Genomic DNA, 113,959 nt, shown 5'->3' with positions numbered 1-113,959 from the left:
AACCACAAATCAGCGCGAAGAAGAAATCCTTCGCGAGCTGCAACATGCGGGCGGGTCGTGCAGGGTCAGCCTCCTGGCTCAAAAACTGAATGTTTCCAATGAAACGATCCGGCGCAACGTCAAGGCGCTGGAAGAGCGCAAGATCGTGCGGAAGGTGCATGGCGGCGTACATCTTAGCGAAGACGCCATAGAGCCACCCTTTGAAAACCGTTTGGGAACGCAAGCACATGCGAAAGAAGCAATAGCCCGGGCAGTCGCAAATACAATTAGCGACGGGGATTCCCTATTTCTGGATATCGGTTCGACGACCGCCTACGTCGCGCTCGCGCTACGGAAACACAAAGACCTGTTTGTAGTTACAAATTCGGTTTTCGTCGCTTACACGTTGTCAAAGCACAACAACAACCGGGTGTTTCTGGCGGGCGGAGAACTGCGCGCCCATGATGGGGGCGCTTTCGGTGCAGAGGCATTGGATCTTGTGAAGCGTTTCAACGTACAGCTGGCAGTGTTCTCGGTTGGAGCCGTGAATGGCGATTTGGGCTTCATGCTTCATGATCTTGAAGAGGCCAATATCGCGCGTGCTGCAGCTGAAAATGCGCAGGTGCGCATCGTCGTAGCCGACAGCGGAAAATTCAACAAGCGGGCTCCGATATCTCTCCATAACATGGCCGGAATTGATGTTTTGTATACGGACCGCGTTCCTCCTGCCAACATCCTGGCCATGCTCGACAAAAATGAAATCGAAGTTGTTATCGCAGGGTCGGACTAGTGTCAGAACTGATAGATGTACCCAGCTTACAAAACTGCATCTTTGAGGAGATGGCAGCCTTTTAATGAGATCATGTTGAAATCTGTTAACGAACTATTCGATGGGGAAAACGTCAAATCGCGCATGTTCGTCAACCGGGCCTCATAGTTTGCGACACATCCGTTCTGAATGTGCAAACAAGTTGGCAATGCCGACTATTATACTGACACTGGACCTGTTGTTCCTCTAACAACACAATCCAGCTCGCAGCAAATTTTAAAATGTTCCGACTCATCTGACGTAATGTAATCGGTGAACTTGTCACCTGCGAGTTTACCGATGGCTTCGGCGGGGATTCGAATGGTGGTGAGCCCCGGCTCAACATCAGCCGATCCCTTGAAATCTCCGATGCCCATAATTGAAAGATCGCCGGGAACGTTTAACCCCAGTTTCTGGGCCGCAAACAAAGCGCCCTGCGCTATGACGTCATTTCCACATAACAAAGCCGTAAGTCGAGATGTTTCCGCCAAAAGGTTCAGCGCAGCCTGCTTGGCCTGCGAAACGCTGTAAGGAGCTTCAGATTCGTGCTCGCCCGGAACGGAGACACCCATATTTTGTAGCGCTTCGTGCACGGCGGAAAGTCGATGTTGCGCGCGGTCATTACCATTGGTCTTTGGAAAGATCAGCCCAATGTCACGATGCCCTAGGGCCAGCAGATGCTCTGTTGCGAGACGGCCGGCCAACTGGTTGTCGGCCCCGACACAAGGAAGATCCGAATCCTTTGAGTAGTTCCAAATCGCAAGTGCAGGTATTTTCTGCTGCGTGATCAAGCGATTGGTGGCATCGGAATGCTCCAAGCCAACCAATGCCACGCCGTCCACGCGATGTTCAAGAAACTTGCGCACCATCGCGTATTCCCGATCTAGATCATACCCGTGCGACGCCAGTAGAAGGCTGAATCCTGCCTTGTCGATAGAGTCGGAAAAAGCCTGAATGACCTCAGCGAAGATGGCATGGTTGATAGTTGGTACGACCAGGCCAATCGTTCCTGACCGTTTGCCATGCATTGTTTGAGCGGCACGATTGCGGATATACCCGAGCCGCTGCACTGCCCTGTTGATCTTTTTGCGAGTCGCAGGGCTGACCAGATCAGGGTGATTGAAGGTACGAGAAACCGTAGACGGTGAAACCTTCGCGGCCTTTGCGACTGCCACGATATCGACTTTACCATGCTGAAAATTAGACATAATTTCGTCCTGTCCGGTCGATTTTATGAAAACATTTGCAATACTATTTTCATCCCCTAACCTGATTTGTCAACAAACCAAAAGTGCAGACAAACGGGTTGGGAGGCACTGGATGGAATTCATTTACTACTTCGGGGATGTGTTCACACCGATGTCGTTCTTGCTGCTTTTGGGCGGCACGATCGGAGGGCTGATCCTGGGCGCGACACCAGGCTTGTCACCAACGATGGCGGTTGCCCTTTTGATTCCGTTCACCTTCCAGCTTGAGGCCGCACAGGGGCTGATCTTGCTGGGAGCCGCCTATACCTCGACCGTTGCTGGTGGCGCGGTGAGTGCAATTTTACTGAAAATCCCAGGCGCTCCAGCCAATATTGCCACCACTCTGGACGGCCACACCATGGCCAAGCAGGGACAAGGGGCGCGGGCGCTGCAACTGTCGTTTCTGGCCTCGGCGGTTGGCGGCATCTTCGGTGTGCTCCTATTGATCTTTCTGACACCGGTTTTGGCCAAATGGGCGCTGGCGTTTGGCCCCTCACACCTGTTCTGGCTGGCCATTTTAGGGGTGACTGTGATCGGCACGCTAGATTCTGCATCCGTGGTCAAAGGTTTGCTATCGGGTTGTATCGGATTGTGGCTGGCGACAGTCGGTTTCGACGACATTATGGGCGCGCAACGCTTTATCTTTCACCCTGCACTGGGCGGCGGCATCAACATTATCGCGGCACTGATCGGTCTGTTCGCGATCCCTCAGGTGCTGACGATGTTTGCAAAGGGACGCCACGACACGGGTGCTGAAGTCATCGAAGTACAGCGCCATTCGATCATGGCCGCATTGCGAGAATTGTTCAGCCGTACCCGAGCACTAAGCATCGGCACACTGACAGGTTCCATCATTGGCCTGATCCCAGGCGTTGGCGGGCAAATTGCCGGGCTGGTTGCCTATGATCAGAGTAAGAAGTTTTCAGCCGAGAAGGACAAGTTCGGCACGGGTCATTCCGAGGGCGTAATTGCCGCGGAGTCCGCCAACAATGCGATGGTGGGCCCATCTCTGGTACCGTTGTTGACCTTGTCGGTCCCGGGTAGCCCAACCGCAGCCGTTTTGCTGGGCGGGCTGCTGATTCACGGAATTTTCCCGGGCTCGGATCTGTTCGACAACCACCCGGACGTGGCGTGGACGTTCATAAACTCCATGCTGATCGGCCAGGTCCTGATGTGCGTCTTCGGCCTATACATTGCCGGTCTGGCCGCGCGTGTCGCGCAGGTGCCGCAATCGGTCATGGCGGCCATTGTTCTGGCCCTTTCGGTCTTCGGCGCCTACTCGGTTCAGAGTTCGATGGGGGATGTTTACGTCATGGCGTGCCTTGGCATCGGGATGTTCTTTCTGGAACGATTTGGATTCTCGGCTGCTCCGTTGGTTCTGGGATTGATCCTTGGTCCGATTGCCGAAGCCAACTTCATTCAGGGCGGAATGATCGCGGACGCGACCGTCGGCAAAGCCTCTTACTTCTTGACGGGCGGATTGAATCTTCTGCTGATCGCCGTTGTACTGGCCTCAATTGCCTACTCGGTTTGGATGGAACTTCGCCACCGGCGCTATACCACCAAAGAGGAGGCACAGGCATGAACCGCACACAACACATAATCGGGTCGGGTTTGGTTTTTGCTGTAGGACTTTGGGTAACCTGGGTCAGCTTTACTCAGCAACCGGTCGAGGCATTTCTATTTCCGCGTCTTATCGCTTCGGTCTTTGTGGTTTTGGCAGGGTGGACCTTCGGCAAAGCGCTGATGGGATTGTCCAAGGTAGGCAACGGCGTGACCCGCATGATGTTCATCAACATGCTGCCGGGCCTGTTCGTCACCCTTATCTATGTCTTCTGGGCGTCCAAATCGCTGGGGTTCTACACAGCAACGGCAATCGCGTTTTTCATTCTGCTGTCGATTTACGATCCAGACCCACATTCCGAAGCCAAAACCTGGGTCAAGCGCGGTGTCATCACAGCGATCTTTGTGGCGGTGATGTACGGGCTCTTTGCCATGCTTCTGCAAGTCTACACACCAAGAGAATTTCTGTTCTGACCGCAAGGGATGCGGATGAACCAAAATAGGGAGGAAACGCAAATGAAACGGTTGATTACAGGGGCGGCACTGGCCCTCACGAGCCTGGCGGGCGCGGCGGTTGCCGAGGAGTATCCCGAACGCCCAATCATGATGATGGTCAGTTACGGCGCTGGTGGCGCAACCGACTTTCAGGCGCGGATTGTCACCATGACATCCGGGAATGAAGACGCGCTGGGAATGCCAATCGCCATCATAAACAAACCGGGCGCCGGAGGGCGTGTGGGTTGGAACTGGTTCGCAACCCAGGCCGACGCCGATGGCTACACGCTTGCTGCCTACAATGTTCCACATTTCATCGCCCAATCTATTAAGGGTGGGGTCGAGTATTCGGTCGACAGCTTTGAGCCCATCGCCAACTGGGGCGCCGACCCGGCTGTCTTCGTGGTTGGTGCGGACAGCCCGTTCAACTCGATGGAAGGTGTTGTCGCATATGCCAAGGAAAACCCCGGCAAGCTGACCGTGTCCGGGGCTGGGCTTTTTGTTGGTCACCACATTGCGGCTCTTCAAATCGACAAGGCTGCAGGAACAACGATGGCCTATATCCCGACCAAAGGTGGTGGCGCGGCGGCCATGAAAGCGGTAATTGCTGGCGAAGTCATGGGTGGTATAAACAACCTGTCGGATGCGTTCCGCGCAAAAGAGGCGGGCAACGTCAAAATCCTGGGTGTCGCAGATCTTGAGCGAAACGCGTTCCTGCCCGACGTGCCGACCATGATGGAACAGGGGCTCGATGTCGACAACTCGTCGGTCAATTTCCGGGGCGTGATGGTACCCAAGGGAACGCCGCCCGAGGTGATCGAGAAACTTGCGGAAACGGTTCCCGAGATGTTCGCCAACGATCGTGTGGTGAAAAAGATGGAAGCCGGCGGATCGCCCATGCACATCATGACACGCGATGAAGTGATCAAGATGTGGGAGAAACGTCAGCAAACACTGAACGAATTGTTGGCTGGGCTCTGAACCAGTCAACTCCCTACGGGGCGGAGTGGGTCCGCCCCGATCAAACAATCGAGGACCGAGATGAACGCTCAGGAAGGGGTTTCCCCCGAGATCGACGAAGTTGATCGCATAGTAGCGCATGCGCGCAAGGCCCAAGCGACCTTTGAAGAAAGCGGCAGTCAGGCGCTGTACGACAAGGCGGCGCTGGCGGCGGGATGGGCAATCATGGAGCCAACACGCAATCGGGCACTGGCGGAAATCGCTGTTGCGACCACCGGTCTGGGTAATGTTCCGGACAAGATTACAAAGAACCACCGCAAGACTCTGGGCTTGTTGCGCGATATCGCTGACGTGAAAACCCACGGCATCATTAGCGACAATCCAGCAACCGGCATGACCGAGATTGCACGTCCAATCGGTGTAATCGGTGCTGTGGTTCCATCGACCAACCCCGCTGCGACGCCGGCGAACAATATCATCAATGCGCTCAAAGGAGGCAACTCCATCGTGGTGGCACCATCCCCCAAAGGAGTCGCTTCCTGCGAGATGCTGATCGCTTTTATCCATTCAGAGTTTGACAAGCTCGGCCTCGATTGCGATCTGGTCCAGATGATCCCTGCGCCCGGATCCAAGGCCAAGACACAAAGGTTGATGGAAGCCGTAGATCGCGTGATCTGTACCGGCAGCCAGAACAACGTCCAACGCGCGCAATCCTGTGGAACGCCAGCAGTGGCGGTTGGTGCGGGCAATGTGACGGTGATTGTGGACGAAACCGCAGATTTGGCCGCAGCTGCTTCCAAGATCACGGCATCGAAATGCTTCGACAACGCGACGTCCTGCTCGTCTGAAAATGCGCTGGTTGTTGTAGATGCGGTCTATGACGCCTTTGTCGCCGCGATCGCCGTTGAAGGCGGTGCCTTGGTGCCATCTTCCGAGGCTGGAAACATCATCGCACGGCTGTGGCCCGATGGGCATCTCAACCGATCTGTAATCGCGCAGGACGCTGGCAAGATGCTTGAAGCACTGGATATGGCGGATAAGGTCCCCGAGGGGACCAAGTTCCTAGCCGTGGAAACTGACGGAATTGGCCCGGATCATCCTTTGTCGGGGGAAAAGCTCAGCCGGGTTCTGGCGCTTTATCGAGCGGCAAATTTTGAAGAAGCCAAGGTAATCGCGGCTCGTATTCTGGAACACCAGGGCGCGGGGCATTCTGTCGGAATCCATACCAGCGACGACGCGCGCGCGGTTGGGTTGGGTCGTGACCTGCCCACCTGCCGGGTCATTGTAAACCAGGCGCATACCTTTGCCACTGGTGGCAGCTTCACCAACTGCATGCCCTTTTCGCTGTCAATGGGCTGCGGCAGTTGGGGAGGCAATTCCATCGACACCAATCTGCATTGGCGGCATTTCGTACAAACGACAAAGATCATCCGTGAAACGCCGCCGCGCGAGCCCGAATTGGAAGCGATATTTGGCGGCTATTGGTCGGAGGCGGGGCAATGATCGAACCACCCAAGGGAACCGTCCGGGACTGGCTTGACCGTCGGGCAAGCCGCGGGGGAACCGGGTTCGTTTTCCCGGACGGGGCGCGGGACCTGAATTGGGGTGAATTGCGTGACTCAGCTCGCCGCATCGCAAGCATGTTGACCGAACGGGGTGTGGCGAAGGGAGAAAGCGTCGCCATCCTCTACCCCAATTGCCGGGAAGCGCTTGAGGTCCTTTTTGGCGTTCTCTATGGCGGGTTTCGGGCCACGATGATCAATCTTGTCGCGGGTGACAGCGCCGTTGCCTACGCGCTGGAACACAGCGGCGCATGCTATGGATTTGTACATTCCGATCAAACGGACCTGTTCAGGCGAACGGCCAATCCTGCGAAAATCAAACAGTTGAAGGTGGCAGATGCCGTTGAGTCCGGCAGCAACCTGCATAGCCTCTCGCCTCATAGCCACGCGTTGTTGATGTATACATCCGGAACAACCGGTCGCCCCAAGGGGGTGGTCCACACACATTCCAGCCTGTTGGCAGGGGGTTGGACGACCAAAATTGCCCATGAATTGTCCGAGGCTGATCGCGGGTTTTGCGTCTTGCCGATCTATCATATTAACGGGCTCTGCGTGACGGTGATGGGAACACTGGTCTCAGGCGGATCGTTGGCCGTGTGCGAACGATTTTCTTCCAGCAAGTTCTGGGACAATCTTGGAAAGGCCGAGGCAACGTGGTTCTCGGTCGTTCCGACCATTATCTCGCACCTGCTGCACTCTGAGACTAGTCCGGATGCGCAAACCCGGCAACGCGTGCGTTTCGGGCGCTCTGCGTCGTCAGCCTTGGCGCCGGACGTGCAGCGTGGCTTTGAGGATCGTTTCGAAATCCCAATCGTGGAAACCATGGGCTTGACGGAAACTGCCGCTCAGATTCTGTCAAACCCGCTGCCCCCCGGCGTTCGGAAGATTGGTTCACCCGGCATTGCATATGGAAATGAGGTTGCAATTCTGGACGCGGAACTTCGGCCTGTACCTACCGGAACAGAAGGTGAGTTGGTCATACGCGGTCCGAATGTGATGCTGGAGTACCTCAATGACCCGGATGCTACTGCGGGCACATTTACTTCGGATGGCTGGTTGCTGACCGGAGATCTCGCCCGCATGGATCAGGACGGGTATGTTTATGTGACCGGTCGATTGAAAGAACTGATCATTAAGGGAGGGGAGAATATAGCCCCTCGTGAGATTGACGAGGCGCTTTATTCACACCCCGACGTTGTTGAAGCTGCGGCCTTTGCCCGCCCTTGCAAAAGCTACGGTGAAACCGTCGAGGCAGCGGTCAAAATTCGAGAAGGTTCTGAATTGACGCCGCAAGCTTTGTCAAAGATCTGTGAGTCCCAGCTAGGCCGTTTCAAGTCTCCTGACAAAGTTCATATTCTGATTGATCTTCCAAAGGGCCCTTCGGGAAAGATCCAGAGAAACAGGATCCTACAAATCGTTAGCGAGGAGGCGAGCGACTTGAAAATGTAGATGGCAATGCCGGTCCGACTCTACCTGAAAAATAAATGCCAAAACAACAGCGGGAATAGCCACAAAAGCAATTCACGTCGCCAGCTTCAGCAGTGCCGAAAGCCTTTCAATCGTCATGATAAGCGTGTTTACATCAACGGTTCCAGGCACCCGTTGTGGCAGATGCCTGAACGCCTCTCCTCTTTCGGAGCGATCTTACTCAACCGCCACCGTCACCGAGATTACCTTGCAGGTAAAACGCAAAGCTGCTTCGGCGCCGTTCGCTTTGGCCACCGGTGTGGAAAGGTCGAAGCCAACGTCTGCTGTTTCGTCCGCCGAAAAGATGATGGCCTGCATCTGGTCGGTCCTGCCCTGTGCCACCTGCATCTCGTCAACAAAGAGGGTGCCGTCCCACCTTTGTCAGGGCTTCCACCGTCATAATCTAAATCGAGGACGATTTCATGAGTACCTTCGGTCACAGATTCGGACGCCGAAACGGTAAGTATCTCGATCCCCAACCAGTTGTAGGCATAGGCTGGAACGCCATTTTCAACATAAAACGACCAGCCGCCAAAGCGGCCCGCTTGTGCGATAATAGCCGGGTGGTCTCCGTTAGAAGGTTCTTCGATATGTTCTGCAATGCGTTAGGAGAGGTTCTGGATATTCGGGGTCATGCCGGTCATGCCACTGCAATCGCCGAAGCTGCGTGTCGACGGAAAGGCCCATGCGATCACCCGAACTACTCGGCGCGCTCGACTCTGTGCAACAGAGCCTGACAAAGCTCAGTGATCTGACCCGTGGTATTCTGAACCGTGTGATACATGTAATGGACCACAGGCTTGCTGAAATGACGTCACTGATTCGCGTATTTTTTGGTTTGTCCGAGGCCAGAATGCTGTCGCCATTCGGGCACGAAGGATTGTTCGGATTTCGCGTGGCTTCACGAAAATGTCACGAAGACCGAGCTGATCCTCAGAAAATTGCCAGCGATAGGTCGTCGGAGATATTTCTGCTTGTGGTTGCCTAAAATTTCATCAAGGCTTTATCCCAGAGCCAAAAGATGTCACGGTTCAACGCAGTGAAAGACAACTTTCGCAACTTCTTTACCGACAGAAACCAAGAAAGCTGCGACGCAGTGTTCCTTGCGAATTGGCAAAACCAAAATCGAAATGGACGAAGTCCCAGCGGGCGTCGGTCTAATCCGGCTGCTGCGTGCGACCCCGATCAAGTGGGGCCGCGCGGCGACGAACATATGGGAGAGAAATCATGAACAGATACATTCGGAACTCAGTGGCGGGGCTTTTGTCGTCGACCATGATCACAGGTGCCGCGTTTGCCGCTGGCACGCATCCTGAAACCGGCGAAGCGCTGGCGGACGATCAAACCTTTACCTACCGCATTCTGGACGAGCACAGCTCGGTCGATCCGCAGGTTGTCGAAGACGTTTCCGGTGCTGAAATTGTACGCGACCTGTTTGAAGGGCTGATGAACCAGGATGAGGATGGCAATCTGGTTCCGGGCGTTGCCACAGGTTACACCGTCGATGACAGCAAGAAAGTCTATACCTTCACACTGCGCGGCGATGCTAAATGGTCGAATGGCGACCCGGTAACCGCCGGAGATTTCGTTTTCGCATGGAAACGCGCGGTTGATCCGGCGCTGTCCTCTCCTTACGCGTGGTTCATGGAGCTGATGTCGATCGAAAACGCATCAGCGATCATCGCAGGCGAAAAGCCGGTTGATGATCTGGGTGTCAAAGCCATCGATGACACGACCCTGGAAGTCACGCTGAGCGCGCCGCTGCCGTATTTCCCGCAGATGACAACGCATTCGACGACCTTCCCGGCACCTCAGAAGGTGATCGCGGAATTTGGCGATGAATGGACCAAGCCCGGAAACATCGTGTCGAATGGCGCGTATGTTTTGACCGAGCACCTGCCGCAGGAACGTTCGGTACGTGAGCGCAACGAGATGTACTGGGACAATGACAACACCATCATCGACAAGGTTGTGGCACTGGTCATCAATGACGAAAACGTAGCCCTGACCCGCTATCTGGCCGGTGAACTGGACCGGACCGAAGTTCCCGCCGGTCAATTCCCGCGTCTGCAGGAAGAGCATCCGGGCGAGGCTATCAGCTTCCCGCGCCTGTGCAACTACTACTACACGTTTAACGTGTCGGACAGCGGCCCTGAAGAATTCAAGGATCCCAAAGTTCGTCAGGCCCTGTCGCTAGCCGTTGACCGGGACATCATTACCAAGAATATCAAGGCCGGTGGCGAGCCGCCCGCGTATACATTCGTGCCAGAAGCAACCGCAGGTTTTACTGTCCCGGTCGTTGAAATGGCATCGATGAGCCAGGCTGAGCGCGATGAACTGGCCAAGGAACTGCTGGCCGAGGCCGGCTTCGGCGCGGATAACCCTCTGACCTTCTCGATGGTCTACAACACTTCGGAAGCCCACAAGAAAGTTGCCGTCGCGCTGAGCCAGATGTGGAAGCAAAAACTGGGCGCCAATGTTGAACTGGCCAACATGGAATGGAAAGTCTTCCTGGAAGAGCGGGGCAACCAGAACTTTGATCTGGCCCGCGGCGCGTGGTGTGGTGACTATAACGAAGCCTCGACCTTCCTTGACCTGTTGCAGTCGGATTCGGGCTACAACGACGGCAAGTATAACAATGCCCGTGTGGACGAGTTGCTGGCCGAAGCCAAAACTTCGGACGATCCGGCTCCGCTGTACACCGAGGTCGAGCGTATTATCGCTCAGGAAACCCCCGTTATCCCGATCTATCACTATGCTGGTGTCTACATGATGGATAGCGATGTCGGAAACTGGCCAGTCAAAAACGTAGAGCAAAACTGGTACTCCAAGAACCTCTACAAAATCGCCGAGTAATCATCTTCTGACCATGACCTGCCCCGAAGTTTTCTTCGGGGCAGCGCCATCTATTGGGGGCATTGAATGCTTGCCTATGTCATTCGGCGGGTCCTGACCGCCATACCGACGATCCTGCTGCTGATCGTCGCCTGTTTCTTCTTGATGCACTATGCGCCCGGTGGGCCCTTTACCTCGGAACGGACGTTGCCGCCGCAGGTTTTGGCCAATATCGAGGCGCGGTATGGTCTGGACCAGCCGTTGTGGAAGCAACTCTGGGACTATCTGTACAATATCGTTGTGCATTTCGATTTTGGACCGTCCTTCAAGTTCAAGGACCGCGATGTGAACGACATCATCGCGCAGGGCTTTCCGATCTCGCTGACCTATGGGTCGCTGTCCTTTCTGGTCGCTACGGTGGTGGGCATCGGACTGGGGATTGCCGCCGCAATCCGGCACAACAGCTGGATCGACTACTTTGCGGTTGGGCTGGGGATTGCAGCGCAGGCGCTGCCCAACTTCATCATGGGTCCGATCCTGATCCTGACCTTCACCCTGTGGTTGGGATGGTTGCCCGGCGGTGGGTGGAATGGTGGTCAATGGCCCTATCTGATCATGCCGGTTATCGCCCTTGCGACATCTTACATGGGATCGATTGCACGGATCACCCGGTCTTCAATGTTGGAGGTTCTGAATTCGAACTTCATCAGAACCGCCCGTGCCAAGGGCCTGCCGACAAGAACCGTGATCTGGCGCCATGCGATGAAGCCGACCTTGCTGCCGGTCGTATCTTATCTGGGGCCGGTGTTTGTGTATGTGCTGACCGGATCCGTCTTTGTTGACATCTACTTCTCGACCGGTGGTCTGGGGCAGGCTTATGTCGGCTCGGCCTTGTCACGCGACTATGCTGTGCTGCTTGGGGTTACGATCCTCTATGGCGTTCTGACCGTTCTGGTAAACCTGCTGACCGATCTGGCCTATGCCTGGTTCGATCCGAAGATCCGCTATTGAGGGGCTGGATATGCTAGGAAAATCACAAAAAGCTGCGCATCTGGCCGAAGAAATCACCGATTATACAGCCGTTCAGGGGCGTTCGCTCTGGCAGGACGCGCGCATGCGCTTTGTACGAAACAAAGCAGCAATGGCCAGTGTGTTCATTTTGCTGCTTATCGTGTTGTTCACAATCCTTGGCCCGTATTTTGCGGTCTGGAGCAATGAAGAGATCGACTGGAATGTCATGGGCGATGTCCGGGGCATGGGAATGCCGTCGATGGAAACGGGTCACTATTTCGGTGTCGATGATCTGGGGCGCGATCTGTACAGCCGCGTCATTCAGGCTACCACGACGTCCCTGCTTGTGGGGTTGATCGGGGCGGCGACCGCTCTGATCGTTGGTACGTGTTATGGCATTACTGCCGGTTATTTTGGGGGTCGGACGGATGGCGCCATGATGCGTTTTGTCGACATCCTTCTGGCTATCCCGACAACTCTGATCATCATTCTTCTGCTGGTTGTTGCCGGGCGGTCCTTCTTCACGCTTTTCATCGCATTGGGTGCGGTTGGTTGGCTGACCATGTCACGTATCGTGCGCGGGCAGACGCTTGCCCTGAAGAACCGTGAATTCATCGAGGCCGCCCGAGCGGCGGGCGTCAGTGAATTTACGATCATGTATCGCCATATCCTGCCCAATCTGTTGGGTGTCGTGATCGTCTATGCCTCGCTTCTGGTGCCCGAGATGATCCTGACCGAAAGCTTCATCTCATTCCTGGGTCTGGGGATTTCCGAACCCTACACGTCACTGGGAAGACTGATAGCAGAAGGGGCGGGAACCATGGGCTATGGAACGCTGTGGCAATTGATGTTCCCGCTGACATTCTATGTCGCCATCATCATCACGATGTTCTTCATCGGCGATGGTCTGCGTGACGCTTTGGACCCGAAGGACCGCTGATATGAGTCTGTTTTCCGTAAAGAACCTGAGCGTCCGGTTTGACACCCCCGATGGTGTCGTTGAGGCGGTCAAGGATATCAGTTTTGATATTAATCCGGGCGAATGCCTTGGTATCGTCGGTGAAAGTGGATCTGGCAAAAGCCAGACCTTCATGGCGGCAATGGGTTTGCTGCCCCCTGCCGGACATGCCAGCGGGTCAGCCAAGCTGAACGGTCAGGAGATTTTGAACCTGCCGGTGAACAAGCTGAACCAGATCCGCGGCGACGATGTGGGCATGATCTTTCAGGATCCTCTGACTGCATTAACGCCACATCTGAAGATTGGGCAACAGATGCGTGAAGTGCTGCAGGTCCACGAGGGCCTGAAGGGGTCAGCCGCGCGCGCGCGCTGTCTGGAGTGGTTGGACAGGGTGCGAATTCCCGAAGCGGGCCGCCGTCTGGACCAGTTCCCGCACGAATTATCCGGTGGAATGCGACAGCGTGTGATGATTGCGATGTCGATGCTGTGCAGTCCCAAACTGCTTATTGCGGACGAGCCGACGACGGCGCTGGATGTTACTGTTCAGGCAGACATCCTTGATCTGATGGTTCATCTGCAAAAGGATGAAGGCACCGCAATTGCACTGATCACGCATGACATGGGCGTCGTTGCGCGCATGTGCGACCGGGTTCAGGTCATGCGGATGGGCGAATTCGTCGAAGACGGTGAAACGCGCGGGCTGTTCCGAAATCCGCAACATGAATACACGCGGGCCCTGCTGGAGGCGATGCCCCGGATTGATGCCGGCGACGCGCCGCGCGCTTTGGAAAAGGCCGAAGAACCCCTTCTCAAGGTCGATGACGTCAAGGTTCATTTCCCCATTCATGTCTCTGGCGGGTTGTTCGGGCGCAAGGTTCCGCTGAAAGCTGTCGACGGTGTCAGTTTTGATATTCGCAAGGGCGAAACTCTGGGTGTCGTGGGCGAATCCGGTTGCGGAAAATCGACACTGGCGCGCGCGGTCTTGCAACTGATCGAACCCAGCGCGGGGGGCGTCAGCTGGTTGGGCCATCCGATCGTCGGATTGAAGCGGTCCGAGCTGAACAAATACCGCAAGGACCTGCAGATCGTGTTCCAAGACCCTTTGGCCAGTCTTGATCCGCGCATGACCATTTCAGCGTCGATTGCTGAACCGCTGAAAACCTACCGCCCCGATCTGACGGACCGGGAACGCAAACAGATGGTCGCTGCGATGATGGAGCGGGTCGGGCTGCAGGCCAACATGATCAACCGTTACCCGCACGAGCTGTCCGGAGGTCAGAACCAGCGCGTCGGCATTGCGCGGGCGATGATCAACAAGCCCAGGCTGATTATCTGCGACGAGGCGGTTTCAGCGCTGGACGTTTCCATTCAGTCGCAGATTGTCGCGCTGCTAAAGGAACTTCAGCAGGAATTTGGCCTGTCGATGATTTTCATCAGCCATGACTTGTCGGTTGTGCGTGCGGTATCGAACCGGATCATGGTTCTGTATCTCGGGCGAATTGTGGAAATGGGTGACGGTGAGGTGATCTGCTCGGAACCGATCCACCCTTATACTCAATCGCTGATTTCGGCCGTGCCGATACCGGACCCGGATGTGGAGCGGACGCGGCAGCGCCTCAAACTGCCGGGTGAGCTGCCATCGCCGCTGGATCCCAAAGCCGCGTTGCGTTTCTTGCCCAGTCGGCTGGTCAACGGTCACAGTGATTATGTTCCAAAGCTGCAAGAAGTCGCACCAGACCATTTTGTAGCGGAACATGACACACTGGATTCCATCATGGCCAATGGCTGAGAGAAGGGTCTGCTGCAGGTTTTCGGTGCTTGAAGCATGCGCCGAAAACCTGCGCAGGGACTGTACGAAGAAACCGTAGCGTGTGGTGGGGCTTAACGCTCGGGAATGAAAGACAATCCTGACACAAGCTGTCGCAGGCCAAGAGCTGCTCCGGCAAAGATCGCCGCAAAGGTTATAGGCGCGCTATAGGCCAGCAGAGAAAAAGCGGAGATGCCTTGCCCGACGCTGCATCCAACCGCAATTATTGCTCCGGGTCCCATTATTGCCGCTCCCAGCATCTGCCGCTTAAGCTCACGTGGATCTTCGCAGGCTTCCCAGCGGAAATGACCTTTTGACCATGATCCGAGGAAAGCCCCAATCAGAACCCCTGAAACCGAACCGACCGCAAACGAGAGCGTGTTGCCTGAGGCGGTCATGAGATAGAACACTGTATCACCCAAAGGCGCGGCAAACGTGTGTGTTTGCAAGGTCTCACCGTCAAACCCGTGTGTGGCTACCCAATTGGTGCCAAGCCAGCCTGAAACGACTGCTAATCCGACCGCCGCACCCCAAAAAACCTGCGCAGGTGATTTACGAAAACGGTCATTTGTCAGGGCAAACACTACTATGGCAGAGCCGACAAGCGTTCCTGTAACCCATGCCGGTATCGACGTCAGCCGTTCGGCTAGGTAGCTGACGCTTTGTGGATTACCGAGATCCATGGCTTCGGGAAAAAGCCAGATCCTGACATAGGCCAGAGGACCGGACATGACCACATATGCGGAAAGGCCCACGATCAGGACGATGACGAATGACCGAAGGTCGCCGCCGCCAAGGCGTGCAAGCGCGCCATAGCCGCAGTTTCCGCTGATGGCCATGCCATATCCAAACATCAATCCGCCAATAACCGATCCGATCGGATTCCATGTCTGCGCAATATAGGTCGTGCCGAGCGGGTCAATCCCACCCAACGCCATCCCCAAATGGCTGCCGACAATCGCAACACCAATCGCAACGGCCCACATACGCAGGCGCCGGTCGTCATTTGCATAAAGATAATCTTCTATTGCACCCAAGGTGCAGAACCGCCCGATGCGCGCAGCAAGACCAAGTACAATGCCGCCGACCAGACCGATCAGCGCAACTGTATTGGCGTCTCCCAGAAGTTCGAACATGGCCAGTCTCCTCCCAAAGCTGGCGGTGTTTATTTCGGGCTTCTACTTGTCCCGACAGAAAAGATTGTAGACGACTTCCAGGATCTGAGTCGACCGGTCGTCCGCCAATCTGTAATAGATCGTTTTGCCTTCGCGCCGTGTCTTGACCAGCCCCTCAAAGCGCAAGCGGGACAATTGTTGGGAAACGGCAGCCTGCCTGGCCGACAGCATTTCCTCCATCTGCGTGACGGATTTTTCTCCAGATGACAAATAGCACAGAATCATCAGCCGCCCCTCATGGCTGATTGCCTTGAGGAAATTGGACGCCGTCTGGGCGTTATCCATCATCCTGTCCAAGTCCTCGTTGCACATGTCCTTGGTGAACACGGGCAGTTTCGACGGTTTGTCCAACACGATCATCTCGCTTTCGTGGCTTCACGTATTCAAAACAGTATATGTAAATCCCGAGGATTTAACCAGAGCTCTCGATCTTAACTCCGGCGTCGCGTAGTAAAACACCCAATAGCCCCCAGAAAAAGTCTTCGCCAGGATAACCTTCGATCCGGCCGATTTCTTGGCCGTCCTCCAGCAATACAAAGGTCGGCGTATAGAAAAGGGGCCGATCCAGGGTAATCCCTTCGGGCGTGGTTGCGTGGATATCCGTTCGTTGCAATGGGGCAGCTTTACCTTCGGCTGTCAGCGGGTAGATCCCGGATATTTCGGCGTCCCAGCGGGCGCACCACATGCACCCGTCTTCTTCGGCCATCAGCAATACCATTTCGGCCCGCGACGCAGCAGGCCAGGCCAGCAGTGTGACTACGAATAATGTCTGCAACACGTGACGCATCAAAAGCTCCGATTGACCTGGGTGACACATCTTTACTATTTTGAATGTGTGAATAGTAACCTGTCTGGACGGATTTGACCATGCTCGACATCACGTTTGCAGGGGCTTTGATCGCGGGGCTTTTGTCTTTCCTGTCCCCCTGCATTCTGCCCATTGTCCCGTTCTACCTCAGCTATCTGGCGGGCGTCGGGATGGAGCAGATTTCGGCCGGTTCGACGATCACCCCGGATGTTCGCCGCCGGGCGACCCTGTCAGCGATAGCTTTTGCCGCCGGGATCATCACGGTCTTCATGGCGCTTGGCGCCACGGCGTCGATCTTCGGTCAGCTGGTTCGTGCTTATTTCGACATTCTGCGATGGATCGCTGCGCTCATCATCATCGCGATGGGCCTGCATTTTCTGGGTCTTTTCCGTATCGGCTTCCTGTATCGGCAGTTTCGCGCAGACATCGGCGAGACGACAAATGTAAGCGTGATCGGGGCATATGTTCTGGGGCTGGCTTTTGCCTTTGGCTGGACGCCTTGCGTCGGGCCGGTTTTGGCGGCGATCCTGTTCACGGCGGCTGGAACCGAGACCGCTTGGCGCGGTGCCGTGCTTTTGTTCGTCTATGGGGTTGGCATGACAGCGCCGTTTGTTCTGGCAGCCTTTCTGGTTCGGCCCTTCATGCAATGGATGGCACGTTTCCGGAAACATCTGGGAATGATTGAAAAGGCGATGGGTGTCTTGCTGATTCTTTTTGGCATCCTGATCGCGACCAATTCCATAAATCTAATCGCACAATGGATGCTGGATCACATGCCTTGGCTGGCGGCCATTGGCTAATTCGGGAGAACACCATGAAACGGATAGTATTGTTCTTGATTGCAGGGCTGTTTGCTGGGGCGGTTTACGCAGCTGAACTGGGGGATGACGGTCTGCATAAAACGCCGTGGATGCGAGACACGTTCAAAGACCTTCGTGAAGACCTTGAAGAAGCGAGGGGGGAAGGCAAGCGGCTGGTTCTGTTCATTGAACAACAGGGCTGCATCTACTGCAAAAAGATGCATGAAGAGGTTTTCCCGCAACCCGACCTGTCTGTGTATATCGAAGAAAACTTCTTTGTCGTTCAGCTGGACCTACACGGAAGTACGATGGCCACCGATTTTGACGGAGAAGAAGCCGAGCAAAGATCACTGATGCGCAAATGGGGGATTCTGTTCACCCCTACATTGGTTTTCTTACCGGAGGACGTGTCAGAGGATGCCACAGCAATCGAAGCGGCCGTTGCGGTCATGCCCGGGGCGTTCTTGAAGGGAACGACCCTCGATCTTTTTACCTGGGTCAATGAAAAACGGTACGAGCTTGATAACGGGGAAGATTTTCAACGGTATCACGCGCGCCGCATTCAAGAGAGAAACAATGTTTCGCAAGATTGACGTGTTGCAATATAAATAAAAAAATTCATTAAGATGAATTTAATGTTGCGATGAACCCTGCCCGTCGACTACGGTACACAGAGGCTTTGGGTCGCAAAGCGCCATCGGCGCGGTAGCAAATGGGAGGGATCATGAAGCTGAGACACTTGACTTTGGCTTGTATCATAACAGGCAGTGCCGCCATCGCGGCAGAAACAGGACCAAAAGACGTACAGTTCGACGATTATGGTGCGATCGAGGCTTCATTGACCGGCGTCGCCGGCGATGCGGCAAACGGTGCGGTCATCGTGGGCGAGAAATCCAAGGGCAACTGTGTGGCCTGTCATCAGGTCACGGCTTTGGCGGATATTCCGTTCCATGGCGAAGTCGGTCCTCTGCTGGATGGGGCCGGGGATCGGTGGTCCGAGGCGGAGCTTCGAGGACTGGTCGCAAATGCCAAGATGACGTTTGACGGAACGGTCATGCCGGCTTTCTACAAGGATGACGGCTATATCCGCCCGGGCGACGCCTATACGGGCAAAGCCCCGTCAGGGCCTTTGACGTCAATCCTGACTGCACAGGAAATCGAGGACGTCGTCGCGTTCCTCGCAACCCTTAAAGAACAATAATCACGCTTTCAGGCGTGAATTCGTGAGGATCCAAAGGAGATTGAAAATGGAATTTTCTCGTCGCGAGACTCTGGCTCTTGGTCTGGGCGCTGCGGTCCTGACCCTGATGCCGTTCCGCGCAAATGCGGCTGCGGAAGACGCGATAGCCGCGTTTACTGGCGGTGCAGACATGGCCGACGGCGGTGTGACGCTGACGGCGCCGGAAATTGCCGAGAACGGAAATACCGTTCCGATCGAAGTCAGCGCGCCGGGTGCGGCAGCAATTCTGATCGTAGCGGCTGGAAACCCCGAGCCCGGCGTTGCCACGTTCAACTTTGGCCCGCTGGCTGCTGCGCAGGCGGCTTCGACCCGCATTCGTCTTGCAGGAACGCAAGATGTCATTGCTGTGGCCAAAATGGCTGATGGTAGCTTTGCCAAGGCTTCGGCAACCGTAAAAGTGACAATTGGCGGCTGCGGCGGCTGATTGCCACGCGCCCTGAAGAACAGGAGAACAACCAATGGCATCCGGTGTAAAACCCCGCGTCAAGGTTCCAAAAACAGCCGCTGCTGGCGAAGCAATCACGATCAAAACGCTGATCAGCCACAATATGGAAAGTGGCCAGCGTAAGGATAAGGAAGGCAACATCATTCCGCGCTCGATCATCAATCGGTTTACCTGCGAGTTTAACGGAGAGCTGGTGATAGACGTGACGATGGAGCCGGCGATTTCGACAAACCCGTACTTTCAGTTCGATGCAACTGTGCCTGAAGCCGGGGAATTCGTTTTCACGTGGTATGACGATGACGGGTCCGTTTACGACACAAAAAAACCGATCGAGATCGCCTGACGGCTCGACCGTAACGGCAGATCAGCGCCGGTGCTTAAAACCTGCGCTGATCACCCAAGGGAGGAACGCAATGAATAAAAAAGCACTCACGGCGATCGCAGCAGTTCTGGCTTTCCCGGTTTCAGTGACAGCTGGACCTGACGAAGACAAGCTGGTGATCAACGAAGAACTGGAAATGGTTTCGGTGACCGAGGCCCCGGCCCATGTCGAGAACTTCGATACGATCTATTCGGGGTGGCATTTCAGAACCGATGAAACGCAGGCGTTGCAGATCGACGATTTCGACAACCCGGCTATGATTTTTGTCGACCAGGCCGCTGATCTTTATGAGGCTGTCGATGGCGCGGCTGGCAAAAGTTGCTCTTCGTGCCACGATGATGTGGAAAGCTTCAAAGGGCTGCAGGCGTCCATGCCGAAGGTCGATGCGGATACCGGCAAGCTGGTTGTGATGGAAGATCTGATCAACAAGTGCCGTACGGAACGCATGGAAGCAGATGCGTGGAAATGGTCTGGTGCCGATATGCAGGGCATGGTCGCGCTGATTGCCTTTCAGTCACGAGGGCTGCCCATGAATGTCGCAATTGATGGCGATGCTGCCCCATATTGGGAGCAGGGCAAGGAAATGTACTACACCCGATATGGTCAGCTGGAGCTGAGCTGCGCCAACTGTCATGAAGACAACTGGGGCAACATGATCCGAGCCGACCATCTGAGCCAGGGGATGGTTAACGGTTTCCCGACTTATCGTCTGAAACAGGCCAAGCTGATCTCGCGCCACAACCGTTTCCGCGGCTGTATTCGTGATACACGCGCTGAAACCTTTGCCGAAGGTTCCGACGAATTCCGGGCACTGGAGCTTTATGTAGCATCGCGCGGCAACGGGCTTTCGGTCGAAACGCCGGCCGTGCGTCAGTAACAACGAACCCGCGCCGGGATTTCCGGGCGCGGGATTTTCATTTCTGCCACATTCACACATTTATATGTGAAATAGGAAAGCCAACAGATGATATCGCGACGTGATTTTCTACAGGTCTCCATGGCGGCCTCAGCGCTGTACGGGGCATCCGGTTTCGGGAACTGGGCAAGGCTGGCGGCCCAGCAAAGCCTGACCCAGGACCAGTTGCTGGAATTTGAGACCTTTGGAAATATCAGCCTGATTCATATCACGGATATCCACGCGCAGCTCAAACCGATTTACTTCCGCGAGCCCGAGGTCAACCTGGGCATCGGAGACGCGCGCGGGCAAATGCCGCATGTGACGGGGGCCGCATTTCGCAAGGCTTACGGGATCGAAGATGGCAGCCCGTCCGCCTATGCACTGACCTACAATGACTTTGCTTCATTGGCGAAGACCTATGGCCGCGTCGGAGGGCTTGACCGGGTTTCGACCGTTATCAACGCCATCCGTGCCGACCGGCCAGATGCGCTGTTGCTGGATGGGGGCGATACCTGGCATGGCTCGTATACCTGCTATCAGACGGCGGGTCAGGACATGGTCAACGTGATGAATGCACTCAAGCCCGATGCGATGACATTCCATTGGGAGTTCACGTTGGGCAGCGAGCGGGTCAACGAGATCGTTGAAGGTTTGCCTTTTGCGGCGCTGGGTCAGAATATTTTTGACGCGGAATGGGATGAACCTGCGGAGCTTTTCAAGCCCTACAAGTTCTTCGAACGCGGCGGGGCCAAGGTTGCCGTTATCGGGCAGGCTTTCCCGTATATGCCAATTGCCAACCCCAGTTGGATGTTCCCGGAATACTCGTTCGGGATCCGGGATGAGAACATGCAGGCCATGGTGGACGAGGTGCGCGACGCAGGTGCCGATGTTGTCGTCGTCCTCAGCCATAACGGCTTTGACGTGGACAAAAAGATGGCGAGCCGCGTTCAGGGGATTGATGTAATCCTGAGCGGTCACACCCATGACGCTTTGCCTGAACCGGTTCTAGTCGAAAAGACGCATATCATCGCGTCTGGCTCGAACGGCAAATTCGTCAGCCGCGTTGACCTGGATGTGCGGGATGGCCAGATGATGGGGCTGAAGCACAAGCTGATCCCGATCTTTTCAGACGTCATCGCGCCTGATCCGGCAATCACGGCCCTGATCAACGAACAGCGCACACCATATGATGCGGCACTAGGCGAAGTGATCGGCAAGACGGACTCGCTGCTGTATCGGCGCGGAAACTTCAATGGCACGTGGGACGATCTGATCTGCGATGCACTGATCAGCGAGCGCGAGGCGGATATTGCCATGTCGCCGGGTGTGCGCTGGGGTCCTTCGATCCTGCCCGGTCAGGAGATCACGCGTGAGGATATCTGGAATGTCACTTCGATGTCCTATCCGAATGCGTATCGTACGGAAATGACGGGTGAATTCATTCACGTGATCCTCGAGGATGTTGGCGACAACCTGTTCAACCCCGATCCCTATTACCAGCAGGGTGGCGACATGGTGCGTGTCGGCGGCCTTGGATACCGTATCGATGTCACCAAACCGCAAGGGCAGCGGATCAGCGACATGACCCTGCTCAAGACAGGTGAGGCGATTGATCCGGCGAAATCCTATGTTGTGGCCGGTTGGGCCAGCGTCAACGAGGGCACCGAAGGCCCGCCCATCTGGGATGTCGTAGAAAACCACATTCGCAGTCAGGGCACCGTAACCGTCGAGCCGAATACCTCGGTCGAGGTGATCGGAGCCTGACAGCGCGAACCGAATGTCAAACATTGAATACAAGATTTGCTGATCGAAAGACGGAGGCAAACAAAATGAGCGAGAACCCAAGGGCAAAAGCCCCATCGCGTCGCCAGTTTCTAAGCGGTGCCGCCGCGGTTGGCGTAGGTGCGGTCGGCGCCTCAGCGGCGCGCGCCGCAGGCCCTGACCCGCTGATCACTCAGGTTCAGGAATGGGCACAGGCAACGGGCGAAGGCGTGGATGCAACCCCCTACGGCATGCCAATCCAATTCGAGAGTGATGTCGTGCGGCGCAACGTCGAGTGGTTGACCGCAGACACGATCAGTTCGATCAATTTCACGCCGATCCACGCGCTGGACGGCACGATCACCCCGCAGGGATGCGCGTTCGAGCGGCACCATTCGGGTGCCATCGAGCTGAGCAAGGCGGACTACCGTCTGATGATCAACGGTCTGGTCGAAACTCCGCTGATCTTCACATATGAAGATCTGGAACGTTTCCCGCGCGAAAACCGCATCTATTTTTGCGAATGCGCTGCCAATACCGGTATGGAATGGGCCGGTGCGCAGCTCAACGGCGCGCAGTTCACGCACGGAATGATCCACAACATGGAATATTCCGGTGTTCCGCTGCGCACCCTGCTGGAAGAGGCGGGGGTAAAGACTGAAGGCAAATGGGTTTACGTCGAAGGCGCGGATGCATCCTCGAATGGTCGCTCGATCCCACTGGAAAAGGCGATGGACGACGTACTTGTTGCGTTCAAAGCCAATGGCGAGGCTTTGCGCAAAGAACACGGATATCCCGTTCGTCTTGTCGTTCCCGGCTGGGAAGGCAACATGTGGGTCAAGTGGCTGCGCCGGGTCGAGGTCACCGAGATGGCTATCGAAAGCCGCGAAGAGACATCCAAGTATACGGATACTCTCGAAGACGGAACATCACGCAAGTGGACATGGGTCATGGACGCCAAATCGGTCGTCACATCGCCCAGCCCGCAAGCGCCGATCACGCATGGGCCGGGGCCGTTGGTGATCACCGGGTTGGCCTGGTCCGGGCGGGGCTCGATTACCGGCGTCGACGTGTCGGTGGATGGTGGCAAGAACTGGGTTCCGGCACGTCTGGCGGCCCCCGGGACAGACAAGGCGCTGACCCGGTTTTATCTGGACTATAACTGGGACGGTTCAGAGATGCTGTTACAGGCCCGCGCGAAGGATTCGACCGGTTACGTCCAACCCAGCAAAGCTCAACTGCGGGACGTGCGGGGCGAGAACTCGATCTACCACAACAATTGTATCCAGACCTGGTGGATCAAGGAAAACGGAGAGGCGGAAAATGTCGAAGTATCGTAAGCTATTGGCCGCCTCGGCCCTTGGGTTGAGCGTGGCGGTTCCAGCCCATGCAGACAAGCTAGGACTTGGGCGCCCTGCGTTGCCCGAAGAAATCGCGGCGTGGGACCACGACATTGCACCTGACGGAACCGGATTGCCCGAAGGTTCTGGCGACGTGTTCACCGGCGAAGAGGTCTTTGCCGAACGGTGCGCGATCTGTCATGGCGATTTTGCTGAAGGTGTGGACAACTGGCCGAAACTGGCGGGCGGCGAGGGCACGCTTGCAGATAAAGACCCGCTGAAAACAGTGGGCTCTTACTGGCCGCACCTTTCGACGGTATGGGATTATGTGAACCGTTCGATGCCGTTTGGAGACGCACAAACGCTGGAGCCTGACGAAGTTTACGCGATTGTCGCTTATATACTGTATTCCAACGACATCGTTGATGATGAGTTCACGCTGTCGCACGAAAATTTCCTTGAAGTGGAAATGCCGAATGCCGGGGGTTTCATCGTGGATGACCGCGAAGCGGCCGAGGCGCATTTCTGGACGGATGAGCCATGCATGACGGATTGCAAAGAAGGCGTGGAAATCACCAAGCGCGCCGCCGTTCTGGATGTAACGCCTGACGAAGCCGGGGCTGACAGTCCGGACCAGGCGGCTGTTTCCGAAGAAGCATCCGTCGAAGTCGATGAACCTGCTGAGGACATAGCGGCACTTGATCCTGAGATGATCGAAAATGGCGAAAAAGTTTTCAAGAAGTGCAAGTCCTGCCATCAGGTCGGGGACGGGGCCAAGCATCGCACCGGTCCGGCACTGAACGGTGTCGCCGGTGCCAATGCGGCTGGTGCCGAAGGCTTTAAGTACTCTCAGGCGATGAAAGCTGCTGCCGAGGATGGGTTGGTTTGGACAGATGAAGAAATGGCTGCATTTCTGGCCAAACCCAAAGCCTATATGAAGGGGACACGTATGTCCTTTGCCGGCCTCAAGAAACAGGATGATATCGACGCTGTCATTGTTTACCTTAAGTCGTTCGGAAGCTGATCATGTGGCGGCGGTGGGCAACAGGTGTCATGTTTGCTGCGAGTATCCTGGCAACCGCTGCCGCCGCGACTGAGGACCTTGGCGATGCAGCAGCTGGCAAACTTGTGTTTGCCCAATGCGAAGGATGTCATCAGGTCGGCGCGGGCGCTGAAAACAGGATCGGTCCGCACCTGAATGGTATTTTTGGCCGCCGGGCTGCCGGGCTTGAGGAGTTCACCTATTCCAAAAGCCTGATCCGTGCGGGTACCTCGGGTCTGGAATGGCATGCCGACACATTGTCGGCTTACATTGAAAACCCCCGCGCATTCGCATCCGGCACCAGAATGAGCTTTCGCGGGCTCGAGAACCCGGAAGACCGGGCCAATGTAATTGCCTATTTGCGTGTGTTTTCCGACAACCCGCAAGACATCCCCGAAGCCGACCCAACGGCAAAGGGAACGGACCATTCCGTAAACCCCGAAATCCTCGCGATTCAGGGCGATCCCGAATATGGCGAATACCTGAGCAGCGAATGCACGACGTGCCACCAGATAGAGGGTGGCGATGATGGGATTCCTTCGATCGTTTACTGGCCCGACCAGGATTTTGTTGTCGCCATGCACGCCTACAAGGACAAGCAGCGGCCCCATCCCGTCATGCAGATGATCGCGGGCCGCCTGAGCAGTGATGAGATCGCGGCATTGGCCGCTTACTTCAACAACCCACAGTGACAATGCCTAAGGGGAGGAAACGCGATGACACTCGACAGACGGACATTTCTGGGAACCGCAGGGGTACTTGCTGCCGGGCTGTCGGCCCCGATGGTGCTGGCGCAGGGCAAGCCCCGTGTCGTGGTGATCGGGGGCGGGGCAGGCGGCGCAACCGCGGCGCGCTATATCGCCAAAGACAGCAAGGGTGAGATTGATGTCATTCTGATCGAGCCGTCCAAAACATATTACACCTGTTTTTTCTCGAACCTGTATCTGGGCGGGTTTCAAGAGCTTTCGGACATTGCGCACAGCTATGGCACGCTTGCCGCAAAATACGGTATCAACGTGGTTCACGATTGGGCCGTGGGTGTCGACCGCGACGCCAAAACTGTCTCATTGGCGGGTGGCGGATCTATTCCTTATGACAAATTGATCCTGAGCCCGGGTATCGACTTTGTCGATGGCGCGGTCGAGGGGTGGGATGTAACTGCACAGAACAAGATGCCGCATGCGTATAAGGCGGGCTCTCAAACCGAGCTGTTGAAGGCGCAGGTTATGGCGATGCCCGAGGGTGGAACCTTTGCGATGGTCGCACCTCCGAACCCGTACCGTTGCCCGCCCGGACCTTATGAGCGGGTTTCGATGGTTGCGCATGTGCTGAAGGCGAACAATCCGACAGCGAAAATCATCATTGCTGATCCGAAGGCCAAATTCTCCAAGATGTCTTTGTTCCAGGAAGGTTGGGCCGACCATTACGAAGGCATGATCGACTGGATCGGAGAGGATTTTGGCGGCGGCAATGTATCGGTCAATCCGGATGCCATGACGGTGACCATCGACGGTGAAGAAACCAAGGTCGACGTCTGCAACGTGATCCCGGCCATGAAAGCCGGGCGCATTGCGGAAATGGCCGGTGTAACCGATGGCACCTGGGCACCGGTGAACGCGGTGGACATGTCATCGAAAGCTGACCCTGACATCTATGTTCTTGGTGATGCCAGCCAGCAAGGCGACATGCCGAAATCCGGTTTTTCGGCCAACAGCCAGGCGAAAGTCTGTGCCAATGCGGTTCGTGGCGCATTGACCGGATCAAAGATCTTCCCGGCCAAGTTTTCGAACACGTGCTGGTCTCTCATTGATACGGATGACGGGGTCAAGGTCGGTGCGACTTATGAGGCGACGTCTGAAAAAATTGCCAAGGTGGACGGCTTTATTAGCCAGACCGGCGAGGATTCCGACCTGAGAAAAGCAACCTACCAAGAGTCGCTGGGTTGGTATGCCGGCATCACATCGGACATGTTCGGTTAAGAAACGCCAAGGCTTTGACCGGTGTCAAAGCCTTGGCGGTGAAATCTGAAGAAATGTGGTTCAGGAGGAGGAACATCATCATGAAACACTTTATCGCATCAGCCGCACTTTCAGTTGCATTGGCAAACCCGGTTATTGCTGAGGAGGTCATTGCCGTTCCCTTTGATGGGAGCTTTGATGATGCAACCTTTGCCGTTGAATCAGCAATTGTTGGGCAGGGGCTGGTTATCGATTATGTGAGCCATGTTGGTGAGATGCTGAACCGGACGGGGGCGGATGTCGGCAGTGACAAGCAAATCTTCACAGCCGCTGAGATATTTATCTTTTGTTCCGCAAAGCTCTCGCGCGAGATGATGGAGGCCGACCCGATGAATATCGGCTATTGCCCCTACGGGATCTTCGTGGCCGAGGACGAAGGCGGTGTCAAAGTGGGCTACCGAAGCTATCCTGACGGACCGATGGAGAAAGTCGAAGCCCTGTTGGCCGGTATCGTAGAAGAAGCCGTTGGAAACTGACATGGACTACCAACAGTATTTTCGTGACCAGTTGAGGCAATTGCAGGACGAAGGAAATTACCGGGTCTTCGCCGAGCTTGAGCGTCATTGCGGAGCATTTCCAACTGCACACAACCACGCAGAAAACGGACCTGAGAAAGTCACAGTCTGGTGCTCGAACGATTATCTGGGAATGGGTCAGCATCCAAAGGTTCTGGCAGCCATGCACCGGGCGATTGATAGCTGCGGCGCAGGGGCTGGCGGGACCCGGAATATTTCGGGGACCACGCATGAACATGTTCTGCTTGAGCGCGAGCTTGCAGATCTGCATGGCAAGGAAGCAGCGCTGCTATTCACGTCCGGGTATGTTTCAAATTGGGCTGCTTTGGGAACTCTGGCCTCTCGAATTCCCGGTATCACGGTTCTGTCCGACGAATTGAACCACGCATCGATGATCGAGGGTATCCGCCACAGTCGTTGCGCAAAGCGGGTCTGGAAGCATAACGATTTGAAGGACCTTGAACGACATCTCATGGACCTGCCGTCCAACGCGCCAAAACTGATCGCGTTTGAAAGTGTTTATTCGATGGATGGCGATATAGCACCAATCGCCGAAATCTGCGATCTGGCGGATCGGTACGGCGCGATGACCTATCTGGACGAGGTTCATGCAGTAGGGCTGTATGGGCCGCGTGGTGGTGGCATCGCCGAACGCGAAGGGGTGATGGATCGCCTGACGGTCATCGAAGGCACGTTGGGCAAAGCGTTCGGCGTGGTTGGTGGATACATCGCGGCGTCAAAGGAACTTGTCGACTTTGTCCGTTCTTTTGCCAGCGGATTTATCTTTACCACCGCATTGCCCCCGGCCGTCGCCGCTGGTGCCGCAGCATCCGTACGGCACCTCAAACAAAGCAATGAGGAGAGGTTTCTGCATCAGCAACGCGTATTCGAGGTTCGAGGCCGGCTGGACGCTTTGGGCATTCCGCACACGCCCAACCCAAGCCACATAATCCCGGTCATGGTCGGCGATCCGGTTAAGTGCCGCTTTATCTCGGATGTCTTGATGCGCGACTACGGGATTTATATCCAGCCGATAAACTATCCCACTGTCCCAAAAGGCACCGAACGTCTTCGGATTACGCCTTCACCTGTACATTCGTCAGAAGATGTAACCCTGTTGGTCGAGGCATTGGGTGCGTTGTGGACACAGTGCCAGCTTGCGCGCAAACCGATGGCCGCACAGTGAGAACTTGACGGAAGGCAAAGACGGACACGTAAAGAGGTGAGAGTTTTTGTCTATGGAACGCCTCATCGATCTGCTGGGAGATTCGGGCACATTGGCTGTCGCCGGTTTGCTTGTTGGCATCCTGTTCGGAGTTACCGCTCAGAAATCTCATTTCTGCTTGCGGGCATCCACTGTTGAAGTCGCCGAGGGCGAACTTGGGCCCCGTCTGGCCGTCTGGCTGATCGCATTCACGTCGGCGTTGATGCTGGTACAGGGGTTCGTCTCGATTGAATGGCTGGATTTGTCCGGGGCGCGTTCAATTGCGTCAACAGGCAGCCTGAGTGGGGCGGTGATCGGCGGTCTGATGTTTGGCGCCGGAATGATTTTGGCGCGCGGATGCGCGTCGCGCCTGTTGGTGCTGGCCTCATGCGGCAATCTGCGGGCAATGGTGACAGGGTTGGTTCTGACGTTGGTCGCGCAAGCGGCTTACACGGGTGTGCTCAGCCCCGCGCGCGAGGCGCTGTCCGGTATTTGGACGATCACAGGTGGCAATGCGCGCGACCTTTCGGCACTACTTGGGTTTTCACCCATAGCGTACACAGTCTTTGCCGCAGGGACCTTTGTTCTGGCCGTCGTGTTTGCAGTGCGCCAGCAGGTGACAGTGACAAAGATTGTCACGGCCGCCGGAGTTGGTGTCGCCGTGGCGCTTGGCTGGTTGATGACATTTGCGATTGCACAAGCCTCCTTCGAAGTCGTGCCGGTGTCTTCGGTCACGTTCACCGGCCCGGCAACGGATACATTGATGGCGCTGGTGGCCGAGCGGAACATTGCGCTGTCCTTTGGCATTGGTCTGGTTCCGGGCGTTGCAATTGGCGCCGCTGTTTCTGCAGTTCTTTCCGGCGAATGGAAAATCGAACAGTTCGGCCCGGATACTCCGATGGAGCGTTACCTTGTCGGGGCTGTCTTGATGGGATTTGGTGCGATGTTGGCAGGTGGCTGCGCCGTTGGTGCCGGATTGTCCGGGGGATCGGCCTTGTCGCTGACTGCGTGGCTTGCCGTCTTCTCGATGTGGGTTGGGGCCGTCGCCACCCATCGGATGATGATGCGAATGCCCGTTCTTCGGCGGTCCTGACTTATTCGAATTCCATCTGTTCGTAGACCCGACCCGCGTTTTTCGTGGCCAATTCTTCGAACGTGTCCAAATGGGCATAAGGGCTTTGGTCGACGTAATAGGCCTCGGCCAGATCCCCGCCTGCATCCATATGTTCCTGGATCATTGCGCGCAGGTAGACAAGATAGTCGCGTGTATACCGGCGCACCTGATCCATGTTCGTAGGATGACCGTGCCCGGGGATCACATATGTGGCTTCCAGTGCCTCGAACTCATTGTCCCAGGTCTCAAGCCAATCTGCGGTGTAGGTGTCCTGAAAGATCGGCAGCATACGTTCGTGAAATGCCATGTCACCGGCGATGACAAGGCTTTGATTGGGCAACCAGATCGAAATGTCGCCGGGGCTGTGCGCAGGTCCAAGATGTTTGGCCTCCATGCGAAAATCGCCGAGTTCGACAACGTATTCATCGTCAAACGTTTCTGTCGGACCGGCCAAAAACGTTCCTTTTGCCTTGTCCTTGTTATATGCCTGCATCCCTTCAAGGATTTGTGGCCCATATTCTTCGAATTCAGCCGCAGCATCTGAATGAGCGACGATGGGCACCCCAAGTTCCGACCAGTAGGCATTCCCCAGCATAGCGTGCCCCTGACCGTTTTCGTTGAAGACAAGCTTCACGGGCTGATCCGTGAGCGCTTGAATCTCCTTATGAAGCGCTTCGGCAAGCACATAGGCCGCGCCACCGTTGATGACGACAACACCCTCTCCGGTCACGATGAAGCTGAGGTTATTGTTGTGGCCCGAATTCTCATAAGTCGGGGGTGCGGTTGCACCGATGGCGGAAAAGACGCCGGGAATAAATTCGACAGGTTTCGAGTAAAGAACGCTCTGCGGGTACTGGTCTGCAATATCCTCACTGGCCCAGGTTTGCGTGGCCAGGGTACAGGCAATCAACAAAGCGCGCATCATGCAGGCTCTCCAATAAATCGATAGGTCGAACCGGCCTTTTCGACACGGCCAAATCCGCCATTTGGCAGATGGAATCCAATAATATTCATTTGGGCATGAGAAATCTGATCCAGCAGCGATTTCCGTGCACTTGCCGCGGCGTCGGGGTCCTGATCCGTACCGCTGCGCCAATCCGGACGCTCGAACGCGACGTGCGGATTGCCGAGCGCATCGCCCACGACCATCACCGCGTCACTGCCTTTGCGAATCTCGAAGGCCATATGTCCGGGCGTGTGCCCGAAACTAGCGCGTGCTGCGATACCGGGAAGGATTTCCTGCCCATCATCAAAAAACGCAACCATGCCTTCGATGGCTTCCATGCGCCGCTTTGCGCCCACCGCGAAGGCCGTGCGGTCGGCCCCTATCTTTTCCACGGTTGCGGGGTTCCACCAATAGTCCCATTCCGTGCGGCCAAGATGAAATCTGGCATTGGGAAAGAGGGGATCTCCGAAGTCGTCCAGCACACCCCAGATGTGATCTGGATGTGCATGGGTGAAGATCACCTGCGTGACCTCATCCGGAGACAACCCGACGGCGTCCAAAGTTTCCGGAAGTTTGCCAGCGGTTTGCATGAAGTCGGGCCCGGCTCCAACATCGAACAGTATGGTATTCTGGTCATCGCGGTAGAGCACAATGTTGCACTCGGGCTCGTATCTGGTCAGATTTACCTGATAGCGGTTCAGAAGTTCTGTCAGCTCTGCCTCGGGCATTGCGCCAAAGACCATTTCGGGCGGCAACGACAGATACCCATCTGTCAAAGTCGAAATCCTTGCCGATTGGCCAAGTGTCATTTCCGCAATCGCAAAGCTGGGTCGCAGGCAGAGCGCCAGACATGCGCCCTGAGACAGGAAGGTGCGCCGGGAGAAATGTGGGTCTCTGCTCATACATAATCATTAAGATGAATGTTTTTATTTGTAAATGATGAATGGCCCGGACGGTACATTATCTCTGGGCTTTCCACCACTATAATTGTGACGTCACCCAGCCAGTGCATGCGGCAGGTGTTCAACCAGAGCCCGTTGCACGACCGCAAATCTTGGCGTGTGTGCGATTTCCTCTAGCGTCGCGACCCAAAGTGGAACCTCGATTCCGGGATCAATGTCGTTCAACCTGTGAAGCCGGGGATCAGCGTCGCCAATAAAAGCAGGTAAGAAAGCTCGCCCCACACCGGATGCAACCATCTGCTGAAGCACCAGAAAACTGTCTGCTCCGTTTGTCATGTCATCGGCGCGAACATGTTCAGCCAACCATTTGGCCGGAAGTGAACGGCTGAGAGCCCCATCAAGCCGCATCCATTTTTGGTCACGGGTACCGTCACTGTAAACCCCAAAGAACAACGTTCCTGCGCGCTCTCCGGTCAACCCTTCACCAAGTTGAACTGAAGGGCGGACAACTATATCCGCAGTTAACCTGGTCAGATCATGGTGACTGTTACCGCTGAGGATCGTCAGTTCGAGGCTCGGATAGAGGGCGGAAATTGAGTTTAGTATCTGTGGCAGGACAAACTGGCAAAGGCTGTCCGTGGACGCGATACGCACAAGACCCGCAGGCGAACGATTTGCGCCCACAACGGCGCGTTCTACCGAAAGCACGGCGTCTTCAACGCTTTCCATGGCGGACAGAATTGTTCTGGCTTCGGGAAGTACTGAATACCCTGACGGGTCTTTCCGAAAAACAACACAGCCATATCGGTGTTCGAAGGCGGCAACTCTGCGCAGGACGGTTGCATGTGCAACGCCCAGGGCTGTCGCCGCCGCATTCAACGAGCCGTGTTTGCTGACGGCGAGGGCATACCGAATATCGTCCCAATTGTCGTTGTTCATAAATGAACAGGAGAGGCCGAATAACAAACAATTACAAGAAAAATCGTTCAAGCTATCATATGGCACATTAAACAGGGAGCCACACCATGATTAAGAAGTCTTCGATCTTTGCGGCAGGTCTTTTGTCCTTGGCCGTAGTTGGAACTGCAATTGCTCAGGATAGCGAAAACCCGGCTGTAAAAGCGCGGACTTCGATTATGCAGCTTTACGCTTTCAACCTTGGAACGCTGGGCGCCATGGCCAAGGGAGAGGCAGAATATGATGCCGAAGCGGCTACACGGGCCGCAAATAATATTGTTGTCGTGTCGCAGATCGACCAGTCTGCGATGTGGCCAGCCGGATCGGATAATGTGTCAGACCCGTCTACCCGTGCCTTGCCTGCAATTTGGGAAAACTTCGCAGATGTTGGGGCCAAAGGGCAGGCACTGGCCGACGCCGCTGTTGCGATGCAGGCTGCGGCAGGTCAGGACGTTGAAGCCCTGAAAGGGGCGATGGGTCAGCTTGGCGGAACCTGCTCTGCCTGTCACAAAGCTTACAGAGCACCGGAAAATTAAAGGAGAATTGATCAGTGCGGCGCATTCTACTTTTCGCCGTTCTGGTCATGCTTATGGTCGGGTTGGCCGGTTTGCTGTTGACCCGACCGCAAAGGGTTGATCCAGCCCGGTTGGCGGGTCTGACCCCCGACGTGACCAGAGGGGCGTCTGTCTTCTATTCAGCAGGATGCGCCTCATGCCACTCGGCCCCGGATGCCAGCGAGGAAGGAAAGCTTATTCTTTCCGGCGGGCGGCGGTTCGAAACGGATTTTGGTACGTTTGTAGCTCCAAACATCTCCAGTGATCCAGACGCCGGAATTGGATCATGGTCCGCGCTGGATCTGGCCAATGCCCTGAAACACGGAACAGGCCCCAAGGGACAGCATTATTACCCGGCCTTCCCCTATACGTCTTATGCCAAGATGACGGTCGAGGATGTTGCGGCGCTTCATGCGTTTTTGAACACCCTGCCTGCGTCTGACGCGGCAAATATCCCGCATGACATTGGGTTCCCTTTCAATATCCGGCGCGGGCTGGGGTTGTGGAAACTTCTGTTTTCAGACTCGGGCTGGGTGGTTGAAGGTGATCTGACCGACCAGCAAATCCGAGGCCGGTATTTGGTGGAAGCTTTGGGGCACTGCGCAGAATGCCATACACCACGAAACGGACTGGGAGGGTTGAAGCGGGGTCTATGGCTGACCGGAGCGCCAAATCCGAATGGAAAGGGGCGCATCCCCGGTTTGACCACCGCCCAGCTTGACTGGTCCGAGGCTGACATCGCTGAATATCTGAAATCCGGTTTCACACCGGATTATGACAGCGCTGGTGGCGAAATGGTCGAAGTCATCGAGAACACCTCGAAACTAAGCGATGAAGACCGATTGGCCATTGCTGCTTACCTGAAATCCGTTCCCGTTCAGTGAATTGACTAATGGTTGCAGAAACTCAGGATTTTGTCAGCGCAGGTCTTATGACGCTGGTTCAAACCAGCACGTCTACGTTGCTCAGATCTCTGGCAATGCGGATCAGCGGGCATTGTTTTCCTATGGTTAAGCGCCCCGCGTCGGATAATCCCATTACTTCGGCGGGTATACGCGTCGCGGATGCCAATGCGACTTCCAGCGGCACTTCGGCTTGCGTGGTCAGAACACGCAGCGCTGTGGTCAAATCTAGATCAGCCCCTGCCAAAGTACCATCGGCCAGTGTCAAACGCCCGTCTTTGCGGGAAATGCGGCGGCCTTCCAGTTCGAACATGCGCTGGTCCGTGCCAGCCGGCGCCATCGCATCGCTGACCAGAAATATCCGGCCTGGGCCCCGCTTGGCGGCCCAGGCTGTGCGCATGGCTTCAGGGTGAACGTGAATACCGTCGGCGATTAGCCCGGCGTTTAATCGACCCGCGGCCAGAACCGCCCCGACAAGCCCGGGAGATCGATTGCCCAGTTGACTCATGGCGTTGAACAGATGCGTGACGCAGGACGCACCGGCCTCGGCATAAGACAGGCAGGTATCATAATCCGCATCACTGTGGCCCAGCGAAACAACGGCACCTGCTGAGACCAGCGCTTTCACCTGCGCAATTGACACGTTTTCTGGCGCAACCGTCAGCATCAATGCGGGTAGCGCTTGTGCTGCCGCGACAAGCGTTGTCAGGTCCTCGTCATCCATGGGGCGGATCAGGGCTGCATCATGGGCACCTTTCCGAGCCACCGAAAGATGTGGTCCCTCAAGATGCAGGCCAGCGATCCCCGCAATACCCGCAGCTACCGCCGCCTTGGCCGCTTCGATGGCGGCGCGGGTCTTGGCTGCGGTATCCGTGATCAGGGTGGGAAGGATCGAGGTTGCCCCAAGCGTCCGGTGCGCCTTGGCGATGCGTGCCAGTGTATCGACAGACGGGGCGGCGTTGAACATCACTCCGCCACCGCCATTCACTTGCAGGTCAACATAGCCGGGGGCCAGAATATCGCCTTGCAGATCGACAAGCTTGCCAGCGCTTGTCTTCACGTCAACGCCAATATCGGTGATGCGGCCAGCCTCCAGCCGCAGCGCGGCACCGTCATGCAAACTGGTGCCGTCATAAACAAGCCCGCCGTGGTAGATGGTCGCCTGGCCGCTCATACCGTTTCCGTCACTTTCCGCAGGTGACGTGGCGCATCCGGGTTGATCCCGCGCTGTACTGCGACCTGCTCGACCATTGAATAAAAGGACACGATAGCTGCCACCGGGTCCGTCAGCCAATGATCCGTGCGGACATGAGGCAGCACCTCGGCCTTTGTGACCATTGGGCTGGTGGCAAATACCTGTGCCCCTTTGGCCGCGAGCGTGTCGGCAACCTCGGCCAACAGCGGCTCTGCGGGATCATTGGCGGCAAAGGCAATAACCGGAAATCCGCCTTCCACGATCGAGACAGGGCCATGCAGCACCTCGGCCGAGGAATAACTTTCGGCATGGATCTGGCAGGTTTCCTTGAATTTCAGCGCGGCCTCGTTCGAGATCGCTACGCTTGGTCCGCGACCAAGCGTATAAAGCGAGCTTTGGGTGACGGCAGCCGCCGCTTTGCCCCAGTCACACCGTGTGGCGGCATCAAGGTGCTTTGGCAGGCCACGCAGCGCAGCCAGAAGATCTTTGTCGCCTTTCAGTTCCGCCAGTAGCCAAAGCCCGGCAACCAGCGAGGTCACGAATGTCTTTGTCGCCGCTACACTAAGCTCGGGGCCTGCGTGCAGCGGCAAAGCCGCCTCAGCCGCCAGTGCAAGGGGGGAAGATGGGTCATTTGTGATTGCTACGGTGCTGGCCCCGGCCTTTCGGGCATTTTTCGTAAGCTGCACGATATCCGGGCTTTTTCCTGATTGTGAAACAGAAAGGCAAAGCGCCCCGGCCACATGCAGGTCAGCGCCATACACTGACGCGACCGATGGGCCGACGGATGCCATAGGCAAGCCAAGAAGCAATTCGCTTGCGTATTTCAGAAAAGTACAGGCGTGGTCGGAAGAGCCGCGCGCCGCCGAAATCATGAACTTCAGCCCGCCGTTCCGGGCGACGTCCGCGGCTGTGCTCAGGGCATCTCCGCCATTGCTGAGCAATCGCTCGACGGCAACAGGGATCTCTTCGATTTCCTGACGCATCAGGGTCGTTTTCGGGGTCATCGGGGCAGCCTTTCCATCAGAATCGCAGATCATGGAGTAAGTCGCAGCTCAGCCACAAAGTCATAGGCATCGCCGCGATAGTTGGATTTTGTGAACTCGGCGACGCGCCCGCCTTCCAGATGGGAAATCCGCTGGATGCTTAACCCCGCCGCGCCTTCGGCGACACCAAGCAGAGCTGCATCTTCAGCCTCAAGATTAACGGCGGAAATCTTCTGGATGGCGCGAACAGGTCGGCAGCCGTTTTCTTCCAGAAGATCATAGAGTGAGTCGCGCACGGCAAGCGGGTTTGGCAGAATGTCCAATGGCAACGAGGCACGTTCGACTGCCATGGGGCGCCCGCCAGCCTCTCGCAGGCGGCAAATGCGGGCCACCTGTCCGTCAGCGGGCAGCCCGAGCACCGCCGTTTCCTCGGGTGATGGTAGAAAAACGCCCCGTTCCAACCACTTGGAGGTTGATTCCATACCGCGCAGGCGCATGTCCTCACTGAAAGACGTCAGATGCGAAAGCGATTGTTCCAATTTCGGCGCGGCGTTCCGTACGAAAGACCCGGAACCCTGCCGCTGTACGATTGCGCCCTGTTTCACCAGTTCCTGAATGGCCTTGCGCACGGTGACCCTGGACAGGCCGGTGATCTCGGCGATCTCGCGCTCGGGCGGTAATGAGGAATTCGGGGGAAGGACTCCAGCGTCGATGCCTTCTTCCAGCCGCTGGCGCAGCCGGACATAGCGCGGCCCGCCGCCGTTCTCGAGCCAGTCGTCAGAAGCCAGAAAAGATGCCGCGTTCATGCCGAATGCTCCACTTGGAAAGCCCGGGCCAACGCGATGGCCCCGTCGATAGGCGCACCATTGGGCTCTGTTACTGCGCCACGCGCACGATCCGGCAGATACGCCTCATAGTGAGGGCCAATACCCCCGGTCAGGCATAATGGCATGGCCGGGGTCCAGCCCATTGCTTCCAGTGCTTGCAAAAGATGCGCAGCACCTTCGTGCATAAGCGAAACCGCCCGTTCGTCCCCTGACCTCGCTGCCGCTGTCACCTGTCGCGCGATCTGGCCGAATTCATGTGGTCGTGCCGCGGCCGCGAAAGCGACAATACCGCTTGTACTGCCAAATGCGTTCAGCAAGCCCTCAGTCAGGTTGGATTTTGGCACCAGCCCGTCCCATGCATCCAGCGTAACGGAAAGCGCTCTGCGCCCAATCCACTGAGCAGAGGCCTCATCCCCCAGAACAGAGCCCCAGCCACCGGCAAAGCGTCGGCCGGCTTGCGATTGCAGGGCCAGAAACGAACCCGTTCCGCAATGGGCGATTGCACCGTCGGTTGCTTGATGCGCACCCGCCAGCGCAGGGTGGCGATCATCCTCGACCAGTATACTGTCCAACGGCAAATCCGCCGCCACCCGCTGGGCGATCTGATCACCTGTAACTCCCGCAAGTCCAAAATACGCCGGTATCGGCTTCAGGGTCTCGGGCTGAACACTGAGCTTGGTCGCAAGCATCTTCAGGCCGTCTTTCAGCCGTACAATCGCGCCGTCATAATCGCTGGCGACGTTGGCGGGGCCAACCTCGACCACCAGTCGCTGCTGGCCATCGTCATAGGCGATCCGACAGTTCGTTCCGCCGCCGTCTGCTGCGATGATAGGGTTGTTTTTCGAACTAAGCATGATGATACCTATATAATGCCTATGTTGAACTGTAAATGCCAAAGTAAATCCAATAAGGGCGGAAAGATCGAAAATACGTTGAATTATAAGGCCAATAGCGGCTGAAAAAAAATTAGTGGACAAATGGTATTGTATAGGTATGCTTTCTGGCAACGAGGAGAAACACGTGCTGCCACACATCACCGAACAACTCCACCCGGACGCATACGATTTGGGTAACCGACCGCTGGAAGAGGCGGCGCTGGCCCTGTCCAGGGGTCAGCAGGAAGCGGCCGGTGCCCCGCAGGGTGCCCTGCGTGCGATTTGCGACGGTGCCGACGCCATGGCCCGCAGTCTGGCATCAGGTGGTTCATTGTATTACGCGGCGGCGGGGTCTTCGGGGCTGATGGCTGCGGCTGATGCAATGGAACTGGGCGGTACTTTCGGCATCGACGAAAACCAAGTCCATATCCTGATGGCCGGAGGGTTGCCGCAATCCGCGCATATGCCCGGTGGAACCGAGGATGACACCGACGGGCTGGTCGAAGGGCTGGCCGGGCTTATGCGCAGCGACACGGTCATTGCTGTCTCTGCCAGTGGCACCACCCCCTATACACTTGAGGCCGCGCGACTTGCGCGTGCTGCGGGTGCCAGCACGATCGGGATAGCCAACAACCCGGGCAGCCCGCTGTTGGCGCAATGCGATCACGCGATTCTGCTTGCCACCCCGCCTGAACTGATTTCAGGCTCAACCCGAATGGGCGCCGGTACAGCCCAGAAAATCGCGCTGAACATGCTGTCCAGCCTTATGGCAATCAAGTTGGGTCATGTTCACGAGGGCATGATGGTCAACCTGCGAGCAGACAACGCAAAGCTGCGGGCGCGTGCGACCGGCATCGTCGCCCGGATCGCCGGAGTTGATGCAGGCACCGCCCAAAACGCCTTGGCTGAAGCGCAAGGAGACACCAAATCCGCCATTCTCATCGCCGCTCGCGGCGTTTCACTGGCGGCAGCCAATGTGCGCCTGAAAGAAACGGGCGGAGTTCTGAGCGCGGCACTGACACCTGATAAATAACTGCAAACCAAATGGGAGAGTACAATGAAACGTAATAGCCTGAAACTGGCCTTGCTTGGTGGGACGCTGTTAGCCTCTGCCGCCTATGCCGAGGACGTCACGCTGACTATCGAAAGCTGGCGTAACGATGACCTGACACTGTGGCAGGACCAGATCATCCCGGCCTTTGAAGCAAAGCATCCTGGCATCAAAGTCCAGTTCACGCCGTCTGCCCCGGCAGAATACAACGCGGTTTTGAACTCGAAACTTGATGCGGGGTCTGCCGGTGACCTGATTACCTGCCGCCCCTTCGATGCTTCGCTGGCGCTTTATGAGGCCGGTCACCTGACCGATCTGTCCTCGGTCGAGGCGATGAACAACTTCTCGGACGTTGCAAAGTCTGCCTGGCAGACGGATGACGGTTCGGCCAGCTTCTGCGTGCCGATGGCATCGGTTATTCACGGCTTCATCTACAACAAGGACGCTTTTGCCGAGTTGGGCCTCGAAGTGCCGACCACAGAAGACGAGTTCTTTGCCGCTTTGGACAAGATCAAGGAAGACGGCACTTACATCCCAATGGCGATGGGTACCAACGACCAATGGGAAGCTGCCACGATGGGTTACAATAACATCGGGCCGAACTACTGGAAGGGTGAAGAAGGTCGTCAGGCGTTGATCGCAGGTGAACAGAAGCTGACCGATGAAGCCTGGACAGCCCCTTATGCAACGCTGGCCCGCTGGGGTGCGTATCTGGGTGACGGGTACGAAGCACAGACCTATCCCGACAGCCAGAACATCTTCACTTTGGGCCGCGCAGCCATCTATCCTGCGGGATCATGGGAGATTTCCGGCTTCAACGCACAAGCCGATTTCGAAATGGGCGCTTTCAAGCCGCCGGTTCAGAACGCAGGTGACACCTGCTATATCTCGGACCACACGGATATTGGCATCGGCATGAACGCGGCCACAAAGAATCCTGAGGCCGCTGAAACATTCCTGACCTGGGTCGCAAGCCCCGAGTTTGCTGAAATCTTCGGCAACGCTCTTCCCGGCTTCTTCCCGCTGTCGAGCACTCCGGTCGAGTTGCAGGACCCGCTGGCCAAGGAAATTGTCGGCTGGCGTGAAGAATGTGAATCGACCATCCGCTCGACCTATCAAATCCTGTCGCGCGGCACACCAAACCTCGAGAACGAGACCTGGGGCGCATCCGTTGCCGCGATCAAAGGTGCCAAGTCGCCTGAAGAGCTGGGTGCAAAACTACAGGCGGGCCTCGCCTCGTGGTATGCACCACATCAGTAAGCTGAACCATACCCGGGCAGCATGAGTTGCCCGGGTACGCCTGGCATTCCATTGAAAGCGCTCCCCATGACCCGCCCCCGCATCCGCTGGCATATCGTCGTGTTTCTGGCACCAGCCGTGCTTGTCTACACAGCGGTGATGATCTTTCCCCTGTTCAACACGCTCCGTCTGGCCCTTTACTCTGAGGTCGACCAGAGCCGCGTTTTTGTTGGACTGCAGAACTTTCAAACGCTGTTTTTCGATCCGATCTGGTCGGAACAGTTCTGGAATGCGCTGGGCAACAATTTCTGGTTCTTTCTGATTCACATGCTGGTGCAGAACCCCATCGGCATCGCGCTGGCAGCGCTGCTCAGCCATCCGCGCCTGCGATTTGCGGTGCTCTATCGGTCGGCGATCTTCATTCCGACAATCCTGAGCTTTGTGATCGTCGGATTTGCATGGAAACTGATCCTGTCGCCCATCTGGGGCATCGCTCCTTCGATGCTGGATGCGGTTGGGTTGAAATCCCTCTTTGCCCCGTGGTTGGGAAAGGAGGAATACGCTTTGACCACTCTGGCGCTGATTTCGGTCTGGCAGTTTGTCGGTATCCCAATGATGCTGATTTACGCGGCCTTGCTATCGATCCCTGAGGAAATCCTGGAAGCCGGGGAAGTGGATGGCATCACCGGTACAAGTGCCTTTTGGAAAATCAAGCTGCCGCTGATCCTGCCCTCGATCGGGATCATCTCAATTCTGACATTTGTCGGCAATTTCAACGCCTTCGATCTGATCTATGCTGCACAGGGCGCTCTGGCGGGGCCTGACTTCTCGACCGATATTCTTGGCACCTTCATGTATCGCACATTCTTTGGCTTCCAGCTGCAATTGGGTGATCCGCATATGGGTTCGGCCATCGCTGGTGCGATGTTTGCAATCATCCTGCTGGGTGTCTGTGTCTACCTTTTCGGCATCCAGACCCGGATGCGCCGGTACCAGCTGTAAGGAGCAGATGACATGAACAAGGCCCGCTCCAACCCGCTAAACACCTTCGCGATGCATGGTGCACTGATCTTCTATACGCTGATCGCACTGTTTCCGGTTTTCGTGATCCTGATCAACAGCTTCAAGACCCGCAAGGCGATCTTTCGCGAACCGCTGGCGCTGCCCGATGCCGACAGTTTTTCGATGATCGGGTATCAGACAGTGATGAAACAGGGGGATTTCTTCCTTTATTTCCAAAACTCTCTGATTGTGACCGTTGCATCCCTGACTTTGGTCCTGCTGTTTGGCGCAATGGCGGCTTATGCGCTGAGTGAGTACCGGTTCAAGGGCAACATGCTTATGGGTCTGTACCTGGCGCTTGGAATCATGATCCCGATCCGCATCGGCACTGTGGCCATCCTGGAAATGATGGTGGCGACCGGGCTGGTGAACACCCTGTGGGCGCTGATCCTTGTCTATACGGCGCAGGGCCTGCCCTTGGCGGTGTTCATCCTCAGTGAGTTCATGAAACAGGTGAGTGACGACCTCAAGAATGCGGGCCGCATTGACGGCCTTAGTGAATACACAATCTTCTTTCGGCTTGTGTTGCCGCTGGTGCGTCCGGCAATGGCAACGGTTGCCGTATTCAACATGATCCCGATCTGGAACGATCTGTGGTTTCCGCTGATCTTGGCCCCCGCGGAAGAGACCAAGACACTGACGCTGGGAAGCCAGGTCTTCATCGGTCAGTTTGTGACAGACTGGAACGCGGTCCTGTCAGCCCTTTCAATGGCGATCCTGCCGGTGCTGATCCTCTATGTGATCTTCTCGCGACAGCTCATTCGCGGCATCACGTCAGGAGCGGTGAAATGACCCGCGTCCTGATCGCAGGCCTTGGGAACATGGGGCTGAGCCATGCGTTGGCACATCTCCATCACCCGGACGCGCAGATTGTCGGGTTGGTGAACCGATCCGGCCGCGTAGATCACCCTGATCTGACGCGCTATCCGGTGTATTCAAGTTTTGAGGCCGCTCTGACCGAAACCAAACCCGATCTGGTTGTGATTGCGACCTACTCGGACAGTCACGCGGATTACGCCTGCGCCGCGATGGAGGCGGGTGCGCATGTGTTTGTCGAAAAACCGCTCGCCACCAACGTTGCCGATGCGCAGCGTGTGGTCGAAACAGCAACGCGGCTAAACCGTAAGCTGGTGGTGGGCTATATCCTGCGCCACCACCCATCCTGGATGCGTCTGATCGCCGAGGCTCGCACTCTGGGTGGCCCCTATGTGTTCCGTCTGAACCTGAATCAACAATCCTCGGGCTCTGAGTGGGAGACGCACAAGGCCCTGATGCAGACCACGTCGCCCATCGTGGATTGCGGTGTGCACTATGTCGATGTGATGTGCCAGATCACCGACGCAAACCCCCTTCGCGTTCATGGCATGGGTCTGCGCCTGTCGGATGAAATCGCGCCTGACATGTACAATTACGGCCAGTTTCAGGTCGTGTTCGACGACGGTTCGGTCGGGTGGTACGAGGCTGGTTGGGGTCCGATGATGTCCGAAACCGCGTTTTTCGTGAAGGACATCGTGTCGCCCAACGGGTCTGTTTCGATTACCGACGGAAACAAGGGCGCGTCAGCGGACATCGATGGTCACACCAAGGTTGGTGGCCTTCTGGTTCACACGCCGCAGGGCGACAGGATTATCGACATGCCTGATGAGCCCGGCCATCAGGAACTGTGCGATGCTGAACAAGCCTATATGCTGCGCGCCATCGCCGAGGATATCGACCTGACCCGCCATATGTCCGACGCCGTACAATCCCTTGCCATCTGCCTGGCCGCTGATCAGAGCATCCGCACTGGCCAACCCGTTTCTCTTGAGGAGACCCGCCAATGACCGCCCTTTCACTGAAAAACATTCACAAATCCTTTGGCAATGTAGAGGTCCTGAAGGACATCAATCTTGAGGTTGAGGACGGCGAGTTTGTGGTTTTTGTCGGTCCCTCCGGATGCGGTAAGTCCACTCTTCTGCGCGTTATTGCAGGGCTTGAAGACGCGACATCGGGTGAGATCAGAATTGCTGGCGAGCAGGTCAATCTGACCCCGCCCTCGAAACGTGGCATCGCCATGGTGTTCCAGAGTTACGCGCTTTATCCGCACCTGAATGTACGCGGCAACCTGACCCTTGCCCTGAAACAGGAACGCCAGCCGAAAGCCGTGATCGACGAGCGGGTCGCGGAGGCGAGCCGGATGCTGGGGTTGGAGCCCTATCTTGACCGCTACCCATCCGAACTGTCGGGGGGGCAGCGCCAGCGTGTTGCCATCGGTCGCGCCATCGTGCGCCAACCCAAGCTGTTCCTGTTCGACGAACCGCTCTCCAATCTTGATGCTGCTTTGCGCATGAACACCCGGATCGAGATCGCAAATCTGCACAGGCAACTCTCGGCCTCGATGATTTATGTCACGCACGATCAGACAGAAGCGATGACACTGGCCGACAAGATTGTGGTGCTGCGCGACGGACGGGTGGAACAGGTCGGCAGCCCGATGGAGCTGTACAACAACCCGGCAAACCGCTTTGTCGCGGGCTTTCTTGGTTCACCGTCCATGAATTTTCTGCCTGCGGACAACCTGACCCCGGGCGATGCGCGCGAACTGGGGTTGCGCCCGGAGGACATCCGCCTGGAAAGCGGCGGACCGATCGCCGGCACCGTTTCGCATGTTGAGCAGTTGGGCGGTGATACCAATGTCATTCTGCAAACCAGCAATGTGCCAATCACGGTCCGATTGTTTGGCCAGCACGCAATTGCCCCAGGTGACGATGTACAATTCGGATTTGATCCCAACCGTGCATATTACTTCGGGAATGACGGGCAGAGATTACAGTAACGATAATTTTCAGCCCGTCTTGCATCAGTTTGTTCCGGTGTGAGCGTGACCCAAAGAGGGCAAGCGCCGGAAAACGTGACTGGTTAACCAAGATTGTGGCGTGTGAACATAAATTGCCCGGATGGTAGGTTCGACCGGAAGTCAGCGGCACGACCGGGCAGCGCCCTGTAGAACTGACGCAAGCCGGGCTCGATGTCTTCAGCCAGATTTTCGCACTGTAGGCACAAGGTCTTGACCAAGCTGTTTGGATGTCGATTTGTGATCGCCAAAATCAGCTCCGCATGTGCAGCCCTGAGATCCTGGAATGCCGCTGTTTGCAACAGGGCCTGATCGCCCACCAAAACAAAGACGGGTTCCGGGTTGGCTTTGCCTTTCAGATCAACATGCCCGGCCTCTAACATGGCCAGCTCCCCATTCGTGATTTCATGGACACCGTTGGAAACGACGATGTCATAGTCGACTGTTCGACAGCATTGTTCGATCCGTGCTGAGACATTCACGACGTCACCGATAACCGTGTAGTTGAACCGTTTCTGCGAGCCGATATTGCCGACGCAGGCCTGCCCGGTGGCAAGCCCCGTTGCCAGCGCGATAGGGGGGCGGTTTCGCATGATGTCGGATTCATTGAACTCTGCCAAAGCTCGCCGCATTTTCAGCGCGGCTAATGAAGCCCGGCACGGGTGGTCAGCGACAGGCAGAGGCGCATTCCAGAACGCCATAACGGCGTCGCCGATAAACTTGTCGATGGTTCCCCGTTCAGCCAGTATCTGATCGCCGATACTGGAAAAAAGCGCATTCAGCAGTGAGACCAGCTCGGTGGCAGATGCGGATTCAGACAGAGGTGTGAAACCCCGGATGTCGGAAAACATCACCGTGATATCCTGCGTCTCTCCTCCCAAATGCAGCTGATGCCCGGTGGCTTCCATCTCATCAAGGATTTCCGGGGCGACGTAATGAGAGAAGACTTTCCGGATTTTGCGCTTTTCCCGTTCGGTAGACAGGAAAAGATATCCTGCCAGCAGCCCGAAATTTGCTATGCCACCGACAAGCGGAAATGTGGCGTCGAACAGTACCGACTGGTTTTGAAAAACCAGCCAACTGATTGTCAGAACGGCAGCGGCGGCGACACCGCCTGCAATGAAAGATGCAACCGCACCGAAACTGGACATGACGGCAATCACGACAAGCCCGAGAAAGGCGAAGGCAAGCATTTCCTGCGCTGCGGTCACGTCCGAGCGACTTAGCATTTCGTTGGTCAACACCTGTTCCAGAACCTGGGCATGAATCGAAACACCGGGAACGCTTTCCCCAAGCGCCGTCTGGTGCATATCGAATAAACCGGCAGCCGACGTTCCGATCAGGATGATCCGCCCCTCAACTTCCGCCCGAACGTCCGCATCATCCGAACCTTTGAGGATATCGTTGGCCGAGATATACAGCTCGGGCGCATCGCGCCGGTATCTCAGCCAAATCTCGCCGTTTTCTGTCGTTGGTATCCGGTATCCCCCGACCTCAACCGCCAACATGATGCCTGTTTCGTCCTGCGCACCTTCGGCTACGATATTGGTTTCACCCAAGGCAACTCTCAGGGCTTCAATTGACAGACCCGGTAACAGCCCATCTGGCCCGCGCCAAAGAACCGGCACGCGGCGCATGATACCGGTTCCGCCGATGGGCGAGACGTTGACCCCACCAATACCTGCCGCAGTCCGGTCCAACGGAGGCGCAATTGGCGTCCAATGAGGAACTGAAATTAGACCCGCGGCGGGATTTTCCCCGAACTCAATGATACCTGCTTTTGCAGTGATGGGGTTTCCTTCAGCAGACAAACGTGCGGCAGTCCCAAGAACGACCGGCCAATAAGCGATTTCCATCCCAAGCAAGACATCATTGTCGAGCTTCCGAGCGTGCCGTTCCACTGTGAGAACCCCTGCCAAAGACGGATCGTTCAAAAGCCGTGAGGGGGAAAACCGGTCAGGCTCAGCGAACAACATATCAAATGCGATGGCCGCAGCGCCATATTCACCCAGATTTTGAACGATCTGCGCCACCAGTGTTCGAGGCCAGGGCCATTGCCCCCAATTGGCCAGAGAGGCCTCGTCAATATCTACAACCCGTATGGGGAGGTCAGGATTGAACTCACGCGGGGATGACCTTTGCAGAACGTCGAAATAGATCAGACGGGTCATTCGCACCGGATAGGGATCCATGACCCGGATGAAACAACCCACAAGGATCAGACACAATCCGACAAGGCGGAACGCCCATTTCCCCGTCCTGGTTTTGCGCTTTTCGTCGCTCACGTCGTTCTCCGGACAAGTGAGTCCATTTCCGCTTTTTCGACAACGCTACCGGAACAGCTCACTATTTGATTCTTGCTGCTCAGGACCTTCCTGACCTGGTTCCTCTCGATCAGGTTCTTCGGGTTCCGGATCAGGCTCTTCCGGTTCTGGTTCTGGTTCTGGTTCTTCCGGCTCCGGTTCTGGTTCTACTTCTGGCTCTGGGTTTGACGGGGGGGTTGGCGGCGCTGCGACGCTGACTGGGCGCGGCTGGGGCGCAGTTCTGCGAATGTCGGCCCTGTCGATTTTGGCCTGTTGCACGGGCGCACCTTCGCCAGAACACCCCTCAACACGTACCTGCAAAGGAGGCAGCAGGCCTTCCTGCGACTGAACAAAAGGGAAACCAGATTTCAGCGCCTGGTCATACTGCGCCTGATCAGCAGGTCGCCCGACTGCTCCGCCTCCACTGGTGGCATACATGCTGCATACGCGGCCTGTGGACCTGCAAGACCCCTGTGCACTGCACATTTGAACCGTCCCGTGCAGGACAAGCATTGCGCTTTGGGTTTGTGATACGACCCACATGTCGAAGGTTGTGCCACGAACTGCCATTGTCGCAGTCGGGGTCTTGATCGAATAGGCTCTTTTTCTGCTCTTGCCGGAAATGAATCGAAAGCTGCCACCAAGTGCTTGCACGGCAAAGCTTTTGGCCTTTCGGTTGCCGCGCAGCATGGTCACGTCCAACACCATATGCGCATTGGGGCCAACGGCAATTTTGGTTTCATCCACAAAAACGATCTGAACCAAACCGCTGTGATCTGTAGAAATCGTATCGCCCGACACCACATCCATTCCTGAAATGACAGGCTGAGTGTTTCCGGCGCGAATGATCTGAGCGCCTTGTTTGGCGCTGATGACAGTTCCGATGTTGGCAAGGGCCTGCACCGGCATGAGCGCGACAACAAATACAACCAACACAATCTTTAACCAAGCCAAACCATAGCCCCTTCCCCCAACGGGTCTAAGTAAGCGCGAAGCGCGCCAAGCTCGATTTTTGCCCCCAGAAATGTGTTATTCTTATTCAATTACTCTAAAATGCTAGCAATATTTATGCATTATGGTGTGTATTTGTAGCAAGAGATTTTTTGATCGTGAATTTCTGCGTTAAGTCCGACGTGAGCCTCCCCACTTAACAGGCCGAAGTGTAGCCTCCATCAAATGAGAGCAATGGGCACCCGGCTCATCGCTTGCCCCGCGATGAGCCATGACGTTATGGATGTGTTTATCCTAAAACTCAGAGGAATTGTTCGGGCAACAATGCGTCCGGCATGTTCTGGTAACACACGGGTCTTAAAAACCGCCGGATTGACAATGTGCCGACAGAGGTAGCACCGAAATTGGTCGAAGCGGGGTAGGGGCCGCCATGCACCATACTGTCGCAGACCTCGACGCCCGTGGGAAAGCCATTGGCCAGCACACGCCCGGCCTTGCGCTCGAGGATCGGCATCAGGGAACGCGCGGTGTCCATGTCCGCATCATCCATATGCAGGGTGCAGGTCAGCTGACCTTGCAGACTGTGCGCGACGGCCCGCATTTCTTCAGGCGTTTCGGCAGTTACGATAACCCCCAACGGGCCAAAAACCTCTTCACCAAGGGTTTCGTTTGCCAGCCAGTTCACAGCATTGGTGCGATACAGGTAAGGGGACGCGGTGCGTTGATCACACATCGAGCTCAGAACCTCCTGCACATCTGCTATATTGGCGATCCTTGCCTGACCGGCTCGATAAGCGTCGGCGATGCCGTCGGTCAGCATGGTTTGCGCGGGTGTCTCCGACAGGGCGGTTCGCGCGGTCTCAGCGAAGCGGTCCGCTGCTGCACCCGCCAGCATTACGGCGACCCCGGGGTTGGTACAGAACTGGCCTGCGCCCATGGTCAGCGACCCAGCCCAGTTCTGAGCAATGTTGTCGCCCCGGTTCGTCAGCGCAGCATCGAGAATGAACATCGGGTTGACCGAGCCAAGTTCACCGAAAAACGGGATTGGTTCAGGACGCGCGGCACACAGATCGAACAGTGCCCGACCACCAGCCAATGAGCCAGTGAACCCGACAGCCCTGATCAGCGGGTGTTGCACCAAAGCGGAACCTACTGTCCGGTCACCCCCCTGAATCAGACTGAAAACACCGGGATGAATTTTGCAGCGTTCGATGGCAGAATGTATGGCCTCGGCTATGATCTCACCGGTGCCCGGATGGGCGCTGTGCCCTTTTACGACAACGGGGCACCCAGCAGCCAAGGCGGCCGCGGTGTCACCGCCTGCGGTTGAAAAGGCCAAAGGGAAATTCGAAGCACCGAATACGGCGACAGGGCCAATAGGGCGCTGGATCATTTTCAGATCCGGGCGCGGCAGCGGCGAGCGGTCTGGCAACGGGCTGTCGTGGCGCCGATCCAGATACTCACCACTCAGAATATGAGTGGCAAACAAGCGAAGTTGGCCCGATGTGCGACCCCGCTCTCCTTGCAGACGGGCCTCGGGCAGGCCGGTTTCCTGCGAACCGATTTCAGTAATCGCCTCGGCGCGGGCTTCGATCTCATCCGCGATGGTATTCAGAAATGCCGCGCGGTCTTCCCGGGTCGAAAAACCATAGCTCCAGAACGCTTCTTCGGCAGCTTCCGCAGCCGCATCAACATCCTGAAGGCGCCCCACCGAAAAACTGTGTGACGGTCCAAAAGCGGGCTGTGACTGAAAAAACGTGTCACCTGAAAGCCAGTTTCCAGCGATGAGGTGCTTACCATGGGGGGAGCAGGTCATGAAGGTTCCATATTTACGATTCTGAAGCTATGGATAATGTATCCAATTAAGAGAGACAATCAAGCGTCCTGTTAGGTCTCCTCCATGGCGCGTTTTGCTACGATCATCTCCAGCAGCTGTTCCTTTGTTCGCCGGATGTGCCGCATCAGCATGTTACAGGCTTCGTCAACGTTCCCTGCTTGCGCCAGTTTCAACAGCTCTCGATGCTCTTTTTTCGCGGGTTCCCGCTGCTTCATCACGCTCAAATGCATTCGGACATAGCGGTCTGATTGCAGATTGACGCGGTCCAGCAATTCATTCGTCAGTTTCCTCTGCGACGCCGCGTAAAGGGCGGAGTGGTATTGGTAGTTCAGGATCCCCCACTTGCTGACGTCATTCTCGTCATAAGACGCTTCCATCTGCGTCAATATCTCGTTGCATCGTGCAAAGTCGGCAGATGTCATCTGCGGAATGGCTCTGCGGAAAAGATCGACTTCAATAAGCATTCGAAGGTCGAATATTTCTCCAATCTCGTTCAATGAGTGTTTGGTAACTGATCCGCCCCGATTATTGGCCCATTGAATCAGGCCTTCAGCGTTCAGACGCTTTAGGGCTTCGCGGATGGGCATCCGAGATACGTCGTATTCTTCGGCCAGAGCTTCCTGACGAATAGCTTCACCTTCGGCAAGTTCACCGTTCAGAATACGTTCACGAAGATCGTTCGCGATGACATCTGGTAGGCTTTGCTTGGTTATCGCGCGCTTTCCTGCCATATCTTTCCTGCCACTTGTTTGGGTACAGCTACCGGTTACCGGCGTTATTCCAAGCTGAGCCGCGACTCGGCCACCCAGAAAGCTGATTTAGGACACTCCGCTTGATAATGCATCCAATATCCATGGTGATTCAACCCTGCTGAGACAACACGGTAAGACCAAGAGCGAATGGAAACTTCTGTAACTGCCTGTCCCTGAGAGTGGGCACGGCCAATGCACTGTTTAGTCAGACGCCCCAAGTGTCCGACAAGCGATACCCGCCAGGCCAGGGGTCATCCGGGTCAAGCATGTGTTGGTGAATGCCGGTGATCCAGCCGCGCCCACTGATTTCGGGGACAATCGCGGCACGGCCCGCCACTTCGGTGGTATCGACAATCCGACCGGTGAACCGTGATCCGATGATCGAGACCGCCTCGAACGTCTGACCCAACGACATCAACCCTTTTGCTGCCATCAGCGCCATGCGCGCGGAAACCGCTGTACCTGTAGGCGACCGATCAACCTTGCCGGGTTGGATCGCCACGGCAGATTTGCCGGTCAATCCGGTTTCGGTCTCGCTGATCGGGCCGCAGAAAGCACAGAATGAGATATGGTCCCAATCCGGGTTTTCAGGATGCGAAAACCCAAGCTGTTCATTGGCTGCATTGGTGATCTTCACCCCCAATCGGGCAATGTCACGGGCCTCATGTTCGACAATCTCGAATCCCAACGCCTGTGCATCGACCACGACAAAACTGTCACCCCCATAGGCGGTATCAACCATGATCGTATCCAATCCGGGTACCTCAAGTGGGACGGACAGTTTGTCGGCAAAGCTGGGCAGGTTCTGCACGAAAATGCGTTGCGCTTTGCCACCGCTGCATTCCGCCCGCACATGAACCAGCCCGCCCGGGGCCTCAAGCACCATATGAGTTTCTGGTTCTTGCATCGGAATGACCCCGCCATCCAGCAATACGGTTGAAACACAGATCGAGTTCGAACCCGACATCGGCGGTGTGTCTTCGGGTTCCATAATGATAAAGGCCGCGTCGGCCTTGGGGTGTTTCGGGGGCACCAGAAGATTGACATGACGGAAAACACCGCCCCGAGGTTCGTTCAGAACGAAGTTGCGCAGCGTCTGGTCGCCCGCGACAAAGCTGCGCTGTTCCCACAAGGTGTCGCCTGGTGGCGGGGCAACGCCCCCAACGATAACATCCCCGACTTCACCTTCTGCGTGGGCTGAAATGACATGAACGGTTTTGCTGCTCCGCATCGGATCTCTCAATATTGTGCGACAGGCTCGCCCAGAGCGTCGAAAATCGGTGTAACACCCAGACCCGGACGGGCGGGTGCGGTCATCCGGCCGTTGACACGCTTTGGCGCACCCTCGGCAATGTCCACGGTGCCGTAAGAGTTGAAATCCGTGGCAGAGAATGTGAACTCGGACGGCGTTGAACGGGCCAGATGTGCAATGGCTGCGGTGGTGATGTCACCACCCCAGGTGTCTTCGATCGTCATGGGGATGCCGTGCGCCACGCACAGGTCCCGCATAAGATGGGCTTTGGTCAACCCTCCGACTTTCGAGATCTTCAGGTTGATCACATCCATCGCGTCTTCGGCAATGCCGCGGACCAGCGTGTTGGGAGTGTCGATCACCTCGTCCATCACGAAAGGCAACGCGGTGCGGCGGCGGATCGACACGCATTCCTCATAGGTCAGGCAAGGCTGTTCCACATAGACATCCAGACCCGAAATCGCGCCCACCACGCGTGCGGCCTCGTGCCGGGTCCAGCCGGTATTGGCGTCTGCTACAAGCAGGTCCGTCTTTTTCAGAACGGCGCGGGTGGCGTGGATACGGTCGATGTCGTCATTGGCCTCGCCACCCACCTTGAGCTGAAACTTGGTGTAGCCTTCGGCAGCATAGCCTTCGATCTTTTTGGCCATGATCTCGGGAGCTTCCTGACTGATCGCGCGATAAAGCACCACATCATCCTGCGCAGCGCCCCCCAGCAATGTGTAAAGCGGCTGGTCCGTGGCCTTGCCCAGCAGATCCCAGCAGGCAATATCCACCGGAGCCTTAGCATAGGGATGACCCCGCAAGGCCGCATCCATCGTACGGTTGATCTGACCGATATTCAGTGGGTCCTGCCCGATCAAATGCGGGGCCAGCTCTGCCAGCCCGGCCCGGACGCCGAGCGCAAAAGACGGCAGATAGGCCGAGCCAAGCGGGCAGCATTCGGCATAGCCCTTCAACCCTTCATCTGTGATGATTTCCAGAACGGTGCTGTCAAACACTTCGACAAAATTGCCGTTGGACCAGCTATAGCGGCCTTCTTTCAGCGGCAGATCCACCTGATATACGTTCAGCCCGGTGATTTTCATAAGGTGTTCTCCAGATTAGAAGCGTGTGGATGAGAAAGGTGACATATCGAGCACCGGCTTGGCGTCAGTGACCAGATCGGCCACCAGTTCGGCCGTGCCTGCGGATTGGGTCAGCCCCAGATGACCATGGCCAAAGGCATAAAGTACGTGTGGTGCGCGCGAAGATCGGTCAATCACTGGCAGGCTGTCAGGCAGTGATGGGCGAAAGCCCATCCATTGCGTGCCGCCTTCCAGGTTCAGGTCTGGCATGAAGCGCCCGGCCTTGGCCAGCAACGTGTCAGCGCGCCGGTAATTCGGGGCCAGCTTCAATCCACCCAGTTCGACTGCACCGCCGATGCGCACGCCGCCGTTGATCCGGGTTACCACAAACCCATGCCCCCCAAAGGTCAGATGAGTGCGCAGGTCAAAAGCGCCTTCGGGCAGGGTCGTGTTATAACCCCGCTCGGTCTCAAGCGGGATATGATCCCCCAGGGTCTTGGCCAGCTGGTGTGACCAGGCTCCGGCGGCAACAATCACCTGACCTGCCGAAATGTCGCCGTTGTCCGTGTCAAGGCGCACGCCGTCATCGGTTGGTTTCAGTGCCGTGATCCCTGCGATCTTTACCTGCCCACCGCGCGCGATGAACTGTGCCGCCAGATGCTCGGTCCAGCGGGCAGGGTCGACGGTATTCATCCATGTCGAGGTAAAACCCGCATGGGTAAATCGCCGGTTCAGCCCGGGCTGAATTTCGGCAATAGCATCCGGGCTGTCCAGAAGATCAAACGGGATGCCATGGTCCTTGCGCAGGTTCCAGGTGGGCAGGCTGGCACGGAATTCGCCCTCACTCTCGAACAACTGCAACTGGCCTTCGCGCTGCATCAGCGCCTCGCCGTCTACATGCTCGATCTGACGCTCCAGCGCCGCACGGCTGTGGTTCATCAGCGCGGCTTGTGCGGATAGTGAGGCTGCATAACGATCGCGCCAACTGGCCCGCCAGAACCGGAGCATCCACGGTGCAATACTCAGCGCATAAGCGGGCGGGATCGACAAAGGCCCCAACGGATCAAGCAGCCATTTTGGCGCTTTGCGCATGATCCCAGGCGTTGCAAGCGGCACGATATCTGTAAAGGCAAAGGCCCCGGCATTGCCCTTTGACGCCTCGGCTGCAACGCCTTCACGGTCCAGCACAAGCACCTGCCTTCCCCGCTTTTGCAACTCTAGCGCAGCGCTGATGCCAATGATGCCAGCACCGATCACAACTATGTCCGTCTTGGTGTCATGCTGCATGGTTACAGGTTCTCAAATAGTGGTACGGGGTCGGGGACCGGACAGCGTCTGTCCCCGGCCTTGACTTCAAAGCGCGATGCCATCACGGAACGGATCATTCGGCGCGAAAACCAACCTGCCTTCCGACATGATATGCGCCTGCCCGGTCAGGGTGGGAATGACACCCCCGTTCGGGCCGGGTTGGTAGCTCAGCACGTAGGGGCTGCCGATCACGCTTTCCTGCACAATCTCTTCCCCTGCTTCCAGCACCCCGTTTGCCGCCAGACAGGCGAGGCGCGCCGAACTGCCGGTACCGCAGGGCGACCGGTCATATTGATTGTCCGGGCACAGTACAAAGTTGCGGCTGTGAACATCCTTGTTGGGGGATTGATCCTGAAGGATCACATGGTCGACCAGTTCTCCGTTTTCGCCATGCACGCCCTGTGCGATGCAGGCTTCGCGTATGGTGATGGTCAGATCGGTCATCGCCCGAATGTTTCCCGGGTTCACCGGGATTGGGCTGGGATCAACAATGAAGAACCAATTTCCGCCAAAGGCAAGATCGCCGGTTATCGACCCATAGCCGCCAACCTCAATCTGCACTGCTGCCCGCACGCGACGGCTCTCGACATTTGTGACGCGTACGGTATTGGCGTCCAGTAAATCCACCGAGACGACACCGACCGGAGTTTCAACCCGATGCGTGCCCGGCCGGATTCTGCCCATATGTGCCAGAGTGACGCCCAGACCGATGGTGCCATGCCCGCACATGCCAAGAACTGCATCCGCATCAAAATAGATCACGCCGGTCTCACACCCTGGATCTTCGGGCGCGACCAGAAGCGCCCCCACCATTCCGGGCTGCCCACGCGGCTCCAGCAAGATGGATTTGTAGAACACCTCATGCTCGCTGGCCAAGCGTCGTGCACGCTCGGCCAGCGGGCCGGACCCCAGATCGGGGCCGCCGTCGAGGATCACCCGCGTAGGCATTCCTCCTGTGTGACTGTCAATCACATGCATTCAGCAATGACTCCGCCCTGGCCGAACCAATCAGTAAACCAAGTGCGGAACAGGTCGTATTGCTGTTCGCAATAGTTGCGCTGGGCATCTGTCAACTCGTCGGTTTCGTTGAAGTGCAAACGGTATTCCTCTTCGCCGTTCAGGACCAGCAGGTGTTTGTAATACAGCACCAGATCGGTGCCCTCGTCAAAGCTGGCCAGCACACCAAAGGCCTCTTCCAGTTCCCGCGCGCGCAGGCGCGCTTCGGCATGACCGGCCGCCGCTTTCTGGCACAGGGCAGCCAGCAGCAGTGCTTCTTTCGGCAGGGCAGTGCCAATCCCTGTGATCGAACCGGTGGCGCCGCAATTGACGAAGCCATGGTAGACCTCGGTGTCCACACCAACCATCAGTGTAACCTGATCATCCTTCGAGGTAATGTGTTCCGCCGCATAGCGCAGATCGCTTTTGCCACCGAATTCCTTGAACCCAACCAGGTTGGGATGATCTGCGCGCAATTCCAGGAACAGATCGGCGCGCGTCGCGAAGCCGTAAACCGGGCTGTTATAGATGATTGCCGGAATATCAGGTGCGGCCGACAGGATCGCTTTGAAATGATTACGCTGCGCCGCGATGGACGATCCACGCGACAATACACGCGGGATCACCATAAGCCCTGCCGCTCCAACCTTTTGCGCATGCGCGGCAAGCGCCACGGCGGATTTCGAATTTATCGCACCTGTGCCGACGACAACGGGCAGTCCGGCCGCGATCAGACGTTCGACACCTTCCATCCGTTCGGCATCCGACAAGAGAGGCCAGTCGCCCATCGAGCCGCAATAGACCACGGCAGACATACCCGCTGCGATCATTTCCTTGCCCTTTTTCACCAGCGCGTCAAAATCCGGTGTCCGGTCCGGTTTGCAGGGGGTCATCAGGGCTGGCATGGTGCCGGTGAAGATATTCTGGGACATGAAGGTAACCTTCCTAATTGTTTTGGGGCGGGGGCTTTTATCGCACATTCGCCAGGAATTTGCGGGTGTGTTCAGATTGGGCTTCGTTAAAAATCTGGGCGGGCGGGCCGATCTCTTCCATCACGCCCTGATGAAAAAAAGCAACCCGGTCTGATACATCACGAGCGAAACCCATCTCATGCGTGACGCAAATCATCGTCATCCCTTCTTCGGCCAAAAGCCGCATCGTGTCGAGAACTTCGCCCACCAGTTCAGGATCCAGCGCCGAGGTTGCTTCGTCAAACAGCATGTATTCCGGCTCCATCGCCAGCGCGCGGGCAATGGCAAGACGCTGCTGCTGACCACCCGATAAGGCCGAGGGGAAGACGTTCAGCTTTTCGCCCAACCCTACATGGGTCAACTGCTTTGCGGCAATGTCACGCGCCTCGTCTCTCGACTTGCCTTTGACAATCTTCGGGGCCAACGCAACGTTTTCCAGTGCTGTCAGATGCGGAAAGCTGTTCCATTGCTGGAACACCATCCCCAGCTTTGTGCGCAGCTTGTTGATGTCGGTGCCTTTTGCATGAACATCAATGCCATCAACCCTGACCGATCCCTGCTGGATCGGTTCCAGCGCGTTGATGCAATAGAGAAGGGTCGATTTGCCGGAGCCTGACGCACCGATCACCGACAGAACTTCTCCTTTCTGCACATCCAGATCGATACCTTTCAGCACATGCAGCGATCCGAAATATTTGTGCAGGTCGCGAATTTCGATCATTGGGCCCACCTTTTTTCTAGCGACGCGGAATACCGCGAAATCGGATAGCTGAGCGCGAAATAGAACGCGCCAGCGATTGTCAGGATCAGGAATGGTTCCTGCGTGCGGGTGATCAGGATCTGGCTGGCTTTCAGCAGTTCAACATAGCCCAGAACCGAGACCAGCGCGCTGTCTTTCATCACACCCAGCGCGACCCCGACCCATGCAGGGAACACCGCGCGCCCTCCGATCGGGAAGACGACATATCGCAGATCCTGCCAATAGGTCATGCCCAGGCTGCGCGCGGCGCGGCGCATCGGATCACCAACGGCTTCAATCCCGCCGCGCGCCACATTCGCAACCAGTGCTGCCGTGTAGATGGACAGGATCACCACGCCCGAGGCAAACGGGTCCAGATTGAGCCCGACAATAGGTGCAAAGTTGTAAAACAGCACCAGCTGGATGATCAGAGGGACCGACCGGAAAATATCCAGAACCGGAGCCAACGTCAGGGTCGCTGCCAGTTTGCCCTCGTACAGAAGCCAACCGCACACCACGCCAAAAACCGTTCCAATGGAAATCGAAAGCACTGAAATCCAGAGCGTTCGCAGCGCGGCTTCGCCCAGAAACCACAGATCGTTGATGTTGAAGCCGCTGAAAAAGCTGACAGTGGGTTGCATCTGTGCCTCCTTCAGTAGCGGAAAAGCCGGGACGCCAGCAGGCGCGAGGCAAGCAGGATGATTTTGACGATCACGTAATAAATGACCGCGGTGACGGCGAAATATTCAAAGATTCGGAAAGTGCGCGAGGCAAAGAACTGGGTCTCGCCCGACAATTCCCGGAAGCCGACCAGCATACCCAGTGACGACATTAGAACAGCCCAGACCATCTGGTTCGTGATCGGATGATAGACAATGCGAAACACCTGCGGAATCACGACGCGTGTGTAAGCCTGCCACGCGGTCATGCCCAGCGATCGGGACGCGCGTAGCTGTGTCTCGGGGACGGCCTGAAAGCCGCCACGGAAGTTTTCAGCCAGATAACCGGCGCAATTGAATGTCAGCCCGGCCAGCACGATGAAGTACGGCGATAGATGCAGGCCAAAGGCACCAAGCCCGAAGCCGAAAAAGAACAGCTGGAACAGCGCCGGAGTATTGCGCGCCAGTTCGACCCAGGCTGAGGCGAACCAGTAAAGCGGACCTTTCAGGTGCAGCCGCGTCAGCGCCAGACAAAGTCCGATGATAATGCCAAGGACCATTGCCAGCACGGCAACCTGTATCGTCAGCAGCGATGCCTCAAGCAGGTCCGGCAGGCTTTTCATCACCGGCCGCCAATGGAAGTTATAGTCGAACACGGGTGTTCCTCACGCAATCTACCGGTCCTTTCGCCCGGCCATAGCCGGACGAAAGCATGGAGTAGGAAAGGGTCAGTACATTACGCCGGGAATGCGCAGCTCAGGCGCTTCGCCGCCGACATATTTACCCCAATGCTCCTGATAGCGGCCCGATCGCACCTGGTGGGTCACGAACAGGTTCAGGAAGTTCAGCCAGGTGACATCTTCGCGCTTGCCTACAACCGAAGTGTAGTCGGTGGTCCATGGCATGCGAGGGCCGGCAACAACAGTGTCATATTGCTGGGTAATCGGCAGCACGGCAGTGTTTGTGGTAATGCCGATATCGGCCTTGCCCTGAGCCACCGCCAGGAAAACCTCATTCTCGGACTGGTAGCCCTGGTAATTGCCTTCTTCGCCCCATTCGGCGGCTATCTTCAGCCATTCCTGCTCGGGCACGGTGCCGATCGCGGCGGCCACGCGCTTGCCACGGATATCCTCGAAGGTCTCAATGCCGCTTTCGGCATTCACGACACCCTGCGCATAATAGATGGCGTAAGGAATGGTAAAGCCCACCGTCCGCGCCCGTTCAAGGCTGTCCGAGGTTGCTCCGAACACAACGTCTGCGCGTCCGGTGACGATCACTGGCAGGCGTTCGGCCCAGGTCAACGGCAGGATTTCGGCCTCAACTTCAAGTGCGGCGGCCAGATCATTGCAGTATTCGACGTCAAAGCCTGCCGGTTCGTTATTCGCGTCGCGATACCCAATTGGCGGAAAATCCAACACAACTCCGCAGCGCAATGTCCCGCGATCTACGACATCGTCCAGCGTGTCCGCCATCGCAGGAGCTGTGGTGATAGTGGTGAGGGCCGCCAGTGCGGCGAGTTTCTTGAGCATGTGATCCTCCCTGAATCAATCGATACGCGCAGCTATAGAGGATATTGTATCCAACATCCAGTATTTTGTTGAGCAGGAAAAGCCAGCTTTCAAAAGGTGTCGTGGCTCTTGGATGTGATTGAAATGACTGACTTGGCCCGCGTGGAAGGCCCTCGTTCGTTGGCGGCCAAATGGATTTGACACCATGTGCTACTGGAGTTGGAGGTTTTTGGCTGAACGTGGCCCGTCGTCAAACGTGAAGGTGCATTGTGCTCAGAGGCTGGGGAGATTTCAGCTTGAGACGGAATACCTTTTGTGATGGGAGTGTGCGGTCGCCCAGGCAACTCCAGCCTGTGTCTTTCAAAGAAAAGCGGCAATGCTGACCCGCGCAGCCAAATGCGCGTTCGGTCAGACTTTGACGGCTTGTAGTTCTTCGAGCAGGTCGAGGAGTTGGTTGAGTTTTTCTCGTCCCATTTGTTTTTCGATGCTTTGGTAGATCTGGAGAGAGGTTCCGAGGTTTTCGGCGAGGATGTTTCGTCCTTCGTTTGTGATCTTCACCATTGTGCGTCGTTTGTCGTGGCTGTCCTGGCGGCGTGATATTTGGCCTTCGGCTTCCATCGTGCGCAGGATGCGGGTGAGGCTTGGCAACAGCAGGCAGGCCTCTTTGGCAATCGAGCTTTGCTCCACTTCACCCAACTCGTCCAGCACGCGCAGGATGCGCCATTTCTGCTCGGTCAGTTGTATCCCCTGCAGCATGTCCCGGATGGGGGCCATGACGGTTTCGCGTGCGCGCAGCAAGGCAATCGGAAGGGCGCGCGAGGTGTTCTTGGTGTGGCTTTGTTCACTCATGACAGTCTTCTAATTCGCAGAGTCAAAAGATGCAAAGATTAACAAAGCAAGTTCTTGACAGCGAGGTTTCCAATTTACTAAACATGTTTACCATTGGAGGGGAGCACATGCCACATTTTCACGTCGAGTATTCCGGCAATCTGGAAGACAGGGTCGATATGAGTGGCTTGTGCGAATGCATCCGGGCCACGGCTGCCGGGATCAAGACATTTCCCCTGCCCGGTATTCGTGTCCGGGCCACGCGGGTCGATCACTATGCCATCGCGGACGGCAATCCGGCGCATGGGTTTATCGATATCTCGATCCGCCTGCGCGCTGGCCGGGCTGCGGATGTCAAACGGGACGCCACGCAGCGCATTTTTGAGGCGGTTGAGGCCTATCTGTCCCCCGCCTTCGCCGGACATTCCATCGCGCTCTCGCTTGAGATGCGTGACATTGACCCAGACCTTTCGCCCAAGACCGGCACGATCCGGGACCATTTGGGCGCGACCAACCAGGAGACCTGATCCATGAGCGCACTGGATACGAATATCGAGAAGCTGGCGGGCTTTCTGGCCCGGTTTAAGGAAACCGGCATCAAGAACCGGATCGCGGGCGAAGATCGCGACGGTTCCGCAGGGGTGTTCCAATCCACCTCCCCGGTTGACAGGTCGGTGATCTGCGATGTCGCCCATGGCACAGCCGATGATATCGACGCTGCCGCTAATGCCGCCCACGCCGCATTTGCCGATTGGCGCGACATGCCTGCCACCGAGCGGCGCCGCATCTTGCTGAACGTTGCCGATGCGATCGAGGCCCGTGCCGAGGAAATTGCGCTGTGTGAATGCTGGGACACCGGCCAGACCCTGCGCTTTATGTCCAAGGCCGCGCTGCGGGGGGCCGAGAATTTCCGGTATTTCGCGGATCAGGTGGTCCAGGCGCGGGACGGTCAGCACCTTAAGTCGCCGACCCTGATGAACATCACCACGCGCGTACCGATCGGTCCGGTGGGGGTGATCACGCCGTGGAACACGCCGTTCATGCTGTCGACATGGAAGATCGCACCTGCTTTGGCTGCCGGGTGCACCGTGGTTCACAAACCGGCCGAAGATTCTCCGCTGTCCGCTCGCCTGCTGGTGGAGATCGCCGAAGAGGCCGGGCTGCCCAAGGGTGTGCTGAACACCGTGAACGGGTTCGGCCCCGATGCGGGTAAGGCGTTGACGGAGCATCCGTTGATCAAGGCGATCGCCTTTGTCGGTGAAAGCTGCACCGGCAGCATCATCACCAAACAAGGTGCCGATACGCTCAAGCGGATGCATCTGGAACTGGGCGGCAAGAACCCGGTTGTTGTGTTCGACGACGCCGATCTCGACCGGGCGCTGGATGCGGTGATCTTCATGATCTACTCGATCAATGGCGAGCGCTGCACGTCATCCTCGCGCCTGCTGGTGCAGGACACCATCAAGGACGCGTTCGAGGCAAAGCTGATCGAACGGGTCAACACCATCAAGGTCGGCCATCCGCTGGATCCTGAGACCGAGATCGGGCCACTGGTGACCGAGGAGCATTATAACAAGGTGACCTCCTATTTTGACATCGCCAAAGAAGACGGTGCGACTGTCGCCGCCGGAGGTGTCAAGGTGGGCGACACAGGGTATTTCATTCGCCCAACCTTGTTTACCGATGCCAATAACCAGATGCGTATCGCGCGCGAAGAGATATTCGGCCCGGTTCTGACCTCGATCCCGTTCTCGACCGAGGACGAGGCGCTGCAGATTGCCAACGACACACCATACGGTCTGACCGGCTATGTCTGGACCAATGACCTGACCCGCGCCTTGCGGTTCACCGACAAGCTAGAAGCCGGGATGATCTGGGTGAACTCGGAAAACGTCCGCCACCTGCCCACCCCGTTCGGCGGCGTCAAAGCATCCGGTATCGGCCGCGACGGCGGCAACTGGAGCTTCGAGTTCTACATGGAACAAAAACACGTCGGCTTCGCAACCGGAAATCACAACATCATGCAGCTGGGGAAACTGTAACCGGGCAAGGGCTCTGGTACACAGACATCGGTAAACACGAGGAGGAACTGCCATGGGAAAGATCGTACAAGCCGCGAAGATCACGCATGTGCCAAGTATCTGGATGTCCCACACGATGCCAAAATACAAAGGCATCCGGCAGTCTGCCATTGATGGTTATGCGCGCCTGCGCCAGGACGCGATAGACCGCGAGGTCGAGACGTTTCTTGTGTTCGACACCCATTGGATCACCAATCAGGGGTTTCACCTGAATACCAAAGAGCACCACAAAGGCCGCTTCATCAGTCATGAACTGCCGCACATGCTGGCAGACATGGAGTTTGATTATCGCGGAGATAACGCGTTGGGGGAAACCATCCTTGATGTTCTGCGTGAGCGTGGCGAGCGAGCGCTTGGCCATTCGCACCCCGATATGGGAATGGAATATGGCACCCTTCTGCCTATGCATTTCATCAACGAAGGGGTGAATGCGCGCGTTTTGCCCGTTGCAGTCAACCAGTTCTCGTCGATCCAGGAAAACCGCGTCTGGGGTGAGGCCATTGCCGAAGGTATCCGGCGTTCCGACCGGAACGTATCCATACTGGCCTCTGGCTCACTCAGCCATGATTTCACGCCGAATGAGCGCTCGGTCGACGGATTGAATGCGGTAAACGGCGAGTTCAACCGCCAGATGGATATGCACGTGCTGGAGATGTGGGAACAGGGACGGTTCGAAGAGTTCCTTGAAATGCTGCCGGACTATGCGAAGAAATGCGCAGGCGAATGCGCCATGAATGACACGGCTTTGCTGTTCGGAGCTCTGGGCTGGGGCAGCTACAAGGGTGAGATCGACATCTACACCCCCTACTTCGGCAGCTCTGGCACAGGTCAGGCGAATGTCAGCTTTTCGGTCTGAAGGCAGAACTCGGGACCTTTTCATTTGAAGAAAGCACACCTGTTCGGCTTTAATCCGCGAGCCGAACGGGTAAGGTCGGGGACTGGACAAATTGGTGTTCAGTTACAAGAGAAGGCTTGCGCATGGATTGGGACGCGTTTTCGCATTGGGGTCAGCACATTTCGAAATGGGCGGCCGATTACCACAAGACACTTGCTGAACGTCCTGTTCGGGCCAAGACCACACCAGGAGAAATCACGGCCCAGCTAAAGGCATCGCCCCCCGATAGTGGCGAGCCCATGGAAGCCATCATGGCCGATTTCGAACGAATCGTGATGCCGGGTATCACACATTGGCAACATCCCCGGTTCTTTGCCTATTTCCCGGCCAACGCAGCGCCGCCGTCGATGCTGGCTGAAATGCTGGTGACCACAATCGCGGCGCAATGCATGCTATGGCAGACCTCACCAGCTGCGACCGAGGTCGAAGGTGTCATGGTCGATTGGCTGCGGCAGGCGCTTGGATTGCCGGAAGGAACGACCGGAGTTATTCAGGACAGCGCATCATCCGCCACGTTGTCGGCTGTGCTGACCATGCGGGAACGGGCCACAGGGTTTACCGGCAACCGCGAAGGCCTGAACGCCAAGGGCGCACTGCGCATCTACTGCTCGGATCAGGTTCATTCGTCGATTGATCGGGCCTGCTGGGTTGCAGGGATCGGTCAGGACAATCTGGTGAAACTGCCGACACGTGGTCCGACCTATACGATTGATGCAGAGGCTCTTGATGTCGCAATTCAGGGTGACATCGCGGCCGGGTATGTACCTGCTGGTATCATTGCAATTACGGGCGGCACCGGGGTTGGGGCCTGCGATGATCTGGTGGCGGTGGCTGACATCGCGCAAAAATACGACCTCTATACGCATCTCGACGCGGCCTGGGCGGGGTCGGCGATGATCTGCCCCGAGCTTCGTGAGGCCCTTTGGCCCGGGGCGGATCGTTACGACAGCATTGTCTTCAACCCACATAAATGGATGGGGGCGCAGTTCGATTGCGCGATCCAGTTTCTGCGGGACGCCACGCCACAGCTCAACACGCTTAAGATCGAACCGGAATACCTCAAGACCACAGGGGCAGAGGTAACGAATTATTCGGAATGGACAATCCCTCTGGGTCGACGGTTCCGGGCATTGAAGATCTGGTTCTTGATGCGGTCATACGGTCTCGACGGGTTGCGGAGCCGAATTCGCAACCATGTGCTCTGGGCCAATGAACTTGCAGAAAAGATCGGCGCGATAGAGGGGTTTGAGATCACCACCGGCCCGATCCTGAGCCTGTTTTCCTTTCGCTGTCCAGGGGATGACGCCGCTCAGCAGCGACTGGTGGACGCGCTGAATGACGATGGCCGAATTTACTTGACGCAAGGCATGTTTAATGGCCGCAAGATCATCCGTTTTCAGGTCGGGCAATTCGACACAACCCGCGATGACGTGCTGATGGCGGCGGATGTCATCCGCGATGTCTGGGAGAGCCTGCCATAAAATTCGCAACGTTCAGTGCTGCAAGGGATACCTTCTTTTGGTTGATTACCGATGATGGTGCGATCGCCCTGAACGGTGATTTTCCTGAGTTTTCCAGCCTGTATGAAGTCATTGCCGCAGGTGAGTTTGCCCAAGCCGAAACCGAAGACTATGAATATCTAACACGCTCACTCTCGTTATGAGTGAGGGACCATCGGTGGGTAGGTCAAAGGTCAATTGTGGGTCTTTGAAGGATGAAAGGGTATTGAGGAAAGCGCTTTTCCGGCAACTTCGACGAGAGTTTAGCGAGAGATAAGAAAATGTTGAAAGTCGTTATACATCAGGGGTTTCATAAAACAGGCACTCGAACACTGCAAACAATGTTGCTCAGAAATCGTTCCCGATTAAAGGGCAGAGTGAATATTCTGGTTCCGAGTGATCTGCAAGAGGCGGGCTTCTCAGCACGGCGCTTTTCTGTAGTGCAAGAAGAACGAGTGCTAAATAAGTTTCGTAAACAATTAAGACAAGCTCTGGCGCGCTTTGAAAACGAAACAGACAAACCGCTTTTGATTAGTAACGAGGAGTTTGCGGGCCTGATTCCAGGGCGTAAAAATGTGTATTCTTATTCCATGGTAACGGTTTTGTCTGAAGTGCTATTGGATGAGATCGAGAAGTTCGCTGATGGTAACGCGCGTGCAACCTTCTTTTTTACCACCAGGAACGCCTCTGATTGGATTAAGAGTGTTTATTGGCAAAACATACGTTCGAACCGAATTCAGGAAGGCCTTTCGGAATACGCGGACCTACTTCAGCAAGGCGCAGATCTTGCTGGTGTGGTTGCCCGAGTTAAGGATGCCGTATCCTCCCGAGCCGACGTCGTTTCCCTAGACACCTCAAACATGAGTGACCGTCTATTTCCCGCCACAAAGGTGCTATCGATGCTGAACGTAAGGTCCGATGATCTTACGCCTGTCAGTAACTTGAATGTCCAACCGGTTGGAGCCGCAGAGTATTTTCTGGAATTGAACAGATCAAACATGACGGACGAAGAGGTCATGGCAGCGAAACGCAATTTCTTAGACGATTTGAAGATGCGCAAAAAGTAAGAAAGAAGGCCACGTGCTCGCTGCAGCCACGGTCCTTATTGGCGCGCCTCAGGATAGCCGACCAATCTGATCTGCGATTTCAGAACAACACACGAGACCACACCCGTGCGTGATTTCTCCAAGCGGGCATGCCTAAAGCTTTTGCACACCATGCATGGTCAGGGTGCTCACCAGATCGGCATAATCTTCGCGGGCTTTGGGGCCTGCGCCGGTGTTCCACATGTAATACCAGTTCAACATTCCAAAGACTGACATCGTCGCGCCGCGAAGCTTGTCCTTGGCGCCGTCAAAAGAACCGGGGGACATTTCCAGAAGTATGTCGCGGACAAAGTTCACCAGATCAAGCTGATAGCCCCGCAGCCTTTTTTGCTGTTCTTCGGTCAATGCGCTCATGCCACTGATCTGAACCCGGTGCTCGTCATCTGCACCCTGATAGGCAAAAAGGATCTCGCGCACTGCTTTGCGCAGTTTCTGTTCGGGGTTAAGGCCGTCCAGATCAACATTGCAAATCCGGTCCCGCAACTCACGCAGGTACGTTTCAAGGATGTCATACAGGATGGCATCCTTGCTGTCATAGTAGTGGTATATGTTTGCTTTCGAGATGCCGCATTCTTTGGCCAAAAGGGTCATCGAAGCACGGTCAAACCCCTGGTCGGCAAACACTTTTGCCGCCATCTTCAGGATCTGTTCCCGCTTTTGGTCGTGGTCTTTGGCAATTGTCCGGGCCACGGCTCAGTCCTTATCGCGATTGTCTACAACGCGCTTCGCCTTGCCCTGAGAGCGTTCGACGTCGCCGGGGTCACCTACTACAATTTCGGTTGAAACGCCAACGACGTCCTTGATGCGTTTGGTCAGCATCCGTGCAGCGGCCGTTTTTGACAGCTCGTCGGTGGAATCGGGGGAGGATTCAACAAAGACCCGCATGGCATCCATGCGACCGGATTTGTAGAGCTCGATCTGGTAATAGGGGGCAAGACCGCCCGTTGCCATGACCTGTTCCTCGATCTGGCTGGGGAAGACGTTGACGCCGCGCAGGATCATCATGTCGTCACTGCGACCTGTAATTTTTGCCATCCGGCGCATGGACCGCGCCGTCCCCGGCAGCAGGCATGTCAGATCGCGTGTGCGATAGCGGATCATCGGCAACCCTTCTTTGGTTAGTGTCGTGAACACCAATTCTCCGGTTTCGCCATCGGGCAGGACTTCTCCGGTTGCCGGGTCGATGATTTCCGGCAGGAAGTGATCCTCCCAGATTACAGGCCCGTCTTTGGTTTCAACGCATTCATTGGCGACACCGGGGCCCATGATCTCGGACAGGCCATAGATATCGACGGCGTGCATGTCGAAGGCCGCCTCGACCTCGGCCCGCATCGCGTCAGTCCAGGGTTCGGCACCAAAAACGCCAACCTTCAGCGAGCTCTCACGTGGGTCGAGACCCGCCTTGTGGAACTGTTCAAGGATATTGAGCATGTAGGAGGGTGTAACCATGATCCCGTCAGGACGGAAATCGTTGATCAGGTTCACCTGTTTTTCGGTCTGCCCGCCCGACATCGGGACGACAGTCGCGCCAAGGCGTTCGATCCCGTAATGGGCACCTAGCCCACCGGTGAACAGCCCATAGCCGTAGGCGTTGTGAACCATGTCGCCCTTGCGCAGCCCAGACGCGCGAAGAGACCGCGCGCCAAGGTCAGCCCAGTTGTCTATGTCATTCTTTGTGTAGCCGACCACTGTCGGTTTGCCTGTTGTGCCGGAGGACGCGTGCAGGCGAATTATCTCGCTGCGCGGAACCGCAAAAAGACCAAACGGATAGTTGTCGCGCAGGTCGTTTTTATACGTGAACGGAAACTTTGACAGATCCGAAAGCTGTTGAAGATCGTCAGGATGCACGCCAGCCTCGTCAAAGCGCTGTTTGTACATCGGAACGTTTTCATAGGCGTGGCGCACGGACCACTTCAGCCGCTCAAGCTGTGTGGCGCGAATTTCGTCGATCGAGGCGATTTCGATCGGGTCCAGGTCCGCTTTGTTGGGGGAAAGGTCTTTCATCGCGTAACTCCTCCAGTCACGAAACTATTCTTGAAAATTCTGGCCGCCAATAGCGCGGGACATGCCGCGAAACTCAGCGATCAGAGTGTTGTCTTGATTGATGACGCGGACGTCGTAGATGCCGCTGCGACCGGACAGGTTCACTTCTGTCGCGGTGGCAGTCAGGCGGTCACCTTTCCGTCCCGGTGCAAGATAGCTGACCATTGTATGCTGCCCTACAGTCGCAACATTCCGGCTGTTGCAGGCAAAGGCAAAAGCACTGTCAGCAAGAGCGTGCGTGACGCCGCCATGGCAAATACCGTGTCCGTTACAGTGATGCGGCGCAACAGTCAGCGACAGGACAGCGCGCCCTTCATCGACCTCGACAAGCTCCATCCCGAACCATTTACTGGCTTCGTCATTGGCCCACATCGCTGCCGCGGATTTTTGGGCGCGTTCTTTTGGGGTCATCATTATCTTCCCTGAAAATGCGGTGCGCGTTTTTCGAGGAAACTGGACACGCCTTCGGCGTAATCAGCACTTTCCCCGCAGGTTTTCATTGCGTCCGCTTCAATTTCAAGCTGATCGGACAAGGATGTGGTGGCTGCTGTTTGAATGCACTGCTTGGTCAGACCCAAGCCAAGGGTGGGGCCGTTGGCGAGTCGCGTGGCAAGAGCGCGTGCTTCGGTCATCAGCTGATCATCGGGAAACGCCTTCCAGATCAACCCCCAGTCTTCCGCCTGTTTGGCGGTTAGGGGCATTGCTGTCAGGGCCAGCCCCTTAGCGCGCGCCTCGCCCAACAATCGGGGCAAGTGCCAGCTGCCGCCTGTGTCCGGGATCAACCCGACCTTGGAAAAACTTTGGATGAACTTCGCGCTTTCCCCGGCCAGAACCATGTCGCAGGCCAGTGCAAGGTTCGCGCCCGCGCCCGCGGCCACGCCGTTGACGGCACAAACGACCGGGAAATTCAAAGACCGGATCAGTCGAACCAGAGGGGCATAGAAAGTGCGTACAGTTTTGCCCAGGTCGGGCGGGCCATCCATTTTTGAGGGATCGCGGTCTCCAAGGTCCTGACCCGCACAAAAACCGCGCCCTGCGCCGGTCAGCAAAATCGCGCGGGCGCCTTTTTTGCGCGCATTCTTCAGCGCGTCGTGAAGGGCAAGATGCATCTCCTCATTGAACGAGTTCAGCTTGTCGGGGCGGTTCAGGGTTATTTCAACCCAGTTTCCGTGATCATGTACAAGGATCGTATCGCTCATGGCTGTCTCATCTGTTCCCGTGACAACTTAATCATTGCATTAACCGAACGGTTGGTCAATATATAAACCCGAACCGAATCTGGACTGATCAAAGGGATTGCCAATGTCGCAGCCGTCGCTGGTGAGTGTTGACTTTAAGGGCGACGTGGCCTGGGTCACGGTCGACAACCCGCCGGTGAACGCAACCTCGACGGGGGTTCGGCAGGGTCTGGCCGACGCGATCGATGCAGTTCAGAAAGCTCGGGTTGCCGTCCTGTGCTGCGCCGGTCGGACATTCATCGCAGGCGGTGATATGTCCGAGTTTGACGCGGCTCCGGCTGAGCCGCATTTGCCTGATGTTGTTCAGAAGATCGAAGACAGTAATGTGCCGTTTATCGCCTGTATGCACGGCAACGTGTTGGGTGGCGGGTTTGAAATTGCCATGGCCTGCGCGTGGCGGATCGCAGCGCCGGGCACCAGCTTTGGGCTGCCGGAAGTCAATGTAGGCCTGATCCCAGGGGCGGGGGGCACGCAACGATTGCCGCGCCTTGTTGGAATGGAAGCGGCGATCGACATCGCCTGTTCAGGAAAAATCCTGAAAGCCGAGGAAATGGCCAATCTCGGGGGAATTGATCTGATTGCCGATAACCCAAAGGCGGCTGTTCTGGACTTTGTCGCCAACCTGCCAAAGCGCCCGGCACCTGTCAGTCAACGGCCCGTCGGCGAATTCGCGTCTGACCTTCTGGAGACGAGCCGTCAGGCTTTGAAAAGAACCGCCAGGGGTCAGCAATCACCGCTGGAAAACCTTACCGCGCTCAGCTGGTCGTCAGAACCCTTTGCTGCCGCACAGCCGAAAGAGCGGGCGCGCCATCTGGCGCTGCGTCAAAGCCCAGAAAGCCGCGCCCTGCGATACGCCTTTTTTGCCGAGCGCAAGGTTGCCAGACCTACCATGATCGCAGGTGTTACCCCGCGCGATATCAGCCGGATCGCAGTTGTCGGTGGCGGGTTGATGGGGGCAGGGATCGCAACCGCAGCCCTGAATGGCGGGTTGTCGGTCACTCTGATCGAGAGGGATACGGAAGCAGCGGCCGCGGCCCATGATCGGGTTAAGGGGCTGCTAAAGGGGGCAGTCAAGCGGGGCAAGATGTCCGAAGCGCAGCTACAGGAACGCCTTTCTGCATTTCGCGCCGTTGACAGCTACTCCGAAGCTGCCGACGTTCAGTTGGCTATCGAGGCTGTGTTTGAAGACTTGTCAGTCAAGCAACAGGTTTTTGCAGAATTGGCCCGCCATATGCAGCGTGACGCGATTCTGGCCACGAACACGTCTTACCTGAGCCCGGTCGAGATTTTCGCGGGTATCGAAAATCAATCCCGGTGCATTGGCCTGCACTTCTTCAGCCCTGCCCATGTCATGAAGCTGTTGGAAGTCGTGCATACGCCGCAAACTTCGCCCGAAGTTGTCGCCACAGGGTTTGCGCTCGGAAAAAGGCTTCGCAAGGTTTCTGTCCTGTCGGGCATCTGCGATGGTTTTATCGGCAACCGGATGTTGGCTGCGTATCGGCGCGAGGCCGATTATTTGCTGGCAGATGGAGCGTTGCCTTATCAGGTGGATCAGGCAATGCGAGCTTTCGGGATGCCCATGGGGCCCTACGAGCTGCAAGATTTGACCGGCCTCCAAATTGCCTGGGCCAACCGAAAACGCAATGCCGCAACCCGCGACCCGAACGAACGTTATGTGACGATTGCTGACCAGCTGTGCGAGATGGGTCGTCTTGGCCAACGTACGGGCAAAGGATGGTATCGCTATGAAGAGGGTCATCGCGAACCGATCCGCGATCCCGAAGTGGAGGCGTTGATCGAGTCCCACTCGGCGGATCAGGGCATAACGCGGCGGGCATATGCGCAGGACGAAATCGTGTCGCGCATCCTGGCGGTGCTGGCCAACGAGGGCGCGTTGATCATTCAGCAGGGGATCGCCGAGTCCGCGGAAGCCGTCGATATGGTTCAAATTCACGGCTACGGCTTTCCGCGCTGGCGCGGCGGGCCGATGAACTATTGCAAGGAAATCGGAGCCAACACGTCGCACGCAATGATGGAAACCGTAGCCAAGGAAAGCCCCGGTTCATGGCGCGTCGCGGGTTGTCTTGGGGACAATTAACAAGTTGATGGTTACAAAAGTGACCATTAACGCATTCTTGACTCATGTTTCACAGGGAGGAGACAGAACTATGAAATTCACAAGGTTGAGCACACTTCTTGCCTCAGCTGCACTGGCCGTTTCAGGTACAGTGGCGCTTGCGGCAGACTATACGCTGACCATTTCCAGCTGGGCCCCGCCGACCCATGGCATCAATGCCAAGATGTGGCCGAAATTCGTCGAGATGATCGAAGAGGCCACCGATGGTCAGGTCACCGCCGAACTGAAGCTGGGCCTTGCCCCGCCCCCTGCGCAGATGGACCTGATCATGGATGGCGCCGCTGATGCCTCGATCATTTTCCACGGCTATCAGCCGGGCCGGTTTGTCACCACCAAGATGATCGAACTGCCCGGATATGAAGGCTCGGCCGAGGCTGCGTCGGTCGCATATTGGCGCGCATATGACACACATTTGAAGGCGGCAGATGAACACCGTGGTGTGAAAGTGATCGCTTTGCACACACATGGTCCGGCTCAGCTGCATTCCAGCAGTCCGGTGACGTCGCTGGACGAAGTCTCGGGCCTCAAGGTTCGCATCCCCGGCGGTGTTGGCGGTGACGTGGGCACGGCGTTGGGTGCAACCGGTATCCAGGTTCCTGCACCGAAAGTGTATGAAACCCTGGCCTCCAAGGCCGCAGATGGCGTCGTCATGCCCTTTGAATCCCGCAAAGGTTTCAAGCTGACGGAAGTGGCCCAGAACGTTTATGAGGTCCCTGGCGGCCTGTATCGCGGTTCGTTTGCCTTTATCATGAACGAGGACACTTTTGCTGACCTGCCCGCCGATCTGCAGGCAGCGCTGGAAGAAAACGTTTTCGGTGAACCACTGAGCCGTGAAATTGGCAAAATCTGGGATGAGATCGATGCGATCGGCCGGGAAGAAACCGAAGGCACCGAAGGCAACGCGATCCATGCCGCATCCGCTGAAGATCTGGAAAAGTTCAATGCGATTGCTGCGGATGTACGCGCCAAGGTTATCGACGAAGTCAATGGCACAGGCATCGACGCCCAGGCAGCCTATGACATGATCGTAAATGAAATGGCTGCGCAATAACGCAGTCGAGCTGGCGGATGCGATCCGCCAGCCGATTTCACCCGCTGGGGACCCGTTATGCAATCTCTCGTGACCTTTGCGCGTCGCGTCAGTATCGTGCCTACGCTGCTGGCCTGTGCCGCGCTGTTCATCCTGATGGTGATGACCTTCTTTGATGTCATCCTACGTTCTGTTTTCAATGCCCCGATCGAGGCGGCCACGGAACTGACCCGGATCCTGATGGCCGTCCTCGTGTTCTCGGTCTTGCCGATGATCTCGGCAGGGAAGGGTCAAATCGCTGTGGATTTGACGGATGGGCTGTTTTCACGCCTGCGGTTAAGTCGGGTACGTGATGCAATTGTGTATCTGTTCTCTGGCATTATGCTTTTTTGGCCAATTCAGCGTGTCTGGGTATTGGCTGAACGTGCGCGGGATTACGGGGACGTCACGGAATATCTTTCGATCCCAGTCTTCTATGTAGGCTGGTTTATCTCGGGGTTCATAGCGATCACCGCTGTTGCAATGATCATCACCGGCTTCTTGCACTTCTTTGCCCCCCATACCTTGTCGGAGCACCCCCAATGACCGCTGCGCTGATCGGTTTTGTTCTTGTTCTTGTTCTTGTGCTGGTGCGCTTGCCTATCGTGTTTGCAATGGGATTGGTCGGAACGCTTGGCTTTGCCTATGAACGCGGCGGCAGCATTCTGTCCGAGCGCGGGTTAAAGGCCGCGATGTCGATGGTGGGTCGTCAGATCACCGACACCGCGCAGGATTACGGCCTGTCGGTGGTCCCGCTGTTCATCCTTATGGGCCTATTCGTGAACAAGGGTGGGCTTGCGCGTGAGCTTTACGCAGTTTCAAACGCTTTTCTGGGCCATTTTCGGGGTGGTATCGCCATGGCGACGGTTGCGGCATGCGGAGGCTTTTCAGCCATTTGCGGCTCGTCTCTGGCAACGGCGGCCACCATGTCCAAGGTCGCAATGCCGGAGATGCGCCGCTATGGCTATTCCGACGAGCTGTCGACAGCATCGATTGCAGCGGGCGGCACACTTGGAATTCTTATTCCGCCGTCGGTGATCCTGGTCATCTACGGGCTGCTGACCGAAACCTCGATTGGGAAACTTTTCGTTGCGGGTATCATTCCCGGCCTGCTTGGCATTCTGTTCTACCTGCTCGCCGTGCGCTGGACCGTCGCACGCAAGCCCGAGTCGGGACCGGCGGGTGAACGTCACGGCTGGGCCGAGCGTCTGTCGGCGGTGCGCTCAGTCTGGGCCGTATTGCTGCTGTTCTTTCTGGTGATTGGCGGATTGTACGGTGCATTCGATTTTCATCCACTGAACCTGACCTTCAGCCCGACCGAGGCGGCAGGCATGGGCGCAATGGGCGCTTTCCTGATCGCGCTGTCACGAGGCGGGCTTACTTTGGGGTCGACTTTTGAGGTGCTGAAGGAAACCACCTATACCGCCGCGGCATTGTTCTCGGTTCTGATCGGGGCACAGATCTTTTCGAATTTCATCAACCTTGCCGGTCTGCCCGAAGCGCTCATCGCGTTGGTTACGGCCTATGACGTTGAACCTTTTGTGGTGATCCTGATGATCCTTGGGATCTACATCATTTTGGGTTGCGTCTTTGAATCCCTGTCGATGCTGCTGCTGACAGTGCCGATCTTTTTCCCGCTGGTCACGTCGTTGGGGTATGACCCGATCTGGTTCGGCATTGTTGTGGTTGTCGTGACCGAAATCAGCCTGATCACTCCACCCGTCGGATTGAACGTTTTCATTCTGAAAGGCGTGGTCGGAGATGTGTCAACAGGAACAATCTTCAAGGGTGTTACTCCGTTCTGGGTAGCGGATATCTTCCGGCTGGCCCTGATCGTTCTGGTGCCATGGTTAGTGTTGGTTCTGCCTGAACAAATGGGGGCGATGGGGCACTGATGTTCTCTCTGACCGCGCTTCCGGACGGGTTTCACACAGACCCCTATCCTGCCTACGCCGTTATGCGCGAAGATACGCCCGTCTGCTGGCAACGTGACGGATCGGTTATCCTGTCCCGATACGAGGATCTGGACCTTGTTTACCGGGACACCTCGCGATTCATATCGGACAAGAAAGCGGTATTTGGTCCCAAATACGGGGTCGACAGCCCCTTGTATGAACACCACACCACCAGTTTGGTGTTTAATGACCCGCCGCTGCATACCCGTGTTCGCAAGGTAATGGTCGGCGCGATGAATCCGCGCGCGTTGGCGCAAATGGAACCGGGTCTGATTCAGCTTGTCGATGGGCTGCTGGACGAGATGCAGGTCAAGGGCAACGTCGAACTGATCGAGGATTTTGCCGGGGCAATCCCGATCGAGATCATCGGCAATCTGCTGGGTATACCACGATCCGAACGCGGGCCATTGCGCGATTGGTCTCTGGCCATTCTTGGTGCTTTGGAGCCGCAATTGACGCCGGAGCAGGAAGAGTGGGGTAATCGCTCGGTCTCGGACTTCAAAGACTTCCTGCGGCATATCATCGAGGATCGTCGCGCCAACCCCGGAGATCCGGCAACGGATGTCCTGACCCGGCTGATCCAGGACGACACGGATGGTGGCCTGACCGAGGTCGAGCTGTATCAGAACTGCATTTTCATCCTGAATGCTGGGCATGAGACCACAACGAACCTGATCGGCAACGCATTGGAGCTGTTGGACCGGCACCGCGACAAGCGGGCGGAGTTGCTGGCCGACCCGGATCTGATCGGTTCGGCGGTGGACGAGTTTCTGCGGCTGGAAAGCCCGAACCAGTTCGGCAATCGCCTGACCACCGTTGATGTAACGTTCCACGGTCAGACCATTCCGGCAGGTACTGATGTTCATCTGTGTATCGGTGCGGCCAACCGTGACCCACGGCAGTTTGACCAGCCCGACGAGATGATCTTGGACAGACGCCCCAACAAGCATCACGCCTTTGCCGGAGGGCCTCATACCTGCGTTGGTCTGACCCTCGCGCGTCTGGAGGGGCGGGTGGCCGTGGGCCGGTTTCTGGCCCGTTTTCCAGACTATCGCATCAACGACGGCGCCGAACGGGGCGGGCGTATCCGGTTTCGGGGGTTTGCACGATTACCCGCGCGGGTCTGAAAAATCAGGCGAGGGAAATATACTCGGTAATTGATTGACCGACCGTACGGTTTAAAATATGATTTTACGAGACCGGCTTGTGGCAGCGCGGGGATCGCGACAAAGATGAGGAGACGCTCATGACTATCCAACAGATTTCCAGCTTTGCAGCCGGTGAGTGGGTTTCGCCCGGCGAGGGTGCTCGCGCGATAGCTAGCGCTGTGACCGGCGAGGTTATCGCCACAGCGGGTAACAATGCTTTGGATGTCCAGGGTATGTTGGACTATGCGCGCAATGTCGGGGGGCCGGCACTGCGCAAAATGACGTTCCATGAACGGGCCAAAATGCTCAAGGCGCTGTCCGTCCATTTGGGGCAGCACAAGCAGGCGATGTATGATTTGTCTTTCAACACCGGCGCCACGCAATCGGATCATATGATTGATATCGACGGCGGCATCGGAACGATGTTTGTCTTTGCCGCAAAAGGCCGTCGTGAAATGCCGGACGGACATGTCTATCTGGATGGCGATGTCGAGCAGCTTTCGCGCAACGGCACTTTCCTGGGGCAGCACATCTGCACCCCGCTGCAAGGTGTGGCAATTCATATCAACGCGTTCAATTTTCCGGTTTGGGGGATGCTGGAAAAGCTTGCCCCAACCCTTCTGGCGGGCGTTCCGGCGATTGTAAAACCCGCCACAAGCTCGTGTTATGTGACCGAGCTATGTGTCAGGTTGATGCTTGAGTCCGACATCTTGCCAGCGGGTGCATTGCAGTTGGTCTCGGGTGGTTTGGGTGACATGCTGGACCGTCTGACCATACAGGACGTGGTCAGCTTTACCGGATCCGCTGATACAGCCCTGAAACTGCGCTCCAACCCGGTGATCCTTGAGAACTCGGTACGGTTTGTCGCGGAACAGGACAGCCTGAACTGTTCGATCCTTGGCCCCGATGCCGCGCCGGGCACGCCGGAATTTGACCTCTTCGTGAAGGAAGTCCAGCGCGAGATGACCACGAAGGCAGGGCAGAAATGCACCGCAATCCGTCGGATCATCGCGCCCGAACCGCAGGTACAGGCGGTAATCGAAGCGTTGTCGGCACGTCTGGCGAAAACGACCATTGGCGACCCAAAGCTGGAAACCACCCGCATGGGGGCGTTGGTTTCGAACGGTCAGAAGCGTGATGTTCTGGAAAAGGCCGCCATTCTCGGCCAAGAGGCCGAGCGTGTCTTCGGCAACCCCGATGATTTCGTGGTTGAGGGCGCTGATGCCGAAAAGGGTGCGTTCCTGCCGCCCATGCTCTTCCATTGCGCCAATCCTGACGCGGCGCAGCGCGTGCACGACACCGAAGCCTTTGGTCCGGTCAGCACAGTGATGGGGTATCGCGATCTTGACCATGCCATTGAGCTGGCGAACCGTGGGCAGGGCTCTTTGGTGGCGTCGGTGATCACCCATGATCCCGAGGTTGCGCGACAGGTTGCCATGGGATCAGGGGCGTATCACGGGCGTCTGTATTTCAACAACCGTGACTCGATGAAGGAATCCACCGGTCATGGTTCTCCTCTGCCGCACATGGTTCATGGCGGTCCGGGACGCGCCGGTGGCGGTGAAGAAATGGGCGGGGTACGGGGTGTGAAACACTATATGCAGCGCACCGCCATTCAGGGTTCGCCCAATCTGCTGACAGCGATTGGCCGGAAATGGGTGCCTGGCGCGACCGAAGTCGAAGGTCCAACTCATCCCTTTACCCGTCGGTTTCACGATCTGTCGATTGGCGAGACCCTTCACACGGCGCCAAGAACCATCACCATGGAGGACATTGAACACTTCGCCAATTTCACCGGTGATACCTTCTATGCGCATATGGATCAGGCGGCGGCGGAACGTAACCCGTTCTTCCCCGGCCGCGTTGCACATGGATACTTGCTGTTGTCTTTCGCAGCCGGATTGTTCGTCGAACCGAACGAGGGACCGGTTTTGGCAAATACCGGTCTTGACGGGCTGCGTTTCATGAAACCGGTCGAGGCAGGTGACACAATCAAGGTGCGTTTGACGGTCAAGCACAAGACCAAGCGCAATGATGACTACGGCGAGGTTCGCTGGCACGTTACCCTGACACAGCAGGATGATGAGCTGGTCGCAGAATACGAGTTGCTGACCATGGTTGCCTACTAGGCACAAGTGCAGGTGCGCAGGGGCTGGATGGCATTTCCCTCCGGCCCGATTATACTGTGCTTATGAAAGATACGGCTCCAGAATGGTTCGAAACCTGCGTCAGCCAGTTGACCACAACTGGCACGCAACGTGTGTGGTCAGTTCTGGTCACGATATTCGGTGATCTGGCCCAGAGCGGGTCTGACCAGGTTAGCGGCGCGTTGATCACAGCACTGACCAACCTTGCGGGGATCAAGGCCGAAGCCACGCGTGTTGCGCTGCACAGGCTGCGCAAGGAAGGCTGGATCGAAAGCACGCGGGTCGGGCGAAACAGCGTGCACAGACTGACCGAATATGGCCGCAGTCAAAGCGCCGCCGCTGCCCCGCGCATCTATTCCAGCGAGACGAATACGCCAGAAACCTGGCATGTGCTTGTTGCCAGCAGTTCAGAAAGTTCGCGAAAAGAGCTGGCAGATCTGATGCTTACTGGAGACTATATTTCAGTTAACCACACAACAGCCATGTCGGCAGGACCCGTCCCGGAGAACCTTGAAGAACTGCTGGGTGTTGAAAGCAGCGCTACTTCGATCCCCGGCTGGCTGCGCGACCTTTGTGGCCCTGAAGTGCTGAAGTCTGCCTATGATCAGTTTTTGCATTCCATTCAAATCACCGAGCAAATGCTGCCTGTCGATGGCGTCGGCGATCCGCTTAAAATAGCGGTGCTGCGCGTATTGATTGTGCATGGGTGGCGTCGTTTGGTCCTGCGCCATCCGTCCCTGCCTCCGGCCTTTTTGCCCGCCGATTGGAAGGGCGCGGAGTGTCGCGCGGCGGTGTCCCGACTGCTGGGACAATTGTCCAAACCGGATCTTGCAACGCTGGAATCTGCGGCGGGTGGTTGACTCGTTTTTTGCCGAGCTCGGGATGGCGCTCTTGGGGGTTGGAAGACGGATGTGAAAGAAGTGCCATTTAATGTTACAGAAAGCTGACAGAAGCGATTACGTGGTAACATAATGCTTGCGCCGAATCGATTGAGCATTTATTAACCGACCAGACGGTTAATGACTTGTGTTCCAACAGGAGACCCAATTGATGGACGCCTTCATCTGCGACGCAACCCGCACCCCGATTGGGCGGTATGGTGGTGCGCTTTCATCGGTTCGCACGGATGATCTGGCGGCTATCCCGCTGGCGGCCCTGATGGCGCGCAACCCGCAAGTCGACTGGACCAGTGTGGATGACGTCATTTATGGCGATGCCAACCAGGCAGGAGAGAGCAATCGCAACGTTGCCCGGATGGCGGCACTGCTTGCTGGATTGCCGACGGACGTGCCGGGAACAACGATAAACCGCTTGTGCGCCAGTGGTATGGATGCTGTCGGAATGGCGGCGCGTGGTATCAAGGCAGGCGATTATGATCTTGCTGTTGCGGGTGGCGTGGAAAGCATGTCGCGCGCACCGTTTGTAATGCCCAAAGCGACGTCGGCGTTTACGCGCAGCAATGCGGTTTACGACACCACGATTGGCTGGCGCTTTGTGAACCCAAGGCTAAAGCAGCAGTATGGCGTCGATTCCATGCCGCAAACGGCTGACAATGTCGCTGAAGATTATGGGATCAGCCGTGAAGACCAGGACGCCTTTGCCGCGCGCAGTCAGGCACGATGGGCTGCGGCGCACGCGGCAGGCGTGTTCCAAGAGGAAATCACACCGGTTTCAATTCCGCAGCGCAAGGGCGATCCGATTGTTGTCGATACGGATGAACATCCTCGCCCGGGAACCACAGCGGAAAAACTCTCGGGCCTCAAGGGTGTGAACGGGCCGGAGAAAACAGTGACCGCTGGGAATGCCTCGGGCGTGAATGACGGTGCCGCCGCGATCCTGATGGCGAATGAAGTGGCAGTGGCAAAGAATGGTTTGACCCCGATTGCCCGTGTGGTCGGTATGTCTGTCGCGGGCGTCGAGCCTCGGGTCATGGGTATTGGTCCGGTTCCTGCCAGCCGAAAGGTTTTGGCGCGCGCGGGGCTGAGCATCGACCAGATGGATGTGATCGAATTGAACGAGGCGTTTGCGTCGCAAGGTCTGGCTACACTGCGAGAGCTTGGCCTGCCCGATGACGCCGCCCATGTGAACCCGAATGGCGGTGCAATCGCCCTTGGTCATCCATTGGGAATGAGCGGCGCCCGACTTGTGTTGACCGCAGCGTACCAACTGAAACGCACCAAAGGGCGCTATGCGCTTTGCACAATGTGCGTCGGCGTCGGGCAAGGCGCTGCACTTATTCTTGAACGCGTGTAACGGAGGAGGCGGGACATGTATGCTCAGATGGTAGAATCCGAGGCGTCAAACGATGATCCTGAAAAGCTTGCTGAATTTCAGGCGCGGATCGACGCGGATATCAAGATTGAACCCAAGGACTGGATGCCTCAGGGGTATCGCAAGACGCTGATCCGCCAGATCGGACAGCACGCGCATTCCGAGATCGTCGGGCAATTGCCCGAAGGGAACTGGATCACGCGTGCGCCGACGCTGCAACGCAAGGCGATCCTTCTGGCCAAGGTGCAGGATGAAGCCGGCCATGGGCTCTACCTTTATTGTGCGGCCGAAACACTGGGTGTCAGCCGCGATGAGATCACCGAGATGCTGCTGGACGGTCGCATGAAATACTCGTCGATCTTCAATTACCCGACGCTGAACTGGGCGGATATTGGCGCGGTCGGATGGCTGGTCGATGGCGCTGCAATCATGAATCAAGTGCCGCTGCAAAGAACGTCTTACGGGCCGTACTCACGCGCCATGATCCGCATCTGCAAGGAAGAAAGCTTCCATCAGCGCCAAGGCTATGACGCGATCCGCAAAATGGCCGAAGGCACGCCCGAGCAGCGCAAGATGGCGCAGGACGCGATGAATCGCTTCTGGTACCCGTCGTTGATGATGTTTGGACCGTCCGACAAGGATTCTGTCCACTCCGCGCAGTCGATGGCTTGGAAGATCAAGATCAACACCAATGATGAGCTGCGCCAGAAATTCGTCGACCAGACCGTCCCACAGGCCGAATATCTGGGACTGACAATCCCCGACCCGAACCTGAAGTGGAACGAAGAGCGCGGGCATTACGATTTCTCAGAGCCGGATTGGTCGGAATTCTTCGATGTGATCAAGGGCAACGGCCCCTGCAACGTCGACCGACTGGCGGCGCGCAACAAGGCTTGGGATGACGGCAAATGGGTGCGTGACGGGCTGTTGGCCCACGCCCGCAAGAAACAGGCCGGCAATCTGGCTGCCGAATAAGCTTACCCTGAGGAGGAAACCCGATGAATACCGAATGGCCCCTGTGGGAAATCTTCATCCGCGGTCAACATGGGATGAGCCACCGACATGTCGGCTCGCTGCATGCCCCGGACGCGGAAATGGCGATCAAGAACGCACGCGACGTCTATACCCGCCGCAACGAAGGCGTCTCGATTTGGGTGGTAGAAGCCAACAACATCTCGGCCTCGTCGCCCAGTGACAAAGGTCCGTTGTATGAGCCCAGCGAAAGCAAAGTGTACCGACACCCGACCTTTTTCGACATCCCCGAAGAAGTGGGGGCGATGTGATGACCCGCGACGAAGCGTTTCAGCAGTTCCTGCTGCGGATGGGGGACAATACCCTGATCCTGGGCCATCGCGTCAGCGAATGGTGCGGCCACGCGCCAGTGTTGGAGGAGGATATTGCACTGGCCAACACGGCGCTGGACCTGATTGGGCAGACCCAGATGTGGCTTGGCCTTGCCGGAGAGATAGGCGGCGGCAAAACCGCCGATGATCTGGCATTTCTGCGCGACGCGTGGGATTTCCGCAATGTGTTGTTGGTCGAGGTTCCGAACGGTGATTTCGGCCGCACCCTGATGCGCCAGTTCCTGTTCGATGCCTGGCATTCGATCATGCTCGGCCGTCTTCTGACATCTTCTGATGATCGTGTCGCCGCGATTGCTGCCAAAGCCAGCAAGGAAGTCGCCTATCATCTCGAGCGTTCGGCAGAAACGGTCGTAGGTCTGGGTGATGGAACCGAAGAAAGTCACACCCGGATGCAGGCGGCGCTGGATTACCTCTGGCCCTATGTGGGCGAGATGTTTGTCAGCGATGACATCGACGCTCAGATGGCTGCGGCCGGGATCGCGCCGAACCCGGCCGATCTGCGCGAAGAATATGATGCGCTGGTCAAACGGGTTCTGGCCAAGGCGACATTGACCCTTCCGGAAAGCCGATTTGCCCATAAAGGCGGGCGGGACGGGCGCATGCATACCGAACATCTGGGCCATCTGCTGACGCAGATGCAGTGGCTGCAGCGCGCCTATCCCGGTGCAAGCTGGTAAAAGCGGATGCGGGTGTCGACTGACCAGATATGGAGCTGGCTGGATGCCGTGCCCGATCCCGAAATCCCGGTTATTTCCGTCGTGGATTTGGGCATTGTGCGCGATGTGCGCTGGGACGCTGACACTCTGGTCGTAACCGTCACGCCAACCTATTCCGGTTGCCCGGCGACATCCATCATCAGTATGGATATCGAAACCGCCCTGCGCGATCACGGCATCGGAGATCTGCGCATAGAAACCTGCATCTCACCAGCCTGGACAACTGATTGGCTGAGCGAAAAAGGTCGCGCCAAGCTGGAAGAGTTTGGCATCGCCCCGCCACAACCGGCGGGCGGGCCAGAGCGCTGCCCGCATTGCGGCAGTAAAGCGGTTGAAAAGGTCAGCCAATTCGGCTCGACCCCGTGCAAGGCCCATTGGCGCTGCACTGACTGCCTGGAACCCTTTGACTATTTCAAGTGCATCTGAGGAGGAGCACCGGATGGCACGTTTTCATGACCTGAAAGTCACCGACATCCACAAAACCATCCGCGATGCGGTTGTCGTGACGCTTGAGCCTGTCAACGGCGCGGCGGATCAGTTCGATTTCACCGCAGGCCAATACCTGACGTTTCGCCGCGACTTTGACGGAGAAGAGCTGCGCCGGTCCTACTCCATTTGTGCGGGCAAGGATGACGGGGTACTGCAAGTCGGGATCAAACGTGTCGAGGGCGGCGCATTCTCCAGTTGGGCCAATTCCGAGCTTAACGTCGGGGACGTTGTGCAGGCGATGCCACCGATGGGCAGCTTTCACACACCGATCGAAGCTGATGCGGAAAAGCAGTATATCGGTTTTGCTGGCGGCTCTGGCATCACGCCGGTTCTGTCGATCCTGAAGACAACACTGACCCGCGAACCCAAATCCCGCTTTACGCTGATCTACGCCAACAAGGGCATCAACACGATCATGTTCCGCGAGGAGCTGGAAGACCTGAAAAACCTCTATATGGGCCGCCTGAACGTAATCCATATTCTTGAGGCGGATGCGCAGGAAATAGACCTGTTCACCGGTCTGGTGACGCAGGAAAAATGCGCCGACCTTTTCAAACATTGGGTCGACATTCAGAACGTGGACACAGCTTTTATCTGCGGCCCCGAGCCGATGATGCTGGGGATAGCGGCCGCGTTGCGCGCGCATGGTCTTGACGACAGGCAGATCAAGTTTGAACTCTTTGCCAGCGCTCAGCCGGGCCGGGCCAAACGCAAGGAAGGTTCGGCAGATGCGGGCACGCAGGCGAACCAAACCAGCGCATCGATCACTCTTGATGGGTCCACTCAGACGATAACTCTGCCCAAGGACCAATCCATTCTGGACGCAGCCTTGGAAAATGCTATGGACGCCCCATACGCCTGTAAGGCCGGTGTCTGTTCAACCTGCCGCTGCCGCGTTTTGGAAGGCGAGGTCGAGATGCTCGCCAATCACGCGCTAGAGGATTACGAGGTTGAAAAAGGCTATGTGCTGAGCTGTCAGGCCTATCCGGTCACCGACCGCGTGGTCGTGGACTACGACCAGTAAAGGGAGAAGACCGATGACTGACACCATGACACTCGACAGCTATCTGGCCGCAGGCGGTGTGCTGACCAACCCAACCAATGTTCCGCCACGCTACCGCGCCGAACTCATGAAGCTGATGGCCACGTTCGTGGACAGCGAACTTGCCGGTGCTGCCGGATTCGCCGACATCATCAATCAGGGGCCGGGCATCAAGGAACGGATCGCAGCCGCCAGGATTGTTCTTGAGAAAACGGATCACGCCGATCAGGTTCTCAGGATAATGGGTGAGTTTGGGGCCGATACCGAGAGATATGCCACACATCATCCGTGGACGGCTCGCTTGAATCGTGACGCAGATATCGGCGCGACCCGCAGCGCACATGACATGCGTCTTGCCGTATTCAATTATCCGATCTCGGGCTGGACCGACGCGGTCATCATGAACATGCTGATGAGCCGTGCGGTCATGGAACAACTGGCCGAGTTTTCAATGGTTTCCTATCAACCGTTGGCTGAAGCTTTCCGCAGCATCGCCCCGGTCGAAGCCCATCATGGCGCGTTGGCGTTGGAAGGTGCTGTAAAGCTTTCCAGGAACGGAGAGACAGAGCAGATGCAGGACGCGGTTAACTATTGGTGGCCCCGTGTCGCTGTGTCCTTTGGTGGCGATGATCTGAAACGGTTTGAGCTTCTGAAATCGCTGGGCTTGCGCCACAATGGCAACAACGCACTGAAAGAGCGTTGGGTTCAGACGGCAGGTGCCGCCGTGAAACAGCTGGGCCTCAAACCACCGGTCTAGTTCAGTGTGAACACCAAAGGCGGGTTGAGAGGCAATTCCGGGCGCGGGCGATGAGAAGCTCGCCCGGCGGTGCAAATCTCCGATGCGGCCCGATCATCCCCTTAGGTATTGTTAGTCCACCCGGTTCTGAGAGCAATGACCTGACGTTTCACGCCGGCAGGTTGCGGTATTGGTATTTTCCTCTTTTCATATCGGAATGATTGCGCAAACTGAGCGTAATCAAGCGCCGGATTAAACTCACCAGAAGACAGTGCCTTGGCGGCCGTTCTGGCGCGAGCAGAGTTTGAGGACATCACCGCCACAACGCACCGGAAGGAACCGCCATGGATTTTGCCCCATCGCCGCGCGCCACGGAAATGTATGACCGCCTGAAAGCGTTTATGGAGGCGCATATCTACCCGCGCATACGCGATCACAAAGAAGAAATGGCGGCAGGCAGTTTCCCGGTTTCGTTTATGGAAGATCTCAAGGCGTTGGCCCGGGCCGAAGGGTTGTGGAACTTGTTCCTGCCCAGCCTGCGCGACGATGAACCCGGCACCCGGCTGAGCAATCTGGAATACGCGCCGCTGGCCGAACTTATGGGGCAGGTGGCCTGGTCTTCGGAAGTGTTCAATTGCAGCGCGCCCGATACCGGCAACATGGAACTGTTGCACATGTTCGCCACTCCGGAACAGCGCGAGACGTGGCTGGTGCCGCTGTTGAACGGTGAAATCCGATCCTCTTTTGCGATGACTGAACCGGATGTGGCCAGTTCGGACGCGACCAATATTACCACTTCGATACGGCGTGAGGGGGATGAATACGTCATCAATGGCCGCAAGTGGTTCATAACAAACGCCTGCCACCCAAACACCAGATTGTTTATCGTGATGGGCAAAACGGATCCCAATGCGGATCGGCACAAACAACAAAGCATGGTCATTGTCCCGAAGGACACGCCCGGTTTTGAGATTGTTCGCAACCCCACCATTCTGAACATGCACGACCCCGAAGGCCATGCCGAGCTGGTCTTCAAGGATGTGCGCGTTCCGGTCAGCAATCTTTTGGGCGAGGAAGGCAGCGGGTTCGCTCTGGCGCAGGCCCGGCTTGGTCCCGGTCGCATCCACCATTGCATGCGTTCGATCGGTGCGGCGGAAATGGCGCTTAACCTGATGGTCGAACGCGCGCAGGAACGGAAAGCGTTTGGCAAGCAGCTTGCAGAACAGGGCGTGATCCGCGAGTGGATCGCCAAATCCCGGTTAGAGATCGAACAGGCGCGGTTGCTGACCCTGAAAGCAGCCTGGAAGATTGATCAGGTGGGCGCCAAAGAAGCGTTCCGTGAAATTTCATTGATCAAGGTGGTGGCACCCAATGTGCATGCTGCTGTCACGGATCGCGCGATGCAGGTCTTTGGGGCGATGGGCATGACCCCGGATACACCGCTGGCCGACAGCTATACCTGGGCACGCGCGTTGCGATACGCGGATGGGCCGGACGAGGTGCATTTGCAGGCGATTGCCAAGCAAGAGTTGAAGAACTCGAATTTTGGCATGTCGGCCCAATGGTTGACCCCGCCATCGCGCTAGGCCGGGGGCGGCATCAGGTCTTGCGCGCCCTGCTTTGTTTGAGCGGCATAAACTGGGTATTTGTCCCGCGGCAGGGGGTAGGAAGCGAAGGACAGGACGTCCTGCGAAAATCCTACTGCCCTCTGACCTCGCGCACCCATGCGATGATGGTTTGGCGCGCTTCCACGTCCATTTGAACTGCTGAAGGCGGTGGCATGGCATGGCTGATCCCGGCCTGCAGGTAAATCTGGTCGGCGTGCCGGGCTACATCGCCCGGCGTTTCCAAATAAACCTTCTTGGGGGCCCATTTCATGGTGCCATAAACCGGCTCGCGGGCATGGCACATCGAACAATTGCCCAGCACGGTGTCATAGGCTTCTTCAAACCCAGCAGCCGACGCAAATTTTTCTTCGTAAGGTGTCAATGCCCTTGCTTCGGCGTCCTCCCATGTCTCGCCGGTTCTGACAGAAGACAGCCATGCGATCACGATCATGAGGATGACAGTAACACCCCAGGTCCAGTGCGGCCCTTTCCCGGTTGCGTGCATCGTGTTGAAGTAGTGACGGATGGTCACGCCGGTCAGAAAGATCAGGCTGGCGATGATCCATGAATACTGGGTGCCAAAGGCCAGAGGATAATGGTTCGACAGCATCAGGAACACGACAGGCAAGGTCAGGTAGTTGTTGTGCGTCGAACGCACCTTGGCGATTTTCCCATATTTGGCATCCGGCGTCCGACCGGCCTTGAGGTCTTCCACCACGATCCGCTGGTTGGGCATGATCTGGAAGAACACGTTGGCCGTCATGATGGTTGCGGTGAACGCACCCAGGTGCAAAAGCGCGGCACGACCGGTAAAAATCTGATTGTAACCCCAGGACATGGCCACCAGAATCAAGAACAACAACAGCATCAGCGCGGTGGGTTGCTCACTCAGGCGCGACTTGCACATCTGGTCGTAAAGCAGCCAGCCGATGGTCAGTGACCCGCCTGAAATCAATATCCCCTGCCACAACGCCAGATCCGCTTTGGTCGGATCAAGCAGGAACAACTCGCCCCCGACCCAATATATGATCATGAGCAAGGCCGCACCCGAAAGCCACGTCGTATAGCTCTGCCATTTGTGCCAGGTCAGGTGCTCGGGCATACGCGCGGGTGCGACAAGATATTTGACGGTGTGATAGAACCCGCCCCCGTGCACCTCCCACTCTTCGCCATAGGCCCCTTCTGGCAAGGCAGGGTTCGGCTTAAGCATCAGGTCGAGCGCGATAAAATAGAATGACGCGCCGATCCACGCCATCGCCGTGATCACATGCAGCCAGCGGACGGAAAAGGCCATCCACTCCCACAAAACAGCCAGGTCATACATGGCGTTGCTCCTACATATCCAAGTTCTTTGGCACTCTAGGCGACAGAGGTTTCATCGGGTATTGCTACGAAAGATCAAGCAGTATCAAAAATAACAATACAATGTCAGTCTACAGGATCACGCGGTGCAACGCTCAGCTGCCGCGATAGGTCGCGTAGCTGAAAGGCGAAAGTAGCAGCGGAACATGATAGTGGGCGTGTTCGGACATCCCGAACCGGATCGGGATCAAGTCCAGAAAACGCGGGCTTTCAGGCGGCACGCCAGTGGTGTCGAGGTATTCGCCCGCATGAAACATCAACTCGTATTCGCCTGTCGAGAACTCGGCCTCGGGAAGGATTTGTTCATTGGTGCGGCCGTCCTCGTTGGTGAGCAGAGTTTTCAGCAACGCGCGGTCTGTTCCGTTGATCCGGAACAACTCGATCTTCATCCCACTGGCAGGGCAGCCCCGCGCCGTATCCAGGACATGTGTTGTAAGGTAACCGGCCATTTGCACCTCTCGCTAAGCATTGCTGTTACTATTGCAATACCTTCGCGGCAGGCAAAGGCAGTCTGTCAAAAGACTGCTTACAGTATTTTTTGAAAAACATAGGTGATTGTTTGGGTTATTCGTCTTTTCAGCAAGAGGGAAATTGATGTGACGCGGTATCCACGAGACATGACCGGCTATGGCCGGCAAGTGCCAAACGCAAACTGGCCAAACGGGGCCAAAATCGCAGTTCAGATTGTCCTGAACTATGAGGAAGGCGGCGAGAACAACGTTTTGCACGGGGATGCCGCATCCGAGGCGTTTCTTTCCGAAATCACCGGTGCGGCCCCTTGGCCGGGGCAAAGGCACTGGAACATGGAATCCATTTACGAATACGGCAGCCGCACAGGGTTCTGGCGGGTGCATCGGCTTTTGCAGGACCTTCCTGTCACGGTTTATGGCGTTGCCACAGCATTAGCCCGTGCACCGGAGCAGGTTGCGGCGATGAAGGCCGCAGGCTGGGAGATTGCCAGCCATGGCCTGAAATGGGTTGAGCACAAGGACATGGACGCGGAAGAAGAACGCGCCCAGATCCGTGAAGCGATCCGGCTTCATACCGAGGTTGTCGGCAAGCCCCCGCGTGGCTGGTACACGGGTCGCTGTTCGATGAACACGGTCGATCTGGCCGCCGCCGAAGGCGAGCTGGCCTATATTGCCGACAGCTATGCCGACGACTTGCCCTATTGGGTCAAGGCCGGTGGCAAGGACCAGTTGATCGTGCCCTACACGATGGATTGCAACGATATGCGGTTTGCTATTCAGGCGGGCTATACCAATGGCGAACAGTTTGAAAGCTATCTCAAGGACAGCTTCGACATGCTTTATGCCGAAGGCCAAGCGGGCGAGCCGAAGATGCTTTCGATCGGACTGCATTGCCGCCTCATCGGCCGCCCTGGTCGCGCCATGGCCCTGAAACGCGCACTCGACCATTTCAAGAAACATGACGGAGTCTGGTTTGCCACCCGCGAACAAATCGCCGATCATTGGGCGCAAATGCATCCGCCAAGTCAACGGCTGACCCCGTCGGAAATGGACCAGCCAACCTTTGTCGCCGAATTTGGCGGCGTGTTCGAACACAGCCCGTGGATTGCCCAAGCGGCCTTTGATCTGGAGCTGGGTCCCACGCATGACAATGCCGCAGGGGTTCACAATGCTCTGGCGCGCGTATTCCGTTCTGCCACAGCCGAGCAGCGGCTTGGCGTCCTGACAGCCCACCCGGATCTGGCAGGCAAACTTGCTGCTGCGGGTCGTCTGACCAAGGAAAGCAAGGCAGAACAGGCCGGAGCGGGTCTCGACATGCTGACGGATGAAGAGCGTGCGACCTTCACGGCCTTGAACAACACTTACACGACCAAGTTCGGCTTTCCTTTTATCATTGCGGTCAAGGACAACACCAAAGCAAGCATTCTGGAGGCTTTTCACCGTCGGATAGACAGTAATCGAGACACCGAATTCGCCGAGGCCTGCCGTCAGGTCGAACGGATTGCCGAGTTGCGGCTGATCGAGAAATTCGCGCAATGACATCCACGCTGAAACTCCGGCCACTGACCGCCGAGGCCTTTGCGCCGTTCGGCGATGTCATCGAGGTGTCTGGCGCGGTGGACAAATACATCAATCAGGGAAAATGCGCGCGATACCATGATCGCGCCCAACTGGATTTCCATGAGGGGCGCGCAGGGATCAGCGTTTTCCAATCCCAGGCCTTCGACCTGCCCATCAAACTTGAAATGGTCGAGCGTCATCCCGACGGCAGCCAGGCCTTTCTACCGCTTTCAGATAAGCCCTTTGTCGTTGTCGTAGCGCCCGACAACGCGGGTGTACCGGGTGAGCCAGTTGCATTCATGACCGCGCCCGGACAGGGCGTGAATTATCATCGGAACACCTGGCACGGGGTACTGACACCGCTTCATCCCCCCGGGTTGTTCGCCGTGGTCGACCGAATAGGAAACGGGCCCAACCTTGAGGAATATTGGTTCCAGAACGCCTACACGATCACTGAATAAGGGACATTGCCGGAAGAGGGGCCGGTCCACGTAGTTTTTTTGGGAGGAAAAACGCGATGTCAGATGCAACTTTAGGGACGCCGGAGCAGCTCCGCGACCCGAACTACACCCCGCCAATTCTGAAGGCGGTCCCTTTGGGAATTCAGCACGTTCTGGCGATGTTTGTTTCCAACGTCACACCAGCCATCATCGTCTGTGGTGCGGCGGGTTTCGGGTTTGGTTCAAACAGCCCCGATTTCCCGCAGATGATCTACATGATCCAGATGTCGATGTTCTTTGCGGGCGTTGCGACACTGTTCCAGACCATTGGGCTGGGGCCTGTTGGCGCCCGCCTGCCAATCGTGCAGGGAACGTCATTTGCCTTTATTCCGATCATGATCCCGTTGGTGGTTGGTAAGGGCGTTGACGCGATTGCAGTATTGATGGGTGGTATAGTCGTTGGCGGCCTGTTTCATGCCAGCCTTGGGTTGTTCATTGGCCGTATTCGCTTTGCGCTTCCGCCCTTGGTTACCGGTCTTGTCGTGACCATGATCGGGCTTGCGCTTGTCAAGGTCGGCGTCCAGTACGCCGCAGGGGGTGTACCCGCCATCGGTACCGAAGAATACGGCTCTGGTCTGAACTGGCTCATGGCCGGAACTGTGATTGTTGTTACGCTGGGCCTGAAGTTTTTTGCCCGCGGTATGTTGTCGGTGTCGGCGGTTCTGATTGGCCTGTTGGTCGGATACGTTGTGGCATTCGCACTGGGTCAGGTGAATTTGGGCAATGTCGGGCGCGCGGCTCCGTTTGCAATGCCGAACCCATTTCACTTCGGTATCGAGTTTTCATTCGCGGCGATCATCGGGTTCTGTACGATGTCCTTTGTATCGGCTGTTGAAACGGTCGGGGATGTGTCCGGTATCACCAAGGGGGGCGCGGGACGCGAGGCAACCGACAAGGAAATTCAGGGCGCGACTTTTGCCGATGGTCTTGGAACTGCAGTATCAGGCGTCTTTGGGGCACTGCCGAACACGTCGTTCAGTCAGAACGTTGGCCTGATTGCCATGACCGGTGTCATGAGTCGCACGGTCGTAACCATAGGTGCCCTGTTCCTGATCATATGCGGGCTTATCCCCAAGATCGGCGCGGTGATCTCATCCGTTCCGATCGAGGTTCTGGGCGGTGGTGTGATCGTGATGTTCGGTATGGTGGTTGCAGCCGGTGTTTCGATGCTGTCGGACGTGACGTGGAACCGCCGCAACATGGTGATCTTTGCGATTTCACTCAGCCTTGGTCTGGGCTTGCAGTTAGAGCCCGGCGCCTTACAGCATCTGCCCGGAACTCTCAAAGTTCTGGCGACATCCGGGATCTTGCCTGCTGCGATCATTGCCATTGTCCTGAATCTGGTTCTGCCCGAAGAGCTTTCGGATGAATCTACGGAAGAGGTGTCCGGTGGAATGGCAGGCCACGGGCTGGGCTCTATCGAACAGGACGATCACGTCTGACCGGTTCAGCCCGGACTTGTAAACGAAGAAGCGGCGAGCTAATCGCGCCGCTTTTTTGGTTTCTGGCCGGTGTGGCAGGCTTGGCCCGTGGCTCACATAAGCAACGCGTCGTTCGACACGACGCTCAGGCGACCAAACGGGAATGTCGTTAGAAATCGACCTCAATCGCGATGCCTTTCTGTACGGCCAGTTCGACAACAGATGCAGCAACCGCCAGATCCTGAAGACCGACGCCCGTGCCATCGAACAACGTGATCTGATCGTCTGATGTTCGGCCCGGGTTCGTTCCGTTGATGACCGCACCCAACTGGATCAGGTCACTTTCTCTGATCAGGCCCTGTGCCACGGCGTGTTGCGCCTCGCCAATCGAAATTGACTGTGCGATTTCATCTGTGAATACGGATGCTTTGGCCAACAACGCCGCCTCGACTTCCTGCTTGCCCTTGGTGTCCGTTCCCATGCACGCGATATGCGTTCCGGGGCTCACATGGTTTGCCATCAGCGATGGTGCAAAAGCCGAGGTGATCGAGATTATGACATCCGCCTCGGTCATGCCATCAAGTTCGACCGCTTCGAACGGAACACCGGCTTCATTGGCGACCTTTTCAATGTTCGGCAACATCTCGGGATGGTAGTTCCAGCCAAGGACCTTTTCAAAGGCGCGCGTCTCCAGCGCCGAGCGTAGCTGAAAGGTTGCCTGATGCCCGGCCCCGATCATACCGATCACCCGCGCGTCCGCACGGGCAAGGTGCTTGATGGATACAGAAGAGGCCGCCGCAGTGCGCAAGGCCGTCAAAAGGTTGCCGCCAACCATCGCTGACGGTTTTCCGGTGTCAGGGTCAAAAAGAAAAACAGTGGACTGGTGATTGATCAACCCGCGCTTTTCCAGGTTATTTGGCCAATACCCCCCGGCCTTCAGGCCCAGTGTCAGCCCGGCGCGGTCAAACCCGCCTTTAAAGCCGTACAGGGCGTCCTCATGCCCGATGGCTTCGCGCACGACAGGAAAGTTATAGGCGTCCCCTGCTGCCATGGAGGCAAAGACCTGTTCGACGGCTTCAAAGGCCGCGTCGCGGGTCATGAGGTTGGCGATTTCGCGCTCGGGTACGATCAGCATGTCATTCTCCACTTGGAATTCGTGCGCCCGTGCGATTCACCGACAAAAGCGGGCGCGCACGGGCGACTGTCCGGCCATGTTTGGCCGGCGGTTTATTCTTTGAGCATTCAAGCTCAGTACGCGCGGCCGCGGGCTGACACCGGCCACACGCATTCGACCTTGCCATTCCGGACGCCCACATACCAATCGTGCACGTTTGCGGTTGGGTCACAGTGCCCCGGCACCAGCTTGAGTTTGTCATTGACCTTGAGCGCCCCGCTTGGATCCATCACGACGCCATGTTCATCCGAGCATTTGATGTATTCGACATCGTCACGCCCGAAAACAACGGGCAGACCGCTATCCACCGACTGCGCCTTCAGACCCGCATCGACGATTGCTTTGTCAGCCTTGGCATGGCTCATGACGCTGGTCAGGATGAAGAATGCGTTCTCCCACTCGCCCTGGTCGATCCGGTTGCCGTTCTCATCCAGGATGCGACCGTAATCGGCATCCATGAACGCATAAGACCCGCATTGCAGTTCATTATACACGCCCGAGTTGGATTCAAAGTAGTAAGACCCCGTACCGCCGCCCGAAACCAGCTCACACTCGATACCCTCGGCTTTAAGGCCGTCTACCGCGTCTTTGACCATCGCGATGGCGGTATCCAGTTTTTCCTTGCGTGCCTCATAGCTATCGAGGTGTTGCATGGCACCCTGATAGGCCTGAATTCCGCTGAATTTCAGGTTGTCTGCCGCCTCAACCGCCTTGGCGATTTCAATCACTTCGGGCGTCGTTGTGACCCCGCACCGCCCTGCGCCGCAATCGATTTCCACGAAGACTTCCAGCTGTGTGCCATGCCGGACTGCCGCCGCCGAAAGGTCGGCGACATTTTCCAGATCGTCGACACACACGATAATGCGGCTGCCCAGCTTTGGCAGGCGTGCGAGGCGGTCAATTTTGGCCGGGTCACGCACCTGGTTCGAAACCAGAACGTCCTTGATCCCACCACGAACGAAAACTTCGGCCTCGGAAACTTTCTGGCAGCAGACACCGACGGCACCACCGATTTTTTCTTGCAGCTTGGCCACATCAACCGACTTGTGCATTTTACCATGCACGCGGTGACGCATCCCGTGCGCCTTGGCATAATCGCCCATCTTCCTGATGTTGTGTTCAAGCGCGTCGAGATCCAAAATCAGGCTGGGTGTCTGGATATCTGCTTCGTCCATGCCGGGCTTGGCCGGAATGTCGTAACCTACTTCGAACTGGTCGAGAGTGCTCATATCTTTCATCTCCGTAATCCTATACCGGGATAGTTTTTTGTTGGGGTGTATTCAGACATTCATCCAGGGCAGCCGGTCCAGATCGACATTGCCACCTGTAACAATCAGTCCGACACGCTTGCCCCTGAAGGCGTCCGGGTTTTTGAGAACCGTGGCCAGCGGAACGGCCGAAGATGGCTCCATCACAATCCGCAGGTGCTTCCATGTCAGTTTCATCGCATCGATGATCTCTTGCTCGGAGGCTGTGTAAATCTCTGAGACGTGGTTCGATACGAAATGCCAGGTGAGATCCTTCAGCGGCACCAGCAACCCGTCAGCAATCGTCTTTGGCGCATCATCCGCGATGATATGACCGGCCTTGAAGCTGCGATAGGCGTCGTCTGCCTGTTCCGGTTCTGCCGCTATGATTGCTGTTTCTGGGGCCAGATTGGACAGGGTCAAACAGGTTCCAGATACCATGCCACCGCCGCCGATTGGCGCGACGACTGCGTCCAGACCGTCGGTCTGCTCGATAAACTCGCGCGAACAGGTGCCTTGCCCGGCGATGACCCGAGGATCGTTGTAGGGGTGAACAAAGTCACTGCCCGTAGCCGCCTGAACCTCGGCAAATGTCGCTTCGCGCGACGAGGTGGAAGGTTCGCATTCTGTAATCTTCCCTCCATAACGGCGGACCGTGTCCTTCTTTGCTTGCGGCGCTGTCCGCGGCATGACCACGTTGCAGGGAATGCCCCGTTTCATCGCCGCATAAGACAGGCACGAGGCGTGATTGCCCGAAGAATGGGTGGCGACACCTTTTTCGGCCTGTTTCTCATCCAGCCCAAAAACCGCATTGGTGGCACCTCGTACTTTGAAAGCACCCGGTTCCTGAAAGTTCTCGCATTTGAAGAACAGCTGCGCGCCTGACAGTTCGTTGAGAAAGTCCGAGGTTCGCACCGGGGTGCGGCGGATATGGGGTTTGATCCGGTCATGTGCCGCAAGCATGTCTTCATAGGTTGGGATATACATTGTGCAATCCTTCATCATGCCGCGTTCTTCTGAACGGAACCGGGATGGCCACGATAGTATTCCTGTGCGGCAGCAACTCCGGACCCCAGGTCGATGTTCAGGCCCAGGTCAACCATGCACATCTCCGCAGTGGCGATCCCGGACAGAGCCATGACATCCGTCAGGCTGCCCAGATGCCCGATCCGGAACACCTTGCCCGCGACCTCACCAAGGCCCACGCCAAAGGCAACGCCGTATTTTTCAGCTGCGTGCGTGACAATATCCGTCGCGTTGAAGCCGTTCGGCGTGCGGATTGCGCTTACGGTATCGGAATAGACCGCCGGGCTGCTGGCACAAAGCTCCAGCCCCCACGCCCCCACAGCGGCACGGACCCCTTCGGCAATCCGGTGGTGTCGGGCGAAAACGTTCTCCAGACCTTCACTCAACAGCATCGAGCAGGCTTGATTGAGGCCATTCATCAACCCGACAGCGGGTGTATAGGGGTAAGCATTGTTGGCGTATCCCTTGGTCATGTCCCGGACGTCAAAAAATGTGCGGGGCAGGGTGCCGGTTTTGGTTGCTTCCATCGCTTTCTGGCTGAAACCGACGATGGCAAGGCCAGCGGGCAACATGAAACCCTTCTGCGACCCGGTAACGGCAACATCCACGCCCCATTCATCAAACCGGAAATCCATCGACGCGATTGATGAAACGCCATCAACAAACAGCAGGGCGGGGTGTTGCGCGGCGGTCAGCGCCCTGCGCACAGCAGCGATATCCGACTTCACGCCAGTTGCCGTCTCATTATGCGTGGCTAGAACCGCCTTGATCTCATGGTTTTTGTCGGCGGTAAGGATTTCTTCGTACCGGTCAGCCGGCAGCCCATCGCCCCACGGGGTTTCGACGATGTCGACATTCAGCCCATGGCGCTGGCACATATCGATCCAGCGATGGCTGAACATGCCGTTGCGGGCCGCCAGGACCTTGTCACCAGCGGACAGCGTATTGGTCAGGGCGGTTTCCCAACCCCCGGTTCCGGTCGACGGGAAAATGAAGACTTCGGCACTGTCGCTTTTCAGAATCTCCCGCACGCCCGCACGCGCAGGATGCAGGATTTGCCCGAACAATGGCGAACGATGGTCGATCGTGGGCATATCGCAGGCTTTGCGCAGGCTTTCCGGGATGTTCGTCGGGCCCGGGATGAAAACGGGGTTTTGAAAGCTCATGGATGGTCTCCTTCCGTCCTTGCCAGCACAATAAGTATCAGCGATCCAATTGGAAATTTTTTTGAAAACGTATTTCAAAATTTATCTACCGAGATTTAACTTATAGTTGTCAGTGAGTTATATTTTTCATATCCTGAAATAGTCTTTCATAAATGATCAGAGGGTTTTTATGGAATCGCAAGACAATGACCCGAAGCTCCGTCGCAAAGCCCGGGGAAGGCCGCGGGGGTGGGATGACAAAACCGCGCAGAATACGATCAAATCACTGGATCGGGCGATGGAGGTTTTCGAGTATCTGAGCCAGGCCCAAGGCAAAGCGCTTACTGAACTTTCAGATGAAATGCGCCAGGCACCGGCCACTGTTTATCGTATCCTCGTGACGTTGCAGGGCAGGGGCCTGGTCGAGTTCGACTATGAAGAACAGGTTTGGCACATTGGCCCGCAGGCGTTTGTGATCGGCTCGCGGTTTCTGCGCCGTACCAGTCTGGTGGAACGGGCAAGGCCGATCATGCGCAAGCTGATGGAAACCACGAGCGAGACCGCCAATTTGGGAATTGAGAAAGAAGGTCTGGTGCTGTTCCTGAGCCAGGTTGAAACACATGAAAGCATCCGGGCGTTTTTTCCCCCCGGCACATTGTCACCCATGCACGCGTCGGGCATCGGAAAAGCGTTGTTGGCCCATATGGACGAAGACAGATTGAACCGAAGGTTGGCCGCCGCGAATTTACAGGCTTTTACGGATCAGTCGATTACCAGCCCCGAGGCGTTGAAGAAAGATCTTGCAGCCATCAGATTGCGGGGTTTTTCCGTGGACAACGAAGAAAAGACTACAGGTATGCGATGCATTGCAGCACCCGTTTTCGATATGAACAGAGAGGCGGTCGCAGGGCTTTCCGTGTCCGGGCCAACCAGCCGCGTGGGAGCAACCGAAATCGAACGGCTGAGCCGCCCGGTGATGGAAGCCGCGCGCCAGTTGACGCTGGCTATTGGTGGGACAGTGGTGTCTCCGCAACCCTAAGGTTTTGCCGCCAAATTGCGGCGAATGCTGACCCCAGATCCGTCTGCCGCGCCACAACACCAACGCGCGGAAATGTGCCTCGCAAACAAAAACTGAAACGCGATTCAGATGTACCCATCTCCGGTCACCCGATTTTCAGCACCCCCTTATTATTCTGCGACTTTTTGTTTTTGTTTGTGTTTATTGAACTGTTGGTCGAAGAGGTTTTTGAAGGGTCCGTTTTTCTGCATGAGTTGGTCGAGGTTTCCCTGTTCGGCGATAGTGCCGTCCTGGATGACGATGATCTTGTCTGCCTCCAGCACGGTTGACAGGCGGTGGGCGATGACGATGACGGTGACATCCTGTGTCAGGGCGTCCAGCGCCTCTTTGACCAGCGATTCCGATTCCGCGTCCAGCGCGCTTGTGGCCTCGTCCAGCAGCAGGATTTCGGCCTTGCGCAGAATGGCGCGGGCAATCGCGATGCGCTGTTTCTGACCGCCCGACAGAAAGGTTCCGTTTTCGCCCACCGGGGTCTCATAGCCCTGCGGCAGGTCTGTGATGAACTGATGCGCATGTGCGGCCCGGGCTGCCGCGATCACCTCTTCATCGCTCGCCTCGGGTGCCGAGCAGCGCAGGTTGTCCATCACCGAGGCCGAGAACAGGAACGTGTCCTGACCGACATACGAGATTTTCCGCCGCAGCGAGGCAAAGCTGACATCCCTCAGGTCCTGGCCATCGATCTCGACGCTGCCCTGATCGGGGTCGTAAAACCGCATGATCAGGCCAAACAACGTGGATTTGCCACCACCGGACTGGCCGACAAGGGCCGTGGTTTTCCCGGCCTCGAAAGTGGCGCTCATGTTGTCGATCACCGGCACCGTGCCCTGATAGCCAAAGGTCACATTGCGCAGCGTGATCTGTCCGGGGCCGTCACTCAGGTCACGGGCCCGGGGGCTTTCCACCATCGTGTCCTCCTGATCCAGCAGGCTGAACAACAGGCCGACACCGACCATGCAGGTTTCAATCTGGACCCGCATCCTGGACAGGCGCTTGGCGGGTTCATAGGCCATCAGCAAAGCGGTGATGAAGGACATCAACTGACCCGCGGTCGGCTGTTCGGTGCCCGCGATGCCCATCGTGCTGACAATGAGAACCCCGGCAACCGCCAGACCGGCCAGAAACTCCATCAGCGGGCTGGCAATGGCCTGCAGCCGGGCGATGTCGTTCGAGCGCTGTTCGACCTTCCGGATCGCGGTCTCCATTCGGTCGATCATGCGATCTTCAAGCGCAAACACCTTGATCACCTTGATCCCCGCCGAGGTCTCCTGCAGCACCCGGATGATCTCGGCCAGCGATTTGAACTCGGCCTGCATGATCGAGCGGACGCTTTTCAGCAGATACCGCACCCCCAGAAGGGCAACCGGGCCCACCACAAAGAACATCACCGACAGGACCGGCTGCTGATACACCATGACCACAATCAGGCCGACCAGGGTCAGGGCATCGCGGACAAACCCGGTGACCAGAACATCGATCAGGCCCCGGGCCGATTGCGCGCCATTGGTCGTGCGCATCAGCAAATCCGATGATTCATTGGTCGAAAAGAACGACACCCCGTGCCGGACCAGCTTGCGGTACAGCTTCTCCTGCTGCTGGGCCACAATCCGGTTGCCCGCGCGCGCCAGAAAGACGGCCTGAACATACGAGGCCACCGCCTTGGTCAGGAACAGAAGCACAACCCCCAGCGCAATGACATGCGCCCATCCCCGCAATTCCGGGCTGGTCATGGCATCGACGATATATTCCATCATGTAAGCCGAGCCGGCGGTGGTGACCGCCACCGCGATCATCGCCAGGATCGCAACGCCGTAAAGCCCGCCCTGCGCATAAAAGCTCTCACCGACAAGCCGGCCCATATAGCCCGATCGCCACTTGTTCCAGGCGCGCTTCATCATTGCGTTCTCCAAATCCGTGAAACGGTGCGCACGCTCAGATACCCCATATCCCGTCGCGCCTAAAGGACAGATGCAACCCTGCGGCAGACCAACCCATCCCAACATCCAAACACGCTAAATAAGACCTAACCCTCAAACCCGCAACCAATACCAAAACCAAAACCAAAAAACTCAATCAAGCCAATACCGCTATTGAACGGCTAATGGTTCAGCAGGTTCTTGAGGTATTCGCCGTAGTCGTTTTTGCCGAATCTTTGGGCGCGGGCTTCGAGGTCCTGGTCGCTGATCCAGCCCAGCGTATGGGCGATTTCGTCAGGTGATCCGGTTTGCAGGCCTTGCCTGTCCTGAAGCGTACGCACAAAGTTTCCGGCGTCCAGCAGGCTTGCGTGGGTTCCGGTATCCAGCCAGGCATAACCGCGCCCCATGCGGTTGACGCTGAGCAACCCGGCCTCAAGGTACATTTCAAGCAAGGTGACAATCTCAAGCTCGCCGCGTGCAGACGGTTTTACGGCGCGGGCCCGTTCAGGGGCAGAGCCGTCCAGAAAATACAGCCCGGTCACGGCGTAGTTCGATGGCGGCACTTGGGGTTTCTCGACAATCTGGGTGACGGCGCCAGCCTCGTCATAGGCCACGACCCCGTAGCGTTCGGGATCAGCGACCCGATAGCCGAAGACAGTGCCTCCGGTCTCTTTGGCGTCTGCCGATTGCAGGATCTCGGGCAGGCCGTGCCCAAAGAAAATGTTGTCGCCCAGCACCATGGCCGAGGGGGCACCATCCAGAAAGTCTTCCGCCAGAATATAGGCTTGCGCCAACCCGTCAGGAGAAGGTTGAACAATCCAGGTCAGGGACAGGCCCCATTGGCTTCCGTCACCCAACAGGCGCTGAAACTGCTCCTGATCCTGCGGCGTCGTGATCATCGCGATGTCGCGGATCCCGGCCAGCATCAGCACCGAAAGGGGGTAATAGATCATCGGCTTGTCATAGATGGGCAAAAGCTGTTTCGAGACGCCCATCGTGATCGGATAAAGTCGGGTGCCTGACCCGCCTGCCAGAATGATACCTTTGCGTTTCTTGCCGTTCCGGGTCGTCATGTGCCGAGCTCTCCAAGGTCTTCAAGTATGCTGTGCAGGCCCGCCTTCCAATCCGGACGGGGCACGCGCAGTTCCGTTGTCAACGTCGTGCAGTCCAGGCGGCTGTTCAGGGGGCGTTTCGCGGGGGTCGGGAATGCGCTGGACGGAATGTCTTCGACATTGCAGTCAATGCCGGCCTGATCGAAGATCTCGCGCGCAAAATCGGCCCAGCTGACATCAGGGCCACCGCTGCAATGGTAAATTCCGGTCTTTTCATCCGGGTTTGTCAAAAGGGCACGGGCCGCGCCGATACAGGCCCCGGCCAGTGCCGATGCCGGGGTTGGACCGCCAATCTGGTCTGCGACGATCGTCAGGTGGTCACGCTCTTTGCCGAGGCGCAGCATGGTTTTGACGAAGTTATGTCCATGTGACGACACCACCCAAGAGGTTCGTATGATTGCATGGGGTCCGCCCGCCGCAATCACACCGGCCTCACCCGCCAGCTTGGTGCGCCCATAGGCGCCCAGCGGGCCGGTCGCGTGGTTGGGTAAGAACGGGGCCGTGCCCGCCCCGTCAAACACATAATCTGTCGAGACCTGAACAAACGGCAATCCGCGCCCGGCCGCAGCTTTGGCCAGCGCCGTGGGCGTGGTTCCGTTGATCAGCAGGGCAAGGTCTTCCTCCGCCTCGGCCTTGTCGACGGCGGTATATGCGGCGGCGTTGATCACCGCATCCGCATCGGTGTTGCGAACCAGGGCCGCGCACCCTTCGGGATCGGTAAAATCCGCCTTGTCGCGCCCAAGCGCTTCAACCGAGATTTCCCCGCCACACCGGATCAGTTCCCGGCCCAGCTGACCGGTCGCCCCGAAGACCAGAAGTTTCACGCGCTGACCCCCAGCCGTTCGCCAACGCCGGACCGGCCTTGCAGGGACCGCCACCACTCTTCATTGTTCAGGTACCATTCAACCGTTCTGCGCAGACCCTCCTCTACCGTCACGGATGGGCGCCAGTTCATTTCGTTGCGCATCCGCGAGGGATCGATGGCGTAACGCGCATCATGCCCGGGGCGGTCTGTGACAAAGGTGATCTGGTCCGCATAGACCCCCTGCGGTTTCGGGCGCAGGTCGTCCAGGATCGTGCAAAGCGTCTGCACCAGTTCCAGATTGCTGCGCTCGTTCTCGCCACCGATGTTGTAGGACCGGCCGACAGCCCCCTTTTGCACCACCAGCAAAAGCGCGTCGGCGTGATCCTCGACATACAGCCAGTCGCGGACATTCGAGCCGTCACCATAGATCGGCAGCGCCTTGCCCGCGATTGCGTTCAGGATCACAACGGGGATCAGCTTTTCAGGGAAATGATAGGGTCCGTAATTGTTCGAACAGTTGGTCAGCACCACCGGCAGGCCATAGGTCTCGTGCCAGGCCCGGACCAGATGATCGCTGGAGGCTTTCGATGCGGAATAGGGTGACCTCGGATCATAGGGAGTATCCTCGGTGAACTGGCCGGAGGGCCCCAGGCTGCCAAAGACTTCATCGGTCGAGATATGGTGGAACCTGAAAGTGTCCGGTTTTCCCTGTCCGGCCCAATAGCTGCGCGCCGCCTCCAGCATGTTGTATGTGCCCAGGACATTGGTTTCGATGAAAGCCCCCGGCCCGTCGATGGACCGGTCAACATGGGATTCTGCCGCCAGGTGCATCACCGCATCAGGCGCATGTTCGGCAAACACCGCCTTCAGGGCCGCAGGGTCGCGGATATCTGCGTGAACAAAGGCATAGTTCGGGTTCTCTGCAACCTCGGCAACATTGTCGAGGCAGGCCGCATAGGTCAGCGCATCAAGGTTCACGACCTGATGTCCGTCCGCAATGGCACGCCGCACGACCGCGGACCCGATGAAACCCGCACCACCTGTCACCAACAGTTTCATATTCTATCCTTCGTAAACAAACGGGCTGTCAAAATCGGCCAGGGCAGGCGCAATCCTGTCCTTGTCGCTCAGCACCGGGTTCCCCTGCAAGGGCCAATCAATACCACAGGTGTCCCAGCGCACACCCCCATCGGCATCCGCATTGTAAGAGCTGGTACATTTGTAGCAGATTTCGGTGTCGGGCTCTAACGTCACAAAACCATGGGCAAAACCCGCCGGCACCCAAAGCTGTCGCCCGTTCTCAAAGCTGAGCTCGATGCCGAAAGATTGCCCATAGGTCGGCGATCCCTTGCGGATATCGACAGCGACATCATAAAGCGCCCCCCGGCCCGCCCGCACCAATTTGCCCTGCGCATGCGGAGGCGCCTGAAAATGCAGGCCGCGCAATGTCCCCACCGCGGACGACAACGAATGGTTGTCCTGCACAAACTCCGGCAACACAACCCCAGCCTCTTCCAGCCGCGCCTTGTTCCAGCTTTCAGAAAAAAAACCCCGCAAATCCCCATGCCGCTGCGGGCGAATAACCAACACACCCGACAACCCCGTCCGCTCAATCTCCATAACACCTAACCTCAACCGTCTGTTGCCTGTGTTAGGCGAGTATTGTCAGGCTGGGTGTCAATGCAAGGGTGATGCGCGAATTGCTGCTCAGATGATCGCAGACGGAAATGGCGGTTCGTTGCTTTACTGATCCCTCAAACCGCTAGGTCGCCTGCTGGTTCAGCATCTCAAGCACGGCGTCGCGTTCCGACAGAACCAGCAGCAAGGCTAGATCGCCCGGTTCCATCTGTTTCAGGATCATCGCGGCGGCCTCCGACGGGGATGCGGCCCTTTGGATCTGGGTCTTGTCATATCCCTGTTCCAGGGCAGACTTTTCGATCAGGTCCGGTATCTCTCCCAATGAGCGGCCCCGTAGATACCCTTCCAGTTCAGCAGCAACGACCACGTCGGGTTGGAAATTCAACGCGGTTGCAGTGACGTCCCGAATGTCCTGATCCGAGCGATCTCCGGCATGGCTGAGCATGATGAACCGCCGTTTTGCTGGCAGGGCCGACAGCGCATCGCACACGGCAGAAATCGAATGCGGGTTATGCGCGAAATCCACGAAAACCTGAGCGCCGTTGTATAGGAATTCGTTACAGCGACCCGGATTGTCCCTGGCATCCGGTTTGAACCCGGCCAACCCATGCCGCACCGCCTCAAGCGTCAGCTTCAAAGCCAGCGCAAGGCACATAGCCGCCAGAGCGTTCAGGATGTTGTATTTCGCGGCCCCGCCCATGGTCAGGGGCACGTCGGACACAGCTATGACCACCTGCTCGGACCGGCCGTCGAAAAAGACGATATTGCCCTGCGAAACATAAGCGCAGCATGTTCCCGCGTCCCGCGCCCGACGGATCAGATCACTCCCGGCATCCAGAGAAAACCACCAGATATTTGCCGTAGTGTTTTCGGCCTCGGCACGGACAAAAGGATCATCGGCATTCAGGGCCAGAACGCCGCCCTTGGTCAGTGTCCGGTGCACGGCGAATTTCGCCTGAGCCAGCTCGGGCACCGTGTTGACGCCGTATTGCCCCAGATGATCGTTCGCCACGTTGGTGACAGTGGCGGCCATGGCGGCACGTGTCGGCAGGCCGCGGCGCAGGATACCCCCACGGGCCACTTCGAGGCAGCCGATTTCAAGCCGCTTGTCGCGTAGCAACATCCGCCCTCCGCCGGGGCCGGAATAATCGCCGCGATCCAGAATATCATCACCCACCCGCACAAACTCGGTCGAGGTCAGTCCCGCGACCTTGCCCGAGGCGCGGGCGATGGCCTCCAGCAACCGGGTCGTCGTGGTCTTGCCATTTGTTCCGGTGATGAAGGCGACGGGGATGTTGTGAAGGGCGGGCCAGTCCACGTCATCCGGGGCGGGCAATGCGTCGACAGGCCAGGTTTGACTGCCGGTGCCATGCCCGATGGAAATTTCGTCATCGTCGCACAGGATATCCACGCCATGCGCCTCGGCTGCCGTGATCAGGGCGATCAGCGCAGGATTGGCCTCCTTCGCCATGACGCCTTTGACGTCCCGGATCATCTGATCAAAATCGCCCGGCGTCGTCGCCAACAACTCTGCCGCACAGAAATGCCAGGCGGTCTGCGCTGCAAAGATCGCGGAATAAAGCTGATCCATCGGTGCCGAGATTGCCAGATTGACACCACCGGTGAAGGTACGGTGGGTCAGTGCCTGATCCTGCCAGCCAAGCGCATCAAGAACGCGCCGGGCATGTTTTTCCCACAGTGCAATGACCTGCGCGGGGTCGATATCCGTGAAAAACACATCCATCACCGCGCCGGGGTGATCCCATAACAGGCCGGGGCCGGTCAGACGCCGCGCGTCATCCACCTGAATATGATCAGCGGTCGCGCTTTCGATGGTCAGCGCGGTTTCAAGCTCTTCGATCCGGTCCATTCCGGTGCCTCCGCTCAATCCGCGTCTTCGCTGATTTCACGCGCCAGTCTTACGCCGCGTTCGTCCCGGATCAGGTTCTGGTCGCTGTCGAACATGTCCTCGAACGTGGTATCGGCGGGGCTGGTTTTGGGTGTCGCCTCGGTTTCAGAGGTTTCGCCATCGGAATTGAAGTAGATGATCTGTTTCCAGCAGCGTGTGGTGTCATCTCCGAAGATCACCAGCAGATCGCCCGGTGCCGCCATCTCCAGCGCTGTGGTTACGGCCTCAACCTCATCCGGGATGATCGAGATTGCCTCATCCGGCGTCCCGCAATCGATCAGGGCCTGCCGCATCATTTGCGGCACCTCGTCATGCCCGCGACCCCGGCGGCGGTCATCGGCCTTGCAGATGAAGTGGTCAAAATGCCCGGCCAGCGCTGCGGCCCCATCAACAATGTCTTCATCGCGCCGATCACCGGGCATCGCAACAACGCACAGCCTGCGGCCCTTGACTTCCAACTGATCGGCCAAAGCGGCCATCGCCTTCAGCGCGGCAGGGTTGTGGCCGTAATCAAGGATCACCTTGAAGGGATGTTCATCATAGACATTCATCCGCCCCGGTGCCTGGAAATAACTTGTGTCGAAAGTGCGCAGTCCATGCCGGATATTGTCCAGATCGACCCCAAAGCTATAGGCCATCGCCGCTGCGACCATGGCGTTTTGCACGTTGAATATCGCCTTGCCTTCAAGCGTGGCGGGGATCAGATGCGACCACAGAACCGGGATGTGAAGCCCTTTGTCATAGATGGTCAGCATGTCGCCATTCATGCCTTTTTCCAGCACGATGGCCTTGCCCCCTGTCTTGATATGTTCCTTGACCAGACTGTGACCGGGGTTGGTCGTGACATAGAAGATCTGATCCGCCCCGGCGTAATCGGCCATCTTCAGACAATTGATGTCGTCAGCGTTCAGAACGGCCGTATCGGTTGCGCTTTCCACTACCACCCGTTTGACGACGGCCAGTTCCTCGACCGTATTGATCCCGCCCAGGCCCAGATGATCTGCCGAGACGTTCAGACAGGCCGCCACGTTCGAGCGTTGATAGCCCAGACCCGAGCGCACCAGCCCGCCCCGCGCGGTTTCCATCACTGCAAAATCGACCATCGGATCACGCAGGACGATCTGTGCCGATTTCGGGCCGGTCATGTCCCCCTTGACGCTCAACTTGCCATCCACATAGACGCCGTCGGTCGAGGTCATGCCAACGATCTTGCCACTGGTTTTCATGATATGACCCAGCATCCGCGACGTTGTCGTCTTGCCGTTGGTGCCGGTGATGGCTGCAATCGGGATGCGGGTCTGTTCATTGGCAGGGAACAGCATGTCGATGACCTTGCCCGCCACATCGCGCGGCTGACCTTCGGACGGGGCCACATGCATCCGGAAACCGGGGGCCGCATTTACTTCGACAATCGCGCCACCGATATCCTTGTAGGATTTGGTAATATCGTCGATCAGGAAATCGACACCGCCCACATCCAGCCCGACGGCCATGATGGCGCGTTCGGCCATGTCGCGGTTGTCGGGATGCACCACGTCGGTCAGATCGATGGCGGTGCCACCGGTTGACAGGTTCGCGGTCGAGCGCAGATAGAAAACCTCACCCTCGGGCAGGACAGTGTCTTCCGTCACGCCCGCATTCTCCATCAGGCGGTTAGCCTGATTGTCCAGCTCGAGCCTGGTCAGCACTTTTTCGTGCCCGATGCCCCGGCGTGGGTCCTGGTTCACCATGTCGACCAGTTCGGCAATCGTATGGGTTCCGTCGCCTATTACATGGCCGGGGACGCGTTTGGCCACCGCAACCAGCTTGTCGTTCACGACCAGCATCCGGTGATCAAAGCCGGTGATGAAGCTCTCGACCAGAATGGCGCGGCTGCGCGAATGCTCCTTGGCCTCGGCAAAACCCGCCTCGACCTCGGCATCGGAATTCAGATTGATCGAAACGCCGCGCCCATGGTTGGCGTCCAACGGTTTGACCACCACCGGAAACCCGATCCGGGCTGCCGCGCGTACGGCCTCGCGGGCCGAATAGACCATGCGCTGCTGCGGAACCGGCAGGCCAAGATCGTTCAGCAGATTATGGGTGTCTTCCTTGTCACAGGATATCTCGACCGAGATATGCTTGGTCTCGGACGTAATTGTCGCCTGAATGCGTTTCTGAAACTTGCCGTGTCCAAATTGCACAAGCGAGCCGGAATTCAGCCTGATCCACGGAATGTCGCGTTCCTGCGCCGCCTTGACCAGCGATCCGGTCGATGGGCCAAATTCCTTGCGTTGCGCCCGCAGCACAAAGCTGCGCAGTTCTTCATCCCAGTTGAAGTCCGGGTCGAATTCGTAATCCACCTGATCTTTCAGGGATTGCGGCAGCAGGTGCATCAGTAACCGCATCGCCAGATTGCCCGCATCCAGACCGACGTCGCGCTGGCGGTATTCATAGACCATATTGTACTGGCCCGGCTCACCTGTGCCGCGCGTACGTCCAAAGGTCACGTCGGACCCGGCCACGTTCTGAACTTCGATGGCGCAATGTTCCAGCACATGTCCCAGCCAGGTGCCTTCATCCTCGCGCAGGCGGCGGATAAAGCCGCCGGGTTCGCGATAGGAACAGCCGTGTTCCGCCAGACCGGGAAGCGCCTTGATCAAGGCGTCAATAAACTCGGAACCAATTTTTGCCGAGGGCCACTCTTCCAGAACACCCAGATCGATGACGTGGCGAATGACCGGAAAACTTGCCCAGACATTCGGGCCGACAAAGACATTGGTCGAGATTATTTTCATGAGGCTCCCCGTTGGTTAGCTTTTTGTTTTCCCCCCGCTGGCGGCCTCTTGACCGGACATGTCCGGCAATGTGCAGAACGCCAAATGCTCATCCGGCGGAAAAGCCTGGCGAGCCGTCAGATCATAACGGCACCCTTCGCCCAGAACGTCAAGCCGAAGTCCAAGCAGGCTCAGCGCTTCGCCGCGGCGCGCGTCCCACATCGATGAATGGGTCAGATGACTGGCGTCCACGACGGTAACCGATCCGCTGCCCACGACTTCAAGGACATTATCGGGTCCGATGAAGGCTGCCGTGTCTTCGTCGATACCCAGTCCGATCAAAAAAGGGTTGAAAGATGAAGCGGTTAGCAAACGTCCCAGCCGATTGCGCTGTGTGAAGTGCTGGTCGATGATGACGGCGTTGGTCAAACCCATGCCCGGAGCCAGCGTGATATTGCCCTCAGCCGGGGCCGAGTTGCTGCTGCCCCCGGCCACCATATGTTCGGACATGATCGACGCCCCGGCTGAAGTGCCGGCAACCGGCACACCGGCCGCATTCCGGCGGCGTATTTTCTGCGCCACAAGCGTGCCACCCAGAATCGCCGACAGCCGCAGCTGGTTGCCACCGGTCATGAATATCCCTGTGGCGCGGTCCAGCATCTCGGCATAATCGGGATTGTCGCAATCGGCACGCCGCGAGATGGGCAGAAATTCGACTTTGCCTGCACCCAGTTCGGAAAAGATGCGATTGTAGTCCGGTCCGGTTTCTTCCAGCATCGAGGCTGTCGGGATCACGACAATATCGGCGTTCTCACCCCCTGAAAGCTCTACGAACTTGCGGTGAATCTGCATTTCCTTAACGCGGTCTTCGCCGCCGCCGATCGGGATGATGAACCCGCGCGGGGTCTCTGCATCAACGGGTGCAGGGCACATATCTTACTTACCTTCCGGTATAAAAGCAGCCAGCCATCGGGGCCACTCGGACGCTTAACCTGTTCATACATGCCGTGTCGGGCCATCTGACCCTATCGGACATGCCGTTCCCCCCCCAGCGACATCACATGCCGCACGGCAGGGATTTCGTCAAGAACCACCGGTTTTGTGCCTGCTTCAGCCTGCCAGTGCCAAACCCTGCACGACAAAAGCGATCCCCCCGAAACATCAAAGCTCCGGGGGGATCAGATTGCCCGTCAGTTTGCGCGCTGGTTCAGATGTCGAATTTGACACCCTGCGCCAGCGGGAGCTCTGCCGAGTAGTTCACGGTGTTGGTCTGGCGGCGCATATAGGCTTTCCACGCGTCCGAGCCGCTTTCGCGTCCGCCACCGGTTTCCTTTTCGCCACCGAATGCGCCACCGATCTCGGCGCCCGAGGGGCCTATGTTGACGTTGGCAATACCGCAATCCGACCCCGCCGCAGTCAGAAACTGCTCGGCCTCGCGCATGTTCAGCGTGAACACACAGGATGACAGCCCTTGCGGCACATCGTTTTGAAGCTGGATCGCATCGTCAAAGTCGTCGTAGCCCATAACATAAAGGATTGGCGCGAAAGTTTCGGTTTTCACGACCGCGCTTTGGCCGGGCATTTCGACGATTGCGGGCTGCATATAGACACCCGCAGGAAGCCCTTCGGTCACGCGTTCACCGCCAAACACGGTGCCGCCTTCGGCCCTTGCGGCCTCCAGTGCGGATTTCATGGCGGCACCCGATGCCTCATCCACCAGTGGTCCGATCAACGTGCCCTCAGACAGCGGATTGCCGATGGCCAGACCGGCATAAGCCTTTTTCAGGCGGCCCACCAGTTCCTCACGGATCGAGTTGTGCACGATCAGACGGCGCAGCGTGGTGCAACGCTGACCGGCGGTCCCAACGGCCGAGAAGACAATGGCGCGCACGGCCATTTCCAGATCCGCCGAAGGGCCGACGATCATCGCGTTGTTTCCGCCCAGTTCCAGAATGCACTTGCCAAAGCGTGCCGCAACAATGGGCGCAACCGCACGACCCATACGTGTCGAACCCGTGGCCGAGATGATCGGAACATCTTCGCTGGCCACCAGCGCCTCGCCCAACTCCGCGCCACCGATCAGGACCTGAAGCAACCCTTCGGGGGCATCGCCAAACCGCACCAGCGCGCGTTCAAAGATCTTCTGGCAGGCCATCGCTGTCAGCGGGGTCTTCTCGGACGGTTTCCAGATCACCGGATCGCCACAGACCAGTGCCAAAGCGGCATTCCACGACCAGACCGCAACTGGGAAATTGAAGGCCGAGATCACCCCGACCGGACCCGCCGGATGCCAGGTTTCCATCATCCGGTGACCTGGGCGTTCCGACGCGATGGTCAGACCATAAAGCTGACGCGACAGACCAACGGCAAAGTCGCAGATGTCGATCATCTCCTGCACTTCGCCCAGACCTTCGGAGGTGATCTTGCCGGCCTCCCAGCTGACAAGCGCGCCCAGTTCGTCCTTGGCCGCGCGCAGCTCTTCGCCCAGCAGGCGGATCAATTCGCCCCGACGCGGGGCCGGCACAACGCGCCACGCCTTGAACGCGTTTTTGGCGCGGGCAATGATCGCGTCCATTTCGGTGGCCCGAGTTTCGTGCACTTCGGCCAGCAGGCTGCCGTCAATCGGCGACGTCACCTTCAGAGTGCCGCCCTTCAATGCAGCATCCGTCAGATCCAGATTTGCAAGCGTGGTTTGGGCTGTCATTACGATGTCTTTCATATCTCAGGCCGCCTTGTTCTGCCGGGTCACGTCACCAGCACGATACAGCTGGCCAAATTCCGTATTCAGGAAGTCGTTCAGTTTAACCTGTTCCTGCCGGACGAACCCTTTCGAAGGCAGCGTGCCGGTGCGCATCAGGTCAACAACGCCCAGAATACCCGCAGCTGTGGTGACCTGAATGGCACTCCAGACCTGTCCGTTGATGGTGCGGGAAAAGCTCTTGTTGATCAAAGATTTCTCGCGCAGAACGCCGTTGATCATGCCCTTGGCCGTGCAATAGACCAGCACAACGTCCTGATCAGTGCGGGGCAGGGCGGTCTCGAAGATTTCTTTCAGCAGATCGCGGCGGCGTTCCAGCCCCAGATCGTGCAGCAGCAGTTTCAGGATTTCACAATGGCCGGGATACCGGATCGTGCGATAAGACACGGCCCGCGCCCTGCCTTCCAGCGTTTCCGGCAGCGTGCCCAACCCGCCCGAGGTGTTGAAGCATTCGTATTCCACGCCATCGTGACCCAGAATCTCGTAATCTTCCAGCGGCGCGGTCTTGACCAGTTTGCCGTTCACAATGGCGTCGCAGGGATTGCAGTACTCGTTGATTAACCCATCGGTCGACCAGGTCAGATTGTACTTCAGTGCATTGGTCGGATAAAGCGGCAGCGCGCCCACCCGCATATGCAGGCTGTCCAGCTCATCAAACTCCGCTGCAAGCGCGGCTCCGGAGATACCCACAAAACCAGGTGCCAGACCACATTGCGGCATGAAAGCCGTCTCACTGCCTTCGGCCAACTGGCGTACGGCCTCGGTGGCCGCGACGTCTTCGGTTAGGTCAAAATAATGCGCGCCCGCCTCTTTGGCGGCCTTGGCAATGTTTGGGGTAAGAAAGAATGGTGCCGCGGAAACCACGGCGTTAAACCCGGTCAGCTCCTTTGCCAGACTTTCCGCATCCCGGGCATCAATCTGCTTTGTTCCAATCCCAAGCCTTGTGATTTCACCCAGTGCTTTCAGGTCATGGTCGGCCACAGTCACTGTATAGTTTGGCGAGGCCCTCAGCAGCGTCGCGATCATCTGACCGATCTTGCCAGCCCCGATTACGCAAATATTCCAGGACATCAACGTCTCCGTAAATTTCTGTTCCTGATATTATGGTGCAAGGCTGGCCAGACATTTCATAGGCCGCAATTTGACGAAGTGATCGACTTATCCGACATTATGCCGGAATAATTGTCATTATGGCGTGACCGCCATCAGGGGTTGAAATCGGCCGGCACCCCGAAAGGAGGAGAGCCAACGCCGGTGCCCGTCAAGGAATGCAGAAATGCGACCAGGGCGGCGATTTCCACATCCGACAGCGTCACTGGCACAATGTCGATCCTGCTGCGCTGGCGTTCCATCTCGAACCGGTCGTCCCACACCACGAAATCCACCTCTTGCAACCAGGGGACCTTGGGCAACGCAGCCATGTCGGGTTTCCATTTGGCAAGGCTGGTCTGTGGGTCAAGATGGTGACGGATCATGCTTTCGAGATCCGCAAAAGCGCCGTTATGTCCATAAGGCGCAGTCAGGGCGATATTGCGCAGCATCGGCGTGCGAAAGCGATAGGCGTCTTCCACACGGTTGCTTTCCGCCATCCGGCCAACGTCCCGCGCGTATGGGTCCCATTGCCGGGTCCGGCCCGGCCCGAAAGGGGGCAAACCCAGCGCGTGAAACTCTTGGTCCGACATCAACGGACCCGCATGGCATGTCGCACATCGCGCTTTGCCATAAAACAGGTTCATCCCGTCTTTCTGGATGTCTGACAGCGCATCCCTGTCCCCGGCCAAGTATTGGTCGTATGGGCTGTCGGTGCTGCGCCATTCAATGGCCATGAAGGCCGCCAGCGCGTTTGCGATCTGGGTGATCGTGATGTCTTCGGTGGTCTCGATATCGTCAAAAGCCGCGACTATGGCAGGGCCATAGCGCGGATCGGTCCGCACGCGTTTGGCAAGGATCGGCCAGCCCTTGTCAATCCTGTCGTGAACCGCGCCGGTCACCTGATTTTCAGCGACATTACCGGCCATCTCGAATTGCGCGGTCAGCGGGAATAAAGCCTGCGCCGCCAGAAGCGAGTTCAATCCGCCGGGCAGCCATTCCTGTGCTGGCGAATTGAACCCGTTGCCATAGAGGTCCGAGATGCTCAGGCGGCCATCGTGGAAAACGGTATGGATGTCCTTGGCCCCGAGGTTCCACAACCCCGGCGCATTTCGGGGAATGCGTTTGCGGATCCTGTCCGCCCCGGTGCCCGGCGTGCGCTCCGGGCCAAGACCCTGTCCGCCTTCGCCGATCCCCAGGGACAACCCGTCAGAGGTGCCGAAATCGGGGTGATGGCAATGGGCGCATGAAATGTTCAGATTGCCTGACAGGATCGGATCGTAAAACAGTTGATGACCGATAGCGGCCTGTTCCATATCAAATGGGATAAAGTCATCATCTGTCAGCGGGCGCGGCAGGTCCTGCGCCACCGCGGCCCCCGCCCAAACGAGGACAATCGCCCAATGCGCCAGTTTCTCTTTACCCTTTGTTTTCTTGCGACCCCGGCTCTGGCTGAGCTGGAACAGGCCCGTGACATGATGGAGGCCGGAGAGTTTGAAGCCGCGCGCGCGGAACTGCTGCCCGCCGCCCGGTCGGGCAATGCCGAGGCCGAGGAACTGATTGGTGTGATGTACGGGCTGGGTCTTGGGGTCGAGCAGGACCATGAAAGGGCGTTTGAATGGTATCTGCGTGCCTCGATGAAGGGGCATCCGGGGGCGCAGTCGGGGGTCGGCTGGTACTATGAACTGGGTCTGGGAATGCCCGCGCCCGATTTGGTGCGGGCATATATGTGGTACACGCTCAGCGCCATTGGCGGCGATCCCGATGCGGCGATCAGCCTTGAGGAAGTGATCAAGAAAATGTCGCCGGAGCAGATCGAGAAGGCGCATGTTCTGGTCAACGACTACAAAGGGTGGATGTACCCGTTTCGATAAGGGCCGGGCCACAAGGCCCGACCCATCCGTTTAGTTCAGGTCCGCATTGCGCGAGGCGTTCACGTCCGCCTCAGCCGCCGCGACCGCTTCGGTCAGCGCGGCAAAGATTTCATCACCACGGGCAACATTGGTCTGGAACCAGTCATAGACAGGCGAAGCCGCAGCTTTGAACGCTGCCTTCTGCTCGGGCGTCGGGACATAAAGGTCGCCGCCACCTGCGACGAAGTCCTCATATGCCTGGATCGACTTGCGCTTGGGCGAGGCAAAGGTGGCCTGTTGCAGGGCGTAGAACCCATCGACAACGACCCGACGCATATCTTCCGGCATCGCCTGGAACTTGGCGTTGTTCATCCACCACAGCGCACCCATATAGGCGTGCCCGTCCAGGGTGACATACTGCAGGCCGGCATCCGGGAACTTCATGCCCATGATGTCGGTGATGCCGTTCTTTGACCCCTCGACAACGCCGGTCTGGAAGCTGGTGAAGAGTTCCGGCCACGGGATCGGTGTAGGTGACGCGCCCAGGGCCTTGACCAGTTCCTGCGGCAGGTCGGCGACAACAGTGCGGATTTTCAGACCTTCCATGTCGGCAGGCTCTGCGACGCGGTGTTTTGTGTTGGCGAAGTTGCGCCAGCCACCGGTGTTGCCGATGGTCATCAGGCGGATCGCGCCTCCGGAATCCTCAAGCGCCATGTCGCGCATGGTGCGGGTGAAATCGCCCGACAGAACATGCTCGGCGATCCGGTCATCGGCCATCAGATACGGCAGGTCCAGAACCTGCACATAGGGGAAGATGCCCGAGGCACCGCCCGAGGTAGAGATATAGATATCGATGGTGCCATCCGCCACGCCTTGTAGGCACTCTGCACCGTTCGAACACAGCTGGGTGCCGATGAACAGCTCAACCTCGATGGCGCCGTTCGACGCCGCCTCGACATAGTTCTTGAAAACGATCAGACCGTCGTAATCCTCGTCATTTTCGTTCGAATTGGCAGTGGCGCGCAGCGTATAGTCCGCAGCCACCGCAGCGACCGCAGACGCGGCCACAAGCGATGTGGCAATCGCCGCTGTTTTGATGAAGTTTCCGAGCATGCGTTTCCTCCCTGTGATACTCAGTCAGTTTGCAAATCCCGTTATCCTCGGGATCGTCATGGATAGTGCGGGGATGTAGGTGATCAGAAAGATCACGATGATTTCGACCGCCAGAAACGGCAGGATCGCCTTGGCGATCGTCTCGACCCGCTCCCGCGACACGGCGGCGGCCACGAACAGCACCAGCCCCATGGGGGGCGTTGCAAGGCCGACGGTCAGATTGACGCTCATGATGATGGCGAAATGGATCGGGTCTACGCCGAGGCCAGTGAAAATGGGACCAAGGATCGGGCCAAGGATGATGATCGCGGGGCCTGCGTCCAGAAACATACCGACGATAAACAACAACAGGTTGATCAGAAACAACAGGATCAGCGGATTTTCCGACAGGCTGAGGATCAACGAGGCCAATTGTTCCGGGGCGTGGCTCAGGCTGACCACGGTCTTGAACGCCATTGCTGCGCCAACCAGCAGCAGCACCACAGCCGACGTCATACCTGCATTGCTCAGAACATCCGGAATTTCCCTCAGGGTCAGTGTACGCAGAACGAAAAATCCGATGATAAAGGCGTAGCCCACAGCAACAGCGGCGGCCTCGGTCGGAGTAAAGATGCCCCCCAGAATGCCGCCCAGAATGATCACAGGCGTCATCAGCGGGAAGAACGCCTTGAGGCTGGCTTTGCGCCGCTCATCCCATGTGTATTTCCGGCTGGCGACGGGAAAATCGTACTTGTCGGCCATGAACTTGATCATCACCATCAGGCCGACACCCACCATGATTCCGGGCACGATCCCCGCAAGGAACAAGGCGGCCACGCTTTCACCCATGACATAGGCATAGATGATCATAATGCCCGAGGGCGGGATGATCGGCCCGATCACCGAACTTGCGGCTGTGATGGCGGCGGCGAATTTTCGGGTGTAGCCCTGTTTTTCCATCGCCGGGATCAGCATCGACCCCAGGGCGGACGTGTCAGCCACCGCAGATCCCGAAAGGCCCGCGAACAGGATCGAGCTCAGCACATTTACATGCGCCAGCCCGCCGCGCAGATGGCCCATCAGGGCCTGGCTGAATTCGACAAGGCGGATGGTTATGCCGCCACGGTTCATCATTTCCCCGGCCAGCATGAAGAACGGGATGGCCATCAGCGGAAAGCTGTCCATGCCGTTGTAGACATTGCGATAAAGCAGGGTGATGTCATTCGTCTGTCCGTTCAGCCACAGCAGGATGCCGGGCGCCGCCAGAAGCGCGAAAAAGACCGGCAGGCCAATCAGCAGGAAAATCAGGAACGTAGGCAGGAACCAGATCAGCATCTATTCGGCCCCCATCGCTGCGTCGGGAATGTCCGGCAAAAGATGCGCGCCGCCAAGCAAGGTGACCACGGAACGCAGGATAAGCTCGATATTGACCGAGATCAGCAGAATGATGCCCACCAGCAGCGAAGCCATCATCCAGCTGCGCGGAATGCGATACCACTCGTCAAACCCAAGCGATGTCGGCAGGTACAGGGCGGCGGTGGCGAACCTGCCGCCAAAGCCCGTGACCTCGGACCAGC

109 protein-coding genes (2 of these 109 cut by a window edge) are annotated in these 113,959 nt (G+C 57.2%); 59 read left to right on the top strand and 50 right to left on the bottom strand.

Features of this window, described 5'->3' with window-relative positions; genetic code table 11:
- A protein-coding gene (locus tag ACR3E2_RS18795; RefSeq protein WP_480483469.1) for a DeoR/GlpR family DNA-binding transcription regulator crosses the window boundary here: on the top strand, positions 1–769 show its 3' portion. Its footprint begins 17 nt before the window's first position; 769 of the gene's 786 nt are visible here — the last part of the coding sequence; its start codon lies off the left edge, out of view; it ends in the stop codon at positions 767–769.
- Positions 770–966: 197 nt separating this feature from the next.
- Here ACR3E2_RS18795 and ACR3E2_RS18790 read toward each other — a convergent pair whose 3' ends face one another.
- Positions 967–1,995 (bottom strand): LacI family DNA-binding transcriptional regulator, encoded by a 1,029-nt coding sequence (locus ACR3E2_RS18790; protein WP_480483467.1) that lies wholly within the window; start codon positions 1,993–1,995, stop codon positions 967–969.
- Positions 1,996–2,107: 112 nt separating this feature from the next.
- Between ACR3E2_RS18790 and ACR3E2_RS18785 the strand changes: the two genes are divergently transcribed.
- Genes ACR3E2_RS18785 through ACR3E2_RS18765 form a run of 5 tightly spaced genes read left to right on the top strand, consistent with a single transcriptional unit; the run spans position 2,108 to position 8,063 of the window.
- The gene (locus ACR3E2_RS18785) at positions 2,108–3,619 is read left to right on the top strand and encodes a tripartite tricarboxylate transporter permease (protein WP_480483465.1); all 1,512 of its coding nucleotides are present in this window, start codon (positions 2,108–2,110) and stop codon (positions 3,617–3,619) included.
- Positions 3,616–4,071, top strand: coding sequence for a tripartite tricarboxylate transporter TctB family protein (locus ACR3E2_RS18780; RefSeq protein WP_480483463.1), 456 nt, complete (start codon positions 3,616–3,618; stop codon positions 4,069–4,071). Before ACR3E2_RS18785 ends, ACR3E2_RS18780 begins: the two co-directional genes overlap by 4 nt.
- Before the next feature lie 42 nt (positions 4,072–4,113).
- A complete protein-coding gene (locus tag ACR3E2_RS18775; RefSeq protein ID WP_480483461.1) occupies positions 4,114–5,073 on the top strand; it encodes a Bug family tripartite tricarboxylate transporter substrate binding protein in 960 nt (319 codons plus the stop codon).
- 60 nt (positions 5,074–5,133) lie between these two features.
- A complete protein-coding gene (gene sauS, locus ACR3E2_RS18770) occupies positions 5,134–6,555 on the top strand; it encodes an acylating sulfoacetaldehyde dehydrogenase (RefSeq protein ID WP_480483459.1) in 1,422 nt (473 codons plus the stop codon).
- Positions 6,552–8,063, top strand: coding sequence for a class I adenylate-forming enzyme family protein (locus ACR3E2_RS18765; RefSeq protein ID WP_480483457.1), 1,512 nt, complete (start codon positions 6,552–6,554; stop codon positions 8,061–8,063). The genes sauS and ACR3E2_RS18765 overlap by 4 nt, the downstream gene beginning before the upstream one ends.
- Before the next feature lie 195 nt (positions 8,064–8,258).
- Here ACR3E2_RS18765 and ACR3E2_RS18760 read toward each other — a convergent pair whose 3' ends face one another.
- Entirely contained in the window at positions 8,259–8,399 is a 141-nt protein-coding gene (locus tag ACR3E2_RS18760) for a hypothetical protein (protein WP_480483455.1), read from the bottom strand.
- A 367-nt stretch (positions 8,400–8,766) separates the two neighbouring features.
- Here ACR3E2_RS18760 and ACR3E2_RS18755 point away from each other — a divergent pair, with 367 nt between their 5' ends.
- The 5 genes from ACR3E2_RS18755 (at position 8,767) to ACR3E2_RS18735 (ending at position 14,674) form a co-directional block, all read left to right on the top strand.
- Positions 8,767–9,069, top strand: a complete 303-nt coding sequence (locus ACR3E2_RS18755; RefSeq protein WP_480483453.1) for a hypothetical protein — start codon at positions 8,767–8,769, stop codon at positions 9,067–9,069.
- A 239-nt stretch (positions 9,070–9,308) separates the two neighbouring features.
- On the top strand, positions 9,309–10,937 hold the full coding sequence (locus tag ACR3E2_RS18750; protein WP_480483451.1) for a peptide ABC transporter substrate-binding protein: 1,629 nt from the start codon (positions 9,309–9,311) through the stop codon (positions 10,935–10,937).
- Between the two features lie 66 nt (positions 10,938–11,003).
- Positions 11,004–11,927 carry an oligopeptide ABC transporter permease OppB gene (gene oppB / locus ACR3E2_RS18745; protein WP_209507493.1) on the top strand — a complete coding sequence of 308 codons (924 nt, stop codon included), beginning with the start codon at positions 11,004–11,006 and terminating at the stop codon, positions 11,925–11,927.
- 10 nt (positions 11,928–11,937) lie between these two features.
- Positions 11,938–12,867: an ABC transporter permease subunit gene (locus ACR3E2_RS18740; protein ID WP_480478073.1), complete on the top strand. Its 930-nt coding sequence runs from the start codon at positions 11,938–11,940 to the stop codon at positions 12,865–12,867.
- A gap of 1 nt (position 12,868) precedes the next feature.
- Entirely contained in the window at positions 12,869–14,674 is a 1,806-nt protein-coding gene (locus tag ACR3E2_RS18735) for an ABC transporter ATP-binding protein (protein ID WP_480483449.1), read from the top strand.
- A gap of 92 nt (positions 14,675–14,766) precedes the next feature.
- Here the strand turns inward: ACR3E2_RS18735 and ACR3E2_RS18730 are convergent, their stop codons facing one another.
- Genes ACR3E2_RS18730 through ACR3E2_RS18720 form a run of 3 tightly spaced genes read right to left on the bottom strand, consistent with a single transcriptional unit; the run spans position 14,767 to position 16,654 of the window.
- The gene (locus tag ACR3E2_RS18730; RefSeq protein ID WP_209507496.1) at positions 14,767–15,828 is read right to left on the bottom strand and encodes a YeeE/YedE family protein; all 1,062 of its coding nucleotides are present in this window, start codon (positions 15,826–15,828) and stop codon (positions 14,767–14,769) included.
- A gap of 42 nt (positions 15,829–15,870) precedes the next feature.
- On the bottom strand, positions 15,871–16,227 hold the full coding sequence (locus tag ACR3E2_RS18725; RefSeq protein WP_480483447.1) for a metalloregulator ArsR/SmtB family transcription factor: 357 nt from the start codon (positions 16,225–16,227) through the stop codon (positions 15,871–15,873).
- Between the two features lie 52 nt (positions 16,228–16,279).
- Positions 16,280–16,654 (bottom strand): thioredoxin domain-containing protein, encoded by a 375-nt coding sequence (locus tag ACR3E2_RS18720; RefSeq protein WP_209507498.1) that lies wholly within the window; start codon positions 16,652–16,654, stop codon positions 16,280–16,282.
- Positions 16,655–16,734: 80 nt separating this feature from the next.
- Here ACR3E2_RS18720 and ACR3E2_RS18715 point away from each other — a divergent pair, with 80 nt between their 5' ends.
- The 14 genes from ACR3E2_RS18715 (at position 16,735) to ACR3E2_RS18650 (ending at position 29,413) form a co-directional block, all read left to right on the top strand.
- Positions 16,735–17,475 carry a cytochrome c biogenesis CcdA family protein gene (locus ACR3E2_RS18715; RefSeq protein ID WP_267366182.1) on the top strand — a complete coding sequence of 247 codons (741 nt, stop codon included), beginning with the start codon at positions 16,735–16,737 and terminating at the stop codon, positions 17,473–17,475.
- A 14-nt stretch (positions 17,476–17,489) separates the two neighbouring features.
- Positions 17,490–18,068: a thioredoxin family protein gene (locus ACR3E2_RS18710; RefSeq protein ID WP_480483445.1), complete on the top strand. Its 579-nt coding sequence runs from the start codon at positions 17,490–17,492 to the stop codon at positions 18,066–18,068.
- A 131-nt stretch (positions 18,069–18,199) separates the two neighbouring features.
- Complete coding sequence (gene soxX / locus ACR3E2_RS18705) at positions 18,200–18,676, top strand: sulfur oxidation c-type cytochrome SoxX (RefSeq protein ID WP_209507501.1); 477 nt, start codon at positions 18,200–18,202, stop codon at positions 18,674–18,676.
- A 46-nt stretch (positions 18,677–18,722) separates the two neighbouring features.
- Positions 18,723–19,139: a thiosulfate oxidation carrier protein SoxY gene (gene soxY, locus ACR3E2_RS18700; protein ID WP_209507502.1), complete on the top strand. Its 417-nt coding sequence runs from the start codon at positions 18,723–18,725 to the stop codon at positions 19,137–19,139.
- A 34-nt stretch (positions 19,140–19,173) separates the two neighbouring features.
- Positions 19,174–19,503, top strand: a complete 330-nt coding sequence (gene soxZ, locus ACR3E2_RS18695) for a thiosulfate oxidation carrier complex protein SoxZ (RefSeq protein ID WP_480483443.1) — start codon at positions 19,174–19,176, stop codon at positions 19,501–19,503.
- A 70-nt stretch (positions 19,504–19,573) separates the two neighbouring features.
- On the top strand, positions 19,574–20,419 hold the full coding sequence (gene soxA / locus ACR3E2_RS18690; RefSeq protein ID WP_480483441.1) for a sulfur oxidation c-type cytochrome SoxA: 846 nt from the start codon (positions 19,574–19,576) through the stop codon (positions 20,417–20,419).
- A gap of 87 nt (positions 20,420–20,506) precedes the next feature.
- Positions 20,507–22,204, top strand: a complete 1,698-nt coding sequence (soxB, locus tag ACR3E2_RS18685; RefSeq protein ID WP_480483439.1) for a thiosulfohydrolase SoxB — start codon at positions 20,507–20,509, stop codon at positions 22,202–22,204.
- A 65-nt stretch (positions 22,205–22,269) separates the two neighbouring features.
- Positions 22,270–23,541, top strand: a complete 1,272-nt coding sequence (soxC, locus tag ACR3E2_RS18680; protein WP_480483437.1) for a sulfite dehydrogenase — start codon at positions 22,270–22,272, stop codon at positions 23,539–23,541.
- Complete coding sequence (locus ACR3E2_RS18675; RefSeq protein WP_480483435.1) at positions 23,525–24,565, top strand: c-type cytochrome; 1,041 nt, start codon at positions 23,525–23,527, stop codon at positions 24,563–24,565. The genes soxC and ACR3E2_RS18675 overlap by 17 nt, the downstream gene beginning before the upstream one ends.
- Before the next feature lie 29 nt (positions 24,566–24,594).
- Complete coding sequence (locus ACR3E2_RS18670; protein ID WP_480483433.1) at positions 24,595–25,275, top strand: c-type cytochrome; 681 nt, start codon at positions 24,595–24,597, stop codon at positions 25,273–25,275.
- Positions 25,276–25,299: 24 nt separating this feature from the next.
- A complete protein-coding gene (locus tag ACR3E2_RS18665; RefSeq protein ID WP_480483431.1) occupies positions 25,300–26,562 on the top strand; it encodes an FCSD flavin-binding domain-containing protein in 1,263 nt (420 codons plus the stop codon).
- A gap of 80 nt (positions 26,563–26,642) precedes the next feature.
- Positions 26,643–27,077, top strand: a complete 435-nt coding sequence (locus ACR3E2_RS18660; protein WP_480483429.1) for a DUF302 domain-containing protein — start codon at positions 26,643–26,645, stop codon at positions 27,075–27,077.
- Between the two features lies 1 nt (position 27,078).
- Positions 27,079–28,302, top strand: coding sequence for a 5-aminolevulinate synthase (gene hemA / locus ACR3E2_RS18655; protein WP_480483427.1), 1,224 nt, complete (start codon positions 27,079–27,081; stop codon positions 28,300–28,302).
- Positions 28,303–28,354: 52 nt separating this feature from the next.
- Positions 28,355–29,413: a YeeE/YedE family protein gene (locus ACR3E2_RS18650; protein WP_480483425.1), complete on the top strand. Its 1,059-nt coding sequence runs from the start codon at positions 28,355–28,357 to the stop codon at positions 29,411–29,413.
- Position 29,414: 1 nt separating this feature from the next.
- Here the strand turns inward: ACR3E2_RS18650 and ACR3E2_RS18645 are convergent, their stop codons facing one another.
- From ACR3E2_RS18645 to ACR3E2_RS18635, 3 genes are all read right to left on the bottom strand, one after another.
- Positions 29,415–30,359, bottom strand: coding sequence for an MBL fold metallo-hydrolase (locus ACR3E2_RS18645; protein WP_480483423.1), 945 nt, complete (start codon positions 30,357–30,359; stop codon positions 29,415–29,417).
- Positions 30,356–31,282, bottom strand: coding sequence for an MBL fold metallo-hydrolase (locus tag ACR3E2_RS18640; RefSeq protein ID WP_480483421.1), 927 nt, complete (start codon positions 31,280–31,282; stop codon positions 30,356–30,358). Before ACR3E2_RS18640 ends, ACR3E2_RS18645 begins: the two co-directional genes overlap by 4 nt.
- A 93-nt stretch (positions 31,283–31,375) precedes the next feature.
- Entirely contained in the window at positions 31,376–32,221 is an 846-nt protein-coding gene (locus tag ACR3E2_RS18635) for a LysR family transcriptional regulator (protein ID WP_480483419.1), read from the bottom strand.
- A gap of 86 nt (positions 32,222–32,307) precedes the next feature.
- Between ACR3E2_RS18635 and ACR3E2_RS18630 the strand changes: the two genes are divergently transcribed.
- Complete coding sequence (locus ACR3E2_RS18630) at positions 32,308–32,775, top strand: c-type cytochrome (RefSeq protein ID WP_480483417.1); 468 nt, start codon at positions 32,308–32,310, stop codon at positions 32,773–32,775.
- Positions 32,776–32,789: 14 nt separating this feature from the next.
- Positions 32,790–33,677: a c-type cytochrome gene (locus ACR3E2_RS18625; protein ID WP_480483415.1), complete on the top strand. Its 888-nt coding sequence runs from the start codon at positions 32,790–32,792 to the stop codon at positions 33,675–33,677.
- A 58-nt stretch (positions 33,678–33,735) separates the two neighbouring features.
- On the opposite strand, the gene nagA is transcribed toward ACR3E2_RS18625, so the two are convergent.
- The 4 genes from nagA to ACR3E2_RS18605 are packed head-to-tail and all read right to left on the bottom strand — an operon-like array spanning position 33,736 to position 37,554.
- Positions 33,736–34,869 (bottom strand): N-acetylglucosamine-6-phosphate deacetylase, encoded by a 1,134-nt coding sequence (gene nagA, locus ACR3E2_RS18620; RefSeq protein ID WP_480483413.1) that lies wholly within the window; start codon positions 34,867–34,869, stop codon positions 33,736–33,738.
- Positions 34,866–35,894 carry an SIS domain-containing protein gene (locus tag ACR3E2_RS18615; RefSeq protein WP_480483411.1) on the bottom strand — a complete coding sequence of 343 codons (1,029 nt, stop codon included), beginning with the start codon at positions 35,892–35,894 and terminating at the stop codon, positions 34,866–34,868. The genes nagA and ACR3E2_RS18615 overlap by 4 nt, the downstream gene beginning before the upstream one ends.
- Before the next feature lie 29 nt (positions 35,895–35,923).
- A complete protein-coding gene (locus ACR3E2_RS18610) occupies positions 35,924–36,679 on the bottom strand; it encodes a GntR family transcriptional regulator (RefSeq protein WP_209507520.1) in 756 nt (251 codons plus the stop codon).
- Positions 36,676–37,554, bottom strand: a complete 879-nt coding sequence (locus ACR3E2_RS18605; RefSeq protein WP_480483409.1) for a glucosamine kinase nucleotide-binding domain-containing protein — start codon at positions 37,552–37,554, stop codon at positions 36,676–36,678. The genes ACR3E2_RS18610 and ACR3E2_RS18605 overlap by 4 nt, the downstream gene beginning before the upstream one ends.
- Positions 37,555–37,720: 166 nt before the next feature.
- On the opposite strand from ACR3E2_RS18605, the gene ACR3E2_RS18600 reads away from it, so the two are divergent.
- From ACR3E2_RS18600 to ACR3E2_RS18575, 6 genes are all read left to right on the top strand, one after another.
- A complete protein-coding gene (locus ACR3E2_RS18600; RefSeq protein WP_480483407.1) occupies positions 37,721–38,608 on the top strand; it encodes an N-acetylmuramic acid 6-phosphate etherase in 888 nt (295 codons plus the stop codon).
- Between the two features lie 24 nt (positions 38,609–38,632).
- Entirely contained in the window at positions 38,633–39,886 is a 1,254-nt protein-coding gene (locus ACR3E2_RS18595) for an ABC transporter substrate-binding protein (RefSeq protein ID WP_480483405.1), read from the top strand.
- Between the two features lie 66 nt (positions 39,887–39,952).
- The gene (locus tag ACR3E2_RS18590; protein WP_267366203.1) at positions 39,953–40,867 is read left to right on the top strand and encodes a carbohydrate ABC transporter permease; all 915 of its coding nucleotides are present in this window, start codon (positions 39,953–39,955) and stop codon (positions 40,865–40,867) included.
- A 12-nt stretch (positions 40,868–40,879) separates the two neighbouring features.
- Positions 40,880–41,719: a carbohydrate ABC transporter permease gene (locus ACR3E2_RS18585; RefSeq protein WP_267366204.1), complete on the top strand. Its 840-nt coding sequence runs from the start codon at positions 40,880–40,882 to the stop codon at positions 41,717–41,719.
- Entirely contained in the window at positions 41,716–42,750 is a 1,035-nt protein-coding gene (locus ACR3E2_RS18580) for a Gfo/Idh/MocA family protein (RefSeq protein WP_480483403.1), read from the top strand. The genes ACR3E2_RS18585 and ACR3E2_RS18580 overlap by 4 nt, the downstream gene beginning before the upstream one ends.
- Positions 42,747–43,742 (top strand): ABC transporter ATP-binding protein, encoded by a 996-nt coding sequence (locus ACR3E2_RS18575; protein ID WP_480483400.1) that lies wholly within the window; start codon positions 42,747–42,749, stop codon positions 43,740–43,742. Before ACR3E2_RS18580 ends, ACR3E2_RS18575 begins: the two co-directional genes overlap by 4 nt.
- 83 nt (positions 43,743–43,825) lie before the next feature.
- On the opposite strand, the gene ACR3E2_RS18570 is transcribed toward ACR3E2_RS18575, so the two are convergent.
- The 14 genes from ACR3E2_RS18570 to hpaR all read right to left on the bottom strand — a co-directional run bounded on the left by ACR3E2_RS18570 (position 43,826) and on the right by hpaR (position 58,952).
- Positions 43,826–46,045 (bottom strand): CHASE2 domain-containing protein, encoded by a 2,220-nt coding sequence (locus ACR3E2_RS18570; RefSeq protein ID WP_480483398.1) that lies wholly within the window; start codon positions 46,043–46,045, stop codon positions 43,826–43,828.
- A 45-nt stretch (positions 46,046–46,090) separates the two neighbouring features.
- Positions 46,091–47,017: a FecR family protein gene (locus tag ACR3E2_RS18565; protein ID WP_480483396.1), complete on the bottom strand. Its 927-nt coding sequence runs from the start codon at positions 47,015–47,017 to the stop codon at positions 46,091–46,093.
- 298 nt (positions 47,018–47,315) lie between these two features.
- Positions 47,316–48,830: an aldehyde dehydrogenase (NADP(+)) gene (locus ACR3E2_RS18560; RefSeq protein ID WP_480483394.1), complete on the bottom strand. Its 1,515-nt coding sequence runs from the start codon at positions 48,828–48,830 to the stop codon at positions 47,316–47,318.
- Positions 48,831–48,901: 71 nt separating this feature from the next.
- Positions 48,902–49,582 carry a GntR family transcriptional regulator gene (locus ACR3E2_RS18555; RefSeq protein ID WP_480483392.1) on the bottom strand — a complete coding sequence of 227 codons (681 nt, stop codon included), beginning with the start codon at positions 49,580–49,582 and terminating at the stop codon, positions 48,902–48,904.
- Between the two features lie 226 nt (positions 49,583–49,808).
- Positions 49,809–50,834 (bottom strand): trans-3-hydroxy-L-proline dehydratase, encoded by a 1,026-nt coding sequence (locus ACR3E2_RS18550; RefSeq protein WP_480483390.1) that lies wholly within the window; start codon positions 50,832–50,834, stop codon positions 49,809–49,811.
- Between the two features lie 8 nt (positions 50,835–50,842).
- Positions 50,843–51,943 carry a cis-3-hydroxy-L-proline dehydratase gene (locus tag ACR3E2_RS18545; RefSeq protein WP_480483388.1) on the bottom strand — a complete coding sequence of 367 codons (1,101 nt, stop codon included), beginning with the start codon at positions 51,941–51,943 and terminating at the stop codon, positions 50,843–50,845.
- 15 nt (positions 51,944–51,958) lie between these two features.
- The gene (locus ACR3E2_RS18540; protein ID WP_480483386.1) at positions 51,959–53,209 is read right to left on the bottom strand and encodes an NAD(P)/FAD-dependent oxidoreductase; all 1,251 of its coding nucleotides are present in this window, start codon (positions 53,207–53,209) and stop codon (positions 51,959–51,961) included.
- Positions 53,210–53,275: 66 nt separating this feature from the next.
- Positions 53,276–54,208, bottom strand: a complete 933-nt coding sequence (locus ACR3E2_RS18535; RefSeq protein WP_480483384.1) for a 4-hydroxyproline epimerase — start codon at positions 54,206–54,208, stop codon at positions 53,276–53,278.
- Entirely contained in the window at positions 54,199–55,158 is a 960-nt protein-coding gene (locus ACR3E2_RS18530; RefSeq protein WP_480483381.1) for a dihydrodipicolinate synthase family protein, read from the bottom strand. Before ACR3E2_RS18530 ends, ACR3E2_RS18535 begins: the two co-directional genes overlap by 10 nt.
- A 37-nt stretch (positions 55,159–55,195) precedes the next feature.
- Positions 55,196–55,918 (bottom strand): amino acid ABC transporter ATP-binding protein, encoded by a 723-nt coding sequence (locus ACR3E2_RS18525; RefSeq protein ID WP_480483379.1) that lies wholly within the window; start codon positions 55,916–55,918, stop codon positions 55,196–55,198.
- The gene (locus ACR3E2_RS18520) at positions 55,915–56,577 is read right to left on the bottom strand and encodes an amino acid ABC transporter permease (RefSeq protein ID WP_480483377.1); all 663 of its coding nucleotides are present in this window, start codon (positions 56,575–56,577) and stop codon (positions 55,915–55,917) included. The genes ACR3E2_RS18525 and ACR3E2_RS18520 overlap by 4 nt, the downstream gene beginning before the upstream one ends.
- 11 nt (positions 56,578–56,588) lie before the next feature.
- Positions 56,589–57,251 (bottom strand): amino acid ABC transporter permease, encoded by a 663-nt coding sequence (locus tag ACR3E2_RS18515; protein ID WP_209507537.1) that lies wholly within the window; start codon positions 57,249–57,251, stop codon positions 56,589–56,591.
- A 72-nt stretch (positions 57,252–57,323) separates the two neighbouring features.
- Complete coding sequence (locus ACR3E2_RS18510) at positions 57,324–58,124, bottom strand: transporter substrate-binding domain-containing protein (protein WP_480483375.1); 801 nt, start codon at positions 58,122–58,124, stop codon at positions 57,324–57,326.
- Between the two features lie 387 nt (positions 58,125–58,511).
- A complete protein-coding gene (gene hpaR / locus ACR3E2_RS18505) occupies positions 58,512–58,952 on the bottom strand; it encodes a homoprotocatechuate degradation operon regulator HpaR (protein ID WP_480492848.1) in 441 nt (146 codons plus the stop codon).
- 107 nt (positions 58,953–59,059) lie between these two features.
- On the opposite strand from hpaR, the gene ACR3E2_RS18500 reads away from it, so the two are divergent.
- The 6 genes from ACR3E2_RS18500 (at position 59,060) to ACR3E2_RS18475 (ending at position 64,473) form a co-directional block, all read left to right on the top strand.
- Positions 59,060–59,458 carry a 5-carboxymethyl-2-hydroxymuconate Delta-isomerase gene (locus ACR3E2_RS18500; protein WP_480484965.1) on the top strand — a complete coding sequence of 133 codons (399 nt, stop codon included), beginning with the start codon at positions 59,060–59,062 and terminating at the stop codon, positions 59,456–59,458.
- Positions 59,459–59,461: 3 nt separating this feature from the next.
- Positions 59,462–60,973, top strand: coding sequence for a 5-carboxymethyl-2-hydroxymuconate semialdehyde dehydrogenase (gene hpaE, locus ACR3E2_RS18495; RefSeq protein ID WP_480492847.1), 1,512 nt, complete (start codon positions 59,462–59,464; stop codon positions 60,971–60,973).
- Between the two features lie 52 nt (positions 60,974–61,025).
- Positions 61,026–61,868: a 3,4-dihydroxyphenylacetate 2,3-dioxygenase gene (hpaD, locus tag ACR3E2_RS18490; protein ID WP_480484866.1), complete on the top strand. Its 843-nt coding sequence runs from the start codon at positions 61,026–61,028 to the stop codon at positions 61,866–61,868.
- Positions 61,869–61,990: 122 nt separating this feature from the next.
- Entirely contained in the window at positions 61,991–63,388 is a 1,398-nt protein-coding gene (locus ACR3E2_RS18485) for a pyridoxal phosphate-dependent decarboxylase family protein (protein ID WP_480484865.1), read from the top strand.
- A gap of 41 nt (positions 63,389–63,429) precedes the next feature.
- A complete protein-coding gene (locus tag ACR3E2_RS18480; RefSeq protein ID WP_480484864.1) occupies positions 63,430–63,570 on the top strand; it encodes a hypothetical protein in 141 nt (46 codons plus the stop codon).
- 117 nt (positions 63,571–63,687) lie between these two features.
- Positions 63,688–64,473 (top strand): hypothetical protein, encoded by a 786-nt coding sequence (locus ACR3E2_RS18475; RefSeq protein ID WP_480484863.1) that lies wholly within the window; start codon positions 63,688–63,690, stop codon positions 64,471–64,473.
- A 132-nt stretch (positions 64,474–64,605) separates the two neighbouring features.
- Here ACR3E2_RS18475 and ACR3E2_RS18470 read toward each other — a convergent pair whose 3' ends face one another.
- From ACR3E2_RS18470 to paaG, 4 genes are read right to left on the bottom strand one after another with little or no spacing between them, the layout of a single operon-like run.
- Positions 64,606–65,202: a TetR/AcrR family transcriptional regulator gene (locus tag ACR3E2_RS18470; RefSeq protein WP_480484862.1), complete on the bottom strand. Its 597-nt coding sequence runs from the start codon at positions 65,200–65,202 to the stop codon at positions 64,606–64,608.
- A 3-nt stretch (positions 65,203–65,205) separates the two neighbouring features.
- Positions 65,206–66,516, bottom strand: coding sequence for a phenylacetate--CoA ligase PaaK (gene paaK, locus ACR3E2_RS18465; RefSeq protein WP_267365260.1), 1,311 nt, complete (start codon positions 66,514–66,516; stop codon positions 65,206–65,208).
- Between the two features lie 24 nt (positions 66,517–66,540).
- Positions 66,541–66,966: a hydroxyphenylacetyl-CoA thioesterase PaaI gene (gene paaI, locus ACR3E2_RS18460; protein ID WP_480484868.1), complete on the bottom strand. Its 426-nt coding sequence runs from the start codon at positions 66,964–66,966 to the stop codon at positions 66,541–66,543.
- Positions 66,967–66,968: 2 nt separating this feature from the next.
- A complete protein-coding gene (gene paaG / locus ACR3E2_RS18455; protein WP_480484861.1) occupies positions 66,969–67,754 on the bottom strand; it encodes a 2-(1,2-epoxy-1,2-dihydrophenyl)acetyl-CoA isomerase PaaG in 786 nt (261 codons plus the stop codon).
- A 103-nt stretch (positions 67,755–67,857) separates the two neighbouring features.
- Here paaG and ACR3E2_RS18450 point away from each other — a divergent pair, with 103 nt between their 5' ends.
- The 15 genes from ACR3E2_RS18450 (at position 67,858) to ACR3E2_RS18380 (ending at position 84,453) form a co-directional block, all read left to right on the top strand.
- Positions 67,858–69,891 (top strand): FAD-dependent oxidoreductase, encoded by a 2,034-nt coding sequence (locus tag ACR3E2_RS18450; RefSeq protein WP_480484860.1) that lies wholly within the window; start codon positions 67,858–67,860, stop codon positions 69,889–69,891.
- 70 nt (positions 69,892–69,961) lie between these two features.
- Positions 69,962–70,981, top strand: coding sequence for a TRAP transporter substrate-binding protein (locus ACR3E2_RS18445; RefSeq protein ID WP_480484859.1), 1,020 nt, complete (start codon positions 69,962–69,964; stop codon positions 70,979–70,981).
- A gap of 57 nt (positions 70,982–71,038) precedes the next feature.
- Positions 71,039–71,545, top strand: coding sequence for a TRAP transporter small permease (locus tag ACR3E2_RS18440; RefSeq protein WP_209507551.1), 507 nt, complete (start codon positions 71,039–71,041; stop codon positions 71,543–71,545).
- Positions 71,542–72,894, top strand: coding sequence for a TRAP transporter large permease (locus ACR3E2_RS18435; RefSeq protein WP_480478172.1), 1,353 nt, complete (start codon positions 71,542–71,544; stop codon positions 72,892–72,894). The genes ACR3E2_RS18440 and ACR3E2_RS18435 overlap by 4 nt, the downstream gene beginning before the upstream one ends.
- On the top strand, positions 72,894–74,081 hold the full coding sequence (locus tag ACR3E2_RS18430) for a cytochrome P450 (RefSeq protein WP_480484858.1): 1,188 nt from the start codon (positions 72,894–72,896) through the stop codon (positions 74,079–74,081). The genes ACR3E2_RS18435 and ACR3E2_RS18430 overlap by 1 nt, the downstream gene beginning before the upstream one ends.
- Positions 74,082–74,200: 119 nt before the next feature.
- Positions 74,201–76,231: a phenylacetic acid degradation bifunctional protein PaaZ gene (gene paaZ, locus ACR3E2_RS18425; protein ID WP_480484857.1), complete on the top strand. Its 2,031-nt coding sequence runs from the start codon at positions 74,201–74,203 to the stop codon at positions 76,229–76,231.
- Positions 76,232–76,293: 62 nt separating this feature from the next.
- Positions 76,294–77,109, top strand: coding sequence for a PaaX family transcriptional regulator C-terminal domain-containing protein (locus ACR3E2_RS18420; protein WP_480484856.1), 816 nt, complete (start codon positions 76,294–76,296; stop codon positions 77,107–77,109).
- A 190-nt stretch (positions 77,110–77,299) separates the two neighbouring features.
- Positions 77,300–78,502 (top strand): 3-oxoadipyl-CoA thiolase, encoded by a 1,203-nt coding sequence (gene pcaF / locus ACR3E2_RS18415; protein ID WP_480484855.1) that lies wholly within the window; start codon positions 77,300–77,302, stop codon positions 78,500–78,502.
- A gap of 15 nt (positions 78,503–78,517) precedes the next feature.
- The gene (gene paaA, locus ACR3E2_RS18410; RefSeq protein WP_480476985.1) at positions 78,518–79,495 is read left to right on the top strand and encodes a 1,2-phenylacetyl-CoA epoxidase subunit PaaA; all 978 of its coding nucleotides are present in this window, start codon (positions 78,518–78,520) and stop codon (positions 79,493–79,495) included.
- A 23-nt stretch (positions 79,496–79,518) separates the two neighbouring features.
- On the top strand, positions 79,519–79,803 hold the full coding sequence (gene paaB / locus ACR3E2_RS18405; protein WP_209507558.1) for a 1,2-phenylacetyl-CoA epoxidase subunit PaaB: 285 nt from the start codon (positions 79,519–79,521) through the stop codon (positions 79,801–79,803).
- Complete coding sequence (gene paaC / locus ACR3E2_RS18400) at positions 79,803–80,561, top strand: 1,2-phenylacetyl-CoA epoxidase subunit PaaC (protein ID WP_480484854.1); 759 nt, start codon at positions 79,803–79,805, stop codon at positions 80,559–80,561. The genes paaB and paaC overlap by 1 nt, the downstream gene beginning before the upstream one ends.
- A gap of 6 nt (positions 80,562–80,567) precedes the next feature.
- Complete coding sequence (gene paaD / locus ACR3E2_RS18395) at positions 80,568–81,026, top strand: 1,2-phenylacetyl-CoA epoxidase subunit PaaD (RefSeq protein ID WP_209507560.1); 459 nt, start codon at positions 80,568–80,570, stop codon at positions 81,024–81,026.
- Between the two features lie 13 nt (positions 81,027–81,039).
- Positions 81,040–82,113: a 2Fe-2S iron-sulfur cluster-binding protein gene (locus tag ACR3E2_RS18390; protein WP_480484853.1), complete on the top strand. Its 1,074-nt coding sequence runs from the start codon at positions 81,040–81,042 to the stop codon at positions 82,111–82,113.
- 13 nt (positions 82,114–82,126) lie between these two features.
- Positions 82,127–82,888 (top strand): Phenylacetic acid catabolic protein, encoded by a 762-nt coding sequence (locus ACR3E2_RS18385; protein WP_480484852.1) that lies wholly within the window; start codon positions 82,127–82,129, stop codon positions 82,886–82,888.
- 323 nt (positions 82,889–83,211) lie between these two features.
- Positions 83,212–84,453: an acyl-CoA dehydrogenase family protein gene (locus ACR3E2_RS18380; RefSeq protein ID WP_480484851.1), complete on the top strand. Its 1,242-nt coding sequence runs from the start codon at positions 83,212–83,214 to the stop codon at positions 84,451–84,453.
- A 112-nt stretch (positions 84,454–84,565) separates the two neighbouring features.
- Here ACR3E2_RS18380 and ACR3E2_RS18375 read toward each other — a convergent pair whose 3' ends face one another.
- Entirely contained in the window at positions 84,566–85,798 is a 1,233-nt protein-coding gene (locus tag ACR3E2_RS18375) for a urate hydroxylase PuuD (RefSeq protein ID WP_480484850.1), read from the bottom strand.
- 133 nt (positions 85,799–85,931) lie between these two features.
- Positions 85,932–86,285, bottom strand: a complete 354-nt coding sequence (gene uraH, locus ACR3E2_RS18370; protein ID WP_480484849.1) for a hydroxyisourate hydrolase — start codon at positions 86,283–86,285, stop codon at positions 85,932–85,934.
- 147 nt (positions 86,286–86,432) lie between these two features.
- Here uraH and puuE point away from each other — a divergent pair, with 147 nt between their 5' ends.
- Genes puuE through ACR3E2_RS18355 form a run of 3 tightly spaced genes read left to right on the top strand, consistent with a single transcriptional unit; the run spans position 86,433 to position 89,808 of the window.
- On the top strand, positions 86,433–87,845 hold the full coding sequence (puuE, locus tag ACR3E2_RS18365; protein ID WP_480484848.1) for an allantoinase PuuE: 1,413 nt from the start codon (positions 86,433–86,435) through the stop codon (positions 87,843–87,845).
- The gene (locus ACR3E2_RS18360; protein WP_480484847.1) at positions 87,842–88,327 is read left to right on the top strand and encodes an ureidoglycolate lyase; all 486 of its coding nucleotides are present in this window, start codon (positions 87,842–87,844) and stop codon (positions 88,325–88,327) included. Before puuE ends, ACR3E2_RS18360 begins: the two co-directional genes overlap by 4 nt.
- A gap of 56 nt (positions 88,328–88,383) precedes the next feature.
- The gene (locus ACR3E2_RS18355; RefSeq protein WP_480484846.1) at positions 88,384–89,808 is read left to right on the top strand and encodes a uracil-xanthine permease family protein; all 1,425 of its coding nucleotides are present in this window, start codon (positions 88,384–88,386) and stop codon (positions 89,806–89,808) included.
- Positions 89,809–89,956: 148 nt separating this feature from the next.
- Here the strand turns inward: ACR3E2_RS18355 and bhcD are convergent, their stop codons facing one another.
- The 4 genes from bhcD to bhcA form a co-directional block, all read right to left on the bottom strand.
- Entirely contained in the window at positions 89,957–90,922 is a 966-nt protein-coding gene (gene bhcD / locus ACR3E2_RS18350; RefSeq protein ID WP_480484845.1) for an iminosuccinate reductase BhcD, read from the bottom strand.
- Positions 90,923–91,035: 113 nt separating this feature from the next.
- Positions 91,036–92,199 (bottom strand): 3-hydroxy-D-aspartate aldolase BhcC, encoded by a 1,164-nt coding sequence (bhcC, locus tag ACR3E2_RS18345; RefSeq protein ID WP_480484844.1) that lies wholly within the window; start codon positions 92,197–92,199, stop codon positions 91,036–91,038.
- Between the two features lie 42 nt (positions 92,200–92,241).
- Positions 92,242–93,210 carry a beta-hydroxyaspartate dehydratase BhcB gene (gene bhcB / locus ACR3E2_RS18340; protein WP_480484867.1) on the bottom strand — a complete coding sequence of 323 codons (969 nt, stop codon included), beginning with the start codon at positions 93,208–93,210 and terminating at the stop codon, positions 92,242–92,244.
- Positions 93,210–94,400 carry an L-aspartate--glyoxylate aminotransferase BhcA gene (gene bhcA, locus ACR3E2_RS18335; protein WP_480484843.1) on the bottom strand — a complete coding sequence of 397 codons (1,191 nt, stop codon included), beginning with the start codon at positions 94,398–94,400 and terminating at the stop codon, positions 93,210–93,212. The genes bhcB and bhcA overlap by 1 nt, the downstream gene beginning before the upstream one ends.
- A 169-nt stretch (positions 94,401–94,569) precedes the next feature.
- Between bhcA and bhcR the strand changes: the two genes are divergently transcribed.
- A complete protein-coding gene (bhcR, locus tag ACR3E2_RS18330; protein WP_480484842.1) occupies positions 94,570–95,418 on the top strand; it encodes an HTH-type transcriptional regulator BhcR in 849 nt (282 codons plus the stop codon).
- 149 nt (positions 95,419–95,567) lie between these two features.
- Here bhcR and ACR3E2_RS18325 read toward each other — a convergent pair whose 3' ends face one another.
- The 11 genes from ACR3E2_RS18325 to ACR3E2_RS18275 all read right to left on the bottom strand — a co-directional run bounded on the left by ACR3E2_RS18325 (position 95,568) and on the right by ACR3E2_RS18275 (position 110,807).
- On the bottom strand, positions 95,568–97,352 hold the full coding sequence (locus ACR3E2_RS18325) for an ABC transporter ATP-binding protein (protein ID WP_480492846.1): 1,785 nt from the start codon (positions 97,350–97,352) through the stop codon (positions 95,568–95,570).
- A 200-nt stretch (positions 97,353–97,552) separates the two neighbouring features.
- A complete protein-coding gene (gene rfbA, locus ACR3E2_RS18320; RefSeq protein ID WP_480484785.1) occupies positions 97,553–98,443 on the bottom strand; it encodes a glucose-1-phosphate thymidylyltransferase RfbA in 891 nt (296 codons plus the stop codon).
- Positions 98,440–99,306 carry a dTDP-4-dehydrorhamnose reductase gene (gene rfbD, locus ACR3E2_RS18315; protein WP_480484786.1) on the bottom strand — a complete coding sequence of 289 codons (867 nt, stop codon included), beginning with the start codon at positions 99,304–99,306 and terminating at the stop codon, positions 98,440–98,442. Before rfbD ends, rfbA begins: the two co-directional genes overlap by 4 nt.
- Positions 99,303–100,346, bottom strand: a complete 1,044-nt coding sequence (rfbB, locus tag ACR3E2_RS18310) for a dTDP-glucose 4,6-dehydratase (protein WP_480474420.1) — start codon at positions 100,344–100,346, stop codon at positions 99,303–99,305. Before rfbB ends, rfbD begins: the two co-directional genes overlap by 4 nt.
- A gap of 3 nt (positions 100,347–100,349) precedes the next feature.
- A complete protein-coding gene (rfbC, locus tag ACR3E2_RS18305; protein WP_480484787.1) occupies positions 100,350–100,907 on the bottom strand; it encodes a dTDP-4-dehydrorhamnose 3,5-epimerase in 558 nt (185 codons plus the stop codon).
- Positions 100,908–101,049: 142 nt separating this feature from the next.
- Entirely contained in the window at positions 101,050–102,795 is a 1,746-nt protein-coding gene (locus ACR3E2_RS18300; RefSeq protein WP_480484788.1) for a Mur ligase family protein, read from the bottom strand.
- Positions 102,796–102,809: 14 nt separating this feature from the next.
- On the bottom strand, positions 102,810–105,611 hold the full coding sequence (cphA, locus tag ACR3E2_RS18295; RefSeq protein ID WP_480484789.1) for a cyanophycin synthetase: 2,802 nt from the start codon (positions 105,609–105,611) through the stop codon (positions 102,810–102,812).
- 15 nt (positions 105,612–105,626) lie between these two features.
- Entirely contained in the window at positions 105,627–106,523 is an 897-nt protein-coding gene (locus tag ACR3E2_RS18290; protein ID WP_480484790.1) for a cyanophycinase, read from the bottom strand.
- Positions 106,524–106,797: 274 nt separating this feature from the next.
- Positions 106,798–108,309 (bottom strand): L-piperidine-6-carboxylate dehydrogenase, encoded by a 1,512-nt coding sequence (amaB, locus tag ACR3E2_RS18285; protein WP_480484791.1) that lies wholly within the window; start codon positions 108,307–108,309, stop codon positions 106,798–106,800.
- Between the two features lie 3 nt (positions 108,310–108,312).
- Positions 108,313–109,419 (bottom strand): saccharopine dehydrogenase family protein, encoded by a 1,107-nt coding sequence (locus ACR3E2_RS18280; protein ID WP_480484792.1) that lies wholly within the window; start codon positions 109,417–109,419, stop codon positions 108,313–108,315.
- A gap of 134 nt (positions 109,420–109,553) precedes the next feature.
- Positions 109,554–110,807 carry a cytochrome-c peroxidase gene (locus ACR3E2_RS18275; protein WP_480484793.1) on the bottom strand — a complete coding sequence of 418 codons (1,254 nt, stop codon included), beginning with the start codon at positions 110,805–110,807 and terminating at the stop codon, positions 109,554–109,556.
- Positions 110,808–110,840: 33 nt separating this feature from the next.
- Between ACR3E2_RS18275 and ACR3E2_RS18270 the strand changes: the two genes are divergently transcribed.
- Positions 110,841–111,311: a tetratricopeptide repeat protein gene (locus ACR3E2_RS18270; protein ID WP_267365609.1), complete on the top strand. Its 471-nt coding sequence runs from the start codon at positions 110,841–110,843 to the stop codon at positions 111,309–111,311.
- A 30-nt stretch (positions 111,312–111,341) separates the two neighbouring features.
- On the opposite strand, the gene ACR3E2_RS18265 is transcribed toward ACR3E2_RS18270, so the two are convergent.
- The 3 genes in view from ACR3E2_RS18265 to ACR3E2_RS18255 are tightly spaced (at most 24 nt apart) and all read right to left on the bottom strand, a layout consistent with a single transcriptional unit that may run on beyond the window.
- The gene (locus ACR3E2_RS18265) at positions 111,342–112,403 is read right to left on the bottom strand and encodes a TRAP transporter substrate-binding protein (RefSeq protein ID WP_480484794.1); all 1,062 of its coding nucleotides are present in this window, start codon (positions 112,401–112,403) and stop codon (positions 111,342–111,344) included.
- Between the two features lie 24 nt (positions 112,404–112,427).
- Positions 112,428–113,717: a TRAP transporter large permease gene (locus ACR3E2_RS18260; RefSeq protein WP_480477545.1), complete on the bottom strand. Its 1,290-nt coding sequence runs from the start codon at positions 113,715–113,717 to the stop codon at positions 112,428–112,430.
- A protein-coding gene (locus ACR3E2_RS18255; protein WP_480484795.1) for a TRAP transporter small permease crosses the window boundary here: on the bottom strand, positions 113,718–113,959 show its final stretch. The gene runs 346 nt beyond the window's last position; the window shows 242 of its 588 coding nt (coding positions 347–588); its start codon lies off the right edge, out of view — the gene reads right to left on this strand; its stop codon occupies positions 113,718–113,720. It abuts the gene before it with no gap.

Source organism: Ruegeria sp. AL7 (genome assembly GCF_056536105.1).
Note: the sequence above shows the minus strand (reverse complement) of the source record. Positions and strands in the feature narration are given on the sequence as shown.

What these genes read in the sequence shown, in the direction of transcription:
- ACR3E2_RS18790 (WP_480483467.1), bottom strand. Translation starts at nt 1,995, where the DNA reads ATGTCTAATTTTCAGCATGGTAAAGTCGATATCGTGGCAGTCGCAAAG.
- ACR3E2_RS18730 (WP_209507496.1), bottom strand. Translation starts at nt 15,828, where the DNA reads ATGTTCGAACTTCTGGGAGACGCCAATACAGTTGCGCTGATCGGTCTG.
- ACR3E2_RS18605 (WP_480483409.1), bottom strand. Translation starts at nt 37,554, where the DNA reads ATGCTTAGTTCGAAAAACAACCCTATCATCGCAGCAGACGGCGGCGGA.
- hemA (WP_480483427.1), top strand. Translation starts at nt 27,079, where the DNA reads ATGGACTACCAACAGTATTTTCGTGACCAGTTGAGGCAATTGCAGGAC.
- hpaR (WP_480492848.1), bottom strand. Translation starts at nt 58,952, where the DNA reads ATGAGTGAACAAAGCCACACCAAGAACACCTCGCGCGCCCTTCCGATT.
- bhcA (WP_480484843.1), bottom strand. Translation starts at nt 94,400, where the DNA reads ATGAGCTTTCAAAACCCCGTTTTCATCCCGGGCCCGACGAACATCCCG.
- soxC (WP_480483437.1), top strand. Translation starts at nt 22,270, where the DNA reads ATGAGCGAGAACCCAAGGGCAAAAGCCCCATCGCGTCGCCAGTTTCTA.
- ACR3E2_RS18560 (WP_480483394.1), bottom strand. Translation starts at nt 48,830, where the DNA reads ATGACCTGCTCCCCCCATGGTAAGCACCTCATCGCTGGAAACTGGCTT.
- ACR3E2_RS18430 (WP_480484858.1), top strand. Translation starts at nt 72,894, where the DNA reads ATGTTCTCTCTGACCGCGCTTCCGGACGGGTTTCACACAGACCCCTAT.
- ACR3E2_RS18510 (WP_480483375.1), bottom strand. Translation starts at nt 58,124, where the DNA reads ATGCTCAAGAAACTCGCCGCACTGGCGGCCCTCACCACTATCACCACA.
- ACR3E2_RS18525 (WP_480483379.1), bottom strand. Translation starts at nt 55,918, where the DNA reads ATGATCGAAATTCGCGACCTGCACAAATATTTCGGATCGCTGCATGTG.
- ACR3E2_RS18720 (WP_209507498.1), bottom strand. Translation starts at nt 16,654, where the DNA reads ATGCGTCACGTGTTGCAGACATTATTCGTAGTCACACTGCTGGCCTGG.
- oppB (WP_209507493.1), top strand. Translation starts at nt 11,004, where the DNA reads ATGCTTGCCTATGTCATTCGGCGGGTCCTGACCGCCATACCGACGATC.
- ACR3E2_RS18665 (WP_480483431.1), top strand. Translation starts at nt 25,300, where the DNA reads ATGACACTCGACAGACGGACATTTCTGGGAACCGCAGGGGTACTTGCT.
- ACR3E2_RS18550 (WP_480483390.1), bottom strand. Translation starts at nt 50,834, where the DNA reads ATGCGGAGCAGCAAAACCGTTCATGTCATTTCAGCCCACGCAGAAGGT.
- ACR3E2_RS18390 (WP_480484853.1), top strand. Translation starts at nt 81,040, where the DNA reads ATGGCACGTTTTCATGACCTGAAAGTCACCGACATCCACAAAACCATC.
- sauS (WP_480483459.1), top strand. Translation starts at nt 5,134, where the DNA reads ATGAACGCTCAGGAAGGGGTTTCCCCCGAGATCGACGAAGTTGATCGC.
- amaB (WP_480484791.1), bottom strand. Translation starts at nt 108,309, where the DNA reads ATGAAAGACATCGTAATGACAGCCCAAACCACGCTTGCAAATCTGGAT.
- rfbB (WP_480474420.1), bottom strand. Translation starts at nt 100,346, where the DNA reads ATGAAACTGTTGGTGACAGGTGGTGCGGGTTTCATCGGGTCCGCGGTC.
- paaZ (WP_480484857.1), top strand. Translation starts at nt 74,201, where the DNA reads ATGACTATCCAACAGATTTCCAGCTTTGCAGCCGGTGAGTGGGTTTCG.
- ACR3E2_RS18500 (WP_480484965.1), top strand. Translation starts at nt 59,060, where the DNA reads ATGCCACATTTTCACGTCGAGTATTCCGGCAATCTGGAAGACAGGGTC.
- ACR3E2_RS18300 (WP_480484788.1), bottom strand. Translation starts at nt 102,795, where the DNA reads ATGGACCGGATCGAAGAGCTTGAAACCGCGCTGACCATCGAAAGCGCG.
- ACR3E2_RS18420 (WP_480484856.1), top strand. Translation starts at nt 76,294, where the DNA reads ATGAAAGATACGGCTCCAGAATGGTTCGAAACCTGCGTCAGCCAGTTG.
- paaG (WP_480484861.1), bottom strand. Translation starts at nt 67,754, where the DNA reads ATGAGCGATACGATCCTTGTACATGATCACGGAAACTGGGTTGAAATA.
- ACR3E2_RS18750 (WP_480483451.1), top strand. Translation starts at nt 9,309, where the DNA reads ATGAACAGATACATTCGGAACTCAGTGGCGGGGCTTTTGTCGTCGACC.
- paaA (WP_480476985.1), top strand. Translation starts at nt 78,518, where the DNA reads ATGTATGCTCAGATGGTAGAATCCGAGGCGTCAAACGATGATCCTGAA.
- ACR3E2_RS18640 (WP_480483421.1), bottom strand. Translation starts at nt 31,282, where the DNA reads ATGAGCAGAGACCCACATTTCTCCCGGCGCACCTTCCTGTCTCAGGGC.
- ACR3E2_RS18645 (WP_480483423.1), bottom strand. Translation starts at nt 30,359, where the DNA reads ATGATGCGCGCTTTGTTGATTGCCTGTACCCTGGCCACGCAAACCTGG.
- ACR3E2_RS18580 (WP_480483403.1), top strand. Translation starts at nt 41,716, where the DNA reads ATGACCCGCGTCCTGATCGCAGGCCTTGGGAACATGGGGCTGAGCCAT.
- ACR3E2_RS18450 (WP_480484860.1), top strand. Translation starts at nt 67,858, where the DNA reads ATGTCGCAGCCGTCGCTGGTGAGTGTTGACTTTAAGGGCGACGTGGCC.
- soxZ (WP_480483443.1), top strand. Translation starts at nt 19,174, where the DNA reads ATGGCATCCGGTGTAAAACCCCGCGTCAAGGTTCCAAAAACAGCCGCT.
- bhcD (WP_480484845.1), bottom strand. Translation starts at nt 90,922, where the DNA reads ATGCTGATCGTACCCGAGCGCGAAATCGCCAACCTCATGACCCGCGAC.
- ACR3E2_RS18590 (WP_267366203.1), top strand. Translation starts at nt 39,953, where the DNA reads ATGACCCGCCCCCGCATCCGCTGGCATATCGTCGTGTTTCTGGCACCA.
- uraH (WP_480484849.1), bottom strand. Translation starts at nt 86,285, where the DNA reads ATGGCCGGTTACCTTACAACACATGTCCTGGATACGGCGCGGGGCTGC.
- ACR3E2_RS18270 (WP_267365609.1), top strand. Translation starts at nt 110,841, where the DNA reads ATGCGCCAGTTTCTCTTTACCCTTTGTTTTCTTGCGACCCCGGCTCTG.
- hpaE (WP_480492847.1), top strand. Translation starts at nt 59,462, where the DNA reads ATGAGCGCACTGGATACGAATATCGAGAAGCTGGCGGGCTTTCTGGCC.
- ACR3E2_RS18740 (WP_480478073.1), top strand. Translation starts at nt 11,938, where the DNA reads ATGCTAGGAAAATCACAAAAAGCTGCGCATCTGGCCGAAGAAATCACC.
- bhcB (WP_480484867.1), bottom strand. Translation starts at nt 93,210, where the DNA reads ATGAAGGATTGCACAATGTATATCCCAACCTATGAAGACATGCTTGCG.
- rfbC (WP_480484787.1), bottom strand. Translation starts at nt 100,907, where the DNA reads ATGGAGATTGAGCGGACGGGGTTGTCGGGTGTGTTGGTTATTCGCCCG.
- paaK (WP_267365260.1), bottom strand. Translation starts at nt 66,516, where the DNA reads ATGAAAGACCTTTCCCCCAACAAAGCGGACCTGGACCCGATCGAAATC.
- pcaF (WP_480484855.1), top strand. Translation starts at nt 77,300, where the DNA reads ATGGACGCCTTCATCTGCGACGCAACCCGCACCCCGATTGGGCGGTAT.
- ACR3E2_RS18725 (WP_480483447.1), bottom strand. Translation starts at nt 16,227, where the DNA reads ATGATCGTGTTGGACAAACCGTCGAAACTGCCCGTGTTCACCAAGGAC.
- ACR3E2_RS18325 (WP_480492846.1), bottom strand. Translation starts at nt 97,352, where the DNA reads ATGATGAAGCGCGCCTGGAACAAGTGGCGATCGGGCTATATGGGCCGG.
- ACR3E2_RS18785 (WP_480483465.1), top strand. Translation starts at nt 2,108, where the DNA reads ATGGAATTCATTTACTACTTCGGGGATGTGTTCACACCGATGTCGTTC.
- hpaD (WP_480484866.1), top strand. Translation starts at nt 61,026, where the DNA reads ATGGGAAAGATCGTACAAGCCGCGAAGATCACGCATGTGCCAAGTATC.
- rfbA (WP_480484785.1), bottom strand. Translation starts at nt 98,443, where the DNA reads ATGACGACCCGGAACGGCAAGAAACGCAAAGGTATCATTCTGGCAGGC.
- ACR3E2_RS18775 (WP_480483461.1), top strand. Translation starts at nt 4,114, where the DNA reads ATGAAACGGTTGATTACAGGGGCGGCACTGGCCCTCACGAGCCTGGCG.
- ACR3E2_RS18710 (WP_480483445.1), top strand. Translation starts at nt 17,490, where the DNA reads ATGAAACGGATAGTATTGTTCTTGATTGCAGGGCTGTTTGCTGGGGCG.
- paaC (WP_480484854.1), top strand. Translation starts at nt 79,803, where the DNA reads ATGACCCGCGACGAAGCGTTTCAGCAGTTCCTGCTGCGGATGGGGGAC.
- ACR3E2_RS18280 (WP_480484792.1), bottom strand. Translation starts at nt 109,419, where the DNA reads ATGTCCTGGAATATTTGCGTAATCGGGGCTGGCAAGATCGGTCAGATG.
- ACR3E2_RS18765 (WP_480483457.1), top strand. Translation starts at nt 6,552, where the DNA reads ATGATCGAACCACCCAAGGGAACCGTCCGGGACTGGCTTGACCGTCGG.
- soxB (WP_480483439.1), top strand. Translation starts at nt 20,507, where the DNA reads ATGATATCGCGACGTGATTTTCTACAGGTCTCCATGGCGGCCTCAGCG.
- ACR3E2_RS18440 (WP_209507551.1), top strand. Translation starts at nt 71,039, where the DNA reads ATGCAATCTCTCGTGACCTTTGCGCGTCGCGTCAGTATCGTGCCTACG.
- ACR3E2_RS18660 (WP_480483429.1), top strand. Translation starts at nt 26,643, where the DNA reads ATGAAACACTTTATCGCATCAGCCGCACTTTCAGTTGCATTGGCAAAC.
- ACR3E2_RS18555 (WP_480483392.1), bottom strand. Translation starts at nt 49,582, where the DNA reads ATGGCAGGAAAGCGCGCGATAACCAAGCAAAGCCTACCAGATGTCATC.
- ACR3E2_RS18535 (WP_480483384.1), bottom strand. Translation starts at nt 54,208, where the DNA reads ATGCATGTGATTGACAGTCACACAGGAGGAATGCCTACGCGGGTGATC.
- ACR3E2_RS18615 (WP_480483411.1), bottom strand. Translation starts at nt 35,894, where the DNA reads ATGACCCCGAAAACGACCCTGATGCGTCAGGAAATCGAAGAGATCCCT.
- ACR3E2_RS18530 (WP_480483381.1), bottom strand. Translation starts at nt 55,158, where the DNA reads ATGTCCCAGAATATCTTCACCGGCACCATGCCAGCCCTGATGACCCCC.
- ACR3E2_RS18595 (WP_480483405.1), top strand. Translation starts at nt 38,633, where the DNA reads ATGAAACGTAATAGCCTGAAACTGGCCTTGCTTGGTGGGACGCTGTTA.
- ACR3E2_RS18780 (WP_480483463.1), top strand. Translation starts at nt 3,616, where the DNA reads ATGAACCGCACACAACACATAATCGGGTCGGGTTTGGTTTTTGCTGTA.
- ACR3E2_RS18445 (WP_480484859.1), top strand. Translation starts at nt 69,962, where the DNA reads ATGAAATTCACAAGGTTGAGCACACTTCTTGCCTCAGCTGCACTGGCC.
- ACR3E2_RS18520 (WP_480483377.1), bottom strand. Translation starts at nt 56,577, where the DNA reads ATGCAACCCACTGTCAGCTTTTTCAGCGGCTTCAACATCAACGATCTG.
- ACR3E2_RS18380 (WP_480484851.1), top strand. Translation starts at nt 83,212, where the DNA reads ATGGATTTTGCCCCATCGCCGCGCGCCACGGAAATGTATGACCGCCTG.
- paaI (WP_480484868.1), bottom strand. Translation starts at nt 66,966, where the DNA reads ATGACCCCAAAAGAACGCGCCCAAAAATCCGCGGCAGCGATGTGGGCC.
- ACR3E2_RS18760 (WP_480483455.1), bottom strand. Translation starts at nt 8,399, where the DNA reads ATGCAGGCCATCATCTTTTCGGCGGACGAAACAGCAGACGTTGGCTTC.
- ACR3E2_RS18375 (WP_480484850.1), bottom strand. Translation starts at nt 85,798, where the DNA reads ATGTATGACCTGGCTGTTTTGTGGGAGTGGATGGCCTTTTCCGTCCGC.
- cphA (WP_480484789.1), bottom strand. Translation starts at nt 105,611, where the DNA reads ATGAAAATAATCTCGACCAATGTCTTTGTCGGCCCGAATGTCTGGGCA.
- soxY (WP_209507502.1), top strand. Translation starts at nt 18,723, where the DNA reads ATGGAATTTTCTCGTCGCGAGACTCTGGCTCTTGGTCTGGGCGCTGCG.
- ACR3E2_RS18265 (WP_480484794.1), bottom strand. Translation starts at nt 112,403, where the DNA reads ATGCTCGGAAACTTCATCAAAACAGCGGCGATTGCCACATCGCTTGTG.
- ACR3E2_RS18260 (WP_480477545.1), bottom strand. Translation starts at nt 113,717, where the DNA reads ATGCTGATCTGGTTCCTGCCTACGTTCCTGATTTTCCTGCTGATTGGC.
- ACR3E2_RS18610 (WP_209507520.1), bottom strand. Translation starts at nt 36,679, where the DNA reads ATGAACGCGGCATCTTTTCTGGCTTCTGACGACTGGCTCGAGAACGGC.
- ACR3E2_RS18675 (WP_480483435.1), top strand. Translation starts at nt 23,525, where the DNA reads ATGTCGAAGTATCGTAAGCTATTGGCCGCCTCGGCCCTTGGGTTGAGC.
- ACR3E2_RS18360 (WP_480484847.1), top strand. Translation starts at nt 87,842, where the DNA reads ATGACATCCACGCTGAAACTCCGGCCACTGACCGCCGAGGCCTTTGCG.
- paaD (WP_209507560.1), top strand. Translation starts at nt 80,568, where the DNA reads ATGCGGGTGTCGACTGACCAGATATGGAGCTGGCTGGATGCCGTGCCC.
- ACR3E2_RS18715 (WP_267366182.1), top strand. Translation starts at nt 16,735, where the DNA reads ATGCTCGACATCACGTTTGCAGGGGCTTTGATCGCGGGGCTTTTGTCT.
- ACR3E2_RS18735 (WP_480483449.1), top strand. Translation starts at nt 12,869, where the DNA reads ATGAGTCTGTTTTCCGTAAAGAACCTGAGCGTCCGGTTTGACACCCCC.
- ACR3E2_RS18435 (WP_480478172.1), top strand. Translation starts at nt 71,542, where the DNA reads ATGACCGCTGCGCTGATCGGTTTTGTTCTTGTTCTTGTTCTTGTGCTG.
- ACR3E2_RS18385 (WP_480484852.1), top strand. Translation starts at nt 82,127, where the DNA reads ATGACTGACACCATGACACTCGACAGCTATCTGGCCGCAGGCGGTGTG.
- ACR3E2_RS18755 (WP_480483453.1), top strand. Translation starts at nt 8,767, where the DNA reads ATGCGATCACCCGAACTACTCGGCGCGCTCGACTCTGTGCAACAGAGC.
- ACR3E2_RS18540 (WP_480483386.1), bottom strand. Translation starts at nt 53,209, where the DNA reads ATGCAGCATGACACCAAGACGGACATAGTTGTGATCGGTGCTGGCATC.
- soxX (WP_209507501.1), top strand. Translation starts at nt 18,200, where the DNA reads ATGAAGCTGAGACACTTGACTTTGGCTTGTATCATAACAGGCAGTGCC.
- ACR3E2_RS18650 (WP_480483425.1), top strand. Translation starts at nt 28,355, where the DNA reads ATGGAACGCCTCATCGATCTGCTGGGAGATTCGGGCACATTGGCTGTC.
- ACR3E2_RS18475 (WP_480484863.1), top strand. Translation starts at nt 63,688, where the DNA reads ATGTTGAAAGTCGTTATACATCAGGGGTTTCATAAAACAGGCACTCGA.
- soxA (WP_480483441.1), top strand. Translation starts at nt 19,574, where the DNA reads ATGAATAAAAAAGCACTCACGGCGATCGCAGCAGTTCTGGCTTTCCCG.
- ACR3E2_RS18670 (WP_480483433.1), top strand. Translation starts at nt 24,595, where the DNA reads ATGTTTGCTGCGAGTATCCTGGCAACCGCTGCCGCCGCGACTGAGGAC.
- ACR3E2_RS18485 (WP_480484865.1), top strand. Translation starts at nt 61,991, where the DNA reads ATGGATTGGGACGCGTTTTCGCATTGGGGTCAGCACATTTCGAAATGG.
- ACR3E2_RS18630 (WP_480483417.1), top strand. Translation starts at nt 32,308, where the DNA reads ATGATTAAGAAGTCTTCGATCTTTGCGGCAGGTCTTTTGTCCTTGGCC.
- ACR3E2_RS18585 (WP_267366204.1), top strand. Translation starts at nt 40,880, where the DNA reads ATGAACAAGGCCCGCTCCAACCCGCTAAACACCTTCGCGATGCATGGT.
- ACR3E2_RS18635 (WP_480483419.1), bottom strand. Translation starts at nt 32,221, where the DNA reads ATGAACAACGACAATTGGGACGATATTCGGTATGCCCTCGCCGTCAGC.
- ACR3E2_RS18545 (WP_480483388.1), bottom strand. Translation starts at nt 51,943, where the DNA reads ATGAAAATCACCGGGCTGAACGTATATCAGGTGGATCTGCCGCTGAAA.
- ACR3E2_RS18290 (WP_480484790.1), bottom strand. Translation starts at nt 106,523, where the DNA reads ATGTGCCCTGCACCCGTTGATGCAGAGACCCCGCGCGGGTTCATCATC.
- bhcR (WP_480484842.1), top strand. Translation starts at nt 94,570, where the DNA reads ATGGAATCGCAAGACAATGACCCGAAGCTCCGTCGCAAAGCCCGGGGA.
- bhcC (WP_480484844.1), bottom strand. Translation starts at nt 92,199, where the DNA reads ATGAAAGATATGAGCACTCTCGACCAGTTCGAAGTAGGTTACGACATT.
- paaB (WP_209507558.1), top strand. Translation starts at nt 79,519, where the DNA reads ATGAATACCGAATGGCCCCTGTGGGAAATCTTCATCCGCGGTCAACAT.
- ACR3E2_RS18575 (WP_480483400.1), top strand. Translation starts at nt 42,747, where the DNA reads ATGACCGCCCTTTCACTGAAAAACATTCACAAATCCTTTGGCAATGTA.
- nagA (WP_480483413.1), bottom strand. Translation starts at nt 34,869, where the DNA reads ATGAGCGGCCAGGCGACCATCTACCACGGCGGGCTTGTTTATGACGGC.
- ACR3E2_RS18355 (WP_480484846.1), top strand. Translation starts at nt 88,384, where the DNA reads ATGTCAGATGCAACTTTAGGGACGCCGGAGCAGCTCCGCGACCCGAAC.